This is a genomic window from Selenomonas sp. ND2010 (assembly GCF_000702005.1).
Classification (GTDB): domain Bacteria; phylum Bacillota; class Negativicutes; order Selenomonadales; family Selenomonadaceae; genus Selenomonas_A.
The window spans coordinates 1-115,343 of the sequence record NZ_JNKI01000001.1; the positions used below are offsets into that span (position 1 = coordinate 1).

The 115,343-nt window shown below is 49.0% G+C and carries 112 protein-coding genes and 2 riboswitches (1 of these 114 running past the window's edge); of the genes, 102 read left to right on the forward strand and 10 right to left on the reverse strand.

Annotated elements, in window-relative coordinates; translation table 11 throughout:
* The first annotated feature begins 465 nt into the window (after positions 1–465).
* The 12 genes from T504_RS0100005 to T504_RS0100055 all read left to right on the forward strand — a co-directional run bounded on the left by T504_RS0100005 (position 466) and on the right by T504_RS0100055 (position 11,954).
* Positions 466–1,857, forward strand: a complete 1,392-nt coding sequence (locus tag T504_RS0100005; RefSeq protein ID WP_033169012.1) for a sodium-dependent transporter — start codon at positions 466–468, stop codon at positions 1,855–1,857.
* Positions 1,858–2,026: 169 nt separating this feature from the next.
* Positions 2,027–3,292, forward strand: coding sequence for a putative porin (locus T504_RS0100010; protein ID WP_033169013.1), 1,266 nt, complete (start codon positions 2,027–2,029; stop codon positions 3,290–3,292).
* A 196-nt stretch (positions 3,293–3,488) separates the two neighbouring features.
* The gene (locus T504_RS0100015) at positions 3,489–3,713 is read left to right on the forward strand and encodes a FeoA family protein (protein WP_033169014.1); all 225 of its coding nucleotides are present in this window, start codon (positions 3,489–3,491) and stop codon (positions 3,711–3,713) included.
* A 20-nt stretch (positions 3,714–3,733) separates the two neighbouring features.
* Positions 3,734–5,629, forward strand: coding sequence for a ferrous iron transport protein B (gene feoB / locus T504_RS0100020; protein WP_033169015.1), 1,896 nt, complete (start codon positions 3,734–3,736; stop codon positions 5,627–5,629).
* Positions 5,630–5,683: 54 nt separating this feature from the next.
* A complete protein-coding gene (locus T504_RS14085; protein ID WP_072022670.1) occupies positions 5,684–5,842 on the forward strand; it encodes a FeoB-associated Cys-rich membrane protein in 159 nt (52 codons plus the stop codon).
* Between the two features lie 190 nt (positions 5,843–6,032).
* Positions 6,033–6,248, forward strand: a complete 216-nt coding sequence (locus T504_RS0100025; RefSeq protein ID WP_033169016.1) for a hypothetical protein — start codon at positions 6,033–6,035, stop codon at positions 6,246–6,248.
* Positions 6,249–6,428: 180 nt separating this feature from the next.
* Positions 6,429–6,611, forward strand: a complete 183-nt coding sequence (locus tag T504_RS0100030; protein ID WP_033169017.1) for a YjfB family protein — start codon at positions 6,429–6,431, stop codon at positions 6,609–6,611.
* Between the two features lie 114 nt (positions 6,612–6,725).
* Positions 6,726–7,103: a C-GCAxxG-C-C family protein gene (locus T504_RS0100035; protein ID WP_033169018.1), complete on the forward strand. Its 378-nt coding sequence runs from the start codon at positions 6,726–6,728 to the stop codon at positions 7,101–7,103.
* Between the two features lie 15 nt (positions 7,104–7,118).
* Positions 7,119–7,952, forward strand: a complete 834-nt coding sequence (locus tag T504_RS0100040) for a deoxyribonuclease IV (protein ID WP_033169019.1) — start codon at positions 7,119–7,121, stop codon at positions 7,950–7,952.
* A 123-nt stretch (positions 7,953–8,075) separates the two neighbouring features.
* Positions 8,076–10,610, forward strand: coding sequence for a response regulator (locus T504_RS13680; protein ID WP_051635087.1), 2,535 nt, complete (start codon positions 8,076–8,078; stop codon positions 10,608–10,610).
* A 35-nt stretch (positions 10,611–10,645) separates the two neighbouring features.
* Entirely contained in the window at positions 10,646–11,470 is an 825-nt protein-coding gene (gene thiD / locus T504_RS0100050; protein WP_033169020.1) for a bifunctional hydroxymethylpyrimidine kinase/phosphomethylpyrimidine kinase, read from the forward strand.
* 100 nt (positions 11,471–11,570) lie between these two features.
* The gene (locus T504_RS0100055) at positions 11,571–11,954 is read left to right on the forward strand and encodes a hypothetical protein (protein WP_033169021.1); all 384 of its coding nucleotides are present in this window, start codon (positions 11,571–11,573) and stop codon (positions 11,952–11,954) included.
* A 7-nt stretch (positions 11,955–11,961) separates the two neighbouring features.
* Here T504_RS0100055 and T504_RS0100060 read toward each other — a convergent pair whose 3' ends face one another.
* Complete coding sequence (locus tag T504_RS0100060) at positions 11,962–12,495, reverse strand: ECF transporter S component (RefSeq protein ID WP_081823312.1); 534 nt, start codon at positions 12,493–12,495, stop codon at positions 11,962–11,964.
* 110 nt (positions 12,496–12,605) lie between these two features.
* Here T504_RS0100060 and T504_RS0100065 point away from each other — a divergent pair, with 110 nt between their 5' ends.
* The 7 genes from T504_RS0100065 (at position 12,606) to T504_RS0100095 (ending at position 21,354) form a co-directional block, all read left to right on the forward strand.
* Positions 12,606–14,015, forward strand: coding sequence for a MocR-like pyridoxine biosynthesis transcription factor PdxR (locus T504_RS0100065; protein ID WP_033169022.1), 1,410 nt, complete (start codon positions 12,606–12,608; stop codon positions 14,013–14,015).
* 107 nt (positions 14,016–14,122) lie between these two features.
* Complete coding sequence (locus tag T504_RS0100070; protein ID WP_033169023.1) at positions 14,123–15,115, forward strand: bifunctional heptose 7-phosphate kinase/heptose 1-phosphate adenyltransferase; 993 nt, start codon at positions 14,123–14,125, stop codon at positions 15,113–15,115.
* 33 nt (positions 15,116–15,148) lie between these two features.
* Positions 15,149–18,064 (forward strand): insulinase family protein, encoded by a 2,916-nt coding sequence (locus T504_RS0100075; protein ID WP_033169024.1) that lies wholly within the window; start codon positions 15,149–15,151, stop codon positions 18,062–18,064.
* 93 nt (positions 18,065–18,157) lie between these two features.
* Positions 18,158–19,045, forward strand: a complete 888-nt coding sequence (gene dapA, locus T504_RS0100080) for a 4-hydroxy-tetrahydrodipicolinate synthase (RefSeq protein WP_033169025.1) — start codon at positions 18,158–18,160, stop codon at positions 19,043–19,045.
* A 69-nt stretch (positions 19,046–19,114) separates the two neighbouring features.
* Positions 19,115–19,777: an L-serine ammonia-lyase, iron-sulfur-dependent subunit beta gene (sdaAB, locus tag T504_RS0100085; RefSeq protein WP_033169026.1), complete on the forward strand. Its 663-nt coding sequence runs from the start codon at positions 19,115–19,117 to the stop codon at positions 19,775–19,777.
* A gap of 20 nt (positions 19,778–19,797) precedes the next feature.
* Positions 19,798–20,673 carry an L-serine ammonia-lyase, iron-sulfur-dependent, subunit alpha gene (gene sdaAA / locus T504_RS0100090; protein WP_033169027.1) on the forward strand — a complete coding sequence of 292 codons (876 nt, stop codon included), beginning with the start codon at positions 19,798–19,800 and terminating at the stop codon, positions 20,671–20,673.
* Positions 20,674–20,787: 114 nt separating this feature from the next.
* Positions 20,788–21,354 (forward strand): hypothetical protein, encoded by a 567-nt coding sequence (locus T504_RS0100095; protein ID WP_033169028.1) that lies wholly within the window; start codon positions 20,788–20,790, stop codon positions 21,352–21,354.
* A 209-nt stretch (positions 21,355–21,563) separates the two neighbouring features.
* Here T504_RS0100095 and T504_RS0100100 read toward each other — a convergent pair whose 3' ends face one another.
* Positions 21,564–22,397, reverse strand: coding sequence for a transglycosylase domain-containing protein (locus T504_RS0100100; RefSeq protein WP_033169029.1), 834 nt, complete (start codon positions 22,395–22,397; stop codon positions 21,564–21,566).
* Between the two features lie 233 nt (positions 22,398–22,630).
* Between T504_RS0100100 and argC the strand changes: the two genes are divergently transcribed.
* The 52 genes from argC to T504_RS0100365 all read left to right on the forward strand — a co-directional run bounded on the left by argC (position 22,631) and on the right by T504_RS0100365 (position 80,317).
* On the forward strand, positions 22,631–23,665 hold the full coding sequence (gene argC / locus T504_RS0100105; protein WP_033169030.1) for an N-acetyl-gamma-glutamyl-phosphate reductase: 1,035 nt from the start codon (positions 22,631–22,633) through the stop codon (positions 23,663–23,665).
* 18 nt (positions 23,666–23,683) lie between these two features.
* On the forward strand, positions 23,684–24,895 hold the full coding sequence (gene argJ, locus T504_RS0100110) for a bifunctional glutamate N-acetyltransferase/amino-acid acetyltransferase ArgJ (protein WP_033169031.1): 1,212 nt from the start codon (positions 23,684–23,686) through the stop codon (positions 24,893–24,895).
* A 20-nt stretch (positions 24,896–24,915) separates the two neighbouring features.
* Positions 24,916–25,806 (forward strand): acetylglutamate kinase, encoded by an 891-nt coding sequence (gene argB / locus T504_RS0100115; RefSeq protein ID WP_369793589.1) that lies wholly within the window; start codon positions 24,916–24,918, stop codon positions 25,804–25,806.
* Positions 25,807–25,819: 13 nt separating this feature from the next.
* On the forward strand, positions 25,820–27,025 hold the full coding sequence (locus T504_RS0100120; RefSeq protein ID WP_033169032.1) for an acetylornithine transaminase: 1,206 nt from the start codon (positions 25,820–25,822) through the stop codon (positions 27,023–27,025).
* A gap of 110 nt (positions 27,026–27,135) precedes the next feature.
* Positions 27,136–28,065 (forward strand): ornithine carbamoyltransferase, encoded by a 930-nt coding sequence (gene argF / locus T504_RS0100125; protein WP_033169033.1) that lies wholly within the window; start codon positions 27,136–27,138, stop codon positions 28,063–28,065.
* 54 nt (positions 28,066–28,119) lie between these two features.
* A complete protein-coding gene (locus tag T504_RS0100130; RefSeq protein ID WP_033169034.1) occupies positions 28,120–29,337 on the forward strand; it encodes an argininosuccinate synthase in 1,218 nt (405 codons plus the stop codon).
* The gene (gene argH / locus T504_RS0100135; RefSeq protein ID WP_033169035.1) at positions 29,334–30,761 is read left to right on the forward strand and encodes an argininosuccinate lyase; all 1,428 of its coding nucleotides are present in this window, start codon (positions 29,334–29,336) and stop codon (positions 30,759–30,761) included. Before T504_RS0100130 ends, argH begins: the two co-directional genes overlap by 4 nt.
* 287 nt (positions 30,762–31,048) lie before the next feature.
* Positions 31,049–31,858 carry a Cof-type HAD-IIB family hydrolase gene (locus tag T504_RS0100145; RefSeq protein ID WP_033169037.1) on the forward strand — a complete coding sequence of 270 codons (810 nt, stop codon included), beginning with the start codon at positions 31,049–31,051 and terminating at the stop codon, positions 31,856–31,858.
* Positions 31,859–31,868: 10 nt separating this feature from the next.
* Positions 31,869–32,798, forward strand: a complete 930-nt coding sequence (locus tag T504_RS0100150; protein ID WP_033169038.1) for a ComEC/Rec2 family competence protein — start codon at positions 31,869–31,871, stop codon at positions 32,796–32,798.
* Positions 32,795–32,995 carry a DUF3006 domain-containing protein gene (locus tag T504_RS0100155; RefSeq protein ID WP_033169039.1) on the forward strand — a complete coding sequence of 67 codons (201 nt, stop codon included), beginning with the start codon at positions 32,795–32,797 and terminating at the stop codon, positions 32,993–32,995. Before T504_RS0100150 ends, T504_RS0100155 begins: the two co-directional genes overlap by 4 nt.
* A gap of 23 nt (positions 32,996–33,018) precedes the next feature.
* Positions 33,019–34,074: an N-acetylmuramoyl-L-alanine amidase family protein gene (locus T504_RS0100160; RefSeq protein ID WP_051635088.1), complete on the forward strand. Its 1,056-nt coding sequence runs from the start codon at positions 33,019–33,021 to the stop codon at positions 34,072–34,074.
* A 26-nt stretch (positions 34,075–34,100) separates the two neighbouring features.
* On the forward strand, positions 34,101–34,691 hold the full coding sequence (locus tag T504_RS0100165; protein WP_033169041.1) for a GerMN domain-containing protein: 591 nt from the start codon (positions 34,101–34,103) through the stop codon (positions 34,689–34,691).
* 158 nt (positions 34,692–34,849) lie between these two features.
* Positions 34,850–36,139, forward strand: a complete 1,290-nt coding sequence (tig, locus tag T504_RS0100170) for a trigger factor (RefSeq protein WP_033169042.1) — start codon at positions 34,850–34,852, stop codon at positions 36,137–36,139.
* 26 nt (positions 36,140–36,165) lie between these two features.
* Complete coding sequence (gene clpP / locus T504_RS0100175) at positions 36,166–36,777, forward strand: ATP-dependent Clp endopeptidase proteolytic subunit ClpP (protein WP_033169043.1); 612 nt, start codon at positions 36,166–36,168, stop codon at positions 36,775–36,777.
* A gap of 9 nt (positions 36,778–36,786) precedes the next feature.
* The gene (gene clpX, locus T504_RS0100180) at positions 36,787–38,052 is read left to right on the forward strand and encodes an ATP-dependent Clp protease ATP-binding subunit ClpX (protein WP_033169044.1); all 1,266 of its coding nucleotides are present in this window, start codon (positions 36,787–36,789) and stop codon (positions 38,050–38,052) included.
* A 104-nt stretch (positions 38,053–38,156) separates the two neighbouring features.
* Positions 38,157–40,463 carry an endopeptidase La gene (lon, locus tag T504_RS0100185; RefSeq protein WP_033169045.1) on the forward strand — a complete coding sequence of 769 codons (2,307 nt, stop codon included), beginning with the start codon at positions 38,157–38,159 and terminating at the stop codon, positions 40,461–40,463.
* Between the two features lie 89 nt (positions 40,464–40,552).
* On the forward strand, positions 40,553–41,179 hold the full coding sequence (gene yihA, locus T504_RS0100190) for a ribosome biogenesis GTP-binding protein YihA/YsxC (protein ID WP_033169046.1): 627 nt from the start codon (positions 40,553–40,555) through the stop codon (positions 41,177–41,179).
* A 55-nt stretch (positions 41,180–41,234) separates the two neighbouring features.
* Complete coding sequence (locus T504_RS0100195) at positions 41,235–41,693, forward strand: siroheme decarboxylase subunit alpha (protein ID WP_033169047.1); 459 nt, start codon at positions 41,235–41,237, stop codon at positions 41,691–41,693.
* A gap of 21 nt (positions 41,694–41,714) precedes the next feature.
* Complete coding sequence (locus tag T504_RS0100200; RefSeq protein WP_033169048.1) at positions 41,715–42,203, forward strand: siroheme decarboxylase subunit beta; 489 nt, start codon at positions 41,715–41,717, stop codon at positions 42,201–42,203.
* A gap of 186 nt (positions 42,204–42,389) precedes the next feature.
* Positions 42,390–43,829 (forward strand): heme anaerobic degradation radical SAM methyltransferase ChuW/HutW, encoded by a 1,440-nt coding sequence (gene hutW, locus T504_RS0100205; RefSeq protein WP_051635089.1) that lies wholly within the window; start codon positions 42,390–42,392, stop codon positions 43,827–43,829.
* A 49-nt stretch (positions 43,830–43,878) separates the two neighbouring features.
* A complete protein-coding gene (locus T504_RS0100210; protein WP_051635090.1) occupies positions 43,879–44,541 on the forward strand; it encodes a MotA/TolQ/ExbB proton channel family protein in 663 nt (220 codons plus the stop codon).
* On the forward strand, positions 44,528–44,926 hold the full coding sequence (locus T504_RS0100215) for an ExbD/TolR family protein (protein WP_033169049.1): 399 nt from the start codon (positions 44,528–44,530) through the stop codon (positions 44,924–44,926). Before T504_RS0100210 ends, T504_RS0100215 begins: the two co-directional genes overlap by 14 nt.
* Positions 44,927–45,030: 104 nt before the next feature.
* Entirely contained in the window at positions 45,031–45,702 is a 672-nt protein-coding gene (locus T504_RS13685) for an energy transducer TonB (protein ID WP_051635091.1), read from the forward strand.
* An 8-nt stretch (positions 45,703–45,710) separates the two neighbouring features.
* On the forward strand, positions 45,711–46,223 hold the full coding sequence (locus T504_RS0100225; RefSeq protein WP_033169050.1) for a flavodoxin family protein: 513 nt from the start codon (positions 45,711–45,713) through the stop codon (positions 46,221–46,223).
* A gap of 28 nt (positions 46,224–46,251) precedes the next feature.
* Positions 46,252–47,019 (forward strand): ABC transporter ATP-binding protein, encoded by a 768-nt coding sequence (locus T504_RS13525; RefSeq protein ID WP_231473832.1) that lies wholly within the window; start codon positions 46,252–46,254, stop codon positions 47,017–47,019.
* Positions 46,988–47,728 carry an ABC transporter permease gene (locus T504_RS0100235; protein ID WP_033169051.1) on the forward strand — a complete coding sequence of 247 codons (741 nt, stop codon included), beginning with the start codon at positions 46,988–46,990 and terminating at the stop codon, positions 47,726–47,728. Before T504_RS13525 ends, T504_RS0100235 begins: the two co-directional genes overlap by 32 nt.
* Positions 47,729–47,764: 36 nt before the next feature.
* Positions 47,765–49,723 carry a TonB-dependent receptor plug domain-containing protein gene (locus T504_RS0100240; RefSeq protein ID WP_033169052.1) on the forward strand — a complete coding sequence of 653 codons (1,959 nt, stop codon included), beginning with the start codon at positions 47,765–47,767 and terminating at the stop codon, positions 49,721–49,723.
* Between the two features lie 26 nt (positions 49,724–49,749).
* The gene (locus T504_RS0100245; RefSeq protein ID WP_033169053.1) at positions 49,750–50,766 is read left to right on the forward strand and encodes a FecCD family ABC transporter permease; all 1,017 of its coding nucleotides are present in this window, start codon (positions 49,750–49,752) and stop codon (positions 50,764–50,766) included.
* 2 nt (positions 50,767–50,768) lie between these two features.
* Entirely contained in the window at positions 50,769–51,575 is an 807-nt protein-coding gene (locus T504_RS0100250) for an ABC transporter ATP-binding protein (protein ID WP_033169054.1), read from the forward strand.
* Positions 51,576–51,595: 20 nt separating this feature from the next.
* Entirely contained in the window at positions 51,596–52,540 is a 945-nt protein-coding gene (locus T504_RS0100255) for an ABC transporter substrate-binding protein (RefSeq protein ID WP_033169055.1), read from the forward strand.
* Positions 52,541–52,660: 120 nt separating this feature from the next.
* A complete protein-coding gene (locus T504_RS0100260; protein ID WP_033169056.1) occupies positions 52,661–53,848 on the forward strand; it encodes a pyridoxal phosphate-dependent aminotransferase in 1,188 nt (395 codons plus the stop codon).
* 212 nt (positions 53,849–54,060) lie between these two features.
* Entirely contained in the window at positions 54,061–56,193 is a 2,133-nt protein-coding gene (locus T504_RS0100265; protein WP_051635092.1) for a chemotaxis protein CheA, read from the forward strand.
* 14 nt (positions 56,194–56,207) lie between these two features.
* A complete protein-coding gene (locus T504_RS0100270; RefSeq protein WP_033169057.1) occupies positions 56,208–56,720 on the forward strand; it encodes a chemotaxis protein CheW in 513 nt (170 codons plus the stop codon).
* Positions 56,707–58,407: a methyl-accepting chemotaxis protein gene (locus T504_RS0100275; protein ID WP_051635093.1), complete on the forward strand. Its 1,701-nt coding sequence runs from the start codon at positions 56,707–56,709 to the stop codon at positions 58,405–58,407. The genes T504_RS0100270 and T504_RS0100275 overlap by 14 nt, the downstream gene beginning before the upstream one ends.
* Entirely contained in the window at positions 58,407–59,969 is a 1,563-nt protein-coding gene (locus T504_RS14695; protein WP_072022671.1) for a chemotaxis protein CheB, read from the forward strand. The genes T504_RS0100275 and T504_RS14695 overlap by 1 nt, the downstream gene beginning before the upstream one ends.
* Positions 59,959–61,689 (forward strand): ATP-binding protein, encoded by a 1,731-nt coding sequence (locus T504_RS13690; protein ID WP_051635094.1) that lies wholly within the window; start codon positions 59,959–59,961, stop codon positions 61,687–61,689. The genes T504_RS14695 and T504_RS13690 overlap by 11 nt, the downstream gene beginning before the upstream one ends.
* Positions 61,686–62,075 carry a response regulator gene (locus T504_RS0100290; protein ID WP_033169058.1) on the forward strand — a complete coding sequence of 130 codons (390 nt, stop codon included), beginning with the start codon at positions 61,686–61,688 and terminating at the stop codon, positions 62,073–62,075. The genes T504_RS13690 and T504_RS0100290 overlap by 4 nt, the downstream gene beginning before the upstream one ends.
* A gap of 198 nt (positions 62,076–62,273) precedes the next feature.
* Positions 62,274–63,182 carry a LysR family transcriptional regulator gene (locus T504_RS0100295; RefSeq protein WP_033169059.1) on the forward strand — a complete coding sequence of 303 codons (909 nt, stop codon included), beginning with the start codon at positions 62,274–62,276 and terminating at the stop codon, positions 63,180–63,182.
* Positions 63,183–63,198: 16 nt separating this feature from the next.
* A complete protein-coding gene (gene smc / locus T504_RS0100300; RefSeq protein WP_033169060.1) occupies positions 63,199–66,744 on the forward strand; it encodes a chromosome segregation protein SMC in 3,546 nt (1,181 codons plus the stop codon).
* 13 nt (positions 66,745–66,757) lie between these two features.
* Positions 66,758–67,672 carry a signal recognition particle-docking protein FtsY gene (gene ftsY, locus T504_RS0100305; RefSeq protein ID WP_033169061.1) on the forward strand — a complete coding sequence of 305 codons (915 nt, stop codon included), beginning with the start codon at positions 66,758–66,760 and terminating at the stop codon, positions 67,670–67,672.
* Between the two features lie 31 nt (positions 67,673–67,703).
* The gene (locus T504_RS14840) at positions 67,704–67,904 is read left to right on the forward strand and encodes a hypothetical protein (protein ID WP_033169062.1); all 201 of its coding nucleotides are present in this window, start codon (positions 67,704–67,706) and stop codon (positions 67,902–67,904) included.
* Between the two features lie 84 nt (positions 67,905–67,988).
* Positions 67,989–68,303, forward strand: coding sequence for a TIGR04076 family protein (locus T504_RS0100315; RefSeq protein ID WP_033169063.1), 315 nt, complete (start codon positions 67,989–67,991; stop codon positions 68,301–68,303).
* Between the two features lie 3 nt (positions 68,304–68,306).
* Complete coding sequence (locus tag T504_RS0100320) at positions 68,307–68,693, forward strand: VOC family protein (RefSeq protein WP_033169064.1); 387 nt, start codon at positions 68,307–68,309, stop codon at positions 68,691–68,693.
* Positions 68,693–69,178: a flavodoxin family protein gene (locus T504_RS0100325; protein ID WP_033169065.1), complete on the forward strand. Its 486-nt coding sequence runs from the start codon at positions 68,693–68,695 to the stop codon at positions 69,176–69,178. Before T504_RS0100320 ends, T504_RS0100325 begins: the two co-directional genes overlap by 1 nt.
* A gap of 673 nt (positions 69,179–69,851) precedes the next feature.
* A complete protein-coding gene (pflB, locus tag T504_RS0100330) occupies positions 69,852–72,107 on the forward strand; it encodes a formate C-acetyltransferase (protein ID WP_033169066.1) in 2,256 nt (751 codons plus the stop codon).
* Positions 72,094–72,849 carry a pyruvate formate-lyase-activating protein gene (gene pflA, locus T504_RS0100335; RefSeq protein ID WP_033169067.1) on the forward strand — a complete coding sequence of 252 codons (756 nt, stop codon included), beginning with the start codon at positions 72,094–72,096 and terminating at the stop codon, positions 72,847–72,849. The genes pflB and pflA overlap by 14 nt, the downstream gene beginning before the upstream one ends.
* Positions 72,850–73,033: 184 nt before the next feature.
* Positions 73,034–73,825, forward strand: a complete 792-nt coding sequence (locus T504_RS0100340; protein ID WP_255327112.1) for an EFR1 family ferrodoxin — start codon at positions 73,034–73,036, stop codon at positions 73,823–73,825.
* 237 nt (positions 73,826–74,062) lie between these two features.
* On the forward strand, positions 74,063–75,331 hold the full coding sequence (locus T504_RS0100345) for an SLC13 family permease (RefSeq protein ID WP_033169069.1): 1,269 nt from the start codon (positions 74,063–74,065) through the stop codon (positions 75,329–75,331).
* A gap of 39 nt (positions 75,332–75,370) precedes the next feature.
* Complete coding sequence (locus T504_RS0100350) at positions 75,371–76,702, forward strand: PLP-dependent aminotransferase family protein (protein WP_033169070.1); 1,332 nt, start codon at positions 75,371–75,373, stop codon at positions 76,700–76,702.
* Between the two features lie 63 nt (positions 76,703–76,765).
* Positions 76,766–76,942, forward strand: a riboswitch (cobalamin riboswitch).
* Positions 76,943–77,097: 155 nt separating this feature from the next.
* Entirely contained in the window at positions 77,098–78,096 is a 999-nt protein-coding gene (locus T504_RS0100355; RefSeq protein ID WP_033169071.1) for a sirohydrochlorin cobaltochelatase, read from the forward strand.
* A gap of 144 nt (positions 78,097–78,240) precedes the next feature.
* Positions 78,241–78,323: riboswitch (ZMP/ZTP riboswitch) on the forward strand.
* Between the two features lie 46 nt (positions 78,324–78,369).
* The gene (locus T504_RS0100360; RefSeq protein ID WP_033169072.1) at positions 78,370–78,945 is read left to right on the forward strand and encodes a xanthine phosphoribosyltransferase; all 576 of its coding nucleotides are present in this window, start codon (positions 78,370–78,372) and stop codon (positions 78,943–78,945) included.
* Between the two features lie 16 nt (positions 78,946–78,961).
* A complete protein-coding gene (locus tag T504_RS0100365) occupies positions 78,962–80,317 on the forward strand; it encodes a nucleobase:cation symporter-2 family protein (RefSeq protein WP_033169073.1) in 1,356 nt (451 codons plus the stop codon).
* A 56-nt stretch (positions 80,318–80,373) separates the two neighbouring features.
* Here T504_RS0100365 and T504_RS0100370 read toward each other — a convergent pair whose 3' ends face one another.
* Positions 80,374–81,534 carry a histidine-type phosphatase gene (locus T504_RS0100370; RefSeq protein WP_197018646.1) on the reverse strand — a complete coding sequence of 387 codons (1,161 nt, stop codon included), beginning with the start codon at positions 81,532–81,534 and terminating at the stop codon, positions 80,374–80,376.
* Between the two features lie 326 nt (positions 81,535–81,860).
* On the opposite strand from T504_RS0100370, the gene T504_RS0100375 reads away from it, so the two are divergent.
* Positions 81,861–82,346: a hypothetical protein gene (locus tag T504_RS0100375; RefSeq protein ID WP_033169074.1), complete on the forward strand. Its 486-nt coding sequence runs from the start codon at positions 81,861–81,863 to the stop codon at positions 82,344–82,346.
* Between the two features lie 140 nt (positions 82,347–82,486).
* Here T504_RS0100375 and T504_RS0100380 read toward each other — a convergent pair whose 3' ends face one another.
* Complete coding sequence (locus T504_RS0100380) at positions 82,487–83,398, reverse strand: metal ABC transporter substrate-binding protein (RefSeq protein WP_033169075.1); 912 nt, start codon at positions 83,396–83,398, stop codon at positions 82,487–82,489.
* A 120-nt stretch (positions 83,399–83,518) separates the two neighbouring features.
* Positions 83,519–83,956, reverse strand: a complete 438-nt coding sequence (locus T504_RS14100) for a Fur family transcriptional regulator (RefSeq protein ID WP_072022673.1) — start codon at positions 83,954–83,956, stop codon at positions 83,519–83,521.
* 195 nt (positions 83,957–84,151) lie between these two features.
* On the opposite strand from T504_RS14100, the gene T504_RS0100390 reads away from it, so the two are divergent.
* The 10 genes from T504_RS0100390 to T504_RS0100435 all read left to right on the forward strand — a co-directional run bounded on the left by T504_RS0100390 (position 84,152) and on the right by T504_RS0100435 (position 93,124).
* Positions 84,152–84,574 carry a PPC domain-containing DNA-binding protein gene (locus T504_RS0100390; RefSeq protein WP_033169077.1) on the forward strand — a complete coding sequence of 141 codons (423 nt, stop codon included), beginning with the start codon at positions 84,152–84,154 and terminating at the stop codon, positions 84,572–84,574.
* Positions 84,575–84,649: 75 nt separating this feature from the next.
* A complete protein-coding gene (locus T504_RS0100395; protein WP_033169078.1) occupies positions 84,650–85,381 on the forward strand; it encodes a L,D-transpeptidase family protein in 732 nt (243 codons plus the stop codon).
* A gap of 16 nt (positions 85,382–85,397) precedes the next feature.
* Entirely contained in the window at positions 85,398–86,222 is an 825-nt protein-coding gene (locus tag T504_RS0100400; RefSeq protein ID WP_033169079.1) for a M15 family metallopeptidase, read from the forward strand.
* A 306-nt stretch (positions 86,223–86,528) separates the two neighbouring features.
* Positions 86,529–87,350: an acetolactate decarboxylase gene (gene budA / locus T504_RS0100405; protein WP_033169080.1), complete on the forward strand. Its 822-nt coding sequence runs from the start codon at positions 86,529–86,531 to the stop codon at positions 87,348–87,350.
* Between the two features lie 63 nt (positions 87,351–87,413).
* The gene (gene preA, locus T504_RS0100410; RefSeq protein ID WP_033169081.1) at positions 87,414–88,919 is read left to right on the forward strand and encodes an NAD-dependent dihydropyrimidine dehydrogenase subunit PreA; all 1,506 of its coding nucleotides are present in this window, start codon (positions 87,414–87,416) and stop codon (positions 88,917–88,919) included.
* 107 nt (positions 88,920–89,026) lie between these two features.
* Complete coding sequence (locus T504_RS0100415; RefSeq protein ID WP_033169082.1) at positions 89,027–89,392, forward strand: DUF488 domain-containing protein; 366 nt, start codon at positions 89,027–89,029, stop codon at positions 89,390–89,392.
* Between the two features lie 156 nt (positions 89,393–89,548).
* Positions 89,549–90,265: a hypothetical protein gene (locus T504_RS0100420; RefSeq protein ID WP_033169083.1), complete on the forward strand. Its 717-nt coding sequence runs from the start codon at positions 89,549–89,551 to the stop codon at positions 90,263–90,265.
* A 377-nt stretch (positions 90,266–90,642) separates the two neighbouring features.
* On the forward strand, positions 90,643–91,095 hold the full coding sequence (locus tag T504_RS0100425) for a GNAT family N-acetyltransferase (RefSeq protein WP_033169084.1): 453 nt from the start codon (positions 90,643–90,645) through the stop codon (positions 91,093–91,095).
* A gap of 52 nt (positions 91,096–91,147) precedes the next feature.
* Complete coding sequence (locus T504_RS13530) at positions 91,148–91,447, forward strand: hypothetical protein (protein ID WP_051635097.1); 300 nt, start codon at positions 91,148–91,150, stop codon at positions 91,445–91,447.
* A gap of 375 nt (positions 91,448–91,822) precedes the next feature.
* Positions 91,823–93,124, forward strand: coding sequence for a YkvI family membrane protein (locus T504_RS0100435; RefSeq protein ID WP_033169085.1), 1,302 nt, complete (start codon positions 91,823–91,825; stop codon positions 93,122–93,124).
* 47 nt (positions 93,125–93,171) lie between these two features.
* Here the strand turns inward: T504_RS0100435 and T504_RS0100440 are convergent, their stop codons facing one another.
* On the reverse strand, positions 93,172–93,630 hold the full coding sequence (locus tag T504_RS0100440) for a lecithin retinol acyltransferase family protein (protein WP_051635098.1): 459 nt from the start codon (positions 93,628–93,630) through the stop codon (positions 93,172–93,174).
* A 122-nt stretch (positions 93,631–93,752) separates the two neighbouring features.
* Here T504_RS0100440 and T504_RS13695 point away from each other — a divergent pair, with 122 nt between their 5' ends.
* The 6 genes from T504_RS13695 (at position 93,753) to T504_RS0100470 (ending at position 98,057) form a co-directional block, all read left to right on the forward strand.
* Complete coding sequence (locus T504_RS13695; RefSeq protein ID WP_051635099.1) at positions 93,753–94,397, forward strand: DUF2284 domain-containing protein; 645 nt, start codon at positions 93,753–93,755, stop codon at positions 94,395–94,397.
* A gap of 49 nt (positions 94,398–94,446) precedes the next feature.
* Complete coding sequence (locus tag T504_RS0100450) at positions 94,447–95,070, forward strand: TetR/AcrR family transcriptional regulator (RefSeq protein WP_051635100.1); 624 nt, start codon at positions 94,447–94,449, stop codon at positions 95,068–95,070.
* A gap of 20 nt (positions 95,071–95,090) precedes the next feature.
* The gene (locus T504_RS0100455; RefSeq protein WP_033169086.1) at positions 95,091–95,693 is read left to right on the forward strand and encodes an alpha/beta hydrolase; all 603 of its coding nucleotides are present in this window, start codon (positions 95,091–95,093) and stop codon (positions 95,691–95,693) included.
* 25 nt (positions 95,694–95,718) lie between these two features.
* A complete protein-coding gene (locus T504_RS0100460; RefSeq protein ID WP_081823316.1) occupies positions 95,719–96,201 on the forward strand; it encodes a GNAT family N-acetyltransferase in 483 nt (160 codons plus the stop codon).
* Positions 96,202–96,203: 2 nt separating this feature from the next.
* Positions 96,204–96,896: a flavodoxin family protein gene (locus T504_RS0100465; protein WP_033169087.1), complete on the forward strand. Its 693-nt coding sequence runs from the start codon at positions 96,204–96,206 to the stop codon at positions 96,894–96,896.
* A gap of 78 nt (positions 96,897–96,974) precedes the next feature.
* Positions 96,975–98,057 carry a flagellar assembly protein T N-terminal domain-containing protein gene (locus tag T504_RS0100470; protein WP_033169088.1) on the forward strand — a complete coding sequence of 361 codons (1,083 nt, stop codon included), beginning with the start codon at positions 96,975–96,977 and terminating at the stop codon, positions 98,055–98,057.
* 104 nt (positions 98,058–98,161) lie between these two features.
* Here T504_RS0100470 and T504_RS13700 read toward each other — a convergent pair whose 3' ends face one another.
* Positions 98,162–98,803 carry a DUF805 domain-containing protein gene (locus tag T504_RS13700; protein ID WP_051635101.1) on the reverse strand — a complete coding sequence of 214 codons (642 nt, stop codon included), beginning with the start codon at positions 98,801–98,803 and terminating at the stop codon, positions 98,162–98,164.
* A gap of 268 nt (positions 98,804–99,071) precedes the next feature.
* Between T504_RS13700 and ylxM the strand changes: the two genes are divergently transcribed.
* The 9 genes from ylxM (at position 99,072) to T504_RS0100520 (ending at position 107,260) form a co-directional block, all read left to right on the forward strand.
* Positions 99,072–99,434, forward strand: a complete 363-nt coding sequence (gene ylxM, locus T504_RS0100480) for a YlxM family DNA-binding protein (RefSeq protein ID WP_033169270.1) — start codon at positions 99,072–99,074, stop codon at positions 99,432–99,434.
* Positions 99,431–100,819 (forward strand): signal recognition particle protein, encoded by a 1,389-nt coding sequence (gene ffh / locus T504_RS0100485; protein ID WP_033169089.1) that lies wholly within the window; start codon positions 99,431–99,433, stop codon positions 100,817–100,819. Before ylxM ends, ffh begins: the two co-directional genes overlap by 4 nt.
* A 43-nt stretch (positions 100,820–100,862) precedes the next feature.
* The gene (gene rpsP / locus T504_RS0100490; protein WP_033169090.1) at positions 100,863–101,135 is read left to right on the forward strand and encodes a 30S ribosomal protein S16; all 273 of its coding nucleotides are present in this window, start codon (positions 100,863–100,865) and stop codon (positions 101,133–101,135) included.
* Between the two features lie 15 nt (positions 101,136–101,150).
* Positions 101,151–101,378: a KH domain-containing protein gene (locus tag T504_RS0100495; RefSeq protein WP_033169091.1), complete on the forward strand. Its 228-nt coding sequence runs from the start codon at positions 101,151–101,153 to the stop codon at positions 101,376–101,378.
* A 63-nt stretch (positions 101,379–101,441) separates the two neighbouring features.
* Positions 101,442–101,873, forward strand: coding sequence for a YlqD family protein (locus T504_RS0100500; protein WP_033169092.1), 432 nt, complete (start codon positions 101,442–101,444; stop codon positions 101,871–101,873).
* A complete protein-coding gene (rimM, locus tag T504_RS0100505; protein ID WP_033169093.1) occupies positions 101,845–102,375 on the forward strand; it encodes a ribosome maturation factor RimM in 531 nt (176 codons plus the stop codon). The genes T504_RS0100500 and rimM overlap by 29 nt, the downstream gene beginning before the upstream one ends.
* Positions 102,365–103,111, forward strand: a complete 747-nt coding sequence (trmD, locus tag T504_RS0100510) for a tRNA (guanosine(37)-N1)-methyltransferase TrmD (RefSeq protein ID WP_033169094.1) — start codon at positions 102,365–102,367, stop codon at positions 103,109–103,111. Before rimM ends, trmD begins: the two co-directional genes overlap by 11 nt.
* Before the next feature lie 193 nt (positions 103,112–103,304).
* On the forward strand, positions 103,305–105,377 hold the full coding sequence (locus T504_RS0100515; protein WP_033169095.1) for a methyl-accepting chemotaxis protein: 2,073 nt from the start codon (positions 103,305–103,307) through the stop codon (positions 105,375–105,377).
* A 176-nt stretch (positions 105,378–105,553) separates the two neighbouring features.
* A complete protein-coding gene (locus T504_RS0100520) occupies positions 105,554–107,260 on the forward strand; it encodes a HAMP domain-containing methyl-accepting chemotaxis protein (protein WP_033169096.1) in 1,707 nt (568 codons plus the stop codon).
* A 200-nt stretch (positions 107,261–107,460) separates the two neighbouring features.
* On the opposite strand, the gene T504_RS0100525 is transcribed toward T504_RS0100520, so the two are convergent.
* Complete coding sequence (locus tag T504_RS0100525; protein WP_051635103.1) at positions 107,461–107,697, reverse strand: transposase; 237 nt, start codon at positions 107,695–107,697, stop codon at positions 107,461–107,463.
* 226 nt (positions 107,698–107,923) lie between these two features.
* Here T504_RS0100525 and T504_RS0100530 point away from each other — a divergent pair, with 226 nt between their 5' ends.
* The 3 genes from T504_RS0100530 to T504_RS0100540 all read left to right on the forward strand — a co-directional run bounded on the left by T504_RS0100530 (position 107,924) and on the right by T504_RS0100540 (position 110,421).
* Positions 107,924–108,907, forward strand: coding sequence for a restriction endonuclease (locus T504_RS0100530; protein ID WP_033169097.1), 984 nt, complete (start codon positions 107,924–107,926; stop codon positions 108,905–108,907).
* Positions 108,908–109,129: 222 nt separating this feature from the next.
* The gene (locus T504_RS13535) at positions 109,130–109,888 is read left to right on the forward strand and encodes an HNH endonuclease (RefSeq protein ID WP_197018647.1); all 759 of its coding nucleotides are present in this window, start codon (positions 109,130–109,132) and stop codon (positions 109,886–109,888) included.
* On the forward strand, positions 109,885–110,421 hold the full coding sequence (locus T504_RS0100540; RefSeq protein ID WP_033169098.1) for a hypothetical protein: 537 nt from the start codon (positions 109,885–109,887) through the stop codon (positions 110,419–110,421). Before T504_RS13535 ends, T504_RS0100540 begins: the two co-directional genes overlap by 4 nt.
* A 90-nt stretch (positions 110,422–110,511) precedes the next feature.
* Here T504_RS0100540 and T504_RS0100545 read toward each other — a convergent pair whose 3' ends face one another.
* The gene (locus T504_RS0100545; RefSeq protein ID WP_033169099.1) at positions 110,512–110,991 is read right to left on the reverse strand and encodes a hypothetical protein; all 480 of its coding nucleotides are present in this window, start codon (positions 110,989–110,991) and stop codon (positions 110,512–110,514) included.
* A 64-nt stretch (positions 110,992–111,055) separates the two neighbouring features.
* Between T504_RS0100545 and T504_RS0100550 the strand changes: the two genes are divergently transcribed.
* On the forward strand, positions 111,056–111,985 hold the full coding sequence (locus T504_RS0100550) for a tetratricopeptide repeat protein (RefSeq protein ID WP_033169100.1): 930 nt from the start codon (positions 111,056–111,058) through the stop codon (positions 111,983–111,985).
* Between the two features lie 35 nt (positions 111,986–112,020).
* Here the strand turns inward: T504_RS0100550 and hypF are convergent, their stop codons facing one another.
* Entirely contained in the window at positions 112,021–114,366 is a 2,346-nt protein-coding gene (gene hypF, locus T504_RS0100555) for a carbamoyltransferase HypF (RefSeq protein ID WP_033169101.1), read from the reverse strand.
* Between the two features lie 463 nt (positions 114,367–114,829).
* Between hypF and T504_RS0100560 the strand changes: the two genes are divergently transcribed.
* Positions 114,830–115,343 carry the 5' portion of an ATP-binding protein gene (locus tag T504_RS0100560; RefSeq protein WP_033169102.1) on the forward strand. 2,312 nt of this gene lie beyond the right edge of the window, so the window shows 514 of its 2,826 coding nt (coding positions 1–514); it begins with the start codon at positions 114,830–114,832; the stop codon falls past the right edge of the window.

The window sequence follows — 115,343 nt, forward strand, 5'->3', positions numbered from 1 at the left end:
CATCCTCAGCCGCCGCTAGGGGCAGTGCCATAAACGAAGCGTTTGATGTTTTCCGTGAAGAACGAAATTTTTATCCTCACTTCTCGTCGAAAAATTGCTACCGTTCAAGCGAAGCGCGTTTTGCAACTTTTTCGATGCTTAATTAAAGATAAAAATTTCGTTTAGGAAAATATCTCCCGCGCAGTGTTGGCACTGCCCCTAGCGGCGGCGAAGAGCTGCTTCGAATGAGGCTCCGCTAACCGATAATCTGTAATTTGTCCGATTCATAGAAGGATAGTACCATCTTTGCTCGGTATACATTAAAACCAAAATGATTTACTAGAACGAATAAAGGTCGCAAAATATGATAAAAGTACATGTGGAATAGAAAAAAGTATTTATTTGTATATTGGTATAAGATTTCTCTTTACATTATTACTGTAAACTGTTATGATGTAGCAACAAAGAAAAATTGAGGTGACTTCTATGCATGAGAATTCGAGCAGCTTTTCGGGACAGATGGGATTTGTTTTGGCTGCTGCTGGTTCTGCCGTTGGTGTTGGGAATCTTTGGCGTTTTCCTTACTTGACTGCGAAAGATGGCGGCGGTTTGTTTTTGTTGATTTATTTGATTTTGGTCATGACCTTTGGTTATGTGCTATTGTCCTCGGATTTGGCTATTGGCCGCCGGACGCAAAAGAATTCAATCCGGGCGTATCAGTCGATGGATTCTCGTTGCTGGTTCCTGGGGATTCTTACGTTCTTGGTGCCCGTACTGATTATGACGTATTATGCCGTTATCGGTGGCTGGATTTTAAAGTATGCGGTAGCCTTTTTGACTGGCCAGGGCGGAGCAGCTGCGGCTGATGCGTACTTCGTGTCGTTTATTACGAATCCTTGGGATGCTGGGTTTTATGCAGTGCTCTTTATGCTGTTGACTGCGATAATCGTTTATCGTGGGGTCGAGAAAGGCATTGAAAAATGCTCCCGGGTTATGATGCCAATTCTATTGGTGGCGATCCTCCTGATTGCTGGCTATTCGCTAAGCCTCAGTTATACGGATGCTGACGGTGTAACTCGTACCGGCATACAGGGATTAGGAATTTATATGATGCCGGATTTTGCCAATCTTACGATGGGCAAGTTCCTGCAGATCCTGCTCGATGCTATGAGCCAGATATTCTTCTCGCTCAGTGTCTCGATGGGAATTATGATTACCTATGGATGCTATGTGCGCAAAGATGTAAATCTAAACCAGTCGGTTTCACAAATTTGCTTGTTTGATACGTTCGTTGGTTTGTTGGCTGGTATGATGATTATTCCGTCGATTTTTGTTTTTTCCGGTATGGAGGGAATGGCCGCTGGTCCAAAGCTTATGTTTGTTTCGTTGCCCAAGGTTTTCGCATCGATGGGAGCAGTGGGGCCGTTTATCGGTATGGGATTTTTTGTTATGGCGGGATTCGCCGCACTTACCAGCTGTATCTCAGTGTTAGAGGCGATAACGGCAAATTGCATGGAGATATTCCGTGCACGTCGTGAGACGGTGACCCGCGTATTGGGGATTGTCTATACGATTATCAGTGTCGTGATTGCCTTGGGGTATAGTGTGTTCTACGTCGAAGTAGCCCTCCCAAACGGTGCGACGGGACAACTGCTCGATATTATGGATTACATCAGTAATTCCTGTATGATGCCGGTGATTTCCCTCTGCTCGGCTATCCTTATCGGTTGGATTGTGAAGCCGGATTGGGTGATTCAGGAGATGGAACGCGACGGTAGTGTGATGCCGCGAAAATGGCTCTATCGCTTTATCATTCGTTATGTTGCACCGGTGATTATGTTGATTCTCTGCCTGCAGGCGTTCGGAATTTTATTGTAATCGAAAAGCCTTTCTTGATTGGAACATTGTTGGATGCCAATCGGAAAGGCTTTTTTATTGGGAAAGGAATAGGAAATTTTCTCTTTGGCAAAATCAGAATAATAGCGTTATAATAGGAACGGCGACGAAATTTATCGAATCGCTTGCAGAAGATAAAGGAGAATTTTTAATGAAGCTCAAGAGAATCGGTATGATTGCCATGGCAATTACCGTGTTTTTTACAAGTTCTGTTATGGCGGCGGGCAATCCTTTTGCCGATGTTCCTGCGGATCACTGGTCCTATGAGGCGGTAACCCATTTGGTATCGGATGGGGTGTTGGCTGGATATGAAGATATGACCTTCAAAGGGCCAAGGGAAATCTCTCGTTATGAGATGGCTATGATGGTCGCTCGGGCGATGGCAGCAGAAAACAGTGAGGAAATAAATAGTCAGGATAGACAGGCAATCGCTCAACTCGCAGCAGAATTCAGCGATGAACTCAATGCGTTAGGAGTTCGTGCTGCCCATTTGGAGCAACAGGCAGATGCGGTCAAATGGAAGGGCAAGGTGGAGTATACCAATAAGCAGGAAAGAGTCCATTCGGAGGCGGAGAAGCGTAGCAGTAATGCGATGTTGTTGCGGCTTGAACCCGTGGCGGAAATTTCGACGAATTGGCTGGTAGCGGCACGTCTTGAGGCGAAACCGGAAATTTCGCGGGATGAGACTGCTGCCGTGCGCTTAAAGCGCGTATACGCACAGGGGGCGTATGATGCCTGGCGCGTGAAGTTTGGCAAGCTGCCGCTTTATACCAATGAGGAAGGGATGCTCTGGGATGGGCAGTATTCCGGCGCGGAAGCCTCTTGGGGTGGCGGTTTGAAGCGACAGACGGGGGCTGTGCTTACGCTGCTGGGGGGGCGACTGAATTCCCAGGAATTATCGCCAGCAATTGGCATTATCGGCAAAGATCCTGCCGATTTGTATGGATTTAATTTTGATGGTACGAAAAATAAATTTACGAGCGGGGCAGGCGCCTATTGGCTCAAGGGGGATAATTGGAATTCGGCTTACTTTACTGCGGGAAATACTGCTGCGATTTGGTCGGTGCACGGGTCTTATCGGTTTACTCATCGCATTCGGTTAAGTGGTGCTTATGCCGAAAATACCAAAACGAATCGACAAGATATCGCTTGGCAAACCGTATTGGATTATGGGACGTATCAGCCGGAAAAACAGGGCTCATGGCAGCTTTATAGCGCCTATCGTCAATTGGGAGAATCCGTAGCTGCTGGCGGCACAGATGATGCCCTTCACTATGGGCAGAAAGGCTGGGAAATCGGAGCAAAATATGCGCCACTTAAGAATGTCGGTGTAATCCTTAAGTATGGGGATGGTGAAGAAATCGATTCGCACCAGAGCCTCAAGCAGTATTTTGCCCGGGTGGAATGTTTCTTCTGAGCCAGGGAAATGCAAAAAAAGAAAGGACTAGTCAAATGTTGGCTAGTCCTTTCTTTTTGAGAAAATTTCCTAAATGTAATTGATAATCCTTGACAATTGCTATTGATATACGTTATCATGTTTGAAGATAAGCAATATCATTTACACCCGCATCGTTGATGCGTGCACTTATTCAATTCATTTGGGAGGTTTTTCTATGACTCTTAAAGAGGGTAAAACAGGCATGACGTTAAAAATCAAGCAGATTGACGATAGCAGCTTGAAAGAGCGTCTCATGACTATGGGCCTTACGCCGGGAACGAAGATAAAAGTTCTGCGGGCTGCTCCGCTGGGCGACCCAATCGCAATCAGCGTCCGTTCCTATAATCTGGCCCTTCGCCGCGCGGATGCAGAGAAGGTTACCGTTGAGCAGGTTGGTTAAAAAGGAGACGATTTAGAAAAATGGCAACAATTGCAGTAGCATTAACCGGTAATCCGAATACCGGTAAATCCACGATATTTAATGAACTTACAGGCGCACGTCAGAAAATCGGTAACTGGCCTGGCGTAACCGTTGATAAAAAGGTAGGTTATGCGCGCCACCAGGACCGTGCGATTTCTATCGTTGACCTCCCAGGTACGTATAGCATTAATGCCCGTTCTCCGGAAGAGAAAATCGTCATCGATTACCTCATGAATAACAAATTGGATCTTGTCATGGATGTGGTGGACAGCTCCAATATCGAGCGTAACCTGTTTTTGACGGTTCAGTTGTTGGAAAAAGGCATTCCTCTTTTGATTGACCTTAACATGGCCGATGATGCAGAGCGCCGTGGTATTAAGATTGACTGCCGCCGGCTCGAGGATGCGCTGGGGATGCCGGTCGTTCAGACGGTAGGCCGCAGCAGCAAGAGTGCGAGAAAGCTGCTGGATGTATTTACTTCCACGGTTATGTCGAATTATGAACCGAGCCAGCTGGTAAAAGATCACATCATCAAGATCCAGGAAATTGAAGCTAGCAGCAAATCGGAGTCACAGAAGCAGGAAGAAATCATCGAGGCTCGTTATGCTTTGATCGATAAAGTCATCGAGCAGTCGGTTACCATGGCTAACGTGGGGCAGACCAAGTCGGAAAAAATCGATAGATTCCTAGCCAATGGCGTTCTGGCGTTACCGATTTTCCTGGCTATCATGTATGGTGTTTTCATGATTACCTTCGAGTGGATTGGTCAGCCGATTGCCGATGCCTTGGATTCGCTGATTAACGAAGATTTCCTCGAATTTGCTACGGATGCTCTCACGGATGCCGGTGTTGCCGAGTGGATGGTATCGCTGGTCTGTGATGGTGTCATTGCTGGTGTTGGTGCAGTGCTCACCTTTGTGCCGCTTATTTTCGTTTTGTTCTTCTGCCTGTCCTTCCTGGATGGTACGGGTTATATGGCACGTATTGCCTTCATCATGGACCCGATTATGCGTCGTTGTGGCCTCACGGGTAAAGGTGTTATGCCACTGATGATGGGCTTTGGCTGCGGCGTTCCGGCAATCATGGGCGCTCGTGCTTTGGATTCGGAGAAAGACCGTATGGTTTCCATCCTCGTAACGCCGTTCCTCACGTGTGGAGCAAAACTGCCGATCATGGCCTTGTTCGCTGCTATGTTCTTCCCGGATAATGCAGCCAATGTTGTTTTTGCTATGTATATTGCTGGTGTCGTTATGGCGATTATTGCAGCAAAAGGTCTGGGGTCTTCGATCTTTAAAGATAAAGGTTCGACGTTCCTGTTGGAGCTTCCGCCGTATCGCATGCCGGATATGAAGTCGGTATTGCTTGAGACCTGGGATAAGGGTAAAGGTTATCTGGTAAAAGCAGGTACGATTATCTTTGCCGCTTCGGTTCTCCTGTGGGTAATGTCTAATTATAACTTTGACGGTCCGTGTGAGATCGACGAGTCGATTCTGGCTGCTCTGGGTGGTTGGATGTCCAATCTGTTCGTATTCCATGGCTTTGCTACTTGGGAATCCGGTGCAGCACTGCTCTCGGGTATTATGGCTAAGGAGACAGTCGTAGCTACGATTGGTGTTCTCTATGGTGCGGCTGATGTATCCACGGAAGCAGCAGATGCTGTTGAGTCTGCTGGTCAGATGATGGAGACGGGCATGGCTTCGAGCTTCACGGCGCTGTCGGCACTGGCATTCATGGTATTCTCGCAGTTATACACGCCATGTGTAACGGCTTTGGGTACTATTAAGAAAGAAGCTGGCGGCTGGAAATGGATGATTTTCTCTGCCGTTTACATGTTTGTTATCGCTTGGCTGGTGTCGCTGTTGGTTTACCAAGGTGGCCGCATCCTGGGCTTCTGATTGTTTCATTGGTAGAATTCAGGTTACCGAGTATTTTCGATAGGAGGGATTTTTATGGCAACCTTTATCGTAGCTGCGGTATTAGCTGTGGCGCTGTTCTTTGCCCTTCGGCATATATATCGCAATTTCCATGAAGGAAAATCCGATTGCTGTGGTGCGTCGGGATGCAGTGGCAGCTGTTGCGGATGCCATTCTGTCCCCGAAAAAAAATAAAACGGAATCCGGTCTTTGCGTATCGTTTCGGTGCGCAGGGGCCGGATTTTCTTTTGGGAGTTCGAATATTTCAGCGAGTATTCAGATGGTTGTCATAAAATTATTACAAGTTACAGCAGGAGAACGAATCGAACTGTCGAAGGGTAATGTTGTAACGAGATAACTAAATAACATCACGGGAGGTTACAGTATGAGGATCAGCAAGCTTAGAAACATGTCAAAGTCGTTGTTCTGGGGCGACAGACCTTTACCTGAGAATTCCGAGATGAAAGGAGTGATTGAGACCGATAATGGCCGTACGGGACTACTGTTGCGGCTGAAGGATGGGATGTACGTGCTGGGGACAGCTGGCAGCCTGTCGAAATTGAATCAAGATAAAATTCGCCGGAAACTCAAGGAAGCATAGGGGCGATACATAGAAACAAGAGCCGCCTTCTAGTTAGGATGCTGGAAGGCGGTTTTGGTGAACGGATTTATTCAGTTAAGAGCAATGAGAAGGGGATTTATTGGTTTGTTCGCTTAAGTTTTTACCGGACTTTGACGATAGAATAGATAGCACAAGGATGTGTATTAGGAGGTGCTTTCTATGGATATGAGTATTGCCGCTATGTCGGTAAGCATGCATCAGGCACAGGCTGGACAGGATATGGGAATTGCTGTTCTCAAGATGGCAATGGAGACCGCTGAGTCGGGACCGATGGAGCTGCTGGAAGGTATGGAGCAGAGCCTTGATCCGAACCTTGGCGCGTTGGTGGATATCCAGGCCTGAGCGGAGTGGCCCTTGTCCGTTGGGACAAGGGCTATTCTTATGACTGATTTTTGCACTTTTTCGTTGTCTAGTGTAAGATATTTATAGTTGTTTATTTTTTAGGAGGTTTGTACGATGACGAATGTTCGAGCAGAAAAAGCTGTGGAATATAAGAAATCATGTAATTGCGCCCAGGCGGTGTTGCTGGCTTTTCAAGAAGAGATGGGAAAATCGGAGGAAGAGCTGCTGGCGTTAGGTTCTGGATTTGGTTCTGGTATGGGCGGTATGGAAGCAACTTGTGGGGCTCTATGTGGTGCTGCGATTGCGGCCGGCATTTTGAATAAGTCGGCTACCCCGACGAAGACGATGACGAAGGCCATGCTGCAGGAATTCAAGGAGAATGCTGGTGCGACCATCTGTGGGGAGCTCAAGGGGATCGAGACGAAAAAGATGCTCTGTTCCTGTGATGATTGTGTACGCCATGCTGTCATTGCGCTCGAAAAGCAGCTTTGATTAGGAGGGGGAACGATGCTTCATATTGGCAGTCATTTGTCGTTTTCCAAAGGGTATTGTGCCATGGGAAAAGAAGCTTTGGAGCTAAAGGCGGATACCTTTGCCTTTTTTACGCGTAATCCCCGTGGCGGCAGGGCGAAAGCTATCGATCGTTCGGATGTGGAGGCGTTTTTGGCCCTGGCTGCGGCCCATGGTTTTGTGAAGCTAGTGGCTCATGCCCCCTATACGATGAATCCCTGTGCGGCCAAAGAAGAACTGCGGAACTTTGCCCGCGAGACGATGGCCGACGATTTGAAGCGCATGGAGTACACGCCGGGCAATTACTATAATTTCCATCCTGGCAGCCATGTCAAGCAGGGAGCGGAAATAGGCATTGATCTTATTGCCGCGCAGCTCAATGCGGTACTTGTTCCCTCGCAGACTACTACGGTTTTGTTGGAGACCATGGCGGGCAAGGGGACGGAGGTGGGCCGGAGCTTCGAGGAGCTTCGGGCGATTCTCGATAAGGTAACGCTTCAAGAGAAAATGGGCGTTTGTCTGGATACCTGCCATGTCTGGGATGCCGGGTATGATATTGTGGGGGATTTGGATGGCGTATTGGCTGAATTCGATCGGATTATTGGCCTTGAGCGGTTAAAGGCAATTCATCTCAATGACAGCCTCAATGCTTGCGGTTCCCATAAGGATCGTCACGCCCGCATTGGCGAGGGACAGATTGGCCTTGCAGCTTTGACTCGTGTGGTAAATCATCCAGCGCTGCGGAATCTTCCCTTTATCCTCGAGACCCCAAATGATCATGATGGTTATGCTGCTGAGATTGCGTTATTGCGCAGTCATTGGCAGGAATGACAAAAGCCGTTGCTCGTAAAAGAGGCAACGGTTTTTGTTTGCTGGCAGGTTTTTCAGGATCAAGAGCGAATACTTTTTTAGAAGCCGTATGGTTCGGATTTTGGTGGATGGGGATCTGAGACAATGAAACTATTAGCGTATAATATCGACGACCGGAAAAAATTGGATAGTTGTTTGGAGCAGTTTCGTTTCGAGTGCCCGGAAAAGGCATCGGCCATTCTCTGTATGGTGATTACCAGTTTGAATCAGCCGCAGGAGATTGCGGCAATGACGGCGCATATCAAGAAGGTGTTGCCGGAGATTCAGGTATGCGGCACTACGACTTCCTGTGAAATTGGCAATGCGCGAGTTCATCACCACAGTCATGAGATTTGCTTTTATGTGTTTGAATCCTCTTCGGTGGAACTTCGCTTCTACGATGGGCATAAGGAGGATTTGGCTTTGGCAGCGTCGGCAGTGGTGGAGCGAGCCAAGGCAGAGGAGCCGGCAGCTGTTGGCATGATGATTACGATGAAATCCCTTAATGGTGCAGCGGATGTCTTCCGCACTTTGCGTCAGCTGCCGCCCCAGGTGCCGATGTTTGGCGGGGCGGCGGATTCTTATGCCGATAAGATTGACGATGTGAAGATAATGCCAACGCATGTATTTACTGAACAGGGCTGTACGGATTGTGGGTTCCTTGTCATTCTGTTTTATGGCGAGAATTTGCATATTCACATCGATTCCTATCTGGGCTGGCGATCGCTGGGGAACGAAGTCACAGTGACGGAATTGGAATCAGACATCAGTGTGTTAAAGGTCAATGATGTAACGGTAGCAGATTTTTATAAAAAATACATCGGGGTTGCACCTGGCCCCAATTTTTTTACTTCTATTATGCCGTTTCCGCTCATGCTGAACCGTGGGGGACATGATATTGCTCGGATACCGATTGGTTATGGCGAGGCAGGTTCGGTGCTGTTTACGAGTAGCATCAATAAGGGAGAATCGGTACGCCTGGCTTATGGTGATCCCATGGAAATCCTGAACCAATCCCATCAAGCACAGGTGAAATTGCAGCGATTTGCTCCCGAAGGAATTTTATTGATTCCCTGCTGTGTGCGGCAGATGTATTTGAAAGACGATTTTCAGTTGGAGCTTACCCCGTTCGGCGCTATTGCACCGACGGTTGGTTTTGCCTCTTATGGAGAGATACAGCGCTTTGAGGATTGTGTGGAGCCGCAGTTGTTGAATGGTGCAATGCTTATTGTAGCCTTTCGGGAAGGCGGACGGGAGCAGGTCGAACCAGAGGATAAATGGATTAGTCAGAGTGAACATATCTTTAAAGACGATCGCATTACGCTTGTAAGTGGCTTGGCCCATTTTGTTTCCGTTACCATTGGTCTGGAAGAAGAAAATCGCAAACTCGAAGAATCGCTGACGCGGCAGGAAGCTCAGCTGCAAAAAATACGAGAGCTTAACCGTCTGTTGAAGGAACAACAGGAACATTTGGAAAAAGCCAAGGAAAAGGCGGAGGCAGCCAACCAGGCGAAGACGACCTTTTTGTTCAATATGAGTCATGATATTCGTACACCGCTCAATGCGATTATTGGTTTTACGGAACTAGAGGAGCGCCATCCGGAAGCGGTAGAAGCCAATCGGGAATACCGCAGGAAGGTAAAGCTAGCCAGTCGTCAGCTGCTCGATATTCTCGATAATGTACTGGAAATGGCCAGAATTGAGAGCAAGCAGATCATCATTGAAGAGGAATTAAATAACGTCAGGGAATTTTATGAGGCATGGATTTCGGTCTTTGAGGGAGAGATGAAGAAGAAAAACCTGTTCTTTAAAACCAGTTATGAAATCAAGCATCCGTACCTGTATTTTGATCGCACGCATGTGATGGAATTGTTGATGAATATCCTTAGCAATGCAGTGAAATATACGGCCAATAACGGGGAGATTTTTGCTGGGGTTCGCGAGCTGCCCGGCAAAACGGAAGGGGAGTGTATCATTGAGACTACGGTTCGGGATAATGGAATCGGTATGTCCAAGGCATTTCAAGCGCAGATTTTTGAGCAGTTCTCCCGGGAGCGGAATTCTTCTCAGAGTGGTATACAGGGAACAGGGCTTGGGATGGCCATTGTCAAGCGGATTGTCGAGATGATGAACGGCACGATAGCCATCAAGAGTAAACTCGGAGAAGGAACGGAAATCATCATCTGTCTGCCACATCATATCGGCGAGGAACCAGAGGAGCAGGCTGCCGCCGAAAACCCGAAAACGGAGTTCAATTTTTCAGGAAAACGCATCTTACTGGTGGAAGATAATGACCTCAATGCAGAGATTGCCGAGGAACTTTTGTCGGCATGTGGGGTCAAGGTAGAACGGGCTTGTGATGGGGTGGAATGTGTGAATATGGTGACTAAGGCCAAGGCGGGCTATTATGATTTGATTCTCATGGACATTCAGATGCCCAATATGAATGGATACAAAGCCACGCAGAAGATTCGCCGTCTCGATGACCCCGATAAAGCCAGCATCATGATTCTGGCCATGACGGCCAACGCATTTAAAGAAGATCGGCAGGACGCGATCAATGCGGGCATGGATGGTCACATTGCGAAACCCATCGATATCCATAAGATGTTCCAGACGATAAAGAATGTATTGTCGTAAATTTTTTGACTAGTCAAAGCAGGGGGGCTACTACCATGAACACAGCACTTACGATTGCAGGCAGTGATTCCAGCGGCGGCGCTGGGATACAGGCAGATATCAAGACGATGACGATGAATGGGGTTTATGCCATGAGCGCAATTACTTCGCTGACCGCACAGAACACTTTGGGGGTGACGGGGATCCTTAATGTGACGCCGGTGTTTTTGGCGCAGGAACTCGATGCGGTTTTTTCCGATATTCGTCCCGATGCGGTAAAAATTGGCATGGTTTCTGAAGCAACGCTGATACGCGTCATTGGCGAAAAGCTGCAGCAATATGGAGCCGAGCATGTCGTTTTGGACCCTGTGATGATTGCCACCAGTGGGGCCCGGTTGTTGGCGGAGGAGGCGGTCTCGGTGTTGGTGGAAACGCTGTTGCCGCTGGCGGAGCTGGTGACGCCGAATATTCCGGAAGCCGAGGTGCTGGCGGGGCATGAGATAAAAAGCAAGGCAGATATGGAACGGGCGGCGGAAACGATAGCTGCTCGATATGGCTGTCAAGTTCTGATGAAGGGCGGGCATCGCGTAAGTGATGCGGATGATTTTTTGTATGAGAAAGGCAAAGGCCACTGGTTTAAAGGCGAGCGGATTGATAATCCCAACACGCATGGAACGGGATGTACGCTGTCCAGTGCGATTGCTGCAAATTTAGCGAAAGGATTTTCCCTTGAGATTTCGGTTCGTCGGTCAAAGGACTATCTATCTGGTGCACTTTCGGCTATGCTGAATTTGGGCGCTGGTTCAGGGCCTATGAATCATGCCTTTAACCTTACGGGAGATTTTTCCAAGGGGGGCAAGACCGCGGATAATGGGAATTGACAATAGCTCGTTGTCATACTATAATGTAACGCAAGAAGACACGCAATGGAGCGGTAACGCTCATTGCGTGTCTGTTTTTTTATATTTAGGAGGTTTTATTATGCGCAGTTTTCCGACTTTTGCTGAACTTGAGGTCAAACGAAATGAAATCAACAGCCGCTTTCATCGTGAGACGAAGCCACTCCTTATCGAACGGTTTCAGGAATTTGGCTTTGTGCCGGTCAACTCGAATACGAAAGAATACATGGTCCTGACGGAAGCTAGTACCGGCAATCATTATTTATTAAATATCACCAAATATGAAATCCGGGTGGAATTCGAACATGTATCGCGTCATGAAATGGTGAAAATCTGTGAAATCAGTAATCTGGCCCTATCCGCGCATACGATTATGAATATTATCATTCAGGCGATTGACTGTTGGCTGCAGTATGGCGTAGTTATGGACTACGTAAAAGTTCAGCATTTGGGAGTAGAGGGCTGATTCGTTGTCAGAGCTGGTGGGCACGTTTTAGGACCGGCAGCAAAAGCAGGGCGGCGAGAGTATTGATGATTCCTTCGAGAAATAGACCTGGGGCAGAGGCAAGGCCGGCGCTGAAACTGTTATAGAGCAAAGCGCCAAAAGCCGTGTAGCCAATGGTCATCCATAGGGAAGCAAGTAAGAAGGCAACGGCGGTGCGCAAGAGATGGGCAGCGCCGTTGTTTAATTTCCAGACAATCCAAGCCATGATAAATTTTATTAGGAGTGTGGGCAGAATCCAGAGCGGAAAGCCACCAAGCAAGTCGGATAGTGCTGAACCGAGGCAGGCGGCGAGAAATGCTGGGCGCTTTGGCAAAAACAGCACCAACAGAAAGATGGCAGCATCGCCAAGATGCGCATAGCCGAGGGGGATGGGAATCCGTGGGACAAAGGTGGTCAAGAATACTAGTGCTGTCATAACTGCGGCAAGGCAGATCGTTTGCGTCGTCCATTTTGTCTGTTGAGAAAAGCCTTTTGGAGTGGAAACAATGTTAGTGTTCACAATAAATCCTTCTTTCTTGTAAAAATATTAACTTTATTGTATACTTGTGCTGACCATAAAGAAATATTCAAATTTAAATAGTTTTTAAGGTCAGAGGGAAAGGATGATTACCAATGCTGACCTATCCATTGGAGCAGGCAGGGACTATGCCTTTGTATGAATACTTATATGACTGCATCCGTAAGGATATCTTGTCGGGGCGCTTGCAGGCTGGGGAAAAGCTTCCGTCAAAGCGTGGGCTGGCTGCACATTTAGGAATCAGTACCATAACGGTGGAAGGGGCATATGGCCAGTTGATGGCAGAAGGGTATTGTCAGTCGGCTCCGCGGCGAGGATTTTTTGTATCCGCGGTCCAGAATCCAAGTTTGGAGAAAGCAAAACTTTTGTCTGAGACAAAGCAAGAGACGAAAGAAGCAAAAAAGGAATGGTTAGCCGATTTTGTCACCAACAGCATTTCGCCGGAACTTTTCCCCTTTGCGACGTGGACACGGCTGCTGCGGCGGGTGGTAGCAGAGGATGCTGAAGCGTTATTGGCGCGATCGCCGAGCTTTGGGATATTGCCGTTGCGACAGGCTATTGCCGAGCATCTACGAAATTTCCGCGGCCTAAGTATTTCGGCAGAACAGATTGTCATTGGTGCAGGCACAGAATATCTTTACAATCTTTTGGTGCAGTTTTTGGGCCGTGACAAGCGGTTCTGTGTGGAAAATCCTGGGTATGAACGGGTGCGGAAGATTTATGATGCCTGCGGGGCAGAGTTTGTTTCAGCAGATATGGATGCGAAAGGAATTTGTCTCGAAGAAATCGAGCGGCTACAGGCCCAAATCTTACATATCAGTCCATCGCATCACTTTCCCACAGGTATCATCATGCCGGTCAGCCGACGCTATGAGCTTTTGGGATGGGCGGCGAAACGGCCGGAACGTTATATCATTGAAGACGATTACGATAGCGAGTTTCGGCTGACTGGGCGGCCAATTCCCACAGTGATGGGAATCGATGTCAGTGATCGTGTTATTTATATGAACACCTTTTCGAAGAGCCTTACGCCGACGATTCGCATCAGTTACATGGTCCTGCCCCAAGAGTTGGTGGAACCCTTTAGGGAAAAATTGGGATTTTACAGTTGTACCGTATCGAACTTTGAGCAATACACCTTGGCGAAGTTTATCGGCGAAGGATATTTTGAAAAGCACATCAATCGCATGCGCGCGTATTACCGGCGGAAGCGGGAGCGGTTGCTGGCTTTGCTCAAAGCGTCGCCAGCAGCTGGAAAAATGAAGGTCATTGAGCACGGCTCGGGGTTGCATTTTTTGCTGCAGTTTGACAAGTCAATTTCGGATGACGTATTGCAAAAAAAATTTATGGCAGCGCAAATACACATGAAGCCTTTGGCGGATTATTACGAAGGGGAGCCGCTTTCCTGTCGGCATACCTTTGTCCTGAACTATTCGGGCGTCAGTGATGCAAAGCTCGAAGAAGCGGTGGCAGCTATCAGTCGTGTGCTTTTGGCTGGCACATAAGAGAAGAGAAAAACGGAGTTCCTAGAGAACGTAGTGGGGACTAAGGCAGGATTTTGTCTTTGGGGAGGCGAATAAATTAGGCATGATTTTATCGTGGGGGGATTTTTATGAACAGTCAGTTGCTTTGTGATTTCTTGGAGAGAAAGACCGCATTGTGCAAGGTGTTGGTTGTCGGCGATATCATGTTGGATAAATATTACTATGGCGAAGTAACGCGTATTTCTGGTGAGGCACCGGTGCCAATCACCCGAGTGAATTCCTCAGCGGAAAAACTTGGTGGTGGTGCTAATATCGCCTACAACTTGTCGGTCTTAGGCTGTCAGACAGGACTTTCGGGATTTGTTGGGGATGATGCACATTGTGTGAGTATGGTGGAGAAATTGGCCGATCATGGGATTGATAGTGCAGGCCTTATTCGAACGGAACGTCCGACTACCACAAAAGTACGTATCATGAGTGGCAATCAGCAGATGTTTCGTCTGGATTTTGAACAGGTGGGAGCGATGGCGGATGAAGATGCGGAATCCTTCCGCCGCTATATTGCAGAAAGACTCAACGAGAGTCTGGACTGTGTCGTGATTTCTGACCACGACAATGGGGCTTGTACGGAAAAAACTTGTGCCAAAATCATTGAGCTTTGTCATAATCACGGGGTGCCAGTGGTGGTAGATATGAGTGGTCACAATTGGGTGAATTATGCGCACGCGGACTATATCGTGGCGAATATGAAGCGTGTAAATCAAGCACTGCTGCAGCCAATCGATAATGAGGATGTCAAGGTGGAGAAGGCAGCGCATTATCTCATGCGCAAGTATAAAGTGCGCAATGTAATCATGACGCGTTCGGAAAAAGGGCTCTCACTGGTGGGGGATACCATCGTAAAACATATTCCGACGAAAGCGCAGGAACTTTTTGATGTATTGGGTGCTACCGATACGATTACCGCTGTTTTTGCCTTGACGTTAGCTGGCGGATTAAGCCCTGAGGAAGGGGCGTATCTGGCAAATCTGGCAGCTAGCCGCGTTGTGGCAAAACTTGGTACCTATGCGGTGACTCGAGAAGAGCTGCAGGGGTTACTGCAGGAAAGTTCTATGGTATAATAAATAAATAGTATTAATAGAGGAGGCCTTTTGTTGGACGTAAAAGACATAATTCACGGATTTAAAGTGTTACGTAAGAGTGTCATTCCCGAGACGGATTCTACGGCTTGGTTCTTCGAGCATGAGAAGAGCGGTGCCCAGTTGTTTTTCTTGCAGAATGACGATGACAATAAAGTTTTTTCGATTTCTTTTCGCACGCCGCCAGTCGATGATACGGGTGTGGCGCATATTGTAGAGCATTCGACGCTTTGTGGCAGCCGCAAATATCCGCTAAAGGAACCCTTTGTCGAGCTGGTGAAGGGCTCACTTAATACCTTTCTCAATGCGATGACGTATCCGGATAAAACGATGTATCCTGTGGCGAGCCGCAACGATAAGGACTTCCAGAATCTCATGGATGTCTATCTCGATGCGGTATTCTATCCGAATATGCGAGAAAATCCGCAGGTCCTCATGCAGGAGGGCTGGCATTATGAGATTGAAAATCCGGAGGAGCCGCTACAGTATAGTGGTGTAGTCTATAATGAGATGAAGGGGGCACTTTCGGCACCGGATGATTTGCTGCAGAGTCGTATTATGGCAGCTCTTTACCCCGATACAACGTATGGGTTTGAATCCGGTGGTGACCCTGAGGCAATTCCCCAGCTGACCCAGGAGATGTTTACGGGGTTCCACAGCAAGTATTATCATCCTTCCAATAGTTATATTTACCTCTATGGGGATATGGACATTGAAGAAAAACTGGCGTATCTTGATGCGGAATATCTTGGAAAGTTTGACCGCATTCCGGTGCCGTCGCGCATTGACCGGCAGACGGCGTTTGCCCAGGTCAAACACGAGCAGCTTTTCTATCCGATTAGTGCTGAGGAAGAGACGGCGGAAAAATCGTTCCTGTCCCTTAGCTGGGTGGTGGGAGAAAGCCTCAATACTACGGATATGATGGGGCTGGAGATTCTTGAGCATGCTTTGCTGCGTACGCCGGCGGCCCCTTTGCGCAAAGCACTGGTTGATGCGAAATTGGGGAAAGATGTGGATTCGGATTTTGAAGAGGATATGCTTCAGCCGTTCTTTAGCATCATGGTCAGCAATTCTGAGGCGGAACGGGCAGAGCGTTTTTATGCGATCGTCATGGATACGCTCAAGAAGCTGGCCGATGAAGGGCTTGACCGCACGCTAATGGAAGCGTCGATGAACCTTTTGGAGTTCCGTCTGCGCGAGTCGGATTTCGGTTCGGCACCGAAGGGCCTCATCTATGGCATCCGGGCAATGAAAACCTGGCTTTATGGGGGCAGCCCAGAGGAGAGCCTGTACTATGAAAAGGTGTTGGCACAGCTGAAAAAAGGCTTGGATCATGGCTACTTTGAGGAACTCATTCGCAAGTATTTCTTGAAGAATTCTCATGCCGTTTTGCTGACGCTCAGCCCGAGCACGACGATGGCTGCTGAACGCGAGGCAAAGCAGGAAAAAGAGCTGGCAGCGAAAAAAGCCGCGATGTCGGCAGCGGAAATCCAGCAAATCATTGAAACGACCAAAGCTCTTAAGGAACGCCAGCAGAGTCCGGAGACGGAGGAAGCACTGGCGACTATTCCGGTGCTGAAGCTCTCAGACATCCGCAAAGAGGCGTATGATTTGCCACTGGAAGAATTGGATCTTGGCGGTACAAAGGTGCTCTTTAGTGATGTAGAGACCCATGGAATTGTCTATTTGACCTTGATCTTTGACGCGTCAACCATTACCAAGGAACAGCTTCCGTATGCATTCCTGCTCAGTGAACTTATTGGCAGTGTGGATACGCAGGATCACACGTATGCAGAATTGGCGAATCTCAAGAATTTGCACACGGGCGGCATCACTTACGATATCGTGACTTATACGAAGAACGGGGAACCGGACTCCTGCCAGCCGACTTTCCGTATCAAGGCGAAAGTGCTCAAGGAGAAAATGCCGGAGCTGCTTTCGTTGTTGCAGGAAATTCTGACGAAGAGTCAATACACCGATAAAAAACGTATCCGTGAGTTGTTGGATCAAGAACAGGCGGCAATGGAGCTCAATCTCCAGCGTTCGGCACATCAGGTAGTAGCGTCGCGGCTGGCATCCTATCTTTCCAAGGCTGGCCGTTTTGCCGAAGAAGGCGGGCTGCCGTTTTATCAGTTTGTGAAGGGGATTCTGGCGAATTTCGACGAAGAACTCGAAAAAATGCAGATGGTTTTTGCCGATATGCTGCCGAAACTCTTCAATACCAATGGATTGATCGTTGCTTTGACGGAACGGTCAGCTGATTATCCGGCGACGGCGAAAGAAGTGGCAGCTTTCCAAGATGATCTTTGCCATACGGCTTATCCAGCCCAGGATTACAGTTGGGAGCTTACGCCGCTCAATGAGGGACTTACGTCTTCGAGCCGTGTCCAGTACGTGGGCAAGGGGGCAAACTTCTTGAAGCTTGGCTATGCGTTCACGGGGACGATGCATGTTTTGGAGACGCTGCTTCGCTACGATTATTTTTGGACGAAGATTCGTGTCCAAGGCGGTGCTTATGGTGCGTTCACAAGCTTTAATCGCAATGGCATGATGTATTTTAGTTCCTATCGCGACCCGAATCTTTCGGAGACTCTTGAGGTCTTTGATGGTACGGCAGATTATATCCGCAATTTCGAGGCATCGGAGCGCGAGATGGATAAATTCATCATCGGTACCATGAGTGGGATAGACACACCGCTGACCCCGCAGATGAAGGGCAGTGCTGCTGTTACCTGCTGGATGCGTGGCATTACGAAGGAAGACCGCCAGAAGAATCGTGACCAAATCTTGGCTACGCGTCAACAGGATGTCCGTGATTTAGCCGATTTGGTCGATGCTTGCATGAAACAGAATGTTCTCTGTGTATTTGGCGGGCAGGAAAAAATCGATGCGAATAAGCAGGTGTTCGGCAGCGTTCATTCTGCACTTTAACGGCTTCTATGCGTTGACTTTGCATAAATAACATGGGATAATGATAAGAACGATTGAAAGCTAAATAGAGACTCATATGTGGGAGGCTTTTTCATGAAGAAACCAATTTTCAAAGGTGCTGCTGTCGCAATTATCACGCCGTACACGGAAGACGGTATTAACTTTCCGGAACTGGGCCGCATTATCGAGGACCAGATAAAAGGTGGTACGGATGCAATCGTAATCACAGGCACGACGGGCGAATCGGCTACGATGTCGGATGCTGAACATCGGGCGGCCATTAAGTTCGCGGTCGAACAGGTTAAGGGCCGTATTCCGGTCATTGCTGGTACGGGGTCGAACGAGACGTCGTATGCGATTGCGTTGTCGAAGTATGCAGAAGAAGTTGGTGCGGATGCTCTGCTCGTAGTTACGCCGTATTATAACAAATGCACGCAGAAGGGCTTGGTGGCTCATTATACGGCTATTGCTGATGCGGTAAACATTCCAATCGTTCTATATGATGTGCCGTCCCGTACGGGGGTGGCGATTTCCACGGAGTCTTATGTTAAGCTCTCGAAACATCCAAACATTGTGGCGGTCAAAGAGGCGAATGGCGATTTGTCGAAGATTCTTCGTCTCAAAGCTGCGGTGGGAGACGATTTGGTGCTGTATTCGGGTAACGATGATCAGATTGTGCCGATTCTTTCCCTCGGTGGCCAGGGCGTTATTTCGGTCCTTTCCAATGTGGCACCGAAAGAAACGCACGATATGTGTCAGGCATTCTTTGATGGGGATACGGAAAAAGCTGCCAAGATGCAGATTGAATATGCCGACCTCATCGATGCGCTGTTCTGCGAAGTCAATCCGATTCCGGTCAAAGTTGCGATGCGGAAGCTCGGCTATGATGCTGGCCCGCTGCGCATGCCGCTTTGTGAAATGGAGCCGGAGAATGAAGCAAAACTTGAGGCTGCTCTCAAGAATCACGGCCTTTTGAAATAAGAAGCAAAAACATAAATTGCAAAGCCTTCCCCTGCGGGGGAAGGCTTTGTCATTCGAGGTGATAAATTCATGCATGGAGTGTTTGATATTGTCGGGCCGGTAATGATTGGCCCGTCAAGTTCCCATACCGCCGGTGCCGTGCGGTTGGGACTGATGGCTCGCAAGATCTTGGGGGAGACGGTGGTAAAGGCAGAGATTAATCTGCATGGGTCTTTTGCGCAAACGTATCGGGGACATGGTACGGATAAAGCCCTGATTGCGGGGATTCTTGGTTTTTCTCCGGAGGATGAGCGCATTCGTGATGCGCTGACCTTGGCGCAAGAGCAAGGCATCGATTATAGTTTTCAGACGGTAAATCTTGATGATGCGCATCCCAATACAGCGGTAATCTACCTGGTGGGGGTTACCGGCCGGGTAGCTAGAGTTCGCGGAGCATCGGTGGGGGGCGGCAATATCCTCATTACGAATATCGATGGCTATTCGGTGGAGCTTACTGGTCAATATCCTGCCTTGATTACGATTCATCGCGATCGTCCCGGGGTTATTACCCAGGTCACGCAGATTTTGTCCCGTTACGAGGTGAATATTGCTTTTATGCGCGTATCCAGACAGAATCGTGGGGAGACAGCTATGATGATTATGGAGCTGGATGACCAGCCGGCTGATGATGTGGTGGAGGAATGCCGTGAGGTTTACGAGGTTGAAAATGCCTTTACGATTCCGGCAATCTGATGTGAGGATGGAAGATTACGATGATTAATTTCAATACGATGGGAGAGCTCATCGCGATGGCGGAAGAGAAGCAATTGCCGATTCATGAAATCGTCATTGCCCGGGAGATGCATGTCAGCCAACGGTCCCGGGAGGCAATTCTCGATGGGATGAAGCAGAATTGGACGGTTATGCAGGCTTCGATTGAACGCGGGATCAAGAATACCGAGCATTCCGTAAGCGGGCTTACGGGAGGGGATTCGAAGCAGCTGTTTGCGAGCAGAGAAAATGGTTATCTGGGGCCCCAGGCTTTAGCGGCTGCAGCTTATGCGGTGGGAATCAGTGAAGTCAATGCGGTCATGGGCCGTATTGTTGCTTGCCCGACGGCGGGGTCCTGTGGAATCGTGCCAGCCGCGCTTTATGCCGCGCGGGAGGAACGGAACCTTTCCGATGAGGTGGTTATCAAAGCGCTCTTTACGGCAGCTGGTATTGGCATGGTGGTCGATCAGAATGCTTCGATTGCTGGTGCGGAGGGCGGCTGCCAGGCTGAGTGCGGCACGGCAGCTGGTATGGCTGCTGGGGCTTTGGTGGAACTGGCTGGCGGTACGCCGTCGATGGTCGGCAATGCTTGTGCGCTGTCCATCAAGAATCTTTTGGGACTGGTTTGTGATCCAGTGGCGGGACTGGTAGAAGTGCCTTGTGTCAAGCGCAATGGTTTTGCTGTAGTGGAGGCGATGCTGGCGGCGGATATGACTCTTTCGGGAATCCGCTCCGTGATTCCCGTAGACGAAGTAATCGATGCCATGAATCGCATTGGCAAAGCGTTGCCGAAATCCCTTCGGGAAACAAGCGAGGGGGGACTGGCTACAACGCCAACAGCTAAGGCAGTGGAACGACGAATTTATCCGGATTCATAATCCTTTATTGGATTAAAGTTTTATGAGTTGCTGGAAGATTCGAGGAAAATAGTGTAAAATAAATAGTAATGCGAGAGGGATTCGCAAACAATCTATATTATGGAGGGAAAGTCCATGAAGAAAATCATTCAGATGTTGGTTGTTCTTTGCCTGGTGGTATTTGGTACTCAGGCAGCTTTTGCCAATGCGGATAAGACGACTGTTCAGGATGGAGCGGATATTACAACAATAAAGCGGTTGGCGGTCGCTTCACCACGTTATCAGCAGGTAGATCCGAAGTCGCCGGATAAGACGATGTTGACGCAGATTATCTTTGATGCTAGCCGCGTATCCCACAGCTATGTTGCCTCGTATGATACGGTAGCCGATGGGATCAAGACGGCATCGAATGTTGATATCAAGTCCTTAGATCGCCGTCAAGCAGCCAAGGTGTTTAAAGAAAATGTCGGCAATTATGCGGATGCATATGTTGTTTTGACGGTAGCTAACAGCAGCCGCACGACCTTCTTCTTTGATGTTTATAAAGCAGGCAGCGATGAACTCCTGTTCACCTATGAGATTCGTGCTAACAGCAATGAAGGCAATACGGTCGCTACCTATAACAACATGTGCGAGCAGTTCTATAAGCACTTCGAGCGGGCGGCAACGGAGCAGTATAAGAACAGCTTGAAAAAGAAATGATAGAAATAGTTGTGAAATAACACATTCTTAAAAATACAGGTGGTTTGCTGACTTTTTTAGTCTGTGAACTGCCTGTATTTTTTGACTGCATAGGATTTTTAGATGAATTTACGGATAAAACTACGGCATAACAAAGGCGGTCCGTCGGCTATTTTGAGCTGGCGGACCGCCTTTGTTATTAGGGAAGTGTTATTTTATACCCCGCTTTTTTAATGGGCGAGGTAAATTGGTTTGATTTTGGCAGAGGCTGCGGTGCTTTCATCGATATAGCCGCTGTGTTCCATGGCGTCGATGACGATAAACTGACGCTTCTTGGCCATGAGAAAATCGACATAAGGAGAGTAGAGCGAGGGCGCATTGGGGAGTCCTGCCAGCATTGCTGATTCGGGCAGCTGCAGTGCGGCCGGCTTCTTGCCGAAGTAACCTTCTGCGGCCGGCCCTATCCCGTAAAAATTGGAACCGTAGTAAATGGTGTTGAGATACAGTTCGAGGATTTCGTCTTTGCTGTAGTTGGCTTCGAGATCAAGGGCTAATAGCAGTTCTTCGGCCTTGCGCCCGTAGGACTGTTCGTTGGAGAGGAAAAGGTTTTTGACCAATTGCTGCGTGATGGTGCTGGCGCCCTCTTCGATTTGACCGTATTGGATATTGACGAGCGTAGCCCGCATAATTCCCTGAATGTCGAAGCCGTGATGGCTGTAAAACCGGGTATCTTCCACGGCAACAATGGCTTGCTGCATCGATTCGGGAATATCGCGCAACTTGACGTAGTGGTCATGGTCAATACGGCTGTCGACGGCCCGTTTGATGAAGAAGAATCGGCTGATTCGATCCGAGGTACTGATAGTAACGCGCGAATCGGTTTGCTGAATGGCGGGAAGCTGAGCTTCGACCTTGGGGAGAAAGTCGCCAAGATGCTGCCAGGTTTTGGGGGAAAATACTGAGGTCCCGCCCGCTAGGAAAAAGGCGAGGAAGAATATCAAAATGAGTAAAAAGACGAAGCGAAGGAGGCTTATGGCTAACCTTCGTTTTTTTGTTTTCTTCATAGAGGTCTCCTTTGTTTACTAGATTGCTCCTTATTATAACGCGATTGTTACCGAATGGCTATAGGGAAATTTTTGCATAAAGGAATACTTTTGGAAAAAACGCTTGCAATAATATGCAGGATAGATGTATAATTATAAACATCATTTACATAGTACGGCAAAAAGCGGTACAATATAGCTGCAGTATCCATTCCAGCAATACAAAGTTCTAAGAGTTTAAAGGAGGAAACAGAATGAGAGTCAGTGTCTTAGGTGCTACCGGTTATGCTGGTGCCGAGCTTTTACGCATTCTTTACAATCATCCGAATGCTGAGGTGGTACACATCACTTCGGAAAGTCATACGGGTGAGAATATCTGTGATTTGTATCCCCATTTGCGCGGGCTGTACGACATGAAGCTTGAAAGCATGAAAGATATCGAATCGATTGGTAGTGACAGCGATTTTGTTTTCATTGGGTTGCCGCATGGACATGCGATGGAAGTGGGTAAGGCGCTGGCGGATAAACCGGTTCGTATCATCGATTTGGGTGCGGACTACCGATTTGCAGATACATCGGTTTATGAAGCTTGGTATCATGTGCCGCATACGCATACGGAGGCTGTTCGCGTCTATGGTTTAGCCGAGCTTTATCGTGAAGATATTCGTGATGCAAAGATAATCGGCAATGCAGGCTGCTTCACGACAGCGAGTATCCTGGCATTGGCTCCGTTGGCCAAACAGCATTTGATTGATGTGAATACGATTATTGTGGATGCGAAATCAGGGGTATCGGGAGCAGGGCGTTCGGCCAAACAGCCGAATCATTTTCCAGAACTCTATGATAATTTCCGGGCATATAATGTTGCCAAACATCGCCATACGCCGGAAATCGAGCAGGCCATCACAGATCTTTCTGGTGAGTCGACTGTGTTGAATTTTACGCCGCATTTGGTGCCGATGTCTCGTGGCATTTTGGCTACTTGCTATGCAACATTGAAGGACGGTGTTTCGCCGGAACTGGTGGATGCAGCTTTTGAAAAGCTGTATGGCAAGGAACATTTCATCCGCTTGTTGGGGCGGGGGGCGTATCCTGCAACGAAAAATGTCCGTGGGTCTAACTTCTGTGATATTGCCTGGCATATCGATGAGCGGACAAACCGCGTAATCGTTCTGTCGGTTATCGATAATCTGGTAAAAGGCGCGGCCGGACAGGCGGTGCAGAATTTTAATATCGCTTGTGGTTTTGAGGAAAATGCGGGACTTGATTTTGTTCCGATGTATCCATGATAGAAAGGACTTGTTACTATGTTTTCAGAGAAAAATGTAAAAGCTGGCGTTACGTTCCCGCAAGGGTTTAAGGCTGCTGGGGTCAAAGCGGGGATTAAGAAAAGCGGGAACCTCGATGTAGCAGTCATTTATACGGAGAAAGAAGCGGCGATTGCGGGGACGTTTACCCAGAATGCTGTAGCGGCTGCGCCGGTATTGGTATCCCGTGATGTGGTAAAGACGGGGATGGCTCATGCCATTGCTGCGAATGCAGGATGTGCGAATGCCTGCACGGGAGAGCAGGGCATGAAAGATGCGTTGGCTATGCAAAAAATTACCGCTGAGGCATTAGGTTGCGAAGCAAATGATGTTGTCGTCGCATCGACGGGCGTCATTGGCGTGAATCTGCCGATGGATAAGATGGAAAAAGGTCTTCAGCAGGCCGTGGCAGAGTTGGATGAGAACGGTAGTGAAAATGCTGGTAATGCTATCGTTACGACGGATACTTATTCGAAGGCATGTGCAACGACGGTGACTATCGGTGGTAAAGAAGTCCGCTTTGGTGCCATTGCCAAAGGTTCGGGGATGATTCAGCCGAATATGGCAACGATGCTTTGCTTTATTACGACAGATGCCGCAATTGACAGCAAGCTGTTGCAGAAGGCTCTGTCAGAAATCGTGGAAGTATCGTTCAATATGATTTCGATTGACGGCGATATGAGCACCAATGACATGTGTATCGTTTTGGCAAATGGTGCTGCTGGCAATGCGCAAATTACGGCAGAAGGTAATGATTATGAAACGTTCAAGAATGCCTTACAGTCTATTTGCCAGGGATTAGCGAAACGCATTGCGGCAGACGGCGAGGGGGCAACGAAATTCTTGACGGTCAATGTCAAGGGGACGAAGTCCTTTGCGGATGCCAAGACGATTGCGATGAGCGTTGCGAAAAGTCCTCTGGTCAAGACTGCGTTCTTCGGGGAGGATCCGAACTGGGGACGTGTCATCTGTGCGGTAGGTTATGCAGGCGTGCCGATGGATCCGCAGAAAACCATCGTGAAATTCGGTGGGATTCCGGTTTATGCAAATGGCGTCGGTGCTGCTTTCGAGGAAGAAGCACTGCGCAAGGTTATGGCTGCACACGATATCGTTATTGATATAGATATGGGCGATGGGGAAGAAGAAGCTACGGTCTGGACTTGTGATTTTTCCTATGAGTACGTGAAAATCAACGGGGAGTATCATACCTGATAACAGGTCGAAGGGGATGAATGGATTTGTTTAAACCAGAAGATAAGGCGGCAATCCTTGTGGAGGCACTCCCGTATATTCAGGAGTTTTACGGTAAAACAATTGTGATAAAATACGGCGGAAATGCCATGATTAACGATACCTTGAAGGAAAAAGTCATGCAGGATGTGGCTTTGATGAAATACGTTGGTATCCGGCCGGTTATTGTTCATGGCGGTGGGCCGGAGATTACCGGCTTTCTCAAGAAGGTTGGCAAGCAGTCCTCTTTTGTGGCAGGGCTGCGGGTCACCGACGAAGAAACGGTCGAGATTGCCGAGATGGTTCTCGACGGCAAGGTCAACTCAGAGATCGTTAATTTGTTGAATCGTCGTGGTGTCAAGGCAGTAGGACTAAGTGGCAAAGACGCTGGCCTTATTCAGGCGCGCAAGAAATTAGCTACGGTCTATGAGGGCGAAGAATCCAAAAAGGTAGATATTGGCTATGTCGGTGAAGTTGCGACGATTAATTCTGGAATCATTGAAGACCTTTTGGATCAAGATTATGTGCCAATTATTGCCCCAATCGGTGTTGGTGAGAATGGAGAAAGCTACAACATCAATGCGGATTATGTTGCTGCGGAGATTGCCGGAGCGCTTGAGGCGGAAAAGCTATTGCTGCTTACGGACATCGAAGGGATTTATAAGGATTTTAACGATAAGGATACCTTTATTTCCACCCTGCATTTGCCAGAGGCACGTCAATACATCAAGGAGGGAATTATTGCCGGTGGCATGATTCCTAAGGTAGAGGCATGTCTTACGGCGTTGGAAAAGGGGGCTGGAAAAACGCATATCATCGACGGGCGTCTGGATCATTCCATTATTCTCGAGGTTTTTACGGAACAGGGCATTGGTACGCAGGTTGTCAGATAAGGAGAATACTATCATGAAAGAAACGGATCAGCTTATTTTTTCGGAAGATAAGGATAACTATCTTCCGGTTTTTAACCGCTATAAGATTGTTCTGGACCATGGCAATGGGGTCTATGCCTGGGATAACAATGGCAAAAAGTATATCGATTTTCTGGGCGGGATTGCCGTTAATGTTCTAGGGCATAATTATCAACCGCTGGTTCAGGCGGTGACCGAGCAGGCTGGCAAACTGATTCATTGCTCGAATCTTTACTACACGCAGCCTCAGGCAGATGCTGCTAGTAAATTAGTCAAATTGAGTGGCTTGGGCAAGGCGTTTTTTGGCAATTCTGGTGCAGAGGCAAATGAGGGGGCTATCAAAATTGCCCGCAAATATGCGCATAACATAAGCCCGGAGAAGTCGCAGATTATAACGGCTTGGGATAGCTTTCATGGCCGTACGATCGCGACGCTTACTGCTACTGGTCAGCCGCATTATCACGAAGGGGTGGGGCCACTGCCAGAAGGCTTTGATTATGTTCACTACAACGATATCGATGAATTGGAAGCCATGATGAGCGAGAAGACAGCGGCGGTCATGCTGGAAACAATTCAGGGTGAGGGTGGTGTCCATACGCCGGAGGGCGACTATCTGAAGAAAGTCCGTGCCCTTTGCGATAAGTATCAGGCGTTGTTGATTTTTGATGAAATTCAGGCGGGCATTGGCCGTACCGGTAAGTTCTTTGCGTATGAGAAATACGGAGTCAAACCGGATATTGTCACGCTGGCTAAGGGGTTAGCTGGTGGCGTTCCTATTGGTGCTTTTATCGTTACGGATGAAGTCGCCAAGGCTTTTAAGCCGGGGGATCATGGCACGACTTTCGGCGGCAATCCGTTGGCTTGTGCTGCGGCGAATGTGGTACTTGATACGGTGCCGAAAGCGGATTTCCTTCAGCAGGTTGAGGAAGTCGGCAGTTACTTCAAGGGGAAGCTGGAGGGATTGATGCAAAAATATCCAGCGCTAATCAAAGAGGTGCGCGGTACCGGATTGATTTTGGGGGCAGAACTTTCGGGCCCGGAGCACGGCCGCGATATCGTGAATGGCTGCCTTGAGAAGGGCGCAATTATCAATTGCACCGCTGGTAAGGTGCTTCGGTTCATCCCGCCGCTTATCATCACCAAAAAACAGGTGGACGAAGTGATGGACATCCTCGATGAAGTTATGAGTCAATATGCATAATTTTTGTATATGTATACAAAATATTTACAAAATCCTCTTCACAAGTAAAAAACAAAGTGTTATAATATGCAATAGTGGCGGACAAGAGTTACAGTAACGGAGGTTAAAGTATGCTGAAAGGAAAAGATATGTTATCCATCCACGATTTGTCGGTGGATGAAGTGCAGGAAATCCTGACACTGGCAAAAGAGCTCAAAGCCAAGCAGAAAGCAGGGATTGAGCATCACTTGCTCAAGGGAAAGACCTTGGGAATGATTTTTGAAAAATCCTCGACGCGTACGCGAGTTTCCTTCGAGACGGGAATGTATCAGCTGGGGGGACAGGCGTTGTTCCTCTCGAACCGAGACCTGCAGCTTGGCCGCGGTGAACCGATAAAAGATACTGCTCGTGTCCTTTCACGATACCTGGATGGCATCATGATTCGTACGTTTGGCCATGAGCGCGCAGTGGAATTGGCCCAGTGGGCGGATATCCCCGTTATCAATGCCTTGACGGACCTCTTGCATCCTTGTCAGGTTTTGACGGATCTCTTGACGATTCAGGAACATAAGGGAAAGAACCTAAAGGGGCTCAAGATGGCATACGTCGGCGATGGCAACAACATGACGAACTCGTATATGTATGGTTGTGCGAAAGCCGGAATGACATTTGTAGCCGCAACGCCGGAGAATTATCGTCCAGACGAAACGGTCATGAAGAACGCTATGGACGATGCCAAACAAACGGGGGCTTCCATTTCGGTTATCACGGATCCACAGGAAGCTGTTAAAGGAGCCGATATCGTCGTCACCGATACCTGGGCTAGCATGGGGCAGGAAGACGAGCATGAGGCTCGTAAGAAAATCTTTGCTCCGTATCAGGTCAACAAGGAATTGATGGCATTAGCCGATAAGCGTGCCATCGTCATGCACTGTCTGCCCGCATATCGTGGAGAAGAGATAACGGAGGAAGTCCTGGAAGCAAACGCAGCTGTCATTTTTGACGAAGCGGAGAACCGATTACACACGCAGAAGGCTGTCATGGCATTGACCATGTGCTGATACTCTTAGAAAAGCTTCATGTTATTGAATGTAAAGGAAAAGAGGTAAATTTTTATGGCTAAGAAACAGATTAAGAAAGTCGTACTTGCTTATTCCGGTGGTCTTGATACCTCCGTAATCATTCCCTGGTTGAAAGAAAATTATGATGGCTGCGAAGTTATCGCTGCTTGTGCAGATATCGGTCAGGGCGATGAGCTTGATGCCGTTCATGATAAGGCATTGGCATCGGGCGCATCGAAAGTCTATATCTGTGACTTGACGGAAGAGTTCCTGACGGAATATGTGTGGCCGACGCTTAAGGCTGGTGCAGTATATGAGGATAAATACCTGCTTGGCACGTCGTTCGCTCGTCCGATTATTGCTAAAAAACTGGTGGAAATTGCGAAAAAAGAAGGTGCTGATGCCATTGCGCACGGCGCTACTGGTAAAGGCAATGACCAGGTTCGCTTTGAACTGACGGTTAAAGCACTGGCTCCGAATATTACGCTGATTGCGCCGTGGCGTGAATGGGATCTTGACTCCCGCAGTGCTGAGATTGAGTATGCTAAGAAACATGGTATTCCTATTGCAACGGACAATAAGAAATATTCCATGGACCGCAATATCTGGCATCTGTCCCATGAGGGTTCCGATCTTGAGGATCCAGCAAATGAGCCGGATAGCAGCATGCTGCTGATTTCTAAACCGGTTGAAGAAGCACCGGATAAGGCTGAATATGTTACCATTGATTTCGAAAAGGGCGAGCCGGTCGCCGTCAATGGGGAAAAACTCGGCGCAGTTGAGTTGCTTACGAAACTCAATGAGATTGGTGCACGTAATGGTGTTGGCGTAGTCGATATCTGCGAGAATCGTCTCGTAGGCATGAAGTCCCGTGGCGTTTATGAGAATCCGGGCGGAGCATTGCTCTATTATGCGCACCGCGAGCTCGAATATCTCTGCCTTGATCGTCAGACCTATCATTACAAACAGCAGGTTGGCATCCGCTATGCAGAACTCGTCTATGATGGTATGTGGTTCTGCCAGCTGCGCGAGGCGCTTGATGCTTTTGTCAATAGCACGCAGCAGACGGTAACGGGTTCTGTCAAACTGAAACTCTATAAGGGAAATATCATGTCTGCAGGCAGCAAGAGCCCATATTCGTTGTATAGCCAGGAATTTGTAACCTTCGAGCATGATGACGTTTACGACCAGGCAGATGCTACGGGATTCATCAACCTCTTTGGCCTGCCGCTGAAGGTTCGTGCGTTGATGCAGGAGAAAGCAGGAAAATGAGTGAGGCAATGTGGGGAGGCCGGTTCACGAAGACCACCGATGAGATGATCAACGAGTTCCAGGCGTCCATAGGCTTCGATAAAAGAATGTACCACGAGGATATCGCGGGCAGCATCGCCCATGCAACGATGCTGGCGAAGGTTGGTATCATTTCCGCTGAGGATAAAGACAAGATTATCGCCGGACTTAAGGATATCTTAAAACAGATTGAAAACGGGGAGTTTGACTTTTCGGTTGATCTTGAAGATATCCATATGAATATCGAAAAGCGTCTGACCGATGCAATCGGGGAGGCTGGCGGCCGTCTTCATACGGCCCGCAGCCGCAATGACCAAGTGGCCTTGGATACGCACATGTATGTGCGTCGTCAGGTAGTGGAGGTACAGAAGGAAATTCAAAACCTGCAGCAGGCACTGGTTGAGACGGCTGAAAAGTATGATGATGTCATCATGCCAGGTTATACGCATCTACAGCGGGCACAGCCAATCTTGTTGGCCCATCATTTGATGGCTTATTTCGGAATGCTTTCGCGTGACTTTGCTAGGTTTGAAGGCGTTTATAAGCGGTCGGATATCATGCCGCTCGGTGCAGGGGCTTTGGCAGGGACTACATTCCCGATTGACCGCGAGTTTGTGGCCAAACAGCTCAATTTCGAGGCGATTTATAATAATAGCCTCGATGCGGTTAGCGATCGGGATTACATCATGGAATTTTTGAGTGCGGCCTCCATCTTGATGGTTCATTTGTCACGCTTGTCGGAGGAGACAATCCTTTGGTGCAGCCGTGAGTTCTCGTTTGTGGAGCTAGATGATGCACATTGCACGGGTTCCTCGATGATGCCGCAGAAGAAAAATCCTGATGTATCGGAATTGGTGCGCGGTAAGACCGGACGCGTTATTGGTCATTTGATGGCCATGTTAACGACGGTAAAAGGACTGCCACTGGCTTATAACAAAGACCTTCAGGAAGACAAAGAGGGTATCTTCGACGCCATTGATACGGTCAAGTTCAGCTTGGCTGTCTATGCGCAGTTGATTCGTGGTATGAAGGTACGCAAAGATGTCATGATGACGGCAGTGGCAGAGGATTTCTCCAATGCTACGGACTTAGCGGATTATCTGGTTAAGAAGGGGATGCCTTTCCGTCAGGCGCATGCGGTTGCCGGAAAGGCTGTGCATAACTGTATTGCCCAGGGCAAATACCTGAAGGATATGACGATTCAAGAGTTCCAGAAACTATCGCCACTCTTTGAGGAAGATATCCAGGAGGCAATTAATCCCGAGACTTGTGTGAAAAATCGTAATTCCTTTGGCGGTACATCGTATCAGCAGGTTGAGCAGCAGCTTAAGGCAGCGAAAGAGCTGCTCATGGTGGAACAGAAAATCTGTGATGCGGCTCAGGATGTGCAGGTTAACGTGAAGTGACCATGCCCAAGGGGGCATAAATAAACCTTGAAGGAGACTCTGATTTTTAGTAGTATAGAGGTATGTGTACTTCTATATTTCTAAAGATTGGAGTCTTTTTTGATGGATTGGTTGCATAAAGCGATAAAACCCATGGACGTTCTCATAGCGGCAGTTGGTTTGTATGTTTTTTTGTTTGAAATTAATTACAGCGATATGTCAATCGTTGACACAGCATATGCTGTCTCTTTTGGAATTTGGGGAGTACTGTTTGTGGTTCGTTGCTATATCTGTTGGAAAGGTTCGAAATGACAAAAGCTGTATTTTTTGATATCGATGGGACGCTCATCAATATTCATCGCGGGCAGACTAGTTTGACGGAGCCTGTGAAAAAAGCGATTCGCGCTTTGCGGCAAGCTGGACATCATACGTTTATCGCATCGGGGCGGCCGTGGGCATATCTTGGGAAGGAACTTACGGAGTCTGGACTGTTTGATGGTTTTGTGCTGCTCAATGGTGCAGTGGTTATGCTGGATGGGCAGGTAATATTCCGGAAAGACTTGCCTTTGGATGTAGTTCGCGCTATTGTTAAGAGAGCAGAGGAGTGCGGTGTCGAGTATATCCTCGAAAGCAATCCTTCGGTTTATTTGAAGCCGGAATACAAGGCGCTCGAAGAGGTGTATACGTCCATTGATATTCGCTTGGATGATTTTGTGCGCGATTATGATGCGAGTCTGGAAGGGCTGCAGATCGGCAAGATTGAATTTCTGTCAGAAACGCCCAATGCTGGCGGTCTTTTTCATGAGCTTTTGGCCTGGCCGGGACTTACAGGCCTGATCGATCCGACGCTTTTGAAATACATGGAGCTTTATTCGGCAGATATATCCAAGGGGACCGGAATCCTTGAAGCACTTAAATATATGGAGATTCCTGTCGAGGCGAGCTATGCCTTTGGCGATGGATTGAATGATTTGGAAATGATGGATACGGTTGGCACGAGCCTTGTCATGGGAAATGCGGGCAATGAACTCAAGGCGAAGGCAGATCATGTGCTGCCGAGTGTCGATGAAGATGGAGTAGCGGATGGGATATACCGCTACATTTTAAAGACAATATGAGGTGTTTTTTATGCGAAAGAAAATAGGACTGATATTGGGAGTTGCCTTGCTCCTCATCGCAGTGCTGTCAGGATGCGGGAAAACTCCGGAAGATTCGGCAGCCGGTAATGGATCAGCAGTCGAATCATCTACGACTGCGGGGAATCTTGTGGTCAAGATGTTAAATGTGGGGCAGGGGGATGCAATCCTCATACAGACGTCAGAACAGACGGTCCTGATCGATACCAGTGACATCGATGAACGAGATAAGCTGCGGCGCGAGTTAACGAAGGCTGGCGTCAAGAAAATCGATAAGGTGATTTTGACGCATCCTCATGCTGACCACATTGGCGGCATGGAAGTGGTGCTTGATGAGTTTGAAGTAAAAGAAGTTTATGACAATGGCATGCCGTCAACGTCGAAGATTTACTTAAACTATATGAAAAAGCTCAAGGCGAAGGGGATTAACCATAAGGCACTAAAAGCTGGCGACGTAGTGGATTTTGGCGGTGGAGCAAGCTTCCATGTCTATGCTCCGACGGAAGCGCATCAGCAGGAAGGCCGCCAGAAGGGCTATAAGCATGACCCGAATAACGAGTCTGTGGTTGGTAAGCTCGTATTTGGTGAGTTTGCCATGATGTTTACGGGAGATGCGGAGAAAAAAGAAGAAGAACCTATTGTGGGCGGGTTCGGTACCGATTTGAAGGCACAGGTATTAAAGGCCGGACACCATGGCAGCAAGACGTCTTCTTCAAAAGAATTCTTGCGGGCGGTTCAGCCGGAAACGGCCTTGATTTCTTGTGGCGCGGGCAATGACTATGGGCATCCTCATAAGGAGACCATGAAGAAGTATAAGGCACTTCATCTTAAGATTTTCGAAACGGATAAGAATGGAACCATAACCGTTTCAACGGATGGTAAAACCTATACCGTTACGCCGGAACAGGGGGGCGAACAATGATTTCTGCATACATCGATCGTTTGGAGGGGGATTTGGCCGTTCTTCTGCTGGGCGATGAAATGAGAAAAGTCAATTTTCCTGTGTGTTTTTTGCCTGATGAGGTCGGCGAGGGAGATTATCTGAAACTGGACATTTCCTATGATAAAGAAGCAACGGAGCAGGCAGAACAGGAAGCCTTGGATTTATTGAAAGAGTAAGGACAATGAGGAGGAACATTTTCATGAAGATGCTATTCCGCTGGGCAAGTTTGGCGGGAGCAGTCATTCTGGCGGCTATGGTGCTGTTGCCAGGATTCTCAGAAGCAGCCCGGCATGTACGGAACCATGAGCTTAATTATTTTCAAACGTCAAATGTCAAAGTGGATGGAAGAGACGCGTTGCGTATTGAAATTGGCATGGACAATGATAAGCTGGAGTACGAAACCAGTGTAAAACCTTATGCCGATAAACAGCTTATCCTTGATTTACAGAATACGAAGCCTGGCGACCTTCGCAAGACGATTACACTCAAGAGTAAGCTGGCCTCCAAGGTCCGTATTGCCGAGCTTCAGCGCAACCATACACAGATCCGGATCGATTTGGCAAATTTGGCAATAGCGGACAACTATCGGATTTATACGCTGGAACGCGATCGCAAGGCGAAAAAACCGTATCGTCTCGTTATCGATGTATTGGATAATGGAGCTGCAGGTGGCAAAGTAACAGGGATAGCTGGCCGTACTATAGTCTTAGATGCCGGTCATGGCGGTACGGATAGTGGTGCTGTCGGTCCGACCGGCGTCATGGAAAAAACTGTAACCCTGGCGGTAACCAAGAAGGTTGAGTCGATTCTTAAAAATTCTGGTGCAAGAGTGGTTATGACGCGCACCCGCGATGTTGATGTTTACGGGCCGAATGATACGGCCAGCCAGGAACTGCAGGCACGCTGCAATGTGGCCAACTTTGACCCGTCATCGGATATTTTCGTGTCCATTCATTGCAATTCGTTTTCGAGTCAGGATGCCAAGGGGATGGAAACGTATTATTATGCTTCGTCCTCCCGTGGCAAGCGGCTGGCAACTCTTTTGAATGAAGAGCTGGAGAAGGCCGGCGGGCTGTTGAACCGAGGCGTCAAGACGGCCAATTTCTATGTGTTGAAGCACACTAATGTGCCGGCATCGCTGATTGAGCTTGGTTTTATTTCGAATTGCCGGGAAGAACGGATGCTCAATACCGACAGCTATCAGCAAAAACTTGCTGGTGCAGTGGCACGGGCAATTGCACGATTTTTTAACTAAAAGATGATGGAGTATGAGGTGATAAAATGAAACGATTGAGAGTTGTCCTGCTGGCTGTTTTGGCAATGGCACTTTTGGTGACAGCAGGCTGTGACCCAAATAATGAGAAAGGTACGCCTGGTGGTTCGTCGGCTGCAATCAGTGGAAACAGCGGCACTTCAGCGGGGAGTACCCCATCTTCCTCGGGAACGGAAAAAGCAACGAAAAAAATGAATATCAAAGTCTATTATCCGGATGATCAGGGCATGAAACTTATTGCGGTCAAACGTACCATCAAGGCCGATGATTCGGCAAAATACACCGAAGCCGTAAAGTCCCTGCTTCAGGGGCCAAAGGATAAAGGTCAGATTGCCGTTATTCCGAAACAGACAAAACTCAAGGGAGTAAAGGTGAAGGGGGATATCGCCTATGTCGATTTCAGCCAGGACTTGGTGAAAAAGTTTACGGGAGGATCTACTGGAGAAGAGATGCTGGTGGGTTCGGTGGTCAATACCCTTACGGAGTTTCCAGAAATCAAAAAGGTTCAGATTCTTGTAGAGGGAAAAGAAATCGAAACTTTGGCCGGTCATATGGATCTTTCTAGTCCGATTGGCCGCATGGCAGGTCTTTTAAAATAAAACTTGATATTTTGACTTTTTCGATTGGTACGCGCAGAAAACCTTGTCTTTCTGCGCGTTTTATGTTAAGATGACAAGAGTATGGCATACTAGAGCCTAGAGTGGCTTGGAGGTGTCACTACTTAAGAAACAGATATTACAGGAGGTCATTTCAGACAATGAAAGTTACGGTTGAGAATGGTGAGAACCAGCAGGTTACTCTGACGATTGAGGTTGAAGCAGCAGAGGTTTCCAAGGCAGTTGAGCGTGCATGCAAACGCCTGGCTAACCGTGTAAATATCCCGGGTTTCCGTAAAGGCAAGGCTCCGCGCATGATCGTTGAGCGCCACGTTGGTAAAGATGCAGTAATGCAGGAAGCTTTCGATCTCGTAGCTCCGAAAGCATTCGGCGATGCTCTGGAAGAGCAGAAAATCGATCCGGTTACCCGTCCGAACATTGATATCGTTACCCTCGAAGAGGGCAAAGACCTCGTATTCAAAGCTACGGTTACGCCGCGTCCGGAAGTAAAACTGGGCGAGTATAAGGGCCTTAAAGTTGAGAAGGCTGCCGTAGAGATTAAAGACGAAGATGTCGAGAAACAGCTCAAGAACTTCCAGGATCGTCAGGGCAAAATGGTTGATGCTCCGGAAGGCGCTGCTGTTGCTGATGGCGACTTCACGACGCTTGATTTCGAGGGCTTTGTCGATGGCGAAGCTTTCGAGGGGGGCAAAGGCACGGATTATCCGCTGCAGATTGGTTCCGGCAGCTTCATCCCGGGCTTTGAGGAGCAGCTGATTGGCGCAAAGATCGGCGAAGAAAAAGAAGTAAACGTCAAGTTCCCGGAAGAATACCATGCAAAAGAACTCGCTGGCAAAGATGCTACGTTCAAATGCACGGTTCGCAGCATCAAACAGAAAGAACTGCCGGCTATCGATGACGAGCTCGCTAAGAAAGTAAGCACGTTCGAGACGCTCGACGAGCTCAAGGCTGACATTCGCAAGAACCTGCAGGAAAACGCTGAGCGCAAAGCCGAGAACGATCAGAAGAGTGCTGCTATCGAGCAGGCTACGAACAACATCACGGTTGACATCCCGGCTGTCATGATTGATAACCGCGTAACGTCCATGATCCAGGAAATGGCTATGCGTCTTGAGCAGCAGGGCATGAAGCTCGAACAGTACCTGCAGTATGCTGGCACGGATATTGCAAAGATTCGTGAGGATTATCGCGAAACGGCTGAGAAGAACGTTAAGACGGATCTCATGCTGGAAGAAGTTGCCAAGGCTGAGGATATCAAAGTCGAGGCAAAAGATTTGGATGCTGAGGTCGCTGCTATGGCAGCCGCTTATGGTGCTACGCCGCAGCAGGTCCAGAAAATCATCAAGGAGCAGGGCCGCATCGGTGATCTGGCTGCTTCCGTTCTCCGCAAGAAAACGGCACAGTTCATTATCGACAACATTGCTGAATAAGCAGCCCTGATAATGGGGGTATTTTAATGAGTTATGTACCTATGGTCGTAGAACAGTCCAGTCGTGGGGAGCGCGCGTATGATATTTATTCGCGCCTTCTCAAAGACCGCATCATTTTTTTGGGCGGTCCGATTGACGACAATGTAGCCAATGTAGTTGTGGCACAGCTCCTGTTCCTAGAGTCTGAGGACCCGGATAAGGATATCTACCTCTACATCAACAGCCCCGGTGGTGTTGTCACCGCTGGCTTGGCTATCTACGATACCATGCAGTATATTAAACCGGATGTATCGACCATCTGTATTGGTCAGGCAGCCAGCATGGGCTCGCTGCTTTTGACGGCAGGTGCCAAGGGCAAACGTTTTGCCCTGCCGAACTCGCGTATTATGATTCATCAGCCACTTGGCGGTGCGCAGGGCCAGTCGACGGATATCCAGATTCAGGCTCGCGAGATTCAGCGCATTCGTGATGTTATCAACGATATCATCGTGAACGCTACTGGCAAAACGGTTGAAGAAGTTAATGAAGATACGGAACGCGATAATTTCATGACAGCGGAAGAAGCTAAAGCTTATGGGCTGGTTGATGAAGTCATTATTCGTCCCAAGAAGAGCAAAAAGTCGGAATCTAAGGATTAAGGGGGTGGCATGTTGAAGTTTGGGGATGAAAAAGGTCAGCTCAAGTGCTCGTTCTGCGGCAAGACGCAGGAGCAGGTGCGCAAGCTGGTTGCTGGTCCGGGTGTCTATATCTGCGATGAGTGTATCGAACTCTGCAATGAAATCATTGAAGAGGAATTCAGCGAAGATGTAGAGGTAGAGCTCAAGGACGTCCCAAAACCGAAGGACATCCGTGCTACCCTTGACCAATATGTAATTGGGCAGGACGAGGCCAAAAAGAGTTTGGCTGTCGCTGTCTACAACCATTACAAACGAGTTACTATGGGTTCCACCAAAAGCGAGGATGTTGAGCTGCAGAAGTCCAATATCCTCATGCTGGGGCCGACTGGCAGTGGTAAAACCTTGCTGGCGCAGACCCTGGCTCGTATCCTGAATGTACCTTTTGCCATTGCCGATGCTACGTCACTTACGGAAGCTGGCTATGTGGGTGAAGATGTAGAGAATATTCTCTTAAAACTCATTCAGGCTGCGGATTATGATGTGGAAAAGGCCGAGCGTGGTATCATCTACATCGATGAAATCGATAAGATTGCCCGCAAGTCGGAGAATCCGTCGATTACCCGTGATGTATCCGGAGAAGGTGTTCAGCAGGCATTGCTGAAGATTCTTGAGGGTACAACGGCTTCGGTACCGCCTCAGGGTGGCCGCAAACATCCGCATCAAGAGTTAATCCAGATTGATACGACAAATATTCTCTTTATCTGCGGTGGTGCATTTGATGGCATCGAGAAGGTCATCGAGGCTCGCCTCGGCCAAAAGCAGATGGGGTTTGGTGCGGATATCAAGTCGAAACGCAAGCGCAGCGTGGGCGACAGCCTGCGGAAGCTTTTGCCGGAGGACTTGTTAAAGCATGGTCTTATTCCAGAGTTCATCGGCCGTCTTCCGGTTGTTGTCACGCTGGAATCCTTGGATGAAGAGGCTCTTGTCAGCATTTTGACGAAACCAAAGAATGCACTGGTGAAACAGTACCAGAAGCTTCTGGATATGGATGGCGTCAAATTGGAATTTGATGACGATGCTCTTCGCCAGATTGCTAAGGAAGCGCTTAAGCGCAAGACTGGTGCCCGCGGCCTTCGTTCAATCATCGAGGCAATCATGCGTAATGTTATGTATGATGTACCATCGATTCATGGCGTAACGGCGTGCCGTGTGACGAAAGATGTCGTTACCACCAAGAAAGACCCTGTACTGACCGTTGCAAAAAAAGCAAAGGACAGCGAAGAGGAAACTGCCTGATGGCAGCTTAATAAAAGGAGGCGCTGCTATGTGGCAGCGCCTTGTTCTTTTTGAAATAGATTTTTGATGTAAGGATGGAAAATATCGAATAAGGAGGGATAAATATGACGCAAACACGTACTTTGCCATTGCTGCCGCTTCGCGGTATGATGGTTTTTCCCTACATGATGATTCATCTGGATGTGGGCAGAGATCGTTCGATGGCGGCGTTGGAGCAGGCAATGGTCGAAGATCGGGAAATCTTCTTGACGGCCCAGCTCGATGCAGAGACGGACAAGCCTGGACTCGCGGATATTTATACGGTGGGTACGGTAGCTGAAATTCGTCAGTTGGTGAAAATGCCCGGGGAAAGTGTCCGCGTTTTGGTAGAAGGTCAGCATCGTGCGATCATCCGCGATTATCGTGAGACGGAAACTTATGCAGAAGTGGATGTCGAGGAATTCAAGGATAAGATTGACACATCGATGAAGATGGAGGCCTTGAATCGTGCGGTAGTTCATCAGTTTGAAGAATGGGTCAAGCTGTCGAAAAAGATTCCACCAGAGACGCTGGTATCGGTAGCGATCATCGATGATGCGGGCCGGTTGGCAGACCTCATTGCCAGTCATCTGAACCTTAAACTTGAAGTTCGTCAGGAACTTCTAGGTGCGATGGATATCAAAGAGCGTTTGGAAAAACTCTATGAGGTATTGACTCGTGAACTGGAAATCCTACAGCTCGAGCATAAAATCGGACGCAAAGTCCGCAAGCAGATGGATAAAATCCAGAAGGATTACTATCTGCGGGAACAAATCAAGGCGATTCGCGAAGAGCTGGGAGACAAAGATGGCAAGACTGCGGATATTGAAAATGCCAGAGAAAAGCTGGCTGAGGGGAATTACCCCGATGAAGTCCGCAAGGTTGTAGAGCGGGAAATCAACCGCCTCGATGGCATGAGCGGCATGAATGCCGAAAACAATGTCATTCGCAACTATATTGACTGGCTGCTGGAACTTCCCTGGCGCAACGAGTCGGAAGATAATGTGGACATCAAACAGGCGCAGAAAATCCTGGATAATGATCACTATGGCTTGAAAAAAGTCAAAGACCGCATCCTGGATTATCTGGCCGTTCATCAGTTGGCGAAAGATAAGAGTGCGCCGATTCTTTGCCTGGTTGGCCCTCCAGGCGTCGGTAAGACTTCGTTGGCGTCTTCGGTGGCAAGAGCTACAGGGCGAAAGTTTATCCGTGCATCGTTAGGTGGTATTCGCGATGAGGCGGAGATTCGCGGCCATCGCCGGACCTATGTGGGGGCAATGCCGGGGCGCATTATCGAGGGAATCCGCAATGTCGGGACCCGCAATCCGGTGTTCCTGCTGGATGAGGTTGATAAAATCAACACGGATTACCATGGGGACCCGTCGGCTGCACTTCTCGAAGTGCTTGATCCAGCGCAAAATTCCACGTTCAGTGATCACTATATCGAGGTTCCTTTTGACCTTTCTAAAGTCATGTGGATTGTCACGGCCAACAACTTAGGCAATATTCCACGTCCACTTCGTGATCGCATGGAAATCATTCAGCTTTCCAGCTACACGGAGATCGAAAAACTTGAAATCGCCAAGCGCTATCTGGTAGCGCGCCAGCGTGAACAAAATGGGCTCAAGGCGAAGGATATTCATTTCGGTGCTGGTGTATTGGCAAAAATCATTCAGGATTATACCAAGGAATCTGGTGTCCGGGAGTTGGAGCGCGTCATTGGACAGGTATGCCGCAAGGCTGCCCGCAAGATTGTCGAGGGGGAAGAGGCTCCCATTAAGGTTTCCAAAAAAAATCTCACCGATTTCCTCGGCAAAGTCAAATTCGTTGACAGCAAGGCCAACAAAAAGCCGCAAGTTGGCGTCGTAACTGGTATGGCTTGGACGGAAGTCGGCGGAACGATTCTGCCGACGGAAGTATCGGTGCTCAAAGGTAAGGGAAAACTGATTTTGACCGGTCAACTGGGAGATGTCATGCAGGAATCTGCACAAGCAGGTCTTACCTATATCCGGAGCTGTTCCGAGAAATTGAAATTGCCCGAGGATTTCTATGAGAAAGAGGATATTCATATCCACCTGCCGGAGGGAGCGATTCCCAAAGATGGGCCGTCAGCTGGTATCACGATGGCAACCGCAATGGTTTCTGCCTTGACGGGCCGTAAGGTTCGCAGTGATGTGGCCATGACTGGTGAGATCACCTTACGTGGAACGGTGCTGCCGATTGGTGGACTCAAGGAAAAAGTCCTGGCTGCTTATCGTGAAGGGATGAAGACAATTATCCTGCCCAAGGATAATGAACGGGATATTGAAGATATTCCAGAGTCTGTCCGGGAAAAACTGGAATTTGTTCCGGTTGAAACGATGGACCAGGTGTTAAAGACTGCATTGATGTGAAAAGAAAAGCCGCCCCTAGGGATGCCTTGGCATTCCGCGCCTGATGGCGTCCCCTTGGGGACGGCTTTTTTCGCTAAGGAGATGAAAAGATGGCCAAAGACCGTGTAATTATAACGCAGGGGAAATATATAGCCTCAGCGGTAAAACCAGAGCAATATCCGGAAAATGACTTGCCAGAAATCGTTTTTATTGGACGTTCCAACGTTGGTAAGTCGTCACTTATCAATTCCCTTACCCGTGTCAATAACCTGGCTCGGGTATCGTCACAGCCGGGCAAAACCCAGACCATCAACTTCTTTGAAGTCGGGGTCAAGATCGAAGGAGTAGAGGGGCGCAAGGCATTTTATCTGGTGGATTTGCCAGGATACGGTTATGCTAAGACCGGCAAAGAGAAACGCAAGATTTGGTCGAAGTTTATCGAAGAATATTTCCTGACTTCGCCTCGTCTTCAATTCGTCTGCCAGCTCATCGATATTCGTCACGATCCCATGGCGTCGGATGTCGAGATGTTCGAATGGCTGGTGAAGAACAATATCCCAGTGCTCATCGTAGCAACCAAGGCGGATAAGATTGGCAAAAATGCCCGCCAGAAGAATATCGCCGCCATAAAAAGGAAACTGGGGATTGCCGAAGTTCCCGTCTTGCCTTATTCGTCATTAAAAAATGAAGGGCGTTCAGATTTGCTTGACGTTATTGGGGATAGTTTGGTAGAATAAGAGTAAAGAAATGTGAATCTGATTCATATCTATCGGATTAAGCGGGAGGTATACCATGACAGAGCTTACGTCGTTTGACAAATCTTTACTCAACCTTTTGCAGGGAAGTCTGCCGGTATGCAGCCATCCATTTGCAGTGCTGGCCGAACAACTTGGGGCGGATGAGCAGACTGTGTTGAGCCGGTTGCAGCATTTGAAAGAACAGGGATATTTGCGCCGGATTGGGACGTTTTTTAATTCCAACAAGCTTGGCTATAAGGGAACGCTTATCGCGCTGCGTGTAGACCCTGCCTATATGGAGTCAGTCGCAAATGCCATCAACCGTTATCCGGGCGCAACACATAACTATGAGCGTGAAGGACGTTATAATCTGTGGTTTACCTTATTGACTCCATGCCTAGAGACAGAGAAAAAGATTCTCGCTGAGGTCGAGGCGCTTCCCGGTGTGGAAGACCTGTTGAACTTAAAGGCAAACAAGAAATATAAAATCAACGTGCAGTTCAAACTGCATTAAAGGGATATTGGGGTAAGAGAAATGGCACAAGAAGTTGCAATGACAGAGCTGGATAAGAAAGTCGTTCGGGCACTTCAAGGGGATTTTCCTTTGGTGTCCGATCCTTATCAAGTGTTGGCAGATCAAGTGGGGATCTCGAAAGAGGATTTTTTGGCCTGCGTGAAAAAAATGGAAGAGAGCAAGGTCATCCGCAAGATGGGAGCAGTGCTTCGGCATCGGGAAGTGGGATTCCGTGCGAATGTCTTGGTGGCGTGGGCTGTTCCTGCGCAGCGATTGGATGAGATTGCAGAGAAAATGGCAGCTTGTCCATCGGTATCGCATTGCTATGACCGCAATACCGCACCGGATTGGCCGTATAATCTGTATACGATGGTTCACGGTCACAGCCGCGAAGAATGTGAAAACATTGTGGAAGAACTCGGACGAGAATGCAAGGTTAGCGAGCATACGATGTTGTATTCCAAAAAGGAATGGAAGAAAACTTCGATGCAGTATTTTATGGAAAGATAAACAGCAATTGCCTAACAGGTGAGAACCAATAGTGTTCCGCCTGTTTTTTTGTGTGCAATAAAAGATATTGACAATCATTATCGTTAATGATAATATAATGCATGCGTAATTGATAATAACTATCAGTTACGAATAAGATTCAAAAATGAACATAGTTCATATTTTAGGAGGATTGAGGGCATTCGTATGAAGTTAGAAGCGTATTTGACGGAATTGTCGCAGGAGAAACGGCAGACATTGTTGGGGCGGGACACCGAGGACTCGCTGCATCAGGCGTTTTCGCATAAGCGAGTGGTGCATGCAGGATTGATCGGTGAAGCAATAATGCCGGCAAGGCAGCAGCAGGTTTGGCAGGCTGCTATGCACCAGCCTGCTGACCTTAGCAATCAACACGCCGTTTATATTCACATACCATTTTGTCAAACCAGGTGTCTCTATTGTGGATTTTACCAAAATGCCAGCCGGCAAGAGGTGGAGGATGCCTATGTGGATGACTTGCTGGCGGAAATCGAGGCGGAAGCTGACTCGATTCAGCTCCGGGAAACGCCTATCAAGGCTGTTTTTATTGGTGGGGGAACGCCGACGTCACTGTCAGCTGAAAATGCCAGTCGGCTGCTTGACGCAATTCAGCGCAGCTTTTCCTTGGTGTCCGATTGTGAGGTAACCTTAGAGGGACGCGTGCATGATTTGGTGCCGGAAAAAATTGAAGCGTGGCTTTCTCATGGTGTTAATCGCATTTCCTTGGGGGTTCAATCTTTCGATACGGTTTTACGTCAACGCGTTGGCCGCATTGATTCGCGGGAAGAAGTATTAAAACGTCTGGAACTGCTAAAAAGCTATGATGTCACGGTAATCGTCGATTTGATTTATGGCTTGCCAGGGCAGACTATGGAAATATGGATGGACGATGTCAAGACTTTGGCGTTAGCGGATGTGGATGGCATGGATTTATACCAGTTGAATGTCTTTCCGAATGGGCCGCTAGATAAAGCGGTGGCAAACGGCAGTGTACCGCCTTGTGCAACGATAGCGGAACAGGCGGATATGTATGTGGCGGCGCGTGACTATTTGCTGGATAGCGGTGTGGAGCGGTTAAGCCTCTGCCATTTCCGGCGCAGTAAGCGGGAACGGAGCCTCTACAATACGTTGGCTAAGACTGGCGCAGTGGTCTATCCTTTCGGTTGTGGAGCAGGTGGCAACTTCGGTGGCTTGACTTTTATGCAGCTGCGGGAATTAAAGGCATATCATGCAGCTATGGCAAAAGGGGAAAAGCCTCTGATGATGCTGGCACGGCAGGTCGAACCAAAGTTAAAGCAGGCGACAGATAATATTATCGCTGACCTGGAAAAAGGCTTTGTGGATTTCCGACGGCTTAGTATGCTGGACTGCCGGCTGGAGGAATTAGATTTGCTGCTGACGCTTTGGCAGCAGCGTGGTTTGATGACGGAGGATTTAGGGGTATATCGTCTGACCAAGGCGGGCGAATTCTGGTATATCAGTTTGACACAAAGTTTAGTCGAAGTTGCGCAGGTGGTTATGAAGGATAAAGAAAAGCCGTTATCGCTGCCAGCCTGGATGCCGCCAGCAATGCGGGAGAAGATAATGGCAAAAATGGCAGAAAGCTAAAATTTTTTCAATACAATATGATAATGATTATTATTATAGGAGGTTGAGCATGAACATTTTGATGACAGTTGGCCACTGGTTTTCACAGGGTGGTGCAGTGATGTATCTGTTGTTATTGGCTTCGATTGGTGCTGGTACGGTGATTATAGACCGCATGCGTTATTATCGCAGCCGCCAGACCGATTTTAAGCAGCACGCAGCGGAAGTCCGGCAAGTTTTACAGATGAATAGTTTGGCAGAAGCTGCGGAACTTTATCAAAAGAGGCGCACTTCCTTGGACCGATTAACTGCAGCAGCGTTAAAGGCACGGCTGAAAGGAAAAAGTGTTGAACTAGCAGTGGAGGGAGCTGCGCAATTGGAGGCAGCACAGTTGAAAAAAGGATTGCCGCTGCTGGGCATGCTGGTCACGCTGGCGCCTATTCTTGGTCTTATGGGGACGGTCGTCGGAATGATTCAAACTTTTTCTGTTTTCAATTTGCAGGCGGGGTCTCCTATGGCGATTACCGGTGGCGTTGGTGAGGCTTTGATTGCTACGGTAACGGGATTGGCGGTGGCAACGTTTGCCCTTCTCGGACACAGTTATTTTGGTTATCGGCTCGATGGCATGGTAACGGATATGGAGCGATTGGGAACTTGGCTGGAGGATAAGCTCAGTGCCGGATCGGCAGAACGGATGGCGAAACGGGGGCAGGAAAAGCATGAGGCTGCATAATGCCAGGATGTCGCAAACGCCACAGATAATGATTATTCCGATGATTGATATTATCTTTTTCCTGTTGGTGTTTTTTATGATGAGTACACTTTATATGACAAGTCAGGAAACTATCCCCGTGAACCTGCCAGCTGCAGCTAGCGCGAAACAGGATGTGGTCAAAAGCTTTCAGGTAACGGTGGCTGCTGATGGCAAGTTGTATTTGGGAAAGGATGCGATGGATTTGCCACAGCTTAAAGCAAAATTAACCAATGAAGCGAAAACTGCCGATCTAGTGGTGACACTGCGGGCGGACAAGGCGGTGGATTATGGCACCTTTATTGCAGTGATGGATGAGTTGAAAACTTCGGGTATTCAGCGCATCAGTTTGGCAGCGAAACAGTGAGGCGTGGTATGACAGTCGTTCGTTTATCGTTAAAGAGAAGTTTTAGACCGTTGCCACTATCGTGTGTTTTGCATGGCGTTGTCCTGTTAGGATTGGGACTTTTTATGAGTTTTCAGCCAGAATGGCAGACAGAAATCCCAATGGCTGAGGTGGAGATGGCGGTAAGTCCCGAGGAGTTGCCAGAGCGGCACGTGCCACAGGCAGGGAGTATGAACCCGTTTGCTGAAAATTCGGTATGGAAGTCGTCAGCGGAGAAGTCGCCCAGCAATACCACTGCGAATCAGCCGGCGGGAGGGGATAGTGATGCCGTGATGATGCCTCCTGCCGCTAGCGCTGCCGCAAATGGTGATGGCGCTCCGGGAGGAAGCACAGGACCAAGTGATACGGGCAGTGGCATGGATGGAGGCGGTGGTAAGGCGGGGGAATCTGGTGCTGGTGCAGGCGCTAGTGACAGCACGCTAGGCTCAGAAGCCAGCGGGGCCGGCAATGAGCCCTCAGAAAGCTTGGCAAGTATTGCCAGTCGTTTTGCTGCTCGGGTGGAAGGAAATAAAGAGTATCCCTATATGGCCGTGAAACGCGGGCAAACTGGTGTGGTGCGGGTAACGGTTACGATTTCGGCGGAGGGGAATTTGACCAGTGCTTATGTCAGCAGCTCAGCTGGCAGCTTGCTCGATAATGCTGCTATGCAGGCGGTCCAGCAGTCGTGTCCTTTTTCGCATGGGGCTGGTAAAAGCATAACGCTGACAGTTCCCATTCACTTTGATTTGGAAGGGTAGGAGGATTTATGAAATTATTGGTGGTTTATTCCAGTAAAACTGGCAATACGAAAAAGGTTGCTATGGCAATCGGAGAAACATTAGGAGTAGAGCCCGTGGCGGTGACGGAGAATCCATCGCCGGAGGACTATGATGCGATCGTAGCCGGGTTTTGGGTGGACAAGGGAACTGCCGATGCAGCCATGAAGGCGTATTTGCAAAAAATCACGGGCAAGCGGGTGGCACTCTTTGCTACCCTGGGCGCTGAACCGGATTCGGCACATGCGCAGCAGTGCTTGGCGAATGCGGCGGAACTGTTAGGAACAGGTTGCACCTTGACCGGTCAATTTATCTGTCAGGGAAAAGTGTCTGAGGAAATGGTGGCAATGATGAAAAAGATGTTCCCCGAAGATCATCCACATGCTATGACAGCAGAGCGCTTGGCGAGGATTGAAAAAGCTGCCAGCCATCCGGATGAAACCGACCTTTTGGCTGCTCAGGCGTATTTTGCCGATTGGCGGAAGGAGTGGTTAGCAAGTTGAAAACAGAATGATAAGTGGGAGGAAGATTATGTCGGTGTTAGTGGAGCAAGTGACATGCTCACGCCATGGACAAGCGATTTTATACAACGTTTCGTTGCAAATAAAGACTGGGGAAGTCCTGGGATTGTTAGGTCCGAATGGTGCGGGGAAGACGACGCTCATTCGATTGTTGGCAGGGCTGGCGCGACCAGATTCTGGACGCATCCGCGTATTTGGTGAAGACGCATCGCGGCGAAGTGTTACATTCCGTAGTTTGATTGGACTGGTACCGCAGGAAAATACTCTGGAAAGTGAGTTGACGATTGAGCAGAGCATGTTGTGCACCGCGAAATTGTACGGTATCGTTGATGCCCGCGCACGAATGGAAGAGGTTTGTCAGCAGTTTCAGATTGGCAGCTGGCGAAAAAAATATCCAGTGAAGTTGTCAGGGGGGATGAAACGACGGGCAATGATTGCTCGGGCAATGCTTTCCCGTCCGGAATTCCTGCTGCTTGACGAACCAAGTGTTGGGCTTGACCCGGATATGCGTCAGGAAATCTGGCAGGCGGTCCGAAAATTACAGGCCATGGGCAAAACTGTGCTGTTGACGACCCATTTATGGAAGAGGCGGAGGAACTTTGTGACCGGATTGCTTTTCTGCGAGCGGGAAAGGTCCTTTATACGGGGACAACCGCGGGGATACGTCAACAGATTTCGCCAGAGCAGGAGATTAGCCTGGAAGATGCCTTCTTGGCGTTGGCGGTTGAAGGGAGGCGAACCGGGTGATGGCAGGCGTCCAAGCGGTCTTTTACCGTGAAATGTTGATGCTTATTCGACGGATTGGCGGCCTGGGATATCTCTTTTCGGGGCTGCTGTTCCCGATGATTTATCTCTTGGCCTTTGGCTGGGGACTGGGGGAAAGCGTAGCTGTGGCCGGCGGTTATATCGCCTATTTGGCCAAGGGAATGCTGGCAATAACCGTGATGATGAATGCGTTTCAGCAGACCGCGCTTTCTGTTAGTGCGGCAAGGTTTTATTATCGTACGTTTGCGGTCTTACGGCTGAGTCCAATCCATGATGGTGCCATTGTTTTGGGCATTGCCTTAGCAGGGACGGTCCGAGCGCTGATTGCGGCAGCTGTTGTCTTTATTGCGGCAAAATTATTTTTTGGCATTGCGATATTGACTGGCCCGGGGGTCTTAGGACTGGTGCTTACGGCCTTTGCGTTTGCGGCCTTTGGGGTAGCGGTGGGATTGTCAATAAAAGGACAGGAGCAGTTTTCGATTGTGATAAATTTCTTTATCACGCCGATGACATTTTTCTGTGGGTCCTTTTTTCCCATCACCAATTTACCATCCGTAGTACAGCCAATCGTGCGATTCTTGCCGCTGTCGCTTACCAATCAGCTGCTGCAGGCCACAAGTTTTGTGGGGGAGGCTGGTATAGCCGCCTTGGCGTTGGTGTTTTTTATGTTGGTTATTTATCTGTACAGTACCTATCGGGTACATAACTACAGTGAATTTTGATGGATGATTTGAGATTTTTAGAGAAAGAGGATTTTCATGATTAGAAAACTTGCAAAAAGAAAACGTACTTTATTAGCAGCAACGGTTTTAGGAACGATGACGATGGGAAGCTGCATCGCAGCAGCGGCTGCTGCCGACGATACGATACAGACGCGGGATGTAGTGGTAACAGCCTCGCGTACGGAACAGCAGGTGAAGGAAGCACCGGCTGCTGTCGAAGTCATTACGCGAGAAGAAATCGAAAATACCGGTGCAGAGACTTTGGCACAGGCCTTGGAGATGGCAACGGGAATCAACGTATTGGAAAATGGCATGGTGGGCAATCAGTCCTCCATCCGCGGGATGAATACGAATCAAACCCTTATCCTGGTGGATGGACGCCGGGTGCGCACGGAAAACACCAGTGAGACACAGAATTATTACGAGCTTCAGCGCGTCAATATGGATGAAGTGGAGCGCGTAGAAATCGTACGCGGCGCAGTAAGTTCGCTTTACGGCTCCGATGCGCTGGGCGGTGTCATCAACATCATTACGAAAAAGCCGGGAAATCCAGGTGGTTCTGCTTCTGTGGATTGGACTTCGCGTCAGCAGGATACGGGCTTCCGTTATGATTTAGGCAAGGTGGGCAAATGGGCTTGGGCGATGAACGGCAAGGTGTCGGATGTGCGCCGCCGCATGAAGGAAGACTCCTCCAATCAGTATGGGCATCGGTATTACGTTGGACTCGATGGCCGCATGGATGTAGCCAAGAATAAGAAACTGGACTTCTTTTTCAATCATCTGTATGAAGACTTATATATGATTGATTCAGCAGCGGCCGGTACGGATTATGATCATCGCCGTGTTTCCACCGGCCTGAAATATTCCGGGAAAGACCATCTAGGAGAATACGAGGCGCAGGCATATTATACGTATTTTGATAAGGACCAGCGAACGCGCAGCCGCACGACGAATGCACTCAATAGTTTTGATGATATGACGTTTAATTCCTATGTAGCTGATGGCCGCCGTACCTTCAACTTGGATGACCGGAATACGCTGACGGTTGGTGGGGAATTTCGTCAGGAAGATTATGAAAGTACACGGATAAAAAATTGCTCGGCGCGGACGATAACTCGTGAGGGAATTACCAATAATATCGGTAAAGTATCGATGGATTATGGTGCACTTTACCTGCAGGATGAATATGCTGCGAATAAACGCTGGCTGTTGATTCCTTCCGTGCGCTGGGATCATAACAACGCCTTTGGTGATGAGGTTACGGGAAAACTCGGCACGACGTATAAGCTCAGTAAAAATACTCGGTTCAAGGCAAATGCTGGCTCTGCTTATCGTGCACCGACGGCTTCGGAACTCTATTTCTTCTGGAAGCATACACCAACGGCTCGAATGACGGTAAATATTCAAGGCAACCCGGATTTGAAACCAGAAAAGGCCTGGATTTTTGATGGCGGTTTTGAGGCAGAAAAGGGACGTACGTCAGGGAAATTAACCTATTTCCATAACAAAGTCGATGACCTTATCAATCTCGATACCCAAATGGGATATGTGCCGGGAACCGGTATGGTGGCTAATGGCAAATATGAAAACGTTGATAAAGCTACGGTACAGGGTGTGGAATTTGAAGGAAAACAGAAGCTTGGCAGCCGTTTTACGCTGCGCAGCACCTATACCTATCTCGATGCCCGCAATGATAAAAGCGGTGAACTTTTGACTGGCCGCGCTCGCCATAAGACATCGTTGCAGCTCATGTACAAGGACAAGACCCATGGATTGGATGCAACGCTTTGGAACGATTGGTTGGATGGGTATCGTTATACGTTAAGCGGCAAAACAGGCATGACAGGGGCCAGCATCATGAACGTAGTGGTCAATAAGAAAATCGGCAAACAGGCCAGTGCCTATTTTGGCATCAACAATCTTACGAACCGCAAGAATGATGTCTTGTATTATGATGGACGCATCTGGCGTGGCGGTGTGAAAGTAACGTTTTAATCGATTGTTGCAAGGGAGGTTATTTGATGGAACTTGCGGTGACACCAGCACATCCCAGGGCACGAAAACGGTTTTGGGCGTTAGCTGGCGGACTGCTCCTGTTAGGAGTGGTGTTGCTGTTTAGTATCTGTCAGGGGGCAGCGGTGTTTTCGCCGCTGTCGGCCTGGCAGATTTTGTATGGGGGGGCTGGACAGGAAAACTTCACGATTCTGTACCATATCCGTTTGCCACGCTTGATTACTGGGGCTTTGACCGGTGTGAATCTGGCATTGGCTGGCTGCATCCTCCAGGGGATTTTGCGCAATCCCTTGGCTGACCCAGGGATTATCGGCGTGTCAGCAGGAGCGGGACTCGCGGCAATGGCGGTTATGATTCTGCTGCCCAATCTGGCATCTTGGGTGCCAATGGCAGCTTTTGTTGGCGCGTTGGCGGCAGTAGCCTTGGTATTTTTTCTGTCTTGGGAAAATGGGATTCATCCGTTGCGCATGGTGTTGGCTGGTGTTGCAGTGGCGGCTTTCTTCGGCGGCGCGATGACGGCGTTGATGGTGTTTTATTCTGACCGCGTGCAGGGAACGGTTAACTGGATGGCGGGAGGATTTGCGGCCAGGACTTGGAGTCATGTCTATATGGTGCTCCCTTATACGCTCTTAGGGCTGGCAGGAACTTTTGCCGGCAGCCGTTGGCTGAATGCCCTGCAGATGGGTGAAGAAACTGCACGCAGTTTGGGCGTGCGTGTACAGCGCGTGCGGCTCTATTTGCTGGTGTTAGCAGCTTTGCTGGCGGCTTCGGCCGTCAGCGTGGCTGGTATGTTGGGCTTTGTGGGGCTGGTAATCCCGCATATGGTTCGCTTGTTGACAGGAGCGGATTTTGACTATTTATTGCCGGCGGCGGCAATATGGGGAGCAGCTCTGGTGGTTGGTGCCGATGCAGCAGCTCGCGTTGCTTTTGCCCCGATAGAGATTCCCGTGGGCGTTTTTATGTCCTTTTTGGGAGCACCGTTTTTTCTGTATTTGCTGCGGCAAGGGATGCAAAGGGGGCGTTGAGGATGGCAGAACAAGAGACCTTGCTTACGGCGAACGATTTGCGATTGGAATACGGTGGCAAGGTAGTGGCTGATGGATTAAATCTGGCAATTCATCGGGCGGAAATCACAGCGATAATCGGGCCGAATGGATCGGGGAAATCAACCCTGTTGAAAGCTTTGGCTAGACTGCTTCGGCCTGGGGCCGGAAGTATCGAGCTGCAGGGGAAAGATTTATGGACGCTATCGGAAAAAGAAGTGGCGCAAAAGATTGCCTTTATGCCCCAGAGTGTTTCAATACCGCCGGATTTGACGGTCGCGGAAGTGCTGCGCATGGGGCGCCTTCCCTACCGAAGTTTTTGGAGTTCCTGGCAGGCGGGGGATAATGCTGTTTGTCAAAAGGTGATGGAGATTACGGGATTGCAAGTTTTTTCGCAGCGGTCAATGGGGGCGCTGTCCGGTGGAGAACGTCAGCGGGTGAGGCTGGCATTAGCCCTGGTGCAGGAGCCGCAAATCCTACTGCTTGACGAACCAACTACGTATTTGGATATTCGGCATCAGCTGGAACTTATGGCGATCGTGACGAGGCTGCATGAACAAACGGGGCTGACGGTGGTAATGGTATTGCATGACCTCAATCAGGCCGTGCGTTATAGCCAGCGTCTGGTGGCGATGAAAGAGGGGCGAATCCTCGCCGATGGAGAGGTGACAGAAGTCTTTTCCTGTGCATTGGTGCGCCAATTATATGGCGTGGAAAACGAAATCAAGACCGTGCAGGTTCAGGGAGAAATGCGACAGGTGTTTTTTCCATCCGCTGTGATGGGAGTATGAGCAAATAAAGGAGAAAAATTATGCGAAAAATAATGGGCCTGCTGACGGTGCTTTGCTTGTTAGGAGGAATAGCTTGTTGGCTGTTGCCAAGTGCAGAAACGGCAGTTAAAGAAATGGATACCCGTCAGGTAACCGATAGTGCAGGGCGGGAGGTCATGATTCCTAAGCATCCGAAGCGTGTGGTTATCCTAAATGCCTCAAATCTGGATCTTTACGTTGCTGCTGGCGGTGCAGAAGATGTTGTGGGAAAGCCGGTGTCGCAGGCATTGGCCCCTAATGTAGCCGATGCAGTGGCAAAGGCGGAAGAAGTAGGAATCATCCATTCGCCAGATGTGGAGAAAATATTGAGTTTGAAACCGGATTTGGTTATTGGCACCAATGTGCCTTATCATACAAATTTGGCGGATACCTTATCGCAGGCCGGAATCCCGCTGTATGTTCAAGCACTTGACAGCGTTGAGGACTTGAAGACTGCGCTGACCTTTTACGGTTCGTTGACGGGCAAAGAAGCACAGGCACAGGAGGTGTCGACGAAGCTCACGTCTGAGATCGAGGCAGTAAAACAACAGGCTGCAGGACGGACGCCGCCCAAGAGTTTGATCCTGTTTGGCTCACCAGAAAGTTTCAATATGGGAACGGCGAAATGTTTTACAGGAAATCTGTTGAACGAATTAGGGGGTGGCAATATTGCCGATAGGGCTGTCGGTGATGGTGGCTATTTGCCACTCAGCATGGAATTTGTAGCTCGGGAAAATCCGCAGGTGATTTTTGTCATCACGCATGGCAATGCGGCAGAACTCGAAAGCAAACTGCGTCAGGAATTAGCCGCGAGTGAAGCATGGCAGAATGTGACGGCTGTACAGACGGGAAAAGTGTATGTATTGCCCTATGATTTGTTTGCGGTAAATCCAGGGGTGCGGACTGCTGATGCGATGAAGGTGTTAGCCAAGGCATTATATCCTTGATTTTCGGACGATACTTGTGTTTGTTATGATAATAATGGCTTTTTTTCACTTATTATTTATGATAAAATGTAAACAGTGTTTTCTTACAAAAGATATTGTTTATATAGAGGGAGTATCGCCATGATTAATCAAAAAATGTATGAACTCGGTACAAAGAAATCCACAATCCGCACAATCTTTGAATTTGGACGCAAGCGGGCGGCTGAGGTCGGCGAGGAAAACGTCTATGATTTCAGCCTGGGAAATCCCAATGTGCCGACGCCAGAGTTTATCAAGGATGCGGCCGTCGATATTCTGACGAATATGGAACCGAGTGCTGTTCATGGTTATACCGTAGCGCCAGGTGCACCTCAGACGCGTGAGGCGCTGGCGAAGAGTGTCAACAAGCGTTTTGGAACGAAGTTTGCAGCGAAGAATTTCTTTATGACGGCTGGTGCCGCCGCGGCTATCACGATTTGCTTTAAAGCATTGGCACAGCCGGAAGATGAGTTTATCACGTTTGCCCCGTTCTTCCCCGAATATCGCGCCTTTGTGGAATCGGTGGGAGGGAAGCTCGTTGTTGTACCCGCACAGCCGGCAGATTGGCAGATTGATTTTGCGGCTTTTGAGAAGTTGGTGACAAGCCATACGAAAGCCGTCATCGTTAATTCACCCAACAACCCAAGTGGTGCGGTATATTCGGAAGAAACCATCCAAAAGTTGGCGGATATCCTGCGTCAGAAGGAAGAAGAGTTCCATCATCCCATCTTCATCATTTCCGATGAACCGTATCGGGAGATTGCCTTTGAGGGCTATACGGTTCCTTATGTGCCGAAGTTCTATGAGAATACGTTGGTTTGCTACTCGTACAGTAAGTCTTTTTCCTTGCCGGGCGAGCGCATTGGTTATATTATCGTGCCGGATGAGGTAGCAGATTTTGGCAAGGTATACGGTTCGATTGCCGGTGCTGCCCGTGTACTCACGCATGTTAACGCGCCGTCACTTTGGCAGCTGGTCATCGGCCGCTGTGCCGATATGCCATCGGATATCTCCACGTACGTTAAGAACGGCCAGTTGCTTTATCAGGGATTGATCGATGCTGGTTTTGAATGCGTCAAACCACAGGGGGCGTTCTATCTCTTCCCAAAATGCCTGGAAGAGGATGATTACGCATTCTGCGAGCGGGCAAAAAAATATGATTTGCTGCTCGTGCCAGGTACAGACTTCGGCTGCCCCGGTTACTTCCGGGCCGCATATTGCATCAAGACCGAAACGATTGAAAAATCCCTGCCCCTGTTTAAAAAGCTCGCAGAAGAATATAAAAAATAAATTTTTCCATATTGCTGATTCGGTAATGACTCGTCATTTGACGGGTCATTTTTTTATCGAAGCGATATATTTACAGGGGATTGACAGGAATTTGATTTTGGGGAGCGAATATACATGTTAGAATTGTTTGAAAAATTATAAATCAACAGGATGTTTGTGGTGAGGATAATGTTCGCTATGATTGCATTTTGGATGTAGGGGAGTGATGACTGGTGGCAGAGAATGAACCGATGGTAGAGGTCTTTATCTATGAAACGCGGCAGTTCTTGGAACAGTTGGAGCAGGTCGCGCTTGCAAGTGAGGACAGCGGCAGCTTCCAGCCAGAAGAGGTCAATGAGGTCTTTCGGGCCATGCATACCATCAAAGGCTCGGCGGCCATGATGCTCTATGATGAAATCTCGCATCTGGCGCATGCGGTTGAGGATATTTTCTTTTATATCCGCGAGCTTCATCCGGAGAAAATTGATGTATCCGCTGTGACGGACATCGTGTTAACCGCTGTGGATTTTATGAACGGCGAAATGGATAAGCTCGACAGTGGAGCAAAGCCGGATGCTTCGAGTGAGGAGCTGCAAAAATTCACCCATGATTTTCTACGAAACTTTAAACTGGAAAACGGACATGATCCTGATGTTGATTTGCGCAAGGTGAAAAAGACAGCACCGAAAGAAACGGAAAAAGCTGAAGCAGCTGAACCAGCCAAGCAGCAATATTTCATTCAGGCAGTAAAACCGGAGGAGGTAAAGACGGAATCTGGCAGTAACCACGTTTATAAAGCGGTGCTGCACTTTGATCCTGAGGGAGGCATGGTGGAGGTTCGTGCCTTTGGGGTAATCAACCGGCTGGAAGATCAGGCTGGTGAGTTGCACTATTTGCCGGAGAAGATTATCGAGGATGAGACCGCGGCTGATACCATCCTAAAAGAGGGATTCAAGCTTTGGTTTACGACGGGGCTGGAGAGTGAAGCGGTTCGCAAACTGCTCGATGAGACGATGTGTCTGACGGGATTGGAACTTACCGAATTGTCGTCGGTGGCAGAGTGTGAGTATTGGCCGACGCCGAAACAGAAAGCCGCGCAGGCAGTAGAGGAATCATCGCCGATTGTACCGGTAAAACCTGAGGCTAAGCCACGGCCGGCACCGATGAAGCAAGCAGGCCATGATGGGCATGAGTCGCAAATGATAAGCGTCCGCGTGGATAAACTTGACCGTCTGATGGAATTGGTCGGAGAGATGGTTATTGCGGAGTCGATGGTGACGCAGAATCCCGATATCCGAGGGATGGAGCTTTCCAATTTTGACAAGGCGGCTCGGCAGCTGCACAAGATAAATGGGGAGCTGCAAGACCGTGTCATGGCGCTACGAATGGTGCCGTTGGAGGCGACGTTCAAGAAGATGAATCGCATCGTGCGCGATATGACGAAAAAACTTGGCAAACAGGCAAAATTGGTGCTGGTAGGTGCGGATACTGAGGTCGACAAAAATGTTACGGAGCACATCGGCGATCCGTTGATGCATATTATTCGCAATTCCATTGACCATGGCATCGAGATGCCGGAGGTGCGCAAGGAGGCTGGCAAGCCAGAACAGGGCACGGTGGTGCTCTCGGCACAGAATGCCGGAGGTGAAGTCGTCATCCGCATTGAAGATGACGGCGGTGGCATGAATCGCGATCGCATCATGAAAAAGGCCAAAGAGAAGGGCATCTTGACGAAGCCTGAGGAGGAGTATACCGATCAGGAGGTCTATAGTTTTATTTTTGCACCAGGGTTTTCGACGAAGGAACAGGTTACGGAATTTTCCGGACGCGGTGTTGGCATGGATGTAGTAGTCTCGAACATCAAGGCTTTGGGAGGAACGATAACGGTGGATAGCAATCCCGGTAAGGGAAGCGTGACTATCATCCGGATTCCGCTAACCCTGGCCATTGTGGAGGGGATGTGCATCAAGGTCGGTGGGGCTGGATATACGATACCAATCAGTTCGATTCGCCGTTCTTTTCGGCCCGAGGAAGGGGATATTTTCCTCGATGTGTCGGGGCAGGAAATGTTTATGGAAGCGGGAAGCCCCTGTCCGATTGTACGGCTGCACCAATTGTATGATATCGAAAATGCTAGAGAGCAGCTCACAGAGGGCATTCTGCTGGTGACGGAAGCCGATGATCATTATCTGGGAATCTTTGCCGATGAACTCGTGGGGGTACAGCAGATTGTCGTAAAGCCGGTGCCAGGATATATTCAGGCAATGACAAAGATGACGGGAATCACTGGCTGTACCATTTTGGGAGATGGCAGTATCAGCTTGATTATTGACCCGGGGAAACTCCTGGGATTGCTGGTGGAATAATAGGAGGGACGGAAATGGATGAAGAACTCCTGCAAGAGGAAGATACACAAAAGGATAAATATCTGACGTTTACTTTGGGCGAGGAGCTCTATGGGATTGATATCCGCGTGGTTATCGAAATCATTGGCATTCTGCCGATTACCAAGGTGCCGGAAGTGCCGGATTATGTACGTGGTATCATCAATCTTCGCGGTAAAATCATTCCAGTCATTGATATGCGGCTGCGGTTTGGCCGGGAGTTCCGGCCGTATACAGATCGTACCTGTGTTATCGTCATTGAGGTCAAGGACGTACTGCTGGGCCTTATTATCGATGGCGTCAGTGAGGTGCTGTCCATACCCGAAGGCGAGACGGTGGCTCCACCGGAACTCAAGTCGGCGAACAATCGCTATATACGGAGCATCGGGAAACTGCCGGATACGAAGGTGGTGCTTTTACTCGACTGGGAAAAGCTATTCGACGTGGAAGAAGAAAAGATGCTTAGCGGGATGAATGAGGAAAGAGGGAACGAAAATGGAGCTGTTTAAAAATATGAAAATCAGTACCAAATTAGTGACTTTGACCGGAATACTCGGAGCCTTGATTTTGGTGACGGCGGTTTGCTTCCTCTGTTTTTTGAGCTCGGTAAGTGAACAGTATCAAAAAGTCTATGACGAAGATGCGTATGCGGCTACGTTGGCGACGCAGGCAGGAAAAATTTTTACCGAGTCACGCAACGAATATACGCGTTTTTTGACTCGGGTAGATCCGGTGATGCGGCAGGAAGCCATGGCCAATATGCAAAAGCGTGATAAGGAACTGGATGTGGTTTTTGGCGAATTGGAAAAGCGGGCTATTTCCGTTGATGCCAAAAAGGTGATGAGTGATATCCGTGGGCAGATTGATACATTCCGCAGCCAGCGTGATGCGCTGATTAAAGCACAGCCGTCACCGGGCGCGCCAGTGGAAAATTTGCCAGAAGCGAAAAAAGCATCGGAAACGGGCTACAAGCTTGCACAGAGTTTTGATTCCGTGATGGAAATGGGCAATACGAGTACGCAGGCAGAGTTCCGGAAAATCAAGGAAGAAATCGACAAAATCATGTTGATTTCGGTCATCAATATTACGATAGTCGTGATTTTAGCCATGTTCTTTGGCATGCGTTTGGCCCGTAATATTGGCAGCCGCATTGATCGTATGGCGGCTGCGGCTGAAGTGATAGGCAATGGTGACCTCAGTCAGCCCATGAAGCCGGAAAATAACGATGAAATTGGCCAGGCTGTTGCGCATTTCGAGCAGATGCGCCAGAATCTCAATCAGTCGATGAACAATATCCATGTGGCGGCAGAACAAGTGGCGGCAGGTTCGCGCAACGTTTCCGAGGCTAGTGTGTCACTTTCGCAGGGAGCTGCGGAGCAGGCGTCTTCGGTGGAGGAGCTTTCGGCGTCGATTTCCGAGATTTCGTCGCAGACGGCCAGCAATGCGGAAAATGCCGACAAGGCCAATAGTCTCACGATACAAGCGCGGCAGCAGGCATCTGTTGGGGACGCTGATATGAAGGAAATGTTGGCCGCGATGGAAGCGATCAATACGTCTTCGGCGAATATCTCTAAAATTATCAAGGTAATTGATGAGATTGCTTTTCAGACGAATATCCTGGCGTTGAATGCCGCGGTAGAGGCTGCACGTGCTGGACAGCATGGAAAGGGATTTGCCGTGGTGGCAGAAGAGGTGCGGAATCTCGCAGCACGCAGTGCCAAGGCGGCCAAGGAAACGACCGAACTCATCGAGGATTCGATCACGAAGGTCGAATCTGGCCGGGCGATTGCAGGTAAGACCGCAGAAGCCCTTATGACGATTATGAGCAATGTATCGGAAGTGGCCGATATCGTAAGCTCTATTGCCAAAGCTTCCAGCGAGCAGAAACTGGCGTTGGAGCAGATTGACCAAGGAGTTCTGCAGGTGTCGCAGGTAGTACAGGCGAACTCGGCGACATCAGAGCAGGCTGCATCGGCGAGTGAAGAACTCAATGCGCAGGCTTCCCGCTTGCGTGAGACGGCGGATCAATTCCGCTTGGCAGTGGATCGTTCCGCAAGGAAAAATTACGATAGACCAGCTCCAGCGCCTAAGATGGTGGCAAGACCGGGGAAAGCACCGGGTCCCGCTGTGGAAACGACGCCGGAAGCCAAAGCCTATACCTATGCCGATGATGAGAAAGGATTTGGGAAATACTGATGGAAGATTCGGTATTTCTGGCATATGCGAGCATTGTGGATCGCGAATTTGGCATACAGTTGCCGCGGGAAAAGAAGGCACTGTTGGAATCCCGTCTGCAGCGGTTGTTCCATGAAGGCGAAGAGACGGCCAAATATCGCGATGCCGCAGGCTTCTTGAAAGCACTGAAACAAGATGGCACGGGGCGCCTTTTAAAGGTGCTGGCGGAGGCCATTACCACGCACCATACGTTTTTTATGCGTGAGGCGGACCATTTCTGGTTTTATCGGGATACGGTGCTACCCTGGATTGCATCATCGGTTCAGGACGGCGATATCCGTACCTGGTGCGCGGCTTGTTCTACAGGGCAGGAAGCATATACGCTGGCGATGCTGCTGCAGGACCAATTCGGGCTGCAGGGGGCGCGCTGGGAAAAGACGTTGTTGGCTACGGATCTTTCTACCGAGGTGCTGGAAGTTGCAAAGGCGGGAATATACGAGAAAGAATCGCTCGTTGGCATGCCGGAGAATTGGTTGCACGGTTATTTTCATGCCGCTGGCAACGGGAAAATGCAGGTTAATGACGGGATACGGCAACAGGTTCTGTTCCGCCCGTTTAATCTGATGACGCCAGGATTTCCCTTTAAGAAGCCATTTCATGTTATCTTTTGCCGGAATGTCATGATTTATTTCGATGCACCGGTACGAAATCGGCTCGTGCGGCAGTTTTACGATTATCTCGAACCAGGCGGCTATCTTTTCGTAGGACATTCGGAGACGGTGGAGCGGCAGGCAGCCCCTTTTCAATATGTGATGCCGTCGGTTTACCGCAAACCATTGGATGCGGCACCCAGTGAGACGCGGCGGAATCTGGCGGGGATATATCAGAGAACGCAGGCGGTGACTGCTGGCATGCAGCAAAGGCTTCAGTTGACCAGACAGGTCGTGGGAAAAGAAGAAGGCGTGGAGCCGGCAAAGCCAGTAAAACTCATTGCCTTGGGAGCTTCCACGGGAGGGACGGAGGCCCTAGCAAGTTTAATTCAAGGGCTGCGCCCGCCCTTGCCGCCGATTGTAATCGTTCAGCATATCCCTTATGGTTTTAGCCGGCTGTTTGCCGAACGGCTCAATAATGAATCGGCCTTTATCGCAGCGGAGGCTTCGGATGGTGAAAAGCTGCAGCCTAACCATATCTATGTCGCGCCTGGCGACCGGCAGATGCGGGTGCGGCGTTTGGGCAGTGAGTTTTTCGTTTGCTGCCGTGGCACCGAGCAGGTAAGTGGGCACTGTCCTTCGGTTGATGTGTTGTTTGATTCTGTGGCCGAGACAGTAGGTGCTGAAGCGTTGGGGGTGATCCTCACGGGTATGGGCAGTGATGGCGCCGAAGGATTGTTGAAGATGCGGCAGAAAGGGGCGCGTACTCTGGGGCAGGATGAAGCAACCAGCGTGGTTTATGGTATGCCGCGGGCAGCCTTTGAACGGGGCGCGGTCATGCGTCAGCTGCCGCTTCCGTCGATGGTCGGCTGTATTATGAGTCTGGCACGTCAGCAGGGCTCTGTGGGAAAGGATGAAAGCGATGGGCAATGAAGTACAGGGACAGATACCGGATTCTGTTCTGCGTGGTCTGTTAGGAAGTCTGGGGGACGGGCTAGTTCTGACGGATTTGAACGAGCGTGTCACCTATATCAATAAAATGGCAAAACGCATTTTAGGTTGTGAGGAAAAACAGGTGATTGGCTGGGTCTTTCGCGATGTGTGCCCCTTGGTGAATTTAAAGACGGGGCGCAGTTTTGAAAGTCCTTTGAAGGTGGCGTTGGCGGAGAAAAGATCGGTGGGGCTGGCGCGAAATATTGGTATTTTCCGTGGTGAGCAGCAAGAACCAATCTTTTTGTCGGCGACCTGTTCGCCGCTTCAGCTGGATGAAGGGGAGATTGTAGGGTGTGCGGTTATTCTTCGCAACGTGACCCATCTTCGGCGGTTGGAGGTTCGCATCGAGGCAGATCATGTCTATATGCGGACGGTGTTCTCAGCCGCGCAGGTTGGTCTCTGTGTCCTGGATGAAAAAGGGGCTATTGTCGATATCAACGATGCTGGTCTTGAGACCATGGAAACCACCTATAAGGAGTCCGTGGGAAAACAGTTTGGCGATGTTTTTCGCTGTGAAAACAGCATCGAAGGGGGCTGTGGTCATGGGCAATACTGTGCAACTTGTCCGATTCGGCATCAGATAGAAACTGCGATTGCTACGGAAGGCTATACGAGCCAGATTACGGCGGCGATGCATAGTATCCGCCGCAAGGAGAAGATTTGGCTGCGGATGTTTTTCTCGCAGGCCTGGTCGGAAATCGGCAAGCAGACGATTGTCACGATGATTGATGTTTCTCAGCGTAAAAAACGTGAAGATGCTTTGGAAGAAGCCCGGGAGCGTGCTGAGGCAGCCAGCCGGACGAAGAGCCAATTCCTGGCCAATATGAGTCATGAGATCCGCACACCAATCAATGGCATGAATGGCATGATTGATTTGACGCTGCATACCGACCTTACGGAAGAGCAGCGGGAAAATCTCATGAGTGCGAAGCAGTGCTCGGAAGATTTGTTGCGGATCATCAATGATATTCTCGATTTTTCGAAACTCGATTGTGGAAAGATGGAGCTTGAATCCTTGGATTTTGACCTTCACAAAACCATGCGGCGGGTATGTACCATTCATCGCAAGGTGGCCAAGGGCAAGGGGCTGTTTTTCCGCTTGCCGGATTTGCGAGGAATTCCGCAGTTTATCACAGGGGACCCGATGCGATTTCGCCAGATTATGCATAATTTGCTGACCAATGCGGTGAAATTCACCGGAGAAGGTGGTGTGGCCGTGGAGGTGACTAAGAATTTCCGCGAAGAGAGGCCGGTGCTAAGTATCGCCGTTCATGATACAGGAATCGGGATGTCCTTTGAGGAGCAGCAGAAATTATTCCAGCCGTTTAGTCAGGTGGATGGTTCCACAACCAGAAAATTTGGTGGAACGGGTTTGGGACTTATGATCGTAAAGGACCTTGTCGAAGCTATGGGCGGGGAAATCAGCGTGCATTCGGCTCCACTTTGTGGCAGCAATTTTACGTTCTGGATTCCGCTTTATGAAGCCGATGGGGAAGATGAAGAGAGTCAGGAACGTTCGGTATTCATCAATGACCGCTGGAACGATGGCGAAAAACAAGAAGCACCGGCAAAGGAGGAAGAGACGGATATCAGCGATATTGCGAATTTGCTTGCCTATTGCGAACAGCGTCTTGATGAAGATGGAGGGGATGCGTCATGAAAATATTGATTGCAGAGGATGATCGGCTCAGCCGGATTTTTCTAAAAAAGTTCTTGGGGAATTATGGGGACTGTGATGTGGCGGTAGATGGCATGGAAGCTTTGGATCTTTTTATGGATGCGATAAAGGACAAGGCGCCTTATGATTTGTTATGCCTTGACATCATGATGCCCCGCATCGATGGTCTCAAATTGTTAAAGGCCATTCGTGTCTTGGAAAAACAGCATCAGCTGCAGCATACCTACATCATCATGATGACAGCGCTGGCAGATGTGGAATATGTCGACCAGGCGCTGGAGTTGGGGTGCGATGCCTATGCAGCTAAGCCAATCGATACCGATAAAGTGACTTTGGTTATGAAGAATCTCGGCTTGATAAAAGAATAGTGAATGCGAAAGAGCTTTTCTTTAGGGAAAGGCTCTTTTTCACTGGATAATGCCTTGTGGCTATGATAAAATGAAATTATCTTGAATTGTGCATCAAATGAGAATCTGATAGAGAATAGAGATAAGATTCTTGGCACAACGGAAATAAACTGAATGAAGCTATTGCAAGCCAGGGGTAGCGTGTATGGGGGTCTATTGATGGAGTTTCGGCAATTAGAGTATTTTTGTACCATCAGTGAATTGGAGAACTTTACGCGGACTGCGGAGGCACTGCATGTGTCCCAACCGTCAGTCACCAAAGCCATCAAAGCATTAGAGGCAGAACTTGGGGTGATGCTCATCAATCGCAGCCAGAAGCATGTAAGTCTCACGGAGCAGGGAAAAGTTTTTTTGCTTCATGCGCAGCGGATCATGCAGGATGCGGCGTTTGCGAAAAAGGATATGATGCGGTATCGTTCAGACCAGCAGGACATCATTCATTTCGGCATGCCTCCAATGGTAGAGGGATACCTTTTTCCAGACTTTTTTATGAAGTTTAAGGAGCAGGTGCCTGACGTTATGTTGGATGTGCAGGAATTTAGTGATTCGGATGAAGTGCGTCAGCGGGCGGAAGATGGTGAACTGGACTTTGGCATTATCATGGGAAGTGATGAAGAGCATCAAGAACATGCGATGCCACTGCTGCAGGATACCATGGTGCTTTGTCTTCCACCAGAGCATCCGTTGGCAGAAGAGTCATCGGTATCGTTTGATGAGCTCCGCCATGAGAAGTTTATCATGCAGCAGCCCAATACCTACCAGTATCGCCAGATTATGGACCACTGTGGGGAATATGGCTACGTGCCGGACATTGTCTTGTGCACGTCGCAGCTCAAGACCATCAAGCAGCTGGTGGCAAATGGCAGTGGGATTTCGGTTCTGCCCAATTTTGTAACCCAGATGGAAAACATCTTTGTTCGCAGACCGCTGTCGCCGGCTATGGGGGTTCAGGCGTCACTGTTCTGGGGAGAGAACAAGAATTTATCGCGGGCCGATACGCGGTTCATGCAGTTTATGAAGGAATATACGGAGACGCCGGATTTCCAGCAGCATTTCCGGCATTGTTGAAGAGGCAGGTTAGATTGTGCAATTAAAACGTCTTGAGGCATACGGATTCAAATCCTTTGCGGATAAGATAACGATAGATTTTGACAAGGGCATCACGGCAATCGTTGGGCCGAATGGTTCGGGCAAGAGCAATATTACCGATGCAATCCGCTGGGTCCTCGGTGAGCAGAATGTCCGCAATTTGCGGGGAACGAAGGCAGAGGATATTATCTTCACGGGATCGGCATCACGCAAGGCCCTTGGGGTAGCGGAGGTGTCCTTGTTTTTTGCCAACGATGGCACACTGCCGGTGGATTTTCGGGAAGTTGTGGTTACGCGGCGGCTTTATCGCAGTGGTGAGAGTGAATTTTACATCAATCGTTCCCGCTGCCGCCTGAAGGACATCTATAATCTGTTTGCTGATACGGGCATTGGCCATGATGGTATGAGTATCATCGGGCAGAATCGCATCGATGACATCTTGAACAGTCGCCCCGAGGAACGCCGGGCGTTCTTTGAGGAGACCGCAGGCATTACGAAGTACCGCAATCGCAAGCGGGAGTCGGTGCGCAAGCTCACGGATACGGAAAACAACCTGATTCGTGTGCAGGACATCATAAACGAAATCGAAAATCAGTTGGAACCGCTCGCGCGTCATGCGGAGAAAACGCGCGTGTTCAATGAACTCGATGAGGAGTACCGTAAATGTAAGCTGACGAAGCTCGCGCAGGATTATACCCGGGAAAGCCAGCGGAAAACGGACAATGATGGCAAGCTGGCTGAGGCCCGTGATGCGGCAGTTGCAGCAGAGACGAAGGTCAAGGCGGTGGCTGCTCAGAAAGAACTGCTGGGCAAGGAGATCATTGATTTTGAGCAGCGGCTCAAGGAACAGGCCGAGAAGAACGAGAAAGTCCGGCAGAAAATCGAGGCGGCTTCGACGGAGATGGCCGCACTGCAGGAGCGGCAGGAGCAAAGTGATGCGGCGAAAGCGCGAATCCTTGCCCGACGTCAGGAGCTTAACCATGAGGTAGCTCAGGCTGTTGCGGATATGGCAAAGCTTTCGGAAAAAGAAGCGCAGCAGAAAAAAGATTTGGCGCTGGCTGACAATTTGCTGAGTCAGGAAAAGGCAAAGGCAAAGTGCATTGCAGACCGCATTCGGGAACAGAAAGAAGTCGATAAAAAAGCTGCCGAAAATCGCGAGAAGGCGCAGGCAAACCTTACGCAGAAGCAGCAGGAATTGGCACTTATCGAGCGCGATATTGAAAACGGCAGCGGAGATCAGGCGGCTCGTCAGGCAAGCTTGCAGGAAGCGCAGCAGGAACTCGAGCGCTTGGAGACTTTGCAGGAGAAATTGGCGGAGCAAATCCGCGTACAGGACGAGGCAATAAATGCGCGAGTCGCAGAGCAGCAGCAGGCGCAGACGGCGCAGCGGGAAGCAGCGCAGAAGATGGCCGCTTGCCAGCAGCGCTACAATGAGACAAGTCAGCAGGTAAAATCGGCAGAAAGCAAACTCCAATTCCTCGCGCGAATGCAACAGGACTATGAAGGCTTTGGCAAGGCTGCCAAGGCGGTGCTCAAAAGCCGGGAGAACTGGCGCAGCGGCGTAGCCGGTGCCGTAGCCGAGCTTATCGATGTGCCGCGCGACTACGTGACTGCATTGGAGATTGCACTAGGGGGCAATTTGCAAAATATCGTCACGGAAGATACCGATACGGCCAAAGCTGCCATCGCTTATTTGAAGCGGGAACGGCAGGGGCGCGTGACGTTTTTGCCACTGTCTACCATTGTATCGCGCCCGCCGAAGGATATCGCATTTTCGGCCGATGAAGGCGTGATTGGCTGGGCCAGTGAACTGGTAAAGACCGAGGAAAAGTTCCGCAAGATTGTGGATTTCCTCTTGTCGCGGACGCTGGTAGTCGATACGCTGGATAACGGTCTCAAATTGGCGAAAAAGCATAACTACAAACTCCGTATCGTCACGAAAGAAGGCGAACTGTTAAATCCGGGTGGTTCGCTCTCGGGCGGCAGCCGTCAGCATCAGGAGTCGAGTTTCTTGAACCGTAGCGGTGAGATCGAGGAACTCAAAGAAAAGCTGGCGAGCGGTAAAAAAATGCTTGCAACGCTCATGGATGAGAAAAAAGCGGCAGAACTTGCGAAGACGGAGGCTTCCCGGCGGCAGAATGAAGCGATGGAAGCACTCCATGAGGCCAACGTTCATCGCGCCGAGCTTCGTGTGAGCCGGGAACGGTTGGCTGAGAATTTGACGAGTCAAAAATCGACGGTCAAAGAGCTCGAAGAGGCTGCGGAGAAAATCAAGGCGACGTTTGCCAAGATTCAGGAAAAGCGCACATTGGCCGCTCGAGCGGTGGCAACGGCGCAGCGTGAGTTCGATGAAGCAGACCACGCTGCGGAAGATGCGGCGATTGAACTCGAGGACTTGGAGCAGGATGCTGATGATCTGTCGGAGTACATCCAGCAGCGCGAAGTCAATCGGGCCGTATTGGAGCAGGAAGCGTTGCGTTCGCGGGAGCATTTGCTGCTCAGAACCCGGGATAAGGAACGCAGTGAACAGTCCTTGCGCGATAACGAAGCCGAGGAAAAACAACTGGTGGCAGGACTGGAAGAAAGCGTTACGCGTCTGGAAGTCATTCGCGGGCAGAATGCAAATTGGCAGAATCTCTTTGCCGAGGGGCAGGCGGCCCATGACAAGCTTTATGCGCAGCGCATGACAAAGCTCACGGAAAGCCAGCAAGCGGACAAAGATGCGCATGAGGCAGCGAAAAAGCTGAATCAGGCACAGGAACATGTCCACAAACTGGAAATCATTGAGACAAAACTCCAGCTGGCACTCGAAGAGTGGCAGGAGACCATTCTATCCGAGTATGGTTTGACGCCGGAGCGAGCGGCGGAAGAGGCATTGGATATGGAGCCCCCGGCGGTTCACCATCGCATGAAGGAACTTGAGCGCAAGATAAAAGAGCTCGGTCCGGTCAACCCCAATGCATTGGAAGAATACGAAGAACAGCAAAAACGCCACGACTTTATGGAGGGACAGGCAAAAGACCTGGTTGAGGCCAAGGAAAATCTGGAGCACATCATTGCCGATATGGATGAAGCGATGACCAAACAATTCAAAGAGGCATTTGCGCAGATTCAGGTTTACTTTGCCGATATTTTTGTGCGTCTCTTCGGGGGCGGCAAGGCCGAATTGAAGCTTTTGGATGAACACGATGTCCTAAACACTGGTGTCGATATTCTCGTGACCCTGCCACAGAAAAAGCGGCAGAACCTTTCGGCACTGTCGGGCGGCGAGCGAGCACTTACCGTCATTGCACTGCTGTTCTCGTTCCTGCGTTATCGTCCATCGCCGTTCTCGGTACTGGACGAAATCGATGCGCCGCTCGATGAAGCCAATGTAGTACGTTTCGGTTCTTTCCTCAGGGAATTTGCGGAAAATACGCAGTTCATTGTCGTAACGCATCGTAAGGGAACGATGGAATCGGTGGATACCATGTATGGTGTTACGATTGAAGATGCGGGAGTATCTAAGATACTTTCGGTCAAATTGGATGATATAGAATAAACGGAGGCAATTCATGGGATTTTTTGATAAACTGAAAAAAGGTTTGAACAAGACGCGGGAAAACCTGACCAATAAGATTGAAAAACTTGTCATCGGCTATGCCGATATCGATGAGGAGTTTTTGGAAGAACTGGAAGAAACGCTGATTATGGCCGATGTCGGCGTGCAGACTACCGATACGTTGATGACGGCGGTTCGCAAGGGAATCAAGAAAAAGGAAATCAATACGCCGGAGGATTTGAAACCCTTCCTGCAGAAAACGATTGTTGATATTCTTAATCGTGGGGAGGACACAACGCGCAAGGCATCCGAAGGCCCAACGGTCCTGCTCGTAATTGGTGTCAATGGCGCCGGCAAGACGACGACAATTGGTAAGCTCAGTGCCTATTACAAGGAACAAGGGAAATCGGTTATGCTGGCTGCTGCCGATACTTTCCGGGCGGCCGCTATCGACCAGCTGGAAGTCTGGGGACAGCGCACCGGCGTTCCGGTAATCAAGCACGAAGAAGGATCTGACCCGGCAGCGGTGGCCTTTGATGCGGTAAAGGCAGCCAAAGCGCGTGGCATCGATATGTTGATTATCGATACGGCTGGCCGGTTGCAGACCAAGTCCAACCTCATGCAGGAGCTTGAGAAAATCAACCGCGTCATCGGCCGCGAGATTCCAGGTGCACCGCATGAGACGCTGCTCGTACTCGATGCTACGACAGGACAGAACGCCATCAGCCAGGCCGAGCTCTTCACCAAGGCCGCACCGATTTCTGGTGTCGTTCTGACGAAGCTCGACGGCACGGCCAAGGGCGGCGTGGTTATCGGCATCAAAAACCAGCTTTCCATGCCAGTCAAATGGATTGGCGTTGGCGAAGGTGTCGAAGACCTGCGCCCCTTCAACGCCGACGATTTTGCCAAGGCATTGTTCGAAGGCTAAAATTAAGGGACAGAAAAATGAAAAGCGTTCGATGGGAAGTCTAGCATCGGACGTTTTTTATGTATTGGCAGAGCAGCTGGCTGCCTTTGCCAAGGCACTCGAGGGGCAGGATACGGTGATGACAGCATTTGATGAGGGATTGTGGGGAACGCTGGTGGACTTCATGACTGTCTACAGCAAGGATGATATAGCCGTCACATTTAAGGACGGCACGGAAATTCATATAGACTGACAGTTGGCACGGGTTAAAGGCTCGTGCCAATTTACTTGTTTTATGGTAGAATTATGATAGATTTATACGGCGGGAGGTGCTGACATGAAGAAGGTGCGGATAACTGTCGTGCGTAAGGCTTGCTATCCGGATTTGATGGAAAAGTATGAAAATCCCATCGAGCACGCCTGCGATATCGAGGAGGGAGCTGTATTCATCGCCAATGGCTGGCAGAGACCGGATGGATTGTGCGAGAGTGCATGGGAGTCCATGTTCCCGTTCGTCATGGGGCTGGCACACGGCGCGGAGAACTTTTACGATGGCTGGATGAAGAATCCACGGTCAGCTATGATTTCCTGCAATGATGGTTTCCGTCCGGTCAGCTTTCTGGTGGAAACGATGGATGAGGATGCGGATTAAGGTATGAAAATAACTCGATTAGATCATTTCGTATTGACAACAGAGCATTTAGATGAGTGTCTGAACTTCTACTCTGATGTGCTGGGGATGGATATTGACAGAAACAATAATCGCTATGCCTTGCGCTTTGGCAAACAGAAAATCAATATCCACACAAGGAAAGCGGAATTTTTGCCAGCCGCCAGATACCCTCAATGCGGCTCCCTTGATATCTGCCTTGTCATCGATGAACCGATAGAAGTAGTCTATCAGGAGTTGAAGTCAAAGGGCGTAGCATTGGAGACAGGCATTGTGGAGCGTAATGGAGCCATGGGCAGGATGAAGAGCATTTACCTCCGTGACCCGGACGGAAATCTGATAGAACTTTGTATGTACGAGGAGACCGATTGATGAAAGCAGCGATAGTTTATGATTCAAGAACCCATACCACGGAGAAGGCAGCAGACTTCATTGCCGAGGGGCTGAAATCCGTTGATGATATTGAGGCACGGTGCTTTAATATCGATGAGGCTGATTTTGAGTATATCCAGCAGTCCCATCTGGTGATATTTGGTTCTCCAACTTATATGGCATCTGTTACGGCAAAGATGAAAAGCTGGCTGGAGAGCAATGCGGGCAAGCTGAAACTGGCTGGCAAGCTCGGTGGTGCTTATGCTACGGAGCAGTATATCCATGGTGGAGCGGAAAATGCCATCCAGGAAATGCTGGTATTCATGATGGTCATGGGCATGATGACTTACTCTGGCGGCTCTGCCTGTGGAAAGCCGGTTATTCATCTTGGGCCGGTAGGCATGAGTCAGGATATTGAAAGCTTTAAGGAGTTGTTTGTAACCTATGGGCAGCGGATGGGCGAGCAGTTGCTTAAGATACGATAAGTCCAGTAAAATCAAAGTTTCACGATACTTACAAACGGCTTGCAACCCATTAGTGTATAGAAGAATAAATTTGCAACCCCACAAACGGTGGCAATCAAGGGTAAAATGTGATTGTATCAATTTTATACAAAGGTTGGATACCTTTTTATCAAGGGAAATCTGATTTTGGTGAAATTTATCCTACAGTTAGAATGTATTGCACATCACCTAAAAAGATTGCAATGTTGGATGATATCCTTATGTTCAAGGGGAATATTGGTGATGTGACTAGCATATTCGATAAGGTTAAGGAAGTAACTAGTAACGGTAGTGAGATTGCATAAAAAACTCTCGGATATTCGATTGGCTTAATGGGGAAGCAATCGGACATCCGAGAGTTTTCTTTTCGTAAGTTGGGAGCCGGCTGTAGATCCGTCAAACCGTGGTTGGCGTCGGGTTGTTGGACGGGACAGCCGGCATGATTGGTTACTAACTAAAGTATATCATATATTCTGAATAGTTGCACTATATTTGAGGGATATTTTTGTGGTGGATATTGCGGGAGAGATAAAAAATTCATAGGTATTGATTATAAAGAGTTTAAGGATTCATATTTGTATTTATTTCAAATATGAGGTATTATGATTAGGTAATAAAAACAGTGCAGGAAAAAATCCATCAAGGAGGCACAACGATGTTGAATCACGAACAGTGGAATGGTTTTACCGGCGGGCTTTGGCGCGAGGAAATCAATGTCCGCGACTTTATACAGAAGAATTATCAGCCGTATGAGGGCGACGAAGCTTTTTTGGCTGCGCCAACGGATGCTACGAATAAACTGTGGGGAAGATTGCAGGAACTGCAGAAGGAAGAGCGCCAAAAGGGCGGCGTTTTGGATATGGATGTGGATATCGTATCCAGTCTGACTTCGCATGGGGCAGGCTATATCGATGAATCCATGAAGGATTTGGAAACGGTTGTGGGCTTGCAGACGGATAAACCGCTCAAGCGTGCCTTCATGCCGTATGGCGGCATCAAGATGGCCGAGCAGGCTTGCCAGAACTACGGCTATGAGCCGAGCGCCAAGCTCCATGAGATTTTTACGAAATACCACAAGACGCACAATCAGGCCGTGTTTGATGCCTATACGCCGGAGATGCGCCGCGCGCGTCACAGTCATATCATCACGGGTTTGCCGGATACATATGGTCGTGGCCGCATCGTGGGCGACTATCGCCGCGTGGCACTTTACGGTATCGATCAGCTGATTGCGTTCAAGGAAGCCGATAAGGCCAATACCGGCATTGATGGCGTCATGACTGACGAGGTTATCCGTCAGCGCGAGGAGCTTACGGAACAGATTCGTGCGCTGCAGGGCATGAAGGAAATGGCTGCTGTCTATGGCTTTGATATTTCCCAGCCGGCCAAAGATGCGCGTGAGGCCGTGCAGTGGCTCTATTTCGGCTATCTGGCTGCCATCAAGACGCAGAATGGCGCCGCTATGAGCGTCGGCCGCATCTCGACGTTCCTCGATATCTACATCGAGCGCGATATCAAAGCGGGCAAATTGACGGAAGCGGAAGCCCAGGAGCTTATCGACCATCTTGTCATGAAGTTCCGCATGGTAAAATTTGCGCGCATCACGTCCTACAATGAGTTGTTCTCGGGCGACCCGGTCTGGGCGACGCTGGAGGTGGCTGGCATCGGCATGGACGGTCGTCCGCTCGTCACGAAGAACGATTACCGCTTCCTGCATACGCTGGAGAACATGGGGCCGGCACCGGAGCCGAATCTCACAGTGCTCTATTCGTCGGCCCTGCCGGAAAACTTCAAGCGCTATGCGGCTAAGATTTCGGTGACGACGAGCTCGATCCAGTATGAGAACGACGATGTCATGAAGGTCGAGTGGGGCGATGATTATTCGATTTGCTGCTGCGTATCGGCAACCCAGACGGGCAAAGAGATGCAGTTCTTCGGCGCGCGTGCGAACCTGGCTAAGTGCCTGCTCTATGCCATCAACGGCGGTGTGGATGAAAAATCTGGTGAGCAGATTGGGCCGGAGTACCGCGGCGTAACGGGTGATATCCTCGACTATGACGATGTTTGCCAGAAGTTTGATCGCATGATGGATTGGCTCGCGGGTCTCTACGTCAATACGCTGAACCTCATCCAGTATATGCACGATAAGTATTACTATGAGGCCGCAGAGATGGCGCTTATCGACACGGACGTGCGTCGCACGTTTGCGACGGGCATTGCGGGCTTCTCCCATGTCGTCGATTCGCTGTCGGCCATCAAATACGCGAAGGTCAAGGCTATCCGCAACGATGCTGGCATCGTGGTGGATTATGAGACGACGGGCGATTTCCCGCGTTATGGCAACGATGATGAGCGCGCGGATGCGATTGCCAAGTGGCTCTTGAAGTCGTTCCTCGACAAGATCAAGTCCCGCCACACGTATCGCGATTCGGAGCCGACGACGTCCATCCTTACGATTACGTCGAATGTCGTCTATGGCAAGTACACGGGCGCAATGCCGGATGGCCGTAAGGCTGGGGTGCCGCTTTCGCCGGGCGCTAACCCGAGCTATGGTGCGGAGCAGAATGGCCTGCTGGCATCGCTGAACTCGGTGGCAAAACTCCCGTATGAGTGGGCGTTGGATGGTATCTCCAACACGCAGAGCATGACGCCGGAGGCTCTTGGGCATAACGATGAAGAGCGTTCCTCGCAGCTCGTCAATGTGCTCGATGGTTATTTCGACCAGGGCGCACATCATTTGAATGTCAACGTCTTTGGCCGCGAGAAACTTCTCGATGCCATGGAACATCCGGATAAAGAAGAGTACGCAAATTTCACGATTCGCGTCTCGGGCTATGCGGTCAAGTTCATCAATCTGACGCGCGAGCAGCAGCTTGACGTTATCGCGAGAACTTTCCATGCGCACATGTAAGGGTTATATCAATTCGGTAGAAAGTTTCGGCTCGGTCGACGGGCCGGGGCTTCGCTATATTTTCTTCCTGCAGGGCTGTCCGCTGCGCTGCAAGTACTGTCATAATCCTGAGACTTGGCAGGGGCCGGCGAAAAAGGAAATGACGGCTGAGGCTGCCCTGCAGCAGGCGCTTCGCTATAAGTCCTATTGGAAAAATGGCGGTGGCATCACGGTGTCGGGCGGCGAGCCGCTCGCACAGGCAGAGTTTGTCGCGGCGTTGTTTGCCTTGGCGAAGGAGCAGGGGATTTCTACCTGCATCGATACTTCGGGGGCGGTCTTTTCGCGTGAGGAGCCGGTCTTTTCCAGGCTTTCAGCGCTGCTGGCCATAACGGATACGGTGCTTTTGGACATCAAGCATATTGACCTGTCAAAACATCGGGAGTTGACCGGTCAAGGCAATGCGCAGATCCTTGATTTTGCCCAATATCTGGCCGAAATCGGGAAACCGGTCTGGATTCGTCATGTGCTGGTGCCAGGCTGGACAGATGATAGAGAAAGCCTGGAAAAATTGGCGAACTTCGTGGCCGGGCTCGGCAATGTCCAGCGCTTCGAGGTGCTGCCGTATCATCGGCTGGCTATCCATAAATATGAGGAGCTCGGACTAGACTACCCGTTTGCGGATGTGCCGGAACCGACGAAAGAAGATGTAGCCAGAGCCGAAGAAATTTTGCGAACCAATGACTATCAAGCGTATAGACGCTAATGAGACAATATAGGGGCTATGGCCTGAGTGTTTTAACACTTAGACCATAGCTCTATTTTTTTATTTCGTAAATCGAATGGGAAATTTTTCTGGTAAAATAATAGTTAAGAGTCTTTACGGCTGACAGCTATTGTTGGTGATGACGATTGTTGAAAGCAGACTGAGGTCGTTAGAATATTAGGAGGTGGCAACAATTAGTACGGTAATTTACTATTATTCGACAACAGGAAACTCCTTATTTGTGGCAAGAGAATTGCAAAAGGCTATGCCCGAGGCGGAACTTCAATCCATTCCAGAGGCCCTTCAGGAGGATCAACTGATGGTGAAAGCTGAATGCGTGGGATTGGTATTTCCCATGCATTATTTTGGGTTGCCGATGCAAGTGGAGGAGTTTTTGCAGAAGCTTACGTTTTTGGAATCTCCGTATACTTTTGCGATAGTCACTTGTGGCGTTCCTTATTGGGGCAGGCCCTTTATGGATGCAGAAAAGATACTCAAAGAGAAAAATTGCCGCTTGCATGCCGCGTGGTATGTGCGGCTGGTCTCGAATTATATTCCTTATCGGGATATTGCTGCGGATTGGCGGATAAGGATCCGTGCCTGGCTGGCCGAAAGAAAGCTGAAGAATATTATAGCAGCCATCAAGGAACGGAAAGCGCATACTACCTGGCAGCTGCTGAAAAAATTTTGCGGAAATTTTCATGCCAAATGGTTGGCAGGGCAGCACGAAATCGATACAAAATTTTTGTGCGACAAGGAAAAGTGCACCGCTTGTGGTTTGTGTGAGCGGATTTGTCATCGAGATAATATTAAGCGTCCGGAGGGGCAGCCGGTTTGGCAGCATCATTGTGTGGAATGTCTGGGGTGTTTGCATATCTGCCCGGTCAAGGCGATAGATTATGGCGAGATTACCAAGGGACGCAAACGATACCGGCATAAGGCGGTAAAGATAACAGATTTATTGCGTAAAACGTGACGAGGTGAGGGCGTTTTATACGGATTCATGAGAATAAAAGAAGGTTGATGCGATTTCGGCAAGGAAGATTGCTTTTTTGGTGTCCGAAAATCGATTCTACAAACAGGCCTTTTCGATAACTAAAAAATAAGAGGAATGATAAGTTTTGGTATAGAATGGAAAAGATAATATAAAAATGCTATGAGTACTGACTCCCAGACGACATAGTGACAATCGAATAGGTGAGGAGTGAAATGTATGGATTCTGCAGTAATTACCTTATGTGTGCTTTGCGTAGCGGGGTTCTTCTTTGCTACGGAACTTATTCCTTTGGCTGTTACGGCCATGGGATCGGCTATCCTGCTGGGCCTGTTTGGTGTGCTTACCCCCGCACAGGTTTATTCTGGGTTATCCAATTCAACGGTCGTTTTATTTGCGGGGATGTTTGTCATCGGTGCGGCGATGTTTCAGACAGGACTCGCGCAGAAAATCGGCGTCACGGTCGTAAAAAAAGCCGGTACCGATGAGAAGAAACTGATGCTGGCCTTGATGGTCATCACCATTGTTCTCTCGGGGGTTTCGTCGAATACGGCGACCGTCGCTTGTTTGATGCCAGTGGTGGTACAGATTTGTATCGCCGCACATATTCCCGTATCGTCGCAGCTCATGGGCATGGCATTAGCCGCAAATGTCGGTGGTACGCTTACGCTTATCGGTACGCCGCCGAATATCCTTATGAGTGCTACATTGGAGACTTCGGGCTACAGTCCCTTTGGTTTCTTTGAATTCGCCCTTATCGGTATTCCGCTGTCACTTGCTGGTGTTTTGTACATGATGACCGCGGGACGGCGTTTATGCCCGCATAATTATGCGGATAACAACTTGTTCGACCAGGAGTCCGCGGAACCGGAAAATCCGCGCAAGATGCTGATCTGTGCAATTATCCTGATATGTGTGGTCGTAGCAATGGTCTTGGAAAAGGACATTGGCGTGCCGATGCAGACGTCGGCAATTATCGGTGCGTTGGTCTGCGTGTTGACGGGATGCGTGACAGAAAAGCAAGCCTATCAGGGGATTGACTGGGTTACGATTTTTCTGTTCGCCGGCATGCTGCCGCTGGCCAGTGCGATGGATAAAAGCGGTGCTGGCAAGATGATTGCGGATTTCGTGATCGGCCTTATCGGCTCGGAGCCTTCGCCCATGATTATCGTCGTTGCGATGTTCATCCTGTCCTGCGGCCTTACGCAGTTCATGAGCAATACAGCGTCGGCGGCTCTGTTGGCACCAATTGGCATTTCGATTGCCCAGTCCATCGGGGCGTCGCCTTATCCCGTGCTCATGACCATCGGCATTGCTGCTTCCTGTGCGTTTACGACACCGGTGGCAACACCGCCGAATACGCTGGTGCTTGGCCCTGGTAAGTTCCGGTTCATCGATTATGTCAAAGTCGGCATTCCGATGGTTATCGTGGCCCTGCTGGTATGCGTGGTGGTCATTCCGATATTCTGGCCTTTCTTCCCAGGATGAGGATAGCGGAATATTAGCCTGAATCGAGGAGGAATATCTATGGAACGCGAAAAAATCATTCGGGGTATTGAAGCCTTTGACCCCGAACTGTTTGACTTTATACAGATGGAATTGAAGACCCAGCGCTATACGTTGTCGCTTTTACCCAACGAGAATTATGCCTCGCCCTTTTGCTCTTATCTGAAGGGGAGCCTCTTAAGCAATACCTATATGGACTATCATGATGTATTGACCTGCAGCCGCCTGGAGACGCTGGCCATTGAGCGGGCCAAAAAACTTTTTGGCAGTGAGGCCGCCATCGTGCGTATCAGCAACCTGGTGGCAGCATCCCAGATTGTCTTTCACAGCTTTGTCCATACCGGGGACACCATTATGTCTTTTAATCTGCGCAAGCAGGAGTATTGCTACACGGATGACATGAAGTATAATTTCGTGAAGTACAGCATCGAGCCGGAGACTCAGCATCTGGATTACCGCCATATCGAAGCGCTGGCGCAGGAATGCCAACCGAAGATGATAATCTTCTCGCCCATAAACTATCCAAAAGATGTCAATTACCGGAAGCTGGCCCAGATTGCCCATGGGGTGGGGGCCGTGCTCTGGGTGGATATGAGTGCGGTGGTAGGCATGGTGGCGGCAAAACTCATGCATTCGCCGGTACCCCATGCGGATGTCGTAACCTTTTATACGCACGACACGCTACGGGGGCCGCAAAGCGCGGTTATCCTGACAAACAGTGAAAATGTCGACCGGCTAAATGAAATTGCCATCAATACCGGGCATGTATATCTGCAGGAAAATATTCTGGCGGCTCTTTGCATTGCCTTCCGGGAGGCCGAGACTAAAGAATTTGGCAATTACTGCCAGCAGTGTCTCAACAATGCCAATGCCTTGATGAATTCCCTCAAGGAAAATGGGCTTAATATCGTTTATCATGGCACCAACAGCCAATATGTAGCTCCTGAAGTGCATTGTAAGGATCGCGGCGCTTTCCTGGCCCAGGTCAAGCAAGCCGGTTTCATTGTCAAATGCGACAACATCATGACCTTTGACGATGATAAGACGATTCCTGCCCTGCGGCTTTCCAGCCTGATTCCAACGACCCGTGGCATCAAGGAAGAGGAAATGGTGGAAGTGGGACGGCTGTTGACCAAGGCCATTGTTCCGGATATTGATTCCAAACAGATTGCCAAAATCCGTCAGTCTTTGGCAGAAATCGTTTTTACGAAACCGCTTTTTTCAGAGGAATGGCTGCCGCGGAAGAATATCGTCAATCCACTCTATAGTTCGCAGAATATCAACTATTCTCGGGAGCTCTATGCGGCTAACAAGAAAAGCTTTTTGCGGCATCTCTTTGGGTTTGATGATTAATATCATTGACAGTATTTTACCAAAGTAATATAATGTCAATTGTGACATAAATCACAGTAATAATTTCATATTCAGGGAACAGGTGCCGTCTACGATGGCCGAAGAGAAAAGCCGGTAAAAGCCGGCGCGGTCCCGCCGCTGTGAGGGGAGTAAACTTGCATTATGCCACTGGAGAATCTGGGAAGGCGCAGGTGAGCGATGAACCGAGCCAGAAGAACTGCCTGTCCGAAAGTCACCGTTTTGACTTGTCAATGGACATTGACATTTGACTGGTCAAGTTACCTGCGAGCGATGGGGAGGAGACTTCTGAGTATCTGATTTTGGAAAAAAGAGGTCTTTTGGCGTGTGCCAAAGACCTCTTTTCTATTATATCCAAACAATAGGGGGATTTCATTATGAAAAATTGGAAAAAAGCATTAGCAGTATCGCTGGCTTGCACGGCCGCTTGGGGAATGGCTGCTCCGCAGACTGAGGCTGCCTATCAGCTGAATCCGGAGGTCAAGAAACCGACGATGGCGCTGAAGGCTGCATCGGAAATCGGTGTGCTCAAGAATGAAAATCCAGAACTCAAGAATCTTGCCGATAAAGATGCAATTGTCGTCATGACGTTTGGTACGACGTTCAAAGATACGCGTGCGAAGACTATCGATGCTACGGTCGATGCAATCAAAGCGGCTCATCCGAACACGAAAGTGGTAACGGCTTATACGTCGCACATCATCATCAATCGTGTTCAGAAAAATGAGGGTATCAAGTTCCCGACGCCGGAGGAGGCTCTTGACCAGCTCAAAGCCGATGGTTATAGCCGCGTAGCATTGGTTTCGCTCGATGTTATTCCGGGGATGGAATACAATTACGACATGGGTGTTTATCAGAACTACAAGAAAGATTTCAAGAAGATGACGCTCGCTACGCCGCTGATGTACTGGCAGGGCCAGGAAGAGCAGGCGGATGATGTTGCAGAAACCATCAAGGCACTGTCTTCGCAGTTCCCGAAGCAGGGCAAAAAGGATGCAATCCTGATCATGGCACATGGCACGCCGAACATCTCCAACGCATATTATTCGGTCATTCAGGCAAAACTCGATGAGATGGGCTACAAAAATGTCTATGTCTACACGGTTGAAGGATGGCCGTCTCTCGAAACAGTTATGCCGAAGCTCAAGAAAAATGGCATCAAACATGTTACGCTGATGCCGTTGATGATGGTGGCTGGTGATCATGCCAACAACGATATGGCTGGCAGCGAAGAGGATTCTCATAAGTCCGTCCTGGAAAAAGCTGGTTACAAGGTTGACGCTTATATTCATGGTATTGGCGAAAACAAAAACATCCGTGACCTCTATGTTGCTCGTGCAAACGAGGCCTGGGATGTACTCGAAGCCAATAAATAATCAATCGGTTAATACGTATGACGCGTGCGGTTATCGCACGCGTTTTTTGTATGTGGATGGTGTAAGAAAAAATCCGTGAAACAGGGACATTTATCTTGACGATAGGGGAATAAGTTCTTATAATAAATATATAATTTGGATAGAAGCGAATGGCATGGCTGACGGATTCGTGGAATTGACCACAGGCCGTGTCGTTTGGGAAAAAGCCGACCGTCTGGGCACCTTTTTATGGGCTCAGACGGTCTTTTTTTGTAGGATGGAGGCGCGATTATTTTGGAGTTGTTGGAGAGAAAAATACAGGAGGAAGGCATTGCCCTGCCAGGGAACGTGCTCAAGGTGGATTCGTTTTTGAATCACCAAATCGATCCGGAATTGTCACAGGCGATGGGCAGGGAGTTTGCGCGCCTGTTTGGCGACGCGGGTATTGACCGCGTGTTGACGGTGGAGGCATCGGGCATTGCGATTGGCGTAATGGCGGCGCTGGAGCTCGGGGTGTCACTCGTCTTTGCGCGCAAGAAGAAATCGGTACTCATCAATGAGCCGGTTTATTCGCATGAGGTATTCTCCTTCACCAAAAAGGAAACTTCCGAAATCATCGTGCTGCAGAAATACTTGCCAGCTGGTGAGAATGTACTCATTATCGATGACTTTCTTGCCAATGGGGAAGCAGCATTGGGACTGGCCCGCATTGTGGAAGAAGCCGGTTCAAAAGTTGCAGGTATCGGCATTGCGATCGAGAAGGCATTTCAGCCGGGGCATCAGCGCATTGTCGACAAAGGATATCACCTGGAGGCTTTGGCAAGTATAGCGTCTCTGGACGATGGCAAGATTACCTTGGTGGAAAAATGAGAGGGGAGGACTTATTGTGACGAAGGCGATTCATCCTGTTGATCAGAAACTGCCATGGGGGCGCACGCTCATCTATGCGGCGCAGCATGTGTTGGCTATGTATGCTGGTGCGGTGGCAGTGCCGTTGGTATTGGCTGGTGCCATTGGACTTTCGACGGAACAACTCATTTACCTAATCAACGCTGACTTATTTACCTGCGGCATTGCAACACTGGTGCAGGCACTTAGCATCAAGAATTTCATCGGTTCGAAACTGCCAATCGTTCAGGGCTGCACATTCACGGCGGTCACGCCGATGATTATCATCGCCAATACCCATGGTGGTGGGGCCGCTGGCTTGCAGGTTGTCTATGGTTCGGCTATTTTTGCCGGTATAGCCTGCTTTATCATCAGCAATTATTTCAGCAAGATGCTGCGGTTCTTCCCGCCGGTCGTCACTGGCTCGGTCATTACGATTATCGGACTGTCGCTGCTGCCGGTAGCTGTCAATTGGATTACAGGGCCGAATCCGCAGGCCGCCGATTACTGCAGTCCGTCAAATATTGCGTTGTCGCTGGCCGTGCTCGCTATTATTCTATTTATTTACCGTACTTGCAAGGGATTTCTCGGTCATATTTCGGTGTTGTTGGGCTTGGTGATTGGTACAGGCATGGCGGCAGTTTTCGGCATGGTGGATTTTCATGCGGTTAGCGAGGCCGCTATGCTCGGTATCACGACGCCCTTTGCCTTTGGAATGCCAGTGTTTGAACCGGTATCATGCCTTATCATGACGCTCGTTATGCTCGTGACGATGGCTGAGACGACTGGCGATGTCATGGCTGTGAGCTCGATTGTTAAAAAGCCGATGACGGAGAAAATGCTCACCAAAGCGCTGCGCGCCGATGGTTTTTCGACGGCACTCGGCGGCGTGTTCAACACGTTCCCGTATACGGCTTTTGCACAGAACATTGGTCTTATCAGCATGACGGGAATCCGCAGCCGCTACATCGTGGCGACGAGTGGTGTACTGCTGATGATTTTGGGACTCTTTCCGAAATTGGCGGCCGTTGTTGCCTGCATCCCCACAATGGTACTCGGTGGTGCTGGACTGGCCATGTTTGGCATGGTGGCTTCCAGCGGCATACAGGCGCTTTCGCAGGCAGATCTGCAAAAGAAGGGAAATTCCATGGTCGTGGCTATTAGTGTGGCAGTAGCGCTGATTCCAATTGGGGTGCCGTCTTTTTACAGCCACTTTCCGCAATGGGTACAGTTAATCGGCAATAGTGGTATCACGATTGGCAGCATTATGGCCATCGTGCTCAATGTACTGTTGTGTGATAATAAGCAACAAAAAGCAGCTGAGGACGCTCAGGTTTCGCTTGGACTACAATAAGGGGCGGATTAACCATTCGGCAGCTTTTTTCTATGCAGATCATGATGAGGAGAGACTTAGGATTCCTTTTGCCAGCGTTGGCCTTCTTGTATTGCGCTTTGGATGCGTTGCTGCAGATCGCAGAAGCGGTACAAACCGGCGGCATTGGTCGTTAAGCCTTTGAGATGCAGGCGGACGCGTTCCGGTGGATGGTTAAGGCTAAAAGGGGTGCGCTGACGAAGTTGGTTGGCATTGGCATAGACGAGGGACAGCGCGGCGTATTCTTCGCCATCTTGGCCCTGCCTTTTTTCGATGACGAGTTTTGCGCCGATGGGCGTTTTTTCTTCAATGCTGTTGGGGAGTTTATAGTCCATGACTTCCAGGGCGGGCAGAACTTCGGCTAAGTTGACGTCATGACCGCCGAGAAACGTGATTTTACGTTGGCTGTTGGTAAGTTCCTGTTCCATGACCGTAAGCAGGGGGGCGGCCAGTGCCTTGGCTGCCGTTGGCGTCTGAAACAGCGAATTGATGCCAAGTTCTTTTAAGGCAGCGGCATCCTTCCAATCGGTTTCGGTCAGTTTATGGCCAAATCCTGCGCGCAAATCATCCGCTTCTTCATAGTATTGCAAGGTCAGGGCATCGCTGGCTGGTATCCATGCATTCCATGGCGTGGTAAGGCCGATGCCACCGTCTTTTAGTGGTGCAATCGCACCCGTGCGGGGGATAGGCCCATGTTTGGCGGCGTAAGCGGATCGGTTGTAATCCAATATTTTTGCCAGCACTTGGCAGGAACGCAGACCGCGCTCCTGTAATTTTTTTTCGAGTCCGGCTTCATGAAATTCTTGCCGTACTTGCTGATACAATGCCTCGTTATGGGGAAGGTCTGGCCAAAATACCGGGTCGGCCTCGTTTAATTCCTGATGGTATTCAATCGTTGGGTTCCCCACGGGCAGCAGGCCCGTAGAAAAATAATGAGCAGTGGCAATGGTCCGTTGGAAGGAGTTGGCATAGAAGCGAACTTCCTGAGGCTGTGGCTGGGCATGGGGGAAAAGCAGCTGCTCGTGTTCCAGCCATTGCCGGAAATACTGTCCCATCAGCACCTCGAGTTCGCCGCCGCGGGGGGATAGTTCGCCAGGGGCACATTGCCAGGCAAACCAGTTGTGCGGCGTGAGTTTGGCAAGGGTTGAATCGCGTCCGGCAAGTGGGGCGCGGATGTTGTGGCGACTGAGAATCAGCACTTGTTTCAGCGGATAGGTTTCGCAGGCTGCAGTTTGTACAGAAAAAGGCAATAAAAGAAAGAGAAAACAAAGTAGAGAAATGAGAATTTTTTTATGCATATGTATCGGCGCCTTTCTGAATCATACATCGTTACTGTCTAAATTGTAGCATGGATATTGCATTTTGTTCAATTTATCGGGGTACAGGATTGCTATTGTCTTATGGTGAAATAAAAACTATATGAGAATAGCGATATGGCAGCTGGATTTTATCGAATTATAAGGAATACCATTTATCATAGTCTGTGTTACAGGTTGATGGATAGATGAGGAGTCTGAAATTAGCGATGAAATGGTTACAGCGTTTATTACTGTTGGTCGGTGGGACTGCGGGGCTTATCCTGGTCGTATCGATTATGTATTTTTTGTTGTTTGTCCTGGGAAATGTTGATTTTTCGCAGTCTTATCGGAACATAAACAATTATGAGGGAATCACGTTTACCAATACCTATAAGCATAAAGCCTATAAGCGAACTTTTTGGGGCCTGAAGGAAATTGCTTATCCAGGGGTATCGCTGGATAAGCACGAAATCGATCGATCGAGTAGTGCCTATGAGCTGGTAAAGCGAAAAGCGGGAGAACATGCTCGGATTACCTGTTGTACGGTTTCACCGGATGGCAATTATGTCTTGTATGCGGAGGCAGTCTCCATAAGCAACGGCGCCTCGACGGATGATGATCACATTTATTATCGGGTGTTAAACATCCAGGATGGTTCGGTTACGACGATTTACGATGGAGTCTACAAATGCTTCTGGGTAACATGGCAGTGATAGCGGCTGGAATATGGATAAGAATTTTTGGGGGATTTATCTGGGAGCTTATATCGTAAAGAAAATACGTTAAAAATGACCGGTCAGATTGACAGTTTCCACTGTCCATTTGACCGGTCATTTGATTAGGGCGCTAGTGATTAATGCAGGGCCTCTTTTAAGGTATTCATGTTTTTGCGCATGGTCATGAGATAGGCATCCATAGCGGATTCGTTAGCTTCGCCAGTTACTACCGGGTCTAAGGTGTAGATTTTGGCGCCAGTTTCGCGGGCGATGGTTTTAGCGGCCTCGGGCGAATACTGCGGTTCTGTGAACAGAACTTTAGCGGGGAGCGGTTTTACCTGTTCGATGACTTCCTGAAGTTCCGTTGGCGTCGGTTCCGTGCCAGGTTCCCGTTGGATGACCGTCAGGATTTGCAGTCCAAATTCCTTGGCAAAATAGGGAAAGGCTTCGTGGAAGGTTACGATGTCCTTATGCGGGACGTCATCGAGGGTTTCATGCATTTCCTTTTTGAGTGCTTCGAGTTTTTGGATATAGGCATCGGCATTAGCCTGATAGGCATCTGCATGTTTGGGATCGGCGGCTTTTAGCTGTTCAGTGATATTTTTGACCTGCTTAATGTTTGCCGTAATGCTGAGCCATACATGCGGGTTTTCTTCGTCGCCGTCTTTTAGTAATTCGATGTCTTTGGACGCGTCAATCAGCTTGAGGTTTTTCTGTTCTTTGAGGATTTTATCGAGGAAGTTTTCCATGCCGGCTCCGTTAGCGATGAGAGCATCAGCCTTTTCGAGGGTTTTCATGTCTTCCGTGGTCAGCTGATAATCATGCAGGCAGCCGGTCTGCGGTTTGGTCATATTCGTGACCGTGACTCCGTCAATTCCCTTCGTGATGTTGATGGCATCGATATACATCGGATAGAAGGTGGTGACAATATGGAAGGTGCCGTCTTTGCTGGTGGCGTTTGACGACGATTGATTGTTTCCTGCGCCACAGCCGGTAAGCATCAGGCAAAAGGCGGCGAGCAGGCAGAGCAATGAAGTTTTGCATTTCAAAATAAGGACCTCCTAAAGAAAATATGTAAATAGGAATATTACTATTTACGATTATAGCACGCAAAAAAAAAATGACAAGAGCTTTTGATAATTTTTATCATCACTCTTGTCGTTGACTGGTCAATTTTTGTGTTTTTGTTGCTGGCATTTCTGACAGAGTCCATAGAACTCGAAGATGTGTCCGGTAATCTTAAACCCTTTTTTGGCAGCTTCCTGTTCGTAGGCATCAGTCATGGGGCAGACGTCAATGCATTCGGTACGGCCGCATTCGGTGCAGACCAGATGATGATGGTGATGCGAATCATCGGCCAGTTCGTAGACGTTGCCGGCGCTGCGGAAAATTTCGTGAACGATGTCAAGCTCCGTCAGCAGGGAAAGATTGCGGTAGATGGTGTCAAGGGATACATCGGGCTGTTGTTTGCGTACCTCTTCACAGATTTGTTGTGCTGTAGGAAAAGGAGGACAGCTTGCAAAGGCTTGTAAGACTGCGCGCCGTTGTGGAGTTATTTTGTAGCCCTTGACGCGAAGTCGTTCAAGAGGCGTTGTTTTTTTTATCATAGGATGTCACCTCGGTTGTCATTCTGCTATCCGTTATTATAACGTCATTGCTTTCGATTTGCCAGAAAAAACGATTATTTCTTGAATTATCTTAAGGAGTTTTTGTTTGTGGCGTGGAGCAGGGGAAGGAGGACTTGCCTTTGTTGTTGGCGAATCTATAAGACGATAGTAGGCTTGGTTGGAAAGGAGACGCTTATGGAGTATAAAATCTTGGATGATACGAATCTGTTGATACGTTTGGATCCTGGTGATGAAATATGTGATGCCCTTAGACAAGTGGCTCAGCAAGAGCAGCTTGGGCTTGCCAAGGTGCAGGGTCTTGGCGCTGTAAAACGAGTGGTCATGGGCGTGTATAATGTCACGACGCAGCAGTACAAAGCCAACACTGTGGAAGGTGTCTTTGAAATGCTGTCCCTTACCGGAACAATCGATACGATGAAAGAAGATTTCTACAGCCATTTGCATATCGTCATTGGAGACGAAGCGGGGCACGCCTATGGCGGTCACCTCAATGAAGCGGTGATAAGCGCCACGGCTGAGATCGTACTGACGAAGCTGGCGGGAAAGGTCGATCGGGAAAAGAGCGCCAAGACTGGATTGAATATCTGGAAGTTCTAGGTTATATAACGCATTTGGCACGAGGTAATGATAAAAAGAATCCGTGATCGATGATTTACAGAAAGGATGAAAAGGATGACGAAAAGCAGAAGATTTTTGTGGATGATTGCGATTGGCTTGGTGATGGTCTTTTCGGTGGGCATTGCTTTTGCTAAGCCGTTGGAGGCAAGCGGGGCGTCACCGGAATGGGTGAAGAATCTTCCAGCGGCGAAGCAGGCCAAGCAGCTTTTTGTGGTCGCAGGTGTTGGAGAGACTACGGCCTGGGTTTCGCTGCATGAAAAGGATGCCAAGGGAAACTGGCAGCAGGTTATGACTACTCCCGGTTATATTGGAAAAAAAGGTTTGGGCAAGACGAAGGAAGGCGATGCTAAGACACCGGTGGGAACGTTCCGTTTTACGAAAGCATTTGGCATTGCTCCGGACCCAGGCAGTATCATGCCCTATACGCAGGTGGATGAAAATATGTATTGGTCCGGGGATTGGCGGCCGGGTATGAAATACAATGAAATGGTGGATATTCGAAAATACCCGCGGCTTGACAAGGAGGCCAGTGAGCATATCATCGATTATACGGTTCATTATGTTTATTGCCTCAATATCGGTTATAACGAGGCTGGTACACCGGGGAAGGGCTCGGCCATTTTCCTGCACTGCATCGGCCCGAATAAGCCGTATACGGGTGGATGCGTGGCTATTCCGCAGGACAAGATGCGTTTGGTGCTGCAGACCGTGCAGCCGGATTGTGTGGTGGTGATTGATTCCTTGAAAAACCTTTCGCCAGCTACCGTTGCCGATTGGGGAATATGAGAAGGGAGGAAGTTCGATGAGAGTAGGACTAAAGAAAATAATCCGGGGCATATTTATGGCGGCGAGTTTGACGATTTCTTTGACGGTGGCTGTTCCAGATGCTGGCGCCGAATCGTTGACAACGGCATCACAGACCGCAGCGATGACGGTAAATCCGGCGGATAGTTCGGGATTTGTGGAACTATCGGAAGCGGTGCCGGATGTCATTTTGGAACCGCGTTATTATTCTACCTATAATTTCGTAGGGGATCGCATTGCTGGGTATCAAGCACCGCGTGTTTTCATGACGAAGGAGGCAGCTAAGGCGCTCAAGGAAGTCTCCGATGATGTGGTGAAACAGGGATACCGGCTGAAGATATATGATGCCTATCGGCCGCAGATGGCCGTAGATAATTTTGTGGCCTGGGCAGAGAATCTTGAGGATAAGCGCATGAAGGATTATTTTTATCCGCAGGTGGATAAGACGAGACTTTTTGCCGATGGCTACATTGATGCAAAATCGGGGCATAGTCGTGGTTCTACGGTAGATTTGACGCTCTTTAATGTACAGACGGGTAAAGATGTGGATATGGGAGCAACGTTTGATCATTTTGGCATTGAAAGTCACCCCGATTGGTGCGGCAATCCCGAGACCGGCAAGTACACAGGGAAATATAAGGGAAGTAAAAAGCCTAAAGACGGCAAAATCAATGAAGTACAGTTCAAGAATCGTATGATTTTGCGCGAGGCGATGCTAAGACATGGGTTTAAGGCACTGGACACGGAATGGTGGCATTTTACCTTGAAAAATGAACCCTATCCGGACACGTATTTTACGTTCCCCATTCAGAAAAATACATAAAGATTCCCTGCAGAATATCGCGCCGGCAATAGCTGTTGATGAGGAATCGATGAGCTTTTAAACATTGAAGGTAGTAGAAAGCAGGGCGGAAAATGTCCTGCTTTTCGTCACTCGTGGAAAGGATGATAATGACATGTTTAAGGAAAATCATACAAGGATAATTGTACGCTGCCTCTGGAAGACTTGCGTTATTTGCATCTGCTGCATAAGGACATCAACGGGGTGACGCAGGAAGGTTCTATATCAATGTAGAAATATAATTTAGAGAAAATTTGTTATTTTTAAAAGAAAAAAGGAGTGGATAAAATGTATCGGCCAAAGAAAGTTATGGTATCCCTTTTGACCGCTTTAATGATTGGCAGTACCAGCTATACAGTGGCAGCAGATCGGGAGAGCATTGCGCAAGTAGCTCTCCTGCAATCCTTGGCGCAGGGATATTTCGGTGGCACGGTCACTGCGGGGCAGCTTCGCCGGCTCGGAGATACGGGGATTGGGACCTTTGAGGGCCTTAACGGTGAGATGATTGTGCTCGATGGCAAGGTTTATCAGGCCTTGGGGGATGGGCGCGTTATCGTTGCCCCGGACAAGACGATTATCCCCTATGCTACGGTGACTTTTTTTGACCAGGACATTGCCGTCAAAGGAAAAGACATTAAGAATAAGGCTGCTTTTGAAAAGCTTTTGAATGAGGAAGTTCATAAGCAGGGCGCCAATAGTTTCTATATGGTGAAATTGCATGCAACCTTTGATTCGGTGCTATTCCGGAGTGAATATGGAAGTAAGGAGCCTTATCCTACGCTAGTGGAAGCTTTGAAGGGGAAACAGACAGAGTTCACAGAAAAAAATATCAAGGGTACCCTGGTGGGATTATACTGTCCTAGTTATATGGGCGAACTTAACTCTGTAGGCTGGCATTTCCATTTTCTTTCGGATGATAAGAAAAAGGGCGGCCATATCTTAGAACTCTCCCTCGACGAAGGAACGATTTATCTGGATAAAACGGATAAGTTCACGATGATTCTGCATGAGGATAAAAAGTTCCATGATATTAATTTGGCTAAGGATATGAAAGAAGATATCCGCAGCGCTGAGCAGGATACCAAGAGTAATTTGCAAAAGGAGAAATAGATTGGAGTAAGTCGCAGATAAACACGGCGATAAGTTTGAATAGATTGGAGAGGAGGGGGCATTATGATTCCCGGAGGAAAAGGAAATCGCAGGTTTGTGCAAAATTGTGCCCTTTGTGGCAACGCTCCATGTGATAAAGTATGTCCTAAGGCACTGGAGCCATCCCGGCAGATTCGCAGTATATGGTTTGAAAATGAGAAATGTGCGGCGGCCCGCCTGCCGAAAGAAAATGTATGTGCCGCCTGCGCTGCCCCCTGTGAAACGGCTTGTTTGAAGTGTGGAGAAGTGCCTATCCAAAAGATTATGCAGTTTTTGTTTGATGAGAGAAAGCCGGATTCTGTGCCGGCCATGCTGGAAAATGAAACGGTGTTGCAGACAGAGATCTGTGGAATTCCGTTGGAAAATCCCTTTTTGCTCGCCTCGTCGGTTGTGGGCAGTAATTATGATATGTGTGCCCGTGCCTTTGAGACTGGCTGGGCGGGGGTATCGTTCAAAACCATCTGTGCGTTCCCCATACGAGAAGCCTCGCCACGGTTTTCGGCGATTTACAGTGCGGATGGAAGCATGATGGGGTTCAAGAATATTGAGCAGCTGTCCGACCATAGCGTGGCAGAAAACATGGCTGTTTTCCGGCAGCTCAAAAAAAAATATCCGCAGAAATTTATACTGGCTTCCATCATGGGGCAAAATGACGAAGAGTGGACGGAACTGGCGAGACAGTGTCAGGAAAATGGAGCCGATGCGTTGGAATTGAACTTTTCCTGTCCTAATATGATGGAAGAGGGGCTGGGGTCTGATATGGGGCAGGTACCGGCGTTGGTGGAGCGCTTCACGGCAGCCGCCAGGCGCGGGACCAGCATTCCCATTCTGGCGAAACTGACGCCGAATGTGGCCCGCATGAGTCCGGCTGCAGAAGCGGCGTTAAGTGGTGGCGCAGATGGACTTTCAGCTATCAATACCATCAAAAGCTTGATGGCGGTTAATCTTGATACTTATGTCAGCAGTCCTGATGTCAATGGTAAGTCAGCGGTGGGAGGTTACAGTGGCAATGCGGTAAAGCCGATTGCTTTGCGTTTTGTCGCGGAGCTCGGGCAGAATCCAAAGCTTAGGAACATGCACCTTAGTGGCATGGGGGGCGTGGAAACCTGGAAGGATGCGCTGGAATTTATGCTGCTCGGTGCGGGTTCCATCCAGGTGACGACGGCAGTCATGCAGTATGGGTATCGTATCATTGAGGATTTGAAGTCCGGCCTGGCGTATTATTTACAGACCAAGGGCTTTAAACAAGTGGGGGATGTGGTCGGATTGGGCCTAGATTCAGTCAGTGCTACGACGGATGTTTTGGAGCGGGAAAGCATCGTCTATCCGAAGTTTGATCGCAAGACCTGTATCGGATGCGGCCGTTGTGAGATTTCCTGCATGGATGGTGGTCATCAGGCAATCCGGATGGATGAAAGGAGGCGCCCCATCCTGGATGCCAAGAAATGCGTGGGTTGTCATCTTTGTGTACTGGTATGCCCCACGGAATCCATCGTCTCGGCGGGGAAAAGAATAATCAAAAATTGTTGAGGCGAAATGTGATAAAGTTGACTGCAAATGAGCGATAGCTATGGTAAGGTGGTTATAGAGAGAGGGACGAATGCAGAGAACGTGGATGATTGAGGAAAGGATTGCTTATGAAGAATAAACTTTTACTCAAGCGTATCTATGAACCGCCAGCAACGGGTGATGGCTATCGGATTCTCGTGGATAAGTTGTGGCCGCGAGGCATCAAGAAGGAAGCGGCTCATCTCGATGAATGGGCCAAGGTCATCACGCCTAGTACCGAAATCCGGCGCTTGTATCACCAGGGCGAGATGCCCTTTGATGGCTTTGCGGAGGCCTATCAGGAAGAACTGGCAGCTGGCGAAGGGGCAGCTGCCTTTGCTGCCCATTGCCGAGAGCTGTTAGCGGCGCAGAATGTGACCTTGGTGTATGCGGCGAAAAACGAGCAGGAAAATCATGTGCTGGTGCTGCGGGAGTGGCTGCGGCGGAATATGTAAGAATGGGCGGTTTGACAAGTCAGATTTTGACTTGTCAGGCCGCTCGTGGTATTTTTACGGAAGGTTGACCGGTCAATGGGAAACGTTAAGTAAACTATAAGAATTAAAGGGTATAATACGGATTGTTTCACGTTGCAAAATCAAAGGAGGCTTATTGTGAGTACTTTTTGTGAATGCACCAATTCAGCTGATGTGAGCTGGTGCAAAAAATGGATTTTGGCGCTGGCAATTGTCCAGACCCTGAGTATGGGGAAATCGTTCCTGTTTATGACGGGGAAAGGGGATGGCGATGTTGCTATGCTGTTCAATATAGTAACAATAATAGCTGTCATTTTGTTCCTGATCCTGGCGATATATGTCAATTATAAGAATAAGGTCTGGCATTTTTTATTCCGGTTGCTGTTAAGTGTCATGGGCAATGTGATTTTATTGGTGATGGCCGCTTATTCTATTGGTGTTGCCGCGGCAATCGTTTGGGTGGTGGCCGCTGTCTTGGTCAATCGCCGGCGGTTTGCGGTATTTCTGCGGTATAAAAACTATATCAGCTATATCGTGGCAACGTATATCCTGACGGCTGGCCTCAGATTGGCCGTGATGCGGCTCTTTTTCCAGAAGCCGGAGATGTGGCCGCTGATTCAGCTTGTTTCGTTTGCCATTAGCATGGCGTTGCTCGGCTGGTTCTATCATTTGCTCATGCAGGAGATACAGAAAGGGAGAACGTTCTTCGAGGCGACGCGCATTGTGGCGCTGATTCCCGTGGCCTTTATCTATTTCCTCATCGGCTTGCTTACCATTGTGCCCGTGAAATTCTTCTCGGGCGAAAGCCTTTTTGGTGAGGAGGAAAATGATTATCTCGTAATGCCACAGAAATAATTTGTTTGCGTATCTGAATGACAGCGCAACAAGGTAAAACAGACGGCCTGATAAGTCATTGTATTGACAAGTCAGGCCGTCTGTTTTATGTTTGAGGACTTTGACCAGTTAAAGTGCTTGGTCAAATGGCCTTGTCATGATGTTTACAAAAATATAACGATATTGACGCTTATGGTATACTGATGTAAATATATTTTTTATTAGCAAAGCAGAGATATTAGCGGGAGGTTGGCTGATGATGGGAATGACGACACGTCTGACGGTAGTGGTGGATAAACGGGCTTATAAGTGGTTAAAAGAAGAGCTCGGAAGCCGATTGCAAAAGATGCAGGTCGGCCTGGTGCTGGATTGGTAATTACGTAAAAGGGACAATTGCTATGGAAATATATGCGACAGAAGAAAAGCAGGAATATATGCCGTTGCTCCTGCTAGCTGATGAGCAGCAGAGTATGGTTGAAAAGTATTTGGCAGCAGGTACGATGTATGTCCTTGCGGATGAAGGCGAAGTGCGAGCTGAGTGTGTGGTAACGGATGCAGGAAATGGCATACTGGAAATCATGAATATCGCCGTTGCCCCAGCGTGGCAGGGGCGAGGGTATGGGAAAAAACTCATTGAATACGTGGAAAATCGGTATCGAGCGTCCTATGACTGGCTTCAGGTGGGAACCGGCGACAGTCCGTTGACTATTCCCTTTTATGAGCACTGCGGGTTTGTCCGGCACCATGTGCGGAAGAATTTCTTTGTCGAGAACTATGATCATCCCATCGTTGAGTGCGGGCATAGGCTGATTGATATGATTGTTTTGCGGAAGAAATTGCGCCCTTATTAAAATCTCGTTTTTTACGATATATGGAAGAGAGGTGTTAGTAAAGGAGGATTGTATGGAGATTCAAGCAACAAAAGCGGTGCTGTGGAATCCAGGTGCCGCAGAAACAGAGTCGTCGAAGCGGGATAAGACCCCGGTGGCCAAAACGACGTTTTCCTATATGCTCCGCCAGCTTGAGACTGGCGGCGGTATCCGTGATACCGGCGAGGGTGATAATGGCGAGGAAACCACTACGGTCACGCAGGTTATGTCGGATGGTTCGGTGCTCGTAACCATTTATGCAGGTGACCGCATCGTGTCCCAGAGCAAGACCCATGCGGCGCACCGCACCCCGAGGAGAATCCGACGATACTGAGCACGCAGGTGGAAAAATCAGGGCAGGCTATCCCCGCTGAGGCGGAGAAGATGGCCAGCGCCGAAACGGCTGCTTTAATGATGAATGCGTTGGGCAAAGTTTGAAACATAGTAGTATAGGATAGAGCAGGCTGACCGGTCAATTTACTGGTCAGCTTTTTATATGGTATAACGCTACGAATACGATGCATAAGCTTGTGGCTGCTATCGAAACGAAATTTTCGATGACCCAGGATTAAAATAAAAGCCGTGTAAAAATAGACGGATTGCCAGTCGATTTCGGTGGTAATCCGTCTGTTTTTTGCGTTACTATAACATTTATGCTAAAATATACATATAAAATGTTTAATAAATACATAAAAGAAAGGGTGACCGGATGAGTTTTAGTAAGGAATCTGTATCTGTTGCTATGGCCTATGTTGGCGTTTTGGTGGGGGCAGGTTTATCCTCAGGGCAGGACTTGCTGCAGTATTTTTTGAGCTTTGGTGAAGCAGGCCTGGTTGGCGTTGCCGTGCTGGGTATTTTGAATATAGTTTTTGGGCGCATTATCGTGACGCTCGGTTCTCATTATCAGTCGAACAATCATCAGGAAGTCTTAGAGCAAATTGCGCATCCCGTTATCCAGCGAATTATCGATGTCACGCTGGTGGTTTCTTGTTTTGTCGTTGGCTTTGTCATGGTCGCAGGAGCCGGGGCGAATTTGCAGCAACAATTTGGTCTGCCGAGCTGGCTCGGTGCCTTGGTATGCTCCGTGTTGGTCTGTGTGATCGCGTTTCTTGATTTTGACAAGATCACGCGGGTGCTTGGCGTGTTTACGCCTATTATTGTCGTCATGATTCTGCTGGTGACGGGCTATACGTTTTGGGGGAAGTCGTATGACTTTGCCATGCTTGATGGGGTGTCAAAGACGCTGCGGCCGGCAATGCCCAATGTCTATCTGGCCGTCATCAATTACTTTGCGCTCTGCGTGATGAATGGTGTTTCGATGGCTTTTGTGCTGGGCGGCTCAGTCGTGCGCATTGGCGATGCCGAAAAGGGCGGTGCGTTAGGTGGCGCGATTATTGGCGTGATTGTAGGCAGCGCTTCGCTGGCGCTTTTTGCCAATCTCGACAAGGTCAAGGATGCGGAGATTCCGATGCTGACGCTGGTGAATCAGATACATCCCGTGTTTGCCGTTATCTATGCGGTGGTGATATTTGCGCTGATTTTCAACACAGCTTTCAGTCTCTACTATGCAACGGCACGCCGCTTTGCTGGCAGTAATGTCAGCAAGATGCGCAAAATCCTCATTGGCATTGTCGCGCTCGGTTATGTTTGCAGCTTTGGCGGTTTTTCTCAGCTGGTTGCATGGATGTATCCACTGCTTGGCTATATGGGAATTCTGCTATTGGTAGTTCTGGCGGTGGCCTGGGTGCAGGAACGCGAGAACATCATCCGCGAAAAATTCCTGCGGCGCAAGATGATACGACTGCTGTTCCGGAAATATGACGACGATATGGAGTTTCAACCAGAGCATAAAAAATTATTTAAGAAGCTCGGGGAAATGTCCGTCGCTGACACAAAGCAGTTAACGCGTGATATCAAATCTTATACCAAGGAGTTGGCGGAGAATACGGAGAATTTGCAGGAGTATGCGCGGGAAAATCTCCCCTTGAAAAAACGGATTCGAAATAGGTGAGACGAAAGGATCTGCCAAAAAAGGAATGGACTGATCAGTTAGCTTGGTCAGTCCGTTCCTTTTTTGGCAGATGGGAGTGGATTCAATAGCTGTAGGCAGGCTAGGAGATAGTCGCTTTGCGAAGATTGGGCGATGCCGGTTTTGCACCAAAGGGCAAAATGTTCGCAGTTGTTGAGCAGCAGATTGTAGCCGTGTTCGCCTAGTTTGCTGCGGGCACGGGCGACGGTTTCTTCCGGGGAATACAATTCGATATCATCGCCGAGCAGGCGCCGGACAATCCAATCAAATAGTGGCGGATCGGATTGGGTTGTGGAATTCAACACGTAAATTGTATCACTGACGCCTTGGAAATCTGCTAAGGTGGTTTCGCTGATAATTCCATCGCTTACCAAGGGATTTTTTTCTTTGTAATAGTGAATGACCTGCTGGTTGCCGGCATAGATGCCAAAATGACGGTAGCCAGTACGTTTGACATAAAGAATATCACCAGGTTGGAGAGCTGTCATAGTATCACCTCATGTTGTACAAAGAGTAAGATAATATTGTTCTATTCGCCAGAAAAGGGAAATATCCTCTGCTGGCGAAAGTATTGAGAGAAAAGACTCTGATAATTTGAGGTGTATTGGCTATGGATTATTCGGTGGAATACAGGAAAAACGGGATGCCGCTTTCGTTGTTTCAGCAAAACTATCAAGATGTTGCCACTTATCTGGCGTATTGTCAGGCATGTCCCAACTATAATACGGTCTGGAGTTGTCCCCCGTTGCCTTTTGATGCCGTGCGTTATTGGGATCCATTTAACTGGATGTATGTAGTTGGGGCTAAGATATATTTGAGTCCGGCAGTTATCCGGGCGGCGGATACGGCAGAGAAAATCAAAGCGATTGGTTGGCAGATTGTGGTGGAGGTAAAGAGGTCGTTGGAAGAAAAGATGCGTGAGCTGGAGCAGCAGGTGCCGGGAAGTGTGTCGCTGTCCTCTGGTGGCTGTAATCTTTGTCCCGCGTGCAGCAGGCAGAGGGGCGTGGTTTGCCGTTCGCCCGAAACGATGCGGTATTCACTCGACGCCTTTGGCTTTAATCTAACGGCAATTGCCCATGATATGCTGGGAATTGAGATTCAGTGGTGTAAAGATAGATTGCCGGATTATTTCACGCTGGTGCATGGCATTGCTTCGACAGAAGAAATAACCGGTCGTACGTGGGAGGTTTTGAACGTTCCTTTTGACTCAGACAAATGTGAGGAAGGGCTTGACAAGTCCGCGAGTAATCGGTAAGATAACAAGCGTTACGTAACACTTGTTTTATAACGGAAGGATTGTTTTTATGCCCCCAAAGGTTAAGTTTCAAAAAGAGGAGATTGTGACGGCTGCGCTGGAAGTCGTGCGCAAGAAGGGAATCGATGCGGTGACCGCACGTGAGGTGGCCGCAGAGCTTGGTGTGTCTCCGCGGCCAATCTTTACGTGGTTCACGACGATGGAACAGCTGAAGGTCGAGGTCTATGCCATGGCAAAGGCGCGCTATCAGGTGTATATCGAAACAGGGCTCAAAGGGCCGGTGCCATTCTTGGGCGTTGGTCAGCAGTATATCCGCTTTGCCCAAGAGGAACCCGAGCTCTATAAGTTGCTCTTTTTGACGAAGCCGGATGAGGCAGTGGGCGGTGCGATGGATGCCCTGCATTTTTCGCAGGAGCTGGTGCGTGAGTCGATTATGCGCATCTATCACATGGATGCGGCGACGGCGGATAAATACTTTCGCAATCTCTGGCTCGTGGCGTTCAGCTTTGCGACGCTTATCGTCACCGATGACTGTCCGTATACGGATGCGCAGATGAGTGCTGTCTTTACCGAGATGAGCCTTGCCTATTGCAAGGCGTTCAAGGAAGTGCCGGGATTTGCTACCGGTGATTTTGACAAAGATGCAATCTTTGGGGCATTAGTCAAGAAGTGAAAAAGAATATTGAGGGTAGTATGGATATTGTAGTTTACGTCCACGGGAAGGGCGGAAGTGCAGCCGAGGCTGAGCATTATCGGGCGTTTTTCCCCGATGCGAAAGTGCTGGGCCTTGATTATCAGACCTTTACCCCGTGGGAAACAGGAAATGAGATTCGAGAGATCGTTAGGGACTTATATGAGAAGTATGACAATGTGGTGCTGATTGCCAATAGTATTGGCGCGTTTTTCAGCATGTGTGGCGGTATTGACGCGTATGTGAAGCAGGCGTATTTCATTTCGCCTGTGGTCGATATGGAAACGCTCATCACGAACATGATGCAGTGGGCGCAGGTAACAGAGAAAGACTTAGAGGAACAGGGCGTAATCCCTACAGAGTTTGGCGAGGACTTGTCCTGGGAGTATCTTTCTTATGTTCGCAGTCATCCCATCCAGTGGACGGTGCCGACACAGATTTTGTATGGCGGTCACGATAATCTTACGGATTATGTGACGATGCAGGCTTTTGCCGATAATCATGATGCGGATCTTACGGTAATGGAAGCTGGTGAGCATTGGTTCCATACTGAAGAGCAGAGGCAGTTCTTGGATGATTGGCTTTGGCGTGTAAAGGGAATGTGATTTTAAGGCAACACAAGGAGGTCTTATGGTAACGACAGAACGACTGATCCTATATCCGGCTGATGGCATTCAGATGGAAGGGGCTATTGACACGGTACAGGATGCAGAGTTGAAGAAGGCGTATGAGGAAATGCTGACTGGCTGTATTTCACATCCGCATCAGTGGGATTGGTATGCGATGTGGATGATTGAGCGTCATGATGGCAAGCATGTGGGGGATTTATGTTTTAAAGGGCTCGGCGCAGATGGTGTGGCGGAAATCGGCTACGGGATCGAGGAGGAATACCGTGGACATGGTTATGCGACTGAGGCTGTGCGGGCGGCAATTTCCTGGGCCTTTTCTCATCCGGAAGTGAAACGGATTGAAGCTGAGGCTGAGGAGGGCAATGCCGCATCAAAACGCGTATTGGCGAAGTGTTGTTTTCTAGTGAGCGGAGAAATTGGGGAAGAAGGTCCGCGTTATTTCCGGAACCGTTTGTCGATTGAGTCGATGCTTGAGGTGATATGACGATGAGGATTTTAATTCTGAATGGCAGTCCCAAAAGAAAGAAAAGCGACACGATGCATATTACCCGGGCCTTTGTGCAGGGCATGGAAGATGCCGCGCCGCAGGAGGTAAATGTCATTGACATCGCCGATAAACATATCGAATTCTGTGTGGGGTGTTTTACCTGCAAACGCAATGGTGGTACTTGTGTACACAAGGATGATATGAAATCGCTGATAGCGGAGATGTTAAAAAGCGAGTTGTTATTGTTTAATTTCCCGCTCTATGGGTATGGTATGCCAGCACAGTTAAAGGCCTTCATTGAGAGGACCATGCCGCTTTCCTGCATAAAGATGAAGAAGGTTGGTGAGCGTTATGAGCATATCGGGCAGGCGAATTTTGCCCATCTTCGTTATCTGATGATTTGCGGCTGCGGGTTTCCGAACAGCAAGGGGAATTTTGAGCCAGCGGTGGCGCAGTTCAAGTTGCTCTTCCCGCGTCAGCATACAATCATTACGGTGCCTGAAAGTCCGATGTTTAACGTGCCACAAGCCGATATCGTCACGAAGCCGCGGCTCGAGCTGGTGCGTGAGGCGGGATGGCAGTATGCTGCGACGGGCGAGATATCCGCAGATTTGTTGGCACAAATTGGTTCACCGATGATTCCTGAGGAGACCTATGCGGCGATCGCCAATGGAGAACAGGTGGTGAACTGAAACAATTCTTTAGGTGTTTCTAAGTCTTTGGGGTGCTATTTTTGTTATAATAAAAATAGCGAAAGGACGGTGAGGACTGTGTGGAAAAAATTGACGGTTTTAGCGAGCTTTCTGGTGATTCCGTCACTCACGGCATCAGCGGCCGTGGTTACGGTGAACGGTCAGGGCGGCTCGGAGCGAAGTGCTCTGCGACAGGCCTTACGGCAGGCGATTGAACAGCAGGTCGGCGTCATGGTGGACAGCCGCAGTTATGTGCAGAATTACCGTCTTATCAATGACCGCATCTATACGCAGGCCGATGGCTATATCAAAAGTTATGAGATACTTGAACGCACTAAGGATAACGGCATTTATAAGGTAAAGGTGCGCGCCGATGTTTCGGAGCAAAAACTAAGTGCCGCGCTTGGTTCCTATGCGCAGAAAAAGGCTGTCGTTGGTGCCAATATGCAAGATCCGCGTGTTGGTGTCGTGGCGATGGATCAGCAGGGCACCCGCTATGCGGCTTTAGAAAATGCCGTGATGGAAGGTCTTGGTGCACAGGGCTATACGCGGATTGTCGATATTGATCAGCTTGACAAGTCCAAACAAAAGCAGCTGCAAGCAGCGGCTCTTTCGGGTGACAAGTCAATGATTAAGACGTTGACTTGTCAATTTTCGCTTGACTATCTCGTGACCGTGTCGGTGGATAAGGCTGTCGGCAGTATAGCTGATTATGCGCCTGTGCCGGGTTTTGAAAATCTCAAGAAGGCAAATGTCACGGTGTCGGTGCGCATGCTAAATGTCAATAATGGCGAGGTTATATACGCGGGCGTGTTCAAGGGAAAATCCGAACGCCGCGGCCCCAATGCCGTAAACGAGGCGATAGCCGAGGCTGCTAAAGGAATACCTGAGGCCATCGGAACGGCGGCACTTAATAAGGCCGCTAATCCCGAGCAGCACTTGCAGTTAATCATTACGGACAACAAATTGGGCAATATCAGCGAGGCAACAGCAACTTTGCGCGAACTTTCAGGCGTGGGCAATGTCTTTGTCCGCAGTTCAAGCTTTGGCAACATGATCGTTGACATTGACTTTAACGGCACTGCCCATGACTTTGCGACCGTGCTTGAGGGAAATGGCTGGAAGGTCTTAGCACTGGGGGCTGAGTATATCAAAATATAAGCGGCAATAAGGATATGGCGTATGTCCTGTTGCTCATTTCTGGCATAGAAAAAACGCTGTGAAGATGCGGACGATGTTCGTGGCGATCTTCACAGCGTTTTGCTTTAGTTGGTAACGGTTAATGGATCAGGACCGTATTGATTCGGGCCTGGGGTGCCCGGGATAAAGATGACGTATATGGAAAGGGCAAAGTTGAGCAGGGGGATAAATCCGCCGATAACCCACCAGCCAGGACGATCAAGGTCGTGCAGACGGCGTATCAACAGCATGCAGCTGGGGACTGTGATAGCGAGGGCTATGAGTGCGAGTAGAAGGGTACCGAAGATTTCATCGATTATTGCGCTCAGGATGCCTGCAATCACGGCGCCCACGATGTATATCCCCATCAATGCCAGACTGCGAAGCAGGTAACGTTTTCGGTTCAACCGGTTATCGTAGCGGAAGAACTTGTCGGTGATGCTTTCATCGGGGATATATGGTTCATTCCCAAAGGCAGAAACGCTGGGGGCTGGAGCCGTATGCTGACCGGGATAAGGTGGCCTGTTGTTGTAATAAGGCGGATTAGGCTGCTGCATAGGTGGTGGCGTTTGTGCAGGGGGTGTTTGTTGCTGCGGATTATGGGGCATCTGAGAGGGGGCTGCAGTGCTAGTTGGTTGCGCTTGGGCAGGGGTAGCGGTGCCGCAGGATGGGCAGAATTTTGCGGTGCCGTCCAAGGGGGTGCCGCAGTTCGAACAGAAATTAGACATAATGATTCCTCCTAACATAACAATTGTTTCAATCTTTTTATGGAAGCAGTATTTGGTTTGCTCAGAAAAAATTCTTCACAAAGTAGGAAATTCCTGCTGACCAGACAAATTGCCGGTTCGTTTGACTGGTCAACAGAAGTGTAAGACATTGTTTGAAAAAGAAAATTATGTGCCAAGGAAAAATGCTTGACAGGTTATTTGGGCTTCGGTATAATAGCTATGTCAAGGAGATGACCTTGGCACATTTTTTTGAAAACAGGTGATGGGAATGATGGAGCAGCTTTTATATCTGTCCGCTTTGTTTGACCTGTATGGCGCACTGCTGACGGAAAAACAGCAGGAATGCCTGCGAATGCATCTGTTTGAAGATTTTTCGTTGTCGGAAATCGGTGAGGAGTTGGGAATTTCCCGGCAGGCCGTTTACGATAATATCCATCGGTCCGAGAAGGCCATGGAAGCATACGAAGAAAAGCTGGGACTGGTGCGACGCTATCAGGCAGAGCGTCAGGAACTAGCTGAGATTTATGAATCCATCGAGGGATTGAAGACTCCGGAGAATGCCTCGGAGGTCGAAGCAGTCCTGAACCGGCTGAACCCAATCCTGGGACGCAGTCAGGAGGTATCGATTTGATATTTGAGAGTTTATCCGACCGTTTGCAGGAGACCTTTAAGAAGCTCCGCGGACATGGCAAGCTGACGGAAGATGATGTCAATGAAGCCATGCACGAAGTTCGTATGGCCTTGCTGGAGGCCGACGTCAACTTCAAGGTAGTAAAAAACTTCATCAAGACGGTTAAAGAGCGAGCCATCGGTCAGGATATCTTAGAAACCCTGACCCCGGCTCAGGTCGTCATTAAGATTGTTGATGAAGAGCTCACGAACCTCATGGGAGGTACGCAGAGCCGTATCAATATGAGTCCCAATCCGCCGACGGTCATCATGATGGCTGGTTTGCAGGGTGCTGGTAAGACGACGTCTGCCGGCAAGTTGGGCCTCGCTTTAAAGAAACAGGGCAAGCGGCCGCTGCTGGTCGCCTGCGATATTTATCGTCCGGCAGCAATCAAGCAGCTGCAGGTCCTTGGTGGTCAGCTGGACATTCCAGTGTTCACTATGGAGCAGGGCACCGATGCGGTGACCATTGCCAAGAACTCCATCGCGTATTCGCAGTCTCATGCCAATGACGTTATCATCATCGATACGGCTGGTCGTCTGCAGATTGATGAAAAGCTCATGCAGGAGCTTCGTGATATTAAGGCAGAGGTCAAACCTCATGAAATCTTGCTCGTCGTTGACGCTATGACTGGTCAGGAATCGGTCAACGTCGCTCAGACCTTCAACGAAAATCTGGGGCTTGACGGTGTCGTCATGACAAAGCTCGATGGTGATGCCCGTGGTGGTGCGGCTCTGTCGGTCAAGGCAGTGACCAATGTACCGATTAAGTTTATCGGTGTCGGTGAGAAAATCGAGCCGTTGCAGCCGTTCCATCCTGATCGCATGGCTTCGCGAATCCTTGGTATGGGCGATGTGCTCTCGCTGGTCGAGAAGGCACAGCAGACCTTTGACATGGAAGAAGCCAAAAAGATGGAAAAGAAGCTCCGCAAGGATGAATTTACCCTTGATGACTTCCTTTCCCAGATGCAGCAGGTCAAAAAGCTTGGCTCGCTGGAAAACATCTTAGGCATGATTCCTGGTATGGGCGGGCTGAAAAAACAGCTCGAAGGCCAGAACATTGACCTCGACGGCAAAGAAATGCGTCAGATTGAGGCAATCATCAAATCAATGACGCCGAAAGAACGCGCCAATATCGATATCATCAATGGCAGTCGCCGCAAGCGCATTGCCATGGGCTCTGGTACGCGTGTTCAGGATGTCAATAAGCTCCTGAAGCAGTTTGGCGAAATGAAAAAGATGATGAAGAAAATGAAAAAAATGCAGAAGGGCAAAGGCGGGTTCCCAGGTCTTGGTGGGCTCGGCGGCCTGGGCGGCGGTTTCCCCAAATTGCCGTTTATGCATTAAGATTTATACATTTACTTTTGACTACGAAAGGTGGTGAATATTCATGGCAGTAAAGATTCGTTTGAACCGTATGGGTGCTAAAAAGAACCCGTTCTATCGCATCGTTGTAGCTGATTCCCGCGCTCCGCGTGATGGCCGTTTCATCGAGATCCTCGGTAACTACGACCCGAACAAGCAGCCGGCAGTTATCAGCATCGACGAAGCTAAGGCTATCGATTGGATGAACAAAGGCGCTCAGCCGACGGATACCGTTAAAAATCTCCTCAGCAAGCAGGGCATCATGGCTAAGTTTGCTGAAGCAAAAGCTAAGAAATAATTGGAGGGACTCAACATGAAAGAACTTGTTGAAGTTATCGCCAAATCCTTAGTAGACCATCCGGAGGCCGTCCGTGTGGACGAACGACAGGAAGAGGGGCAGACCGTGCTCGAACTTCATGTTGCCGAGGATGATATGGGTAAGGTCATCGGGCGTCAGGGTCGTATCGCGAAAGCTATGCGTACCGTGGTCAAAGCCGCGGCCACCCGGGAGAATACCAAAGTCACGGTTGAGATTATTTAGATGAAACAGCGGCAGGCTCAGTTTACTGGGTCTGGCCGCTATTTCTATGTAGGAGGAACTGTCATGGATACGATTTCACTGAAAATGCCGGTAACCATTAAGGCAAAACTGACGGAAAAACTCAAGGCTAAAATTCTGGGAGAACTCGAAGACGGAATCAAACGTGCCGAGCTCGAAGTTCAGCAGCTTAACATCCAGGAGAAGCGTGTAATGCAGGAAAATCAGCCGGAAGATGCGGAGAACCCGACGCCAGAAGAGATTCAGCGTTTGCAGTCCATTCAGGCACACTTCGGTCAGGAGTGTCAGAAACGCCTGCAGTATCGGGAAGAAGCAATGGCTCGCAAAGAGGAAACGGAAAAACTCGTTCTCGGTGCGGAAATTGTCCAGGGCACGCTCGAGCGTCAGGTGGAAGTTCATGTTGGTGATGATATGCGTGAACTCATGAATGTGGAAGTGCTGGTGGAAGATGACAAAATTATCGCCATCCGCAGTTAAGAAAAAACGCGTCACGATTGGTAAAGTTGGCGCGGCGCATGGCATTCATGGAGAGATGCGCATTATCCCGCTGACGGATTTTACCGAGCGTTTCGCGTCGATGAAAGAAGTCATGGTAGGCGATGAACTGCTGCATATCGAGAGCTGTAAATACCACAAGCAGTATGTGCTGATGAAGTTCCGCGAGTATCCGATTCGTGAGGACGCCATGCGTCTTACGGGGAAACTTTTGACTGTGGATCGCAGCGAAGCAGCACCGCTGGCCGAAGGCGAGTATTATACCTTTGACATCATCGGCCTTACGGTCTACGATGTCAGTGGTAAGGAACTTGGGCGTGTGGAAAATGTTCTGCGCACAGGCAGCAACGATGTTTATCAGGCGCGCCGTCTGGATGGTGGCGAGCTTTTGATTCCGGCACTTAAAGCGGTGGTCAAGGAGATTGATATCGCCGGCGGCCGTATGGTGATTGATATGCCTGAGGAGATTTCTGATGCGCATTGATATGGTGACTATTTTCCCCGAGATGTTTGCGGGGCCGTTTGGTGACAGCATCACGAAGCGGGCCGTGGACAATGGGATTCTCGATATCCACTTCACAAACTTTCGGGATTACGCAGAGGATAAGCATCACCATGTCGACGATACGCCGTTTGGCGGCGGCGCTGGCATGGTCATAAAGCCTGAGCCGATGTATAAAGCAGTCCGCGATGTACTGGGCAAGACCCAGGAATTTGCCGCGAACCGCCGCGTGCTGATTATGGATCCGTCGGGGCCGACGTTTACCCAGGAGAAGGCCAAGGAGCTGGCCGGTTATGATCAGCTCATCTTTATCTGTGGTCATTACGAGGGCTTTGATGCGCGCATCTATAAGCTCGCCGATGAAGCCATCTCGATTGGTGACTTTATCCTGACGGGCGGCGAGCTTCCCGCTATGGTTATTACCGATGCGGTGTCGCGTATGCTGCCAGGCGTACTCGGGGCGCCGGATTCGGCACCGACCGATTCGTTTTACGAAGGCCTGTTGGAATTCCCGCAGTACACGCGGCCACGTGAGTTTGAGGGCATGGCGGTGCCCGAGGTGCTGCTATCCGGTAATCATGCCAAGATTCGGCAGTGGCGCCGCGAGCAGTCACTACTCGTGACGAAAAAATACCGGCCGGACTTATTGGAAAAGGCAGATCTAACCGAAAAAGACCGCATTTTTTTGAATCTGCAGAATGATGCGGAAGATGAATAATGTTTTTAACGAAACCATTGATAGAGGAAAACTGGAAAACTTTGTCAATGGTTTGTTTTTGGTAAGAAAAAGATAAAACCATTAGAAGGATTTTTTCTCATCGCCGTCGTATTCTATAACCATCGTAAGATTATGCTGACGTATTTGTCGGTGTAAGAATGGGATTCGATGAAAAGTATAAGGAGATGATAGGATGGAGGAACTTTTGGCACGTTTTAGTGTCAAACAGAAAATCATGGTTTTGGTGTCGGTGGTATTTATTGCTACGATGTTGGTGCTGGGCATCGTCTTGGACCGCGTCATCACAAATCATGAGATGAACAAATTTGTTGAGGAGACGGATCTGCAGGCAACGCAGGTAGATACGTCGATGGATCTGTTCCTGCGCGGGCTCCGCGATGGTATCGTCAATATGGCGAATGATCCAATCCTCAGAAGTGGCGGCAGCATTACCCTGTATACGGAGGGCGAGGCTGGTGCCGATGGCATGATTGCCATGGACCCGCAGGCCAAGGGCGGCTTTGAGCTCCAGGCCTATCAGATTTTCCAGCGCTATGCGGAGGCTAACAAAGATGCCATTTCGGTCATCAGCTATGGTACGACCGATGGCGGCTATCTGCAGTACCCGGCCGTAAAACGCAAGAAGGGTTATGATTCCCGGAAACGTGACTGGTTCAAAGAGAGCATGGCAGACACGAATGCGGTCCGCATCACGAAGCCGTTCAAGACTTCGAAAGGCACGCCGACAGTTGGTATTTTCGCCACGGTCAAGGATATGCAGGGGCAGCCGCTGGGTGTCCTCGGTTTCAACATTGACCTGCCAGTGGTTACGGACATGATTTCGCAGATCAAGGTCGGTGATACGGGCTATCTGATGATGCTCGATGCGGACAATGTCATCATTGCCGATCCGAAACATCAGGATGCCGCTTTCAAGAAGCTCGAAGAGTCGGAACTCGGCGATCTTTCGTCTATCAATCTGAACGGCAAGGAATTGCAGGAAGTGGAACTGGACGGGGAGACGAAGTTTGTCAATACGTATGTGTCCGAGAAAACCGGTTATAAGTATCTGACCATTGTTGACAAGAGCCAGTTGATGGCTAGCGTCAACAGCATGCGCATGACGCTCGTCGTAGTGCTCGTCGTAGCGCTCGTATTGATTTTCTTTGCAACCATGTGGATTTCGCATATCATCGTTTCCCCACTGCGCGGTCTCGAGCAGTCGGCTGGACGCATCGCAGATGGCGATCTTCGTCAGAATGACCTGACGATTGAGACGGACGATGAAATCGGCAATTTGGCTCGTTCGTTCCACAAGATGACGGATGAACTCAAAAAATTGCTCGGCCAGATCAAGGGCAGTGCTGATGAGGTTTCCAACTCCTCCGGTCAGATGTCCCATGGCGTCGAGCAGGTCGCTCAGACTATCACTCATGTGGCAGAGCGCGTCGGTGATATTGCCGAATCGGCTAATACGCAGAATGAGACGATGACCAATGTGGTCGGTCATATCCGCAATATGACTGAGCAGGTCACGGATATTGCCACGGCTTCGGAGGCAATCAGCAAGACGTCGAGCAAAGCTGGTAACGCTGCGTTCGAGGGCGTCGCTGCTATCGAAGATGCCGTCAACAAAATGCGGGAAGTCTTTGGTACGGTCAATGACTCGGCAGCTGCAGTTGGTGAGCTCGGCCGTCGTTCCGAAGAAATCGGTGAAATCGTCAGCACGATTCAGAGCATTGCCGAGCAGACGAATCTCTTGGCACTCAATGCGGCTATCGAGGCAGCTCGTGCCGGCGAACAGGGCCGCGGCTTCTCGGTCGTAGCTGATGAGGTTCGCAAGCTCGCGGAACAGTCCTCTGAAGCTGCACAGGAAATCGCCCAGAAGATTGGTGGTGTCCAGAAGGTTACCATTCAGGCCGTCGATTCGATGAATGCCGGTACCGAACAGGTACGGGTTGGCAGCCAGGCTGTCAAGGATGCGGGGGATCAGTTCAAGATTATTGCTGAACATATCCGTGTCGTTGATAAGATGGTCAAAGAATCGGCAACCAATGCCAACAAGGTAGCAGATGCCAGCATGGCGGTACTCAAAGATGCAGAGGATGTCGAGGCATCCACGAAACGCATCACGGAAAATATTTCCTCTATCTCGGCCGCAACGGAAGAACAGTCGGCCTCGATGGAAGAGATTGCTGCTTCGAGCCAGCAGTTGTCGCGCATGGCGGATGAACTGCAGGATGAAGCAAATCGCTTCAAATTCTAAGTGCAAATGCATAGAAACGATTAAAAACAAAGCCTTACTATGAAATTAGTAGGGCTTTTGTTTTAGCTGTAAACAAAAAGAGGACATGTGTCCTATTCTTGTTTTGTCGTCTTTGTTATACTTAGGAAAGACATTTGTGGTGTAAATTTGTTCAGAGAAATAAAGGGTGGGGAATAATGAATTGGTTTAACAATCTAAAGGTCTCCGGGAAAATCGTCTGTATGATTGTGATGGCCGGGTTGGCCTTGGCATTAGTGGGATGGAATGCCACGTCGTATTTGCGGGCGATTCAAAGTGATATGAATCGCATGTACAGTCAAAACATGCAGGCGGTTCGGCTTCTGGGAGATTGTTCGGTAACAGTGCGCTGCATGCAGGCACGTATTTTGGAAAATGTCAGTCTAACCGATAAGAAACAGTTGGAGAAAAATAAAAAAGACATTCAGAACTACATGAATGTCTATGAGAAGAACTGGAATGACTATAAGGCCCTCGGCAGCACGAAGGAAGGTTCCGAGGAAGTCGAAAAGCATTGGCAGGGATTTAAGTCCTATACGAATGAAATGCTCGAACTCTCATTGGCAGGAAAACAGGATGAAGCAAGAGCTTTGTATGGGACAAAGGCCATAAAGGAAATCATCGATTGGGATATCAGCATGGTTCCGTTGCGCAAAGCCGTAAATGCCGAGGCGGAAGAAATCAATCAGCAGAATCAGGATGAGGTACGAAATGCGATTATCAGCATGAGTGTTATCACGCTTATTTCCATGATTTTGATGTGCCTGTTTGGTTGGATGTTCAGTCGGGCGATACGCAGACCATTGGAACAGATGATTGTCGCTTGCCGCAGACTCCGTGATGGCGATTTCCGCAATGCCGAGCGTCAGGTGGTTCGGCAGGATGAATTTGGTGAGATGGCGGATATGGTCGATGCCATGCGCCAGCAGCTCAACAAGCTCATGGAACAGACCAGTCAGTCGGCCGAACATATTGCATCGGCGTCGGAACAGCTGACGGCAAGTTCCCAGCAGTCGGCCAAGGCTTCGCATTCCACGGCGGAATCAGTGACGCAGGCTTCGGGGGCTGTAAGCTCCCAGCAGGACGGCATCAACAACTGCAGCGATGCCATCGGTAAAGTGGCCGACTCGGTCAGCGAATTGCAGACCGAAGCAAGTCGGGTGGCCGGACATGCACAGGCCGCTTCCAGTCAGGCGGTAGCCGGCAGTGCGGCAATCCAGCAGTCCGTCGAACAGATTCGCAGCGTCGAATCGACCGTTGGGGCTTCGGCTTCGATTGTCGATAAACTTGGGGCACGCTCCCAGGAGATTGGCCAGATTGTCGAGACGATTTCCGGGATCGCTGAGCAGACGAATTTGTTGGCACTCAATGCGGCGATCGAGGCGGCACGAGCTGGTGAGCAGGGCCGCGGCTTCTCCGTGGTTGCCGATGAGGTTCGTAAACTTGCTGAACAGTCGCAGGAGGCAGCTCAGCAGATTTCAACGCTGATTGTAGGAATCCAGAAGGATACGGCTAGTGCCGTTGACTCCATGAAGTCAGGCAGTGAGGCCGTAGCTTCCGGCGCTCAGTCGGTGGAAAACCTTCGTGAGACCTTTGACAGCATTCATACCTATGTTGATGAAGTATCGGAGAAGGTCAACCGCATGGCGGCTTCCATCAAGAATGTAGCCGATGACGCTAACGTCATCACGAATCACATTCAGGAAATCGATGCGCAAGGGGCTACGGTAGCTGGCGAGATGCAGAACGTATCGGCAGTCTCCGAAGAGCAGTCCGCATCGGCCGCAGAAATTGCATCTGCTAGCGATTCCCTGGCGGAGCTGGCACAAAATTTGCAGAACTCACTAAAGAAATTTAAGTTCTGATTTGTGATGTGTATATAGGAAAAGCGGTACAACCTAATGGTTGTGCCGCTTTTTCTATGGGCTTGAGTCAGTTCTTTCTCGTTCAAATATTGGCACGGTTGGTGCTGGCATCGAGCAAATGACAGAAAATGACAGATAGGTTATTAAGTATCACCTAATGGTTTACGTAAAAGATTCAACTATACGTGAAGTGACTTGAATTAGGCTGTAAAATAAAAAGGCGATTCCAGCAAAAGTATTTTAGACGAATTTAAAAAGTCGTATGCATTCTGGCTTTTAGGATTGTTCTGGCATTCTTCGCGAAATTCGTTGCACCAGTTAATAATACTGGCTTTTAACATTCCATACTCTTCAATTATGCTTTTTATGGTTCGGCCTTCTTCAAGCCGAAGGCGGACTATCTGCTTTTTAAATATTTCGTCGTAATGTTGTGGCATAATAAAACCTCCAAGGATATTATATTTTATTAGTCACTGGTGTTACAACTTTAGTTTATCACTTCAAAGTTTAGGCGGTTGATGGTGTAAAACTATTCTAAAATATGATAAAATAATAAGTGCTGGGAAACCAGCCGCGTACTGGAGTCGGCCATCCCCATGCAGCTGGCTCTTTTTTTATATGATGAAATATTTAAACATAGAAAGATGAGAGGATTCTAGCATTATGGCATACGTTGACAGAACTATCTGGGGAATACATGCAAAAGACGATGCCCTATTTCTTAAGGGGAATATGATTGCCATAGGTTGGCGTGAAATGGGTGACCTTAGAGAAATTGGGGCTAATAGAGAAGATTATAAGGCAAAATACGAGGCTGTATATCCAAACGCCAAAAAAGGAAGTATTGCTACAAGCGCAGGAATGCTGTACCGATTTTGTAATGAGGTGCAAGTCGGTGACTATGTCGTATTTCCTTCAAAGTCGAACCGGGAGGTAAATATTGGTGTCGTAGAAGGGGAATATGTATTCAATCCTCAAAATCATTTTTCCAGTAGAAGAGCTGTTAAATGGCTAAAGCATCTGCCAAGAACTGCTTTTTCTCAGGGGGCTTTGTATGAAATAGGTTCAGCAATGACCTTCTTTACGGTAAAGAACTATGCTGATGAGTTTATGTCGGCTTTGAATAAAAAAAATAAGGATTTCTCTGCTGATGAAGAAGACGATAGCATAGGTGCTACGGCTGAAGATATAATTGAAAGTACAAGAGACTTTATTCTGAAAGAGTTAAGTCGTCAGTTAAAGGGATATGCTTTGGAGGACTTTGTAGCAGACCTTTTAAGAGCTATGGGGTATCGGACAATTGTTTCTCCGCATGGTGGGGATAGCGGCATTGATATTACCGCATATAAAGATGAATTGCCGCCTCGCATTCTTGTACAAGTAAAGAGCCAGGATGGAGACATAAAAGAGACAACAATACAATCTCTAAAAGGTGCTATGCATGAAGGAGATTATGGTTTATTTGTAACATTATCAAATTATACGAAAAATGCTCAAAAATATCTGGAGAACACACCAATCATTCGAGGTATAAATGGTACAGAATTGGTTGAACTGATTTTGAAATACTATAAAGACCTCAATGAAAAGTATCAGAAGATGATTCCTCTGAAGCAGGTGTACATTCCAGTTAAAGATGAATTATAACGAATAGTATGGCTATTAACATAGAGTTGAGGACGGAAAGCGATATGCTGCTTAGTCCTGAAACAAAAGCACATATCGTAGCCCTTCAATGCTTAGTACAGGCCGGCAATGACTCTGGCGCACTCAATGATGAAGTTACTAAGTCTTTAGAGGAGCAAATAAACATATGAAAAACGTATTCCGGTTGGTATGTATGCATTTACCTATCTTGAAGAGAATGGGATGGATCATACATATCAGGTTATGGTCTACGATAGCACTAAAGATGCATATATTGCCATGATGGAGGAACTGCCGGAACTGTTCTCAGCATTTCAGGTGGAGGACGAAGAGTTCCTTGCTGATAGCACGCTTCGTGATATGGCAGAACAGTGTCGCAGCACTTTTTTCTTAGGCGACATGATTCCGCCTTATGAAGAAGATGATGTAATTCAAATCTTGAAATACTATGCACAGTATAGTGAAGCTCCTAAATTCTATACATTTGATGATATTGATCGAAATAAGTTAGATGTGGCAGCTATTGCTCGCCATATCTATGACGAGGATATGGGCCCTCGCAAGAAAGCTGAATATGTAGATTCTCTTTGGGATTCTGCCGAAGATGACGTATTAAGGCTCTTCTTTGGCAAAAAGCTTTACTTTTGGCGCCAGCTGGATATAGAACTGATGAAAATAACACAACCGTTAATCTATGAAGACAATGTTATTGCTCATGAGAAGAATCTTGAGGATTTGCCTTTACATGAAATTGGCAAGACAAATCCGGATTTAGAAAAAAGGCTTCGTGATGGAGCTTTTGAGAAAGCAAAAAATCAAAAGGGGCAGTATGTATGCCAGAAATGTGGGCTGACGGCTGCCAACAGAGTACCTTTTCAAGTTGATCACATCGTCCCAATGAATAAAGGCGGAAAGTCCACACCGGATAACCTACAGATTCTTTGTCGTTCCTGTAATGCAAGAAAGAGTGATAAATATTGAGTTCCAGCATCTATGATGCACTATCTATAGCCTATTACATTGATAGTCAGGATATGGGCGCCAGACAGCAGGCGGCTTTTTTGCAACGTGTTTATCAAGAGGAACGTGAATGCCTTATAGAGCCGTATCGAAACAATCAGAGGCAGTTTATCCTCGATGTCTCCTATTGGGTAGACTATTTGATTGATAAAGTAACTTTTGATAAAGAATATCCGGCTATCAAAAAAGATTTGCAGCAATTAGGCATGTCGCTTCAAGTCTTCGACTATGAAGATGAATACGCTGATATTGATTTTTATTTTATGCAATTACGGTTGCGCATAAGATATGAGCTTACCCAAGGATACACGCGAATAAAATTGCGGACGTTGTTAAGACATTATGGATACAAACGTCGTAGCCCCAAAATTATGCTTCATATAAGCAAATGCTTAAATTACTTTCATTTGTTGCCGACGCAAAAAGGTTTGATATGTGATATTTGGGATTTATCATTGGATGAAATGATTACTTTTAAAATTGAACCAACTTAGTCGAACGTGCCAATATACATTATTAATCTGCAAAAGGCTAGATAGTCAAGATATGAAGTGATAAACTAAAGTTGTAACATCCGTGACGTATCATGCAAAAATTTTTATGGATAGATAAGTAATGCCTGCCAGAACAGCACAGAATAGGATGAAAATACCAATCAACCAACAGATGAACAGCAGCCCCAATTTATGAGTTTTCCGTTCTTCTTCATTATCAATATATTTCATGGAGTACAAAACGCTGGCAAATATACCCGCGAGGAAAAGAACTGCAGCTAAGGAACATTCCATTAGCCCGGTAGGGCCATCGTGCTGATCGGCTAAACCCATGAGAAAGCAGGATAGAGCCATAAAGCAGCAGAATATCGCAGCAGGCTTTTGCTTTTTACAAAACAGGTAATATCCGGCCGTACCCAGAGACAGAACGTAGACTGACAGGAAAAAGCGAGGTCCGGCGATACCGTTGCGGTGAAGCCATCTGCCAAGGGCTGTGCCCGATGTAGTTATAAGAATACGGTGCTTATTGAATTCTTCTTCCAGATAGGCTGATAAATCTTTTAAAGTCATTATGGCCAACTCCTTATGATTACAGGTCCAATAGTACCATCTGAAATTTAGGAGAGGATTAAGAGTGGCAGTGCATTTCGTTTTGGGGCACTTTGTGGTACAATATACGAATGTGACATTAGGACAGGAGGCTATCACGCAGATGAAAGAATCAGCCCTGACACAGGAAATCAATGCGGCAATTACGCAGGCTGTTGATGCTTGTGAGAATAAGAATACAAAAGAGGCCGCAGCAATCCTCAAGAAGGAAATCGAACGCATCGAAGCCCTTAACCTCTATGAGGATGGGCAGGCCGATTATTACGATTTTAACACGTTGATGGAAATGGTTATGTTCCAGAGCAAGCATCCGGAAATTCAGCCGGTTGTCGATATCGAGGAGCCTGTCAACCGGCTCTATGCGATGTACGGTTCGGTGCTTTTAGAGCTCGGTGAACTCGATAAGGCTGAGGAAGCACTGGCGATTGCCATGGATTGGAATCCGATGAGTGCCGATATCGCCTTTGAACATGCGGAAGTTTATAAGCAGAAAAAGGATATGGAGACGTTCAAAGAGCTCACGACGAAAATTTTCTCCATTTGTTACAAGCGTCGGGAAATCGCTCATTGCTATCGGAACCTTGGCTATTATTTCGTGGAAAAGCAGATGTGGGATGAGGCTGTCGGCTGCTATCTGCTCAGCATGACATTCGCGGAGGCAGAGGGACGTTTCCAGGCGGAAAACGAGCTCAAGTATATCTATGATGAGACAAAAGGGGAAGCGACGCGTCCATCTTTGGGGGCGATGCGCTCTTATGGCGAAAAATATCATTTCCCGATTGGTCCCGATGCAAAGATCATTGAAACGGCCATGCTCTATGGCAAGACGATGCTGGCCAACAAGAAACTCCAGCACGCTTCCTATTTCCTCGACATAGCCTATAAATTGACAGAAAGCAAAGAGCTAAAAGAACTCTTGGACGGGATCAACAAACAGTTGAGTCAGGAAATGTAAAAAAATAGACCTTCCTTTCGCAGGAAGGTCTATTTTTATTGGTTTAGATGAACCATGGCAGCAACAGCCTGGCCAAGGCAGATGCCGCCATCGTTGGGGGGGATAAGGCTGTGCAACAGGACGTGGAAGCCTTTGGCTTTGAGGTCGTTTTTGACCAAAGTTGTCAGCAAGTGATTTTGGAAGACGCCGCCGGAAAGAGCACAGGTGGTAAGGCCGGTATTAGTGCGGGCCTGCTGACAGGCGGCGGTAATGCAGGCAGCAAGGCCTGCGTGAAATTCGTAGGCTAGCCGTTCGCTGTCGGCGTCCTGTAGACGTTGGTTCAGCAGATACTCAAAGAGTGTATCGGTGGACAAAATAATTGACGCGTCAGCGGTTGACATGTCAGATTTTGACAAGTCAAGCCGGCGTAGGTTAGGGGCTGACTGGTCAAGATTTATCGTTGACGGGTCAATGGACTGCGCGGCAAGATAGCGTTCTGCGGCAAATTCGAGGTACATCGAGGCCTCGCCTTCGAAAGTCGAAGCTTTGCGGATGCCGAGGATAGCGCTGACTGCGTCATACAGTCGGCCGGTGCTGGTGGATTTTATGGCATTGACTTGGTGGTCGGCCATAAAGAATTGGGCGGCAAGGTCCTTTTCGGGACAAAGGTCCAAATGCTTGGTGATTCCTCGAACTTTTGCCTGATCCTTATAAAGGGCATAGATCAGGGAAACGGCCACGCGCCAGCCTTCTACCGCGGCTTTGTCGCCACCGGTCTGAAGGAAAGGCGCGATATGACCCAGCCGCCGAAAGCCGGTAAAGTCAGCCTGTAGGATTTCGCCGCCCCAAATCGTGCCGTCCGTGCCGTAACCTGTCCCGTCAAAACTCACGCCGATGACGGGGGCCTCATAGTCGTTTTCGGCCATGCAGGAAAGAATATGGGCATAGTGGTGCTGAATGGGAAAGAGTGGCAAGCTGAGTTCGCGGGCAATGGTCACCGTGTTGTAACGGGGATGAAGGTCGCAGGCGACAAGAGTCGGTTTGTTCTCGAGAAGTTCAGTCAGTCTGCCAATAGTTTCCCGTAAGGCTTGCATCGTGCGTAAATCGCTCATATCGCCTACGTAGGGAGATGGATAAAAGATGTTGTTGGAGCCGACACAAAAGGTGTTTTTTAGCTCGCCGCCGATGCCGAGTACCTGCCCTTTGAGCTCTTTACGCATCATAAAGGGCAGGGGAGCAAAGCCACGGCTGCGGCGAATCATATACGGCTTTCCGTCCAGCCAGTCCATGACCGTGTCATCAGCGCGGATGCGGATTTTCCGATTATGGGAGAGCATCAAATCCGTAAATCCGGACAGAGCTTCGCTAGCGCCTGCGTCGTCGCGGCAAATCGGAGCGCCCGCGGGATTGCCACTCGTCATAATCAGCGCATTGGGCATCGTGATGCCATCGGGGTAGTCAAACAGCAGCATTTGCACAGGGGCGTAGGGAAGCATGACGCCTACTTTGGGGTTGCCCGGTGCGACGGCGTCGCAAAGCAGGCCATTTTTTCGGCGCTTGAGCAGCAAAATTGGTTTTTGGTGACCGGTCAGCATTTCCTCCTGTCCTGCTTCTAAGTGGCATTCCTGGCGAACGGTCGTCATATCACGCATCATGACGGCAAACGGTTTAACAGGGCGATGCTTTAGCGTTCGAAGCCGTTTGACTGCCGTTTCGTTGTGGGCATCGCAGGCCAAATGAAAGCCGCCGATGCCCTTGATGGCAACGATTCCGCCGGCGGCGATGGTCTGCCGCGTGCGCGTGATGGCAGCGGCACCACGGCAGTATTCCTCCCCGATGAGATAGACCGTAGGCCCGCAATCGTTGCAGCAGACGGGCTGCGCGTCATAGCGGCGCGTTTCGGGGCTCGTGTATTCGGCCGCACAGTCCGGACACATGGGAAATTCGCCCATGCTCGTGCGTTCGCGGTCGTAGGGCATGGCGTCGAGAATCGTGAGCCGTGGCCCACAGGCTGTGCAGTTGATGAAGGGATGCAGGTAGCGGCGGTCGTTGGGATCGAAGAGCTCCTGGCGGCATTTGTCACAGGTGGCAATGTCTGGCGATACGAAGATGTCGCCACGTTCCTTGGCGCTTTCAATGATGGAAAAGCTCGTATAGTGTTCTGGTGCGTCGAGTGCTTCCGTATCTATTTTTAAGATGGCCGCCCGTTCTGGCGGTTCGCTTTGGATGGCTGCCAAAAAGTCCTGGACGGCTGCCGCTTCGCCTTGAGCGAAAATCTCCACATAGGGACCTTTGTTGCAGACGGAGCCGCAAAGATGGAAACGTGCGGCCAGTCGATCTACGAAAGGGCGGAAGCCTACCCCTTGGACGATGCCGTATACTTTGCTATGAAAAAGAGACATGAAGTATCGCTCACTTTCCTCAAATATAGAGTGGTGTCTGCTTTTATTATAACGCAATTGTTCGAGAAAGAGGAATGTTGTATTTGTCATTATTGACAAAAAATTATATAAAAAATGAAAAATATACAGGATACTAGAAAATATTTGCAAAATAGGGGTACAATTTTAATCGAAAGTGTGTTATACTATGCTTGTCGATAGGAAATAAACCGGATATCCCACCGGTTGCATCGGAACCTATCGGTCTCTTCTCTGGAAACTTATCCCAGTTTCCAGTATCCCATTTCCTTACATCTTTTTAGACAGAGCCGGAGTCAGTGGAGTGACTCCGGTTCTTCGTTTTCAAAATCATGCCTCGGACTTTTCCGAGGCTTTTTTGCGTGGAGAAATTCGGGGAAATAAAGGAAGAACCCTATTTTGTCGCGAATACATGCATAAAGGATTTTGGAGGAAGGGGATTGCTATGAGAAAGGTGCTGTCTGTTTGGCTTGTCCTGCTGATGGTGCTGGCGGTGTTTCTGCCAGGGCGGGGACTGGCAGAGGATGAATTGCAGCGGGTGGTCCGCGTGGGCTGGTTTGATTCCAACTTTAATAGCATTGATGCCTATGGCCGGCGCACGGGCTATGCCTACGAGTATCAGCGCAAGATTGCGGCCTATACCGGCTGGCAGTATGAATATGTGGAAGGCAGCTGGGTGGATTTGCTCAAGAAACTGCAGCAGGGGGAGATTGACCTCTTGGCAGATGTTTCGTACAAGGAAGATCGTGTGGGAACGATGCTGCTTTCCAAATATGCAATGGGCAAGGAGGATTATTATATCTTCATTGACCCGAAACGAAGTACCATCAATCCGGATGATTTGTCTACGCTAAATGGCAAGCGATTGGCCGTGTATAAGGATAGCCTGCAGGCGCAGATTTTGAAGGAATGGGTGGCAGAGCATGGACTGACGCTCGAAATCCTGGAGTTTGAGGAAG

Bases quoted from the DNA above. Each gene is read 5' to 3' on its own strand.
- T504_RS0100350 (WP_033169070.1), top strand. From the start codon at position 75,371: ATGGAACGCGAAAAAATCATTCGGGGTATTGAAGCCTTTGACCCCGAA.
- argH (WP_033169035.1), top strand. From the start codon at position 29,334: ATGAGTGAGGCAATGTGGGGAGGCCGGTTCACGAAGACCACCGATGAG.
- rimM (WP_033169093.1), top strand. From the start codon at position 101,845: ATGACAAAATTATCGCCATCCGCAGTTAAGAAAAAACGCGTCACGATT.
- T504_RS13695 (WP_051635099.1), top strand. From the start codon at position 93,753: ATGGATTATTCGGTGGAATACAGGAAAAACGGGATGCCGCTTTCGTTG.
- argF (WP_033169033.1), top strand. From the start codon at position 27,136: ATGCTGAAAGGAAAAGATATGTTATCCATCCACGATTTGTCGGTGGAT.
- T504_RS0100070 (WP_033169023.1), top strand. From the start codon at position 14,123: ATGAACAGTCAGTTGCTTTGTGATTTCTTGGAGAGAAAGACCGCATTG.
- T504_RS0100160 (WP_051635088.1), top strand. From the start codon at position 33,019: ATGAAGATGCTATTCCGCTGGGCAAGTTTGGCGGGAGCAGTCATTCTG.
- T504_RS0100500 (WP_033169092.1), top strand. From the start codon at position 101,442: ATGGATACGATTTCACTGAAAATGCCGGTAACCATTAAGGCAAAACTG.
- T504_RS14085 (WP_072022670.1), top strand. From the start codon at position 5,684: ATGGCAACCTTTATCGTAGCTGCGGTATTAGCTGTGGCGCTGTTCTTT.
- T504_RS0100005 (WP_033169012.1), top strand. From the start codon at position 466: ATGCATGAGAATTCGAGCAGCTTTTCGGGACAGATGGGATTTGTTTTG.
- T504_RS0100055 (WP_033169021.1), top strand. From the start codon at position 11,571: ATGCGCAGTTTTCCGACTTTTGCTGAACTTGAGGTCAAACGAAATGAA.
- T504_RS13690 (WP_051635094.1), top strand. From the start codon at position 59,959: ATGGGCAATGAAGTACAGGGACAGATACCGGATTCTGTTCTGCGTGGT.
- clpP (WP_033169043.1), top strand. From the start codon at position 36,166: ATGAGTTATGTACCTATGGTCGTAGAACAGTCCAGTCGTGGGGAGCGC.
- T504_RS0100235 (WP_033169051.1), top strand. From the start codon at position 46,988: ATGGCAGGCGTCCAAGCGGTCTTTTACCGTGAAATGTTGATGCTTATT.
- T504_RS0100435 (WP_033169085.1), top strand. From the start codon at position 91,823: ATGAGTTTTAGTAAGGAATCTGTATCTGTTGCTATGGCCTATGTTGGC.
- T504_RS0100150 (WP_033169038.1), top strand. From the start codon at position 31,869: ATGCGAAAGAAAATAGGACTGATATTGGGAGTTGCCTTGCTCCTCATC.
- dapA (WP_033169025.1), top strand. From the start codon at position 18,158: ATGAAGAAACCAATTTTCAAAGGTGCTGCTGTCGCAATTATCACGCCG.
- sdaAB (WP_033169026.1), top strand. From the start codon at position 19,115: ATGCATGGAGTGTTTGATATTGTCGGGCCGGTAATGATTGGCCCGTCA.
- T504_RS0100200 (WP_033169048.1), top strand. From the start codon at position 41,715: ATGGCACAAGAAGTTGCAATGACAGAGCTGGATAAGAAAGTCGTTCGG.
- T504_RS14695 (WP_072022671.1), top strand. From the start codon at position 58,407: ATGGAAGATTCGGTATTTCTGGCATATGCGAGCATTGTGGATCGCGAA.
- T504_RS0100015 (WP_033169014.1), top strand. From the start codon at position 3,489: ATGACTCTTAAAGAGGGTAAAACAGGCATGACGTTAAAAATCAAGCAG.
- feoB (WP_033169015.1), top strand. From the start codon at position 3,734: ATGGCAACAATTGCAGTAGCATTAACCGGTAATCCGAATACCGGTAAA.
- T504_RS0100210 (WP_051635090.1), top strand. From the start codon at position 43,879: ATGAACATTTTGATGACAGTTGGCCACTGGTTTTCACAGGGTGGTGCA.
- sdaAA (WP_033169027.1), top strand. From the start codon at position 19,798: ATGATTAATTTCAATACGATGGGAGAGCTCATCGCGATGGCGGAAGAG.
- T504_RS0100255 (WP_033169055.1), top strand. From the start codon at position 51,596: ATGCGAAAAATAATGGGCCTGCTGACGGTGCTTTGCTTGTTAGGAGGA.
- T504_RS0100095 (WP_033169028.1), top strand. From the start codon at position 20,788: ATGAAGAAAATCATTCAGATGTTGGTTGTTCTTTGCCTGGTGGTATTT.
- T504_RS13680 (WP_051635087.1), top strand. From the start codon at position 8,076: ATGAAACTATTAGCGTATAATATCGACGACCGGAAAAAATTGGATAGT.
- T504_RS0100040 (WP_033169019.1), top strand. From the start codon at position 7,119: ATGCTTCATATTGGCAGTCATTTGTCGTTTTCCAAAGGGTATTGTGCC.
- argB (WP_369793589.1), top strand. From the start codon at position 24,916: ATGGATTTGTTTAAACCAGAAGATAAGGCGGCAATCCTTGTGGAGGCA.
- T504_RS0100325 (WP_033169065.1), top strand. From the start codon at position 68,693: ATGAAAGCAGCGATAGTTTATGATTCAAGAACCCATACCACGGAGAAG.
- budA (WP_033169080.1), top strand. From the start codon at position 86,529: ATGTATCGGCCAAAGAAAGTTATGGTATCCCTTTTGACCGCTTTAATG.
- T504_RS0100035 (WP_033169018.1), top strand. From the start codon at position 6,726: ATGACGAATGTTCGAGCAGAAAAAGCTGTGGAATATAAGAAATCATGT.
- T504_RS0100250 (WP_033169054.1), top strand. From the start codon at position 50,769: ATGGCAGAACAAGAGACCTTGCTTACGGCGAACGATTTGCGATTGGAA.
- T504_RS0100450 (WP_051635100.1), top strand. From the start codon at position 94,447: ATGCCCCCAAAGGTTAAGTTTCAAAAAGAGGAGATTGTGACGGCTGCG.
- T504_RS0100225 (WP_033169050.1), top strand. From the start codon at position 45,711: ATGAAATTATTGGTGGTTTATTCCAGTAAAACTGGCAATACGAAAAAG.
- T504_RS0100065 (WP_033169022.1), top strand. From the start codon at position 12,606: ATGCTGACCTATCCATTGGAGCAGGCAGGGACTATGCCTTTGTATGAA.
- trmD (WP_033169094.1), top strand. From the start codon at position 102,365: ATGCGCATTGATATGGTGACTATTTTCCCCGAGATGTTTGCGGGGCCG.
- T504_RS0100495 (WP_033169091.1), top strand. From the start codon at position 101,151: ATGAAAGAACTTGTTGAAGTTATCGCCAAATCCTTAGTAGACCATCCG.
- hypF (WP_033169101.1), bottom strand. From the start codon at position 114,366: ATGTCTCTTTTTCATAGCAAAGTATACGGCATCGTCCAAGGGGTAGGC.
- T504_RS0100295 (WP_033169059.1), top strand. From the start codon at position 62,274: ATGGAGTTTCGGCAATTAGAGTATTTTTGTACCATCAGTGAATTGGAG.
- T504_RS0100270 (WP_033169057.1), top strand. From the start codon at position 56,208: ATGGATGAAGAACTCCTGCAAGAGGAAGATACACAAAAGGATAAATAT.
- T504_RS0100355 (WP_033169071.1), top strand. From the start codon at position 77,098: ATGAAAAATTGGAAAAAAGCATTAGCAGTATCGCTGGCTTGCACGGCC.
- T504_RS0100460 (WP_081823316.1), top strand. From the start codon at position 95,719: ATGGTAACGACAGAACGACTGATCCTATATCCGGCTGATGGCATTCAG.
- T504_RS0100545 (WP_033169099.1), bottom strand. From the start codon at position 110,991: ATGACTTTAAAAGATTTATCAGCCTATCTGGAAGAAGAATTCAATAAG.
- T504_RS0100345 (WP_033169069.1), top strand. From the start codon at position 74,063: ATGGATTCTGCAGTAATTACCTTATGTGTGCTTTGCGTAGCGGGGTTC.
- lon (WP_033169045.1), top strand. From the start codon at position 38,157: ATGACGCAAACACGTACTTTGCCATTGCTGCCGCTTCGCGGTATGATG.
- T504_RS0100195 (WP_033169047.1), top strand. From the start codon at position 41,235: ATGACAGAGCTTACGTCGTTTGACAAATCTTTACTCAACCTTTTGCAG.
- T504_RS0100320 (WP_033169064.1), top strand. From the start codon at position 68,307: ATGAAAATAACTCGATTAGATCATTTCGTATTGACAACAGAGCATTTA.
- T504_RS13525 (WP_231473832.1), top strand. From the start codon at position 46,252: ATGTCGGTGTTAGTGGAGCAAGTGACATGCTCACGCCATGGACAAGCG.
- T504_RS0100400 (WP_033169079.1), top strand. From the start codon at position 85,398: ATGAGAGTAGGACTAAAGAAAATAATCCGGGGCATATTTATGGCGGCG.
- T504_RS0100515 (WP_033169095.1), top strand. From the start codon at position 103,305: ATGGAGGAACTTTTGGCACGTTTTAGTGTCAAACAGAAAATCATGGTT.
- preA (WP_033169081.1), top strand. From the start codon at position 87,414: ATGATTCCCGGAGGAAAAGGAAATCGCAGGTTTGTGCAAAATTGTGCC.
- T504_RS0100290 (WP_033169058.1), top strand. From the start codon at position 61,686: ATGAAAATATTGATTGCAGAGGATGATCGGCTCAGCCGGATTTTTCTA.
- argC (WP_033169030.1), top strand. From the start codon at position 22,631: ATGAGAGTCAGTGTCTTAGGTGCTACCGGTTATGCTGGTGCCGAGCTT.
- T504_RS0100375 (WP_033169074.1), top strand. From the start codon at position 81,861: ATGAAATGGTTACAGCGTTTATTACTGTTGGTCGGTGGGACTGCGGGG.
- hutW (WP_051635089.1), top strand. From the start codon at position 42,390: ATGAAGTTAGAAGCGTATTTGACGGAATTGTCGCAGGAGAAACGGCAG.
- T504_RS13700 (WP_051635101.1), bottom strand. From the start codon at position 98,803: ATGTCTAATTTCTGTTCGAACTGCGGCACCCCCTTGGACGGCACCGCA.
- ylxM (WP_033169270.1), top strand. From the start codon at position 99,072: ATGATGGAGCAGCTTTTATATCTGTCCGCTTTGTTTGACCTGTATGGC.
- T504_RS0100465 (WP_033169087.1), top strand. From the start codon at position 96,204: ATGAGGATTTTAATTCTGAATGGCAGTCCCAAAAGAAAGAAAAGCGAC.
- T504_RS0100440 (WP_051635098.1), bottom strand. From the start codon at position 93,630: ATGACAGCTCTCCAACCTGGTGATATTCTTTATGTCAAACGTACTGGC.
- pflA (WP_033169067.1), top strand. From the start codon at position 72,094: ATGCGCACATGTAAGGGTTATATCAATTCGGTAGAAAGTTTCGGCTCG.
- T504_RS0100030 (WP_033169017.1), top strand. From the start codon at position 6,429: ATGGATATGAGTATTGCCGCTATGTCGGTAAGCATGCATCAGGCACAG.
- T504_RS0100245 (WP_033169053.1), top strand. From the start codon at position 49,750: ATGGAACTTGCGGTGACACCAGCACATCCCAGGGCACGAAAACGGTTT.
- T504_RS0100395 (WP_033169078.1), top strand. From the start codon at position 84,650: ATGACGAAAAGCAGAAGATTTTTGTGGATGATTGCGATTGGCTTGGTG.
- T504_RS0100425 (WP_033169084.1), top strand. From the start codon at position 90,643: ATGGAAATATATGCGACAGAAGAAAAGCAGGAATATATGCCGTTGCTC.
- T504_RS0100520 (WP_033169096.1), top strand. From the start codon at position 105,554: ATGAATTGGTTTAACAATCTAAAGGTCTCCGGGAAAATCGTCTGTATG.
- T504_RS0100315 (WP_033169063.1), top strand. From the start codon at position 67,989: ATGAAGAAGGTGCGGATAACTGTCGTGCGTAAGGCTTGCTATCCGGAT.
- T504_RS0100130 (WP_033169034.1), top strand. From the start codon at position 28,120: ATGGCTAAGAAACAGATTAAGAAAGTCGTACTTGCTTATTCCGGTGGT.
- T504_RS0100240 (WP_033169052.1), top strand. From the start codon at position 47,765: ATGATTAGAAAACTTGCAAAAAGAAAACGTACTTTATTAGCAGCAACG.
- T504_RS0100010 (WP_033169013.1), top strand. From the start codon at position 2,027: ATGAAGCTCAAGAGAATCGGTATGATTGCCATGGCAATTACCGTGTTT.
- T504_RS0100025 (WP_033169016.1), top strand. From the start codon at position 6,033: ATGAGGATCAGCAAGCTTAGAAACATGTCAAAGTCGTTGTTCTGGGGC.
- T504_RS0100455 (WP_033169086.1), top strand. From the start codon at position 95,091: ATGGATATTGTAGTTTACGTCCACGGGAAGGGCGGAAGTGCAGCCGAG.
- T504_RS0100215 (WP_033169049.1), top strand. From the start codon at position 44,528: ATGAGGCTGCATAATGCCAGGATGTCGCAAACGCCACAGATAATGATT.
- T504_RS0100415 (WP_033169082.1), top strand. From the start codon at position 89,027: ATGAAGAATAAACTTTTACTCAAGCGTATCTATGAACCGCCAGCAACG.
- argJ (WP_033169031.1), top strand. From the start codon at position 23,684: ATGTTTTCAGAGAAAAATGTAAAAGCTGGCGTTACGTTCCCGCAAGGG.
- T504_RS0100260 (WP_033169056.1), top strand. From the start codon at position 52,661: ATGATTAATCAAAAAATGTATGAACTCGGTACAAAGAAATCCACAATC.
- rpsP (WP_033169090.1), top strand. From the start codon at position 100,863: ATGGCAGTAAAGATTCGTTTGAACCGTATGGGTGCTAAAAAGAACCCG.
- T504_RS0100145 (WP_033169037.1), top strand. From the start codon at position 31,049: ATGACAAAAGCTGTATTTTTTGATATCGATGGGACGCTCATCAATATT.
- T504_RS0100155 (WP_033169039.1), top strand. From the start codon at position 32,795: ATGATTTCTGCATACATCGATCGTTTGGAGGGGGATTTGGCCGTTCTT.
- T504_RS14840 (WP_033169062.1), top strand. From the start codon at position 67,704: ATGGGAAGTCTAGCATCGGACGTTTTTTATGTATTGGCAGAGCAGCTG.
- clpX (WP_033169044.1), top strand. From the start codon at position 36,787: ATGTTGAAGTTTGGGGATGAAAAAGGTCAGCTCAAGTGCTCGTTCTGC.
- T504_RS0100525 (WP_051635103.1), bottom strand. From the start codon at position 107,697: ATGCCACAACATTACGACGAAATATTTAAAAAGCAGATAGTCCGCCTT.
- T504_RS13530 (WP_051635097.1), top strand. From the start codon at position 91,148: ATGGAGATTCAAGCAACAAAAGCGGTGCTGTGGAATCCAGGTGCCGCA.
- thiD (WP_033169020.1), top strand. From the start codon at position 10,646: ATGAACACAGCACTTACGATTGCAGGCAGTGATTCCAGCGGCGGCGCT.
- T504_RS0100275 (WP_051635093.1), top strand. From the start codon at position 56,707: ATGGAGCTGTTTAAAAATATGAAAATCAGTACCAAATTAGTGACTTTG.
- T504_RS0100120 (WP_033169032.1), top strand. From the start codon at position 25,820: ATGAAAGAAACGGATCAGCTTATTTTTTCGGAAGATAAGGATAACTAT.
- pflB (WP_033169066.1), top strand. From the start codon at position 69,852: ATGTTGAATCACGAACAGTGGAATGGTTTTACCGGCGGGCTTTGGCGC.
- T504_RS13535 (WP_197018647.1), top strand. From the start codon at position 109,130: ATGGATCATACATATCAGGTTATGGTCTACGATAGCACTAAAGATGCA.
- yihA (WP_033169046.1), top strand. From the start codon at position 40,553: ATGGCCAAAGACCGTGTAATTATAACGCAGGGGAAATATATAGCCTCA.
- ftsY (WP_033169061.1), top strand. From the start codon at position 66,758: ATGGGATTTTTTGATAAACTGAAAAAAGGTTTGAACAAGACGCGGGAA.
- T504_RS0100165 (WP_033169041.1), top strand. From the start codon at position 34,101: ATGAAACGATTGAGAGTTGTCCTGCTGGCTGTTTTGGCAATGGCACTT.
- T504_RS0100390 (WP_033169077.1), top strand. From the start codon at position 84,152: ATGGAGTATAAAATCTTGGATGATACGAATCTGTTGATACGTTTGGAT.
- T504_RS0100530 (WP_033169097.1), top strand. From the start codon at position 107,924: ATGGCATACGTTGACAGAACTATCTGGGGAATACATGCAAAAGACGAT.
- tig (WP_033169042.1), top strand. From the start codon at position 34,850: ATGAAAGTTACGGTTGAGAATGGTGAGAACCAGCAGGTTACTCTGACG.
- T504_RS13685 (WP_051635091.1), top strand. From the start codon at position 45,031: ATGAGTTTTCAGCCAGAATGGCAGACAGAAATCCCAATGGCTGAGGTG.
- T504_RS14100 (WP_072022673.1), bottom strand. From the start codon at position 83,956: ATGATAAAAAAAACAACGCCTCTTGAACGACTTCGCGTCAAGGGCTAC.
- T504_RS0100100 (WP_033169029.1), bottom strand. From the start codon at position 22,397: ATGAAGAAAACAAAAAAACGAAGGTTAGCCATAAGCCTCCTTCGCTTC.